We start from the raw sequence: 111,338 nt of genomic DNA, 5'->3' as shown, positions 1-111,338 counted from the left end.
TGCGATGGATCGCCATGGCCGTGGCCGTCGAACCGGTGAAGACCACCCCGTCGACGCGCGGATCGGACGTCAGCGCCGCCCCGACCACCGCGCCTTCGCCCGGCAGGGTCTGCAACGCGGTCTCCGGCACGCCGGCCTCGTGCAGGATCTGCGTCGCGCGCATCGCGATCAGCGGCGTCGACTCCGCCGGCTTGGCGATGACCGCATTGCCTGCCGCCAGCGGCCCGGCCACTTCGCCGACGAAAATGGCCAGCGGGAAGTTCCACGGCGCGATGGCGGACACCGTGCCGAGCGGTTCGTCCGCATCGTCGGCGAAGGTCGCGTAATAGCGCAGGAAGTCGGCCGCCTCGCGCAACTCGGCGATGGCGTCTTCGGCCGTCTTCCCGGCTTCGCGCGCCAGCAGGGCGAGCAGTTCGGGGGCCGCGGCTTCCATCGCGTCGGCGGCGGCGGTCAGGACACGCGCGCGTTCGGCGGCGGCGGCGGACCAGGGTTCGGCGCGGGCGATGGCCTCGGTCGTGGCGACCGCATCGGCGAAAGCGACCGTGCCGACGACCTCGTCGGGGCGGGCCGGATCGGTGATGTCCACGCCCGATCCGAAGTCCCAACGATGCGTGCGGAAGCTCTCACGCGTCACATCACTCTCGTCCCCGGCATTCACTGCCGGGGACGACGTATGGGAGAGGCCCAGCATACGCTCCACCGTCATCAGATCGCGTAGGTCGTAGCCGCGGCTGTTTTCATGCGGCTCCGTCGTGTCGCGTGGAGCGGGCAGCATCGAAGCATGACGATCCTCGAACGGGTCGGCGATGATCTCGTCGATCCCGACATCCTTGTCCGTCACCTTGGCCACGAAGGAACTGTTCGCGCCGTTTTCGAGCAGGCGGCGGACGAGATAGGCCAGCAGATCCTCATGTTCGCCGACCGGCGCGTAGATACGCACGGGCTTGTCCAGTTTTTCGCGCAGATAGGCATGCAGCGCCTCGCCCATGCCGTGCAGGCGCTGGAATTCGTAGCCATGCTGACTCTGGCCATCCTGGTTGCGGGCCAGTTCCAGCACGGCGGCGACCGTGTGGGCGTTATGCGTGGCGAATTGCGGATAGAGCGCCGGCCGCGCGGCCAGCAGCTTCTCGGCGCACAGAATGTAGTTCCGGTCCGTATCGGCCTTGGTTTCGAAGACGGGATAGCGGTCCAGCCCCATGACCTGAGCGCGCTTGACTTCCGTGTCCCAATAGGCGCCCTTGACCAGGCGCACCATCAGGCGGCGGCCCGTATCCTCCGCAAGTGCGGCGACCCAGTCGATCACGGCCGGGCTACGCGGCCCGTAGGCCTGCACGACCAGACCGAGCCCGTCCCAGCCTTCCAACAGGGGATCGCGCGCCAGCGCTTCGACGATGTCCAGGTTCAACTCCAGCCGTTCGGACTCTTCGGCATCGATGTTGAAACCCATCCGTGCGTCGGCCGCCATCTTCGCCAGCTCGGCTACGCGCGGCAGCAATTCGTCCATCACGCGGTCGCGTTGGAATGCGTCGTAGCGCGGATGCAGCGCCGACAACTTGACGGAAATGCCGGGATTGTCGGCAATGTCGTCCGAATTGCAGCGCGCGGCCAGCGTCCGGATCGCGTCCGCGTAATCGCCGAAATAATGATCCGCATCCGGCATACTCATCGCCGCCTCGCCGAGCATGTCGTAGCTGTAACGATACTTGCCCGACGAGCGCCGGATCGCGCCCTGGATGGTCTCGCCCAGCACGAATTGGCGACCCATCACCTTCATCGCTTCGCGCACGGCGCGGCGGATGACCGGTTCGCCCAGCCGCTTGATCATGCCGCGCAGCGTGGTCTTGACCGGCGCACCGTCATCGAGAACCCGGCCGGTCATCATCAGCGCCCAGGTCGAGCTGTTGATCAGCGGGCTGGAGCTCCGGCCCAGATGGCGGCCCCATTGCGAGGGCGCGATCTTGTCCTCGATCAAGTCGTCCATCGTCTCGCTGTCCGGCACGCGCAGCAAGGCTTCGGCCAGGCACATCAGCGCGATGCCCTCGTCTGTGGACAGGCCGTATTCGGCCAGCATCAGCTCCATCAGGCCCGGCTTGGAATCCTCGCGCAGATGCCTGACGAGCGTGCGCGCCCGGTCCTGTATGTCATCGCGCAAGACCGGGTCGGTCAGGCGCGACGCGTCCGGCAAATCCGCCGTCGTCTGCCGCGATCGGTCGCGAATCCGTTGTCTGAGTGCGTTCATCCGTCTTTCCTATCGCGGCCCCGGCCGACTGTCGCCGACCCATGCGCAAGCGGAACGGAAAAGTCATTCCTTTGTTAGCACGGGATAGCCCTGCTAGAGACCCGCCCATGCCCGAACCGCACACGCTCATCATCGGCGCCTCTCACGCCGGATCGCAAGCCGCCGTCAGCCTGCGCCAGGCGGGCTATGGCGGACGCATCACGCTGCTGGGCGAGGAAGAGGTCGCCCCCTACCACCGCCCGCCTCTGTCCAAGGACTATCTGTCCGGCGACCGCGATGAGGCCGACATCCTGCTGCGCCCGGCCGAAAGTTATTCGGAACACGATATCGCGCTGCGGCTGGGGGTGCGCGCCGGGGCGATCGACCGCGCCAACAAGACCGTGCAGACCGAAGACGGCGATGCGCTGCTTTACGACAATCTGATCCTGGCGACAGGCGCGCGGGCGCGCCCGCTGCCGATCGAGGGCGCGGACCTGCCCAATGTCTTCTACCTGCGCAACACCGCCGATGTGGATGCGATCCGCGCGCGCGTGCGTCCCGGAAAGCGCGCCGTCATCATCGGCGGCGGCTATATCGGGCTGGAGACGGCGGCCTCCTTGCGCCAGCGCGGCATGGCGGTGACGTTGCTGGAAGCCCAGCCGCGCATCCTGCAGCGCGTGACCTCGGAACGGATGAGCGACTTCTACCGCCGCGTCCATACCGAAGAAGGGGTGGAGATCATCGAGAGCTGCATCGCGTCCTCCATCGTCGCCAACGGCGACACGCTCAGCGTGCGCACGTCCTGCGACCGGTCCTGGGACGCGCACATGATCGTCATCGGCATCGGGGTCCTCCCGAATATCGAACTGGCCGAATTCGCCGGGCTGGATATTGGCGACGGCATCGCGGTGAACGAATATTGCCAGACGACGGACCCGGACATCTACGCCATCGGCGACGTGTCCTGGCACCATAACGACTTCTACGACCGCGATGTCCGGCTCGAATCGGTGCCCAACGCGACCGAGCAGGCCAAGACCGTCGCCCGCCATATCACCGGCGCGGCCAAGCCCTATGACGCCCTGCCCTGGTTCTGGTCGGACCAGTTCGATCTGAAGCTTCAGATTGCGGGCCTGTCGGACGGTCATGACGACATAGTGGTGCGCGGCGATCCGGAAACATCGCGCAGCTTCGCCGCCTATTATTTCAAGGGCGAAACGCTGCTCGCCGTCGATGCGGTGAACGCCCCGCGCGATTTCATGCTGGCCAAGATGGCCCTGTCCAAGGGCCGGACGCTCGACAAGGCGACACTGTCGGATCCGGACGCGGACCTGAAATCCGCAATGGTTTAGACGATGCCGACCGGGGTCAGCGCCATATCGGGTTCGCGCAAGGTGCGGTAGGCTTCGCTGGCCTGCAGGGCGCGGTCCTTTTCGTCGGGTTCTTCCGCCTCAAGCGCGTCGGGTACGTCCTTCGCGCCGTCCAGCCGTTCGATGACCGGCCGGACTTGCGACAGGGCCGCGTCCAGCGGCGTGTCCTTCGGCGTCGCCGATGCGGCGGCCGACAGGTCGAAGGGATCGCGCAAGGCGGTGTGGGCCGTTTTGGACGCGGTTGCGGTGTCCGTCCTTGACGGAGTGATGGGTAACGAAGCCATGAAACAGCTCCTTTCTGCCATGCCGGTATCGGGACCGGCATGCACAGAATGGCGCACAGAACTTTATGACGGATGAAAACATATCGTTAACGGAACGACCATGATTGGCGCTGTAGCGCGCCATTGTTCCCGTCCATGATCCGACGGGACCGTTGCGGTACCGGCAGCCTCTATGTCGGAAAGCTTTCGCAAACCTTTCGGGTCTTCCGGCTTTCGGCTCTGTGGCCTAGAAACTTGCAGCCAGCCGGGCGCGTATGCCTTAGAGTTCCCCTTGTGCCGCCACACCCGCTTTCGGAGTCCTTCATGATCGCCACGACGAACCCCGCCACCGGCCGCGTCGAAGAGACGTATCGGCCGCATACGGACGCGGACGTCGATCTGGCGATCGCCCGGTCGGTCGTCGCGTTCGAGCGCCTCAAGCAGACGTCCATCGCCGAGCGCGCCGCCTGGATGAACAAGGCGGCCGACATTCTGGAGGCGGACGCGTCCCTGTTCGGACGCCTCATGACGGTGGAAATGGGCAAGCCGCTCGTCCAGGCCGAAGCCGAAGCGCGCAAGTGCGCCCGCGCCTGCCGCTACTATGCGGACAATGCGGCCGACATTCTGGCCGACGAACCGGTCCCGACGGAGCGGGCGCGCAGTTTCCGCCGCATCCTGCCGCTCGGGCCCGTGCTGGCCGTCATGCCCTGGAACTATCCGTTCTGGCAGGTGGTGCGCTTTGCCGCCCCGGCCCTGATGGCGGGCAATACCGGCCTGTTGAAACACGCGTCCAACGTGCCGCAATGCGCATTGGCGCTGCAAGACCTGTTCGAACGGGCGGGCTTTCCCAACGGCGCGTTCCAGACGTTGCTGATCGGCGGATCCAAGGTGGAGCGCGTCCTGCGCGATCCGCGCGTGCGCGCCGCCACCCTGACCGGCAGCGAACCGGCCGGGGCGTCGGTCGCGGCGATCTGCGGCAGCGAGATCAAGCCGACTCTGCTGGAGCTGGGTGGATCGGACGCCTTCATCGTCATGCCGAGCGCCGATCTGGACGCCGCCGTGGAAACGGCCGTGGCGTCCCGCACCAAGAATAACGGCCAGAGCTGCATCGCCGCCAAGCGCTTCATCGTCCATGCCGATGTTTACGACGCGTTTCGCGACCGCCTGCAGAGCGCGTTCGAGGCGTTGAGCGTCGGTGATCCGATGGATGCGGACACCGATATCGGCCCGTTGGTGAGCGCGGACGCCGCGACGGAGTTGTCGGAGCAGATCGAGCGCGCCGTGGCGCAAGGCGCGCGCCGCCTGACCGGCGCCGTGCCGCTCGACCGGGATGGCAGCTATTTCCAGCCGGGCATACTCGAAGGCATTACGTCCGACATGGACGCCTATGCCCAGGAACTGTTCGGCCCCGTCGCCATGCTGTTCGAGGTGGACGGTCTTGATGCGGCGATCGCACTGGCCAACGATTCCGACTTCGGGCTGGGATCGTCCATCTTCACGCAGGACGAAGCGGAAATCGAGCGCGCCTTCGACGAAATCGAGGCCGGATCGACCTTCGTCAACGCCATGACCTCGTCCGATCCACGTCTGCCCTTCGGCGGCATCAAGCATAGCGGATACGGCCGGGAGCTGGCGCGCGAAGGCTTGCTCGCCTTCTGCAACATCAAGACCTGCGCGGTCGCGTAACTTAGTTCAGTTTGTCCTTGGCCCGTTTCGGATCGAGCGCGGCCGGGAGCGGCAAGGCCGGAATGCCGTCCGCCAGCATGTCGCGCGCCTGCCGCGCCGTCGCTTGGCCGTAGATGCCGCGGGCGGGCTTTTCGCCCTCATGCATGGCGCGGGCTTCCTGCGCGAAGTTCTTGCCGACATCGTCGCAGTTCTGCGCGATTTCGCTGCGGATCGCCGCGGCGATGGCGGCACGTCGACCGGATGAGCGCACGGCCGGCGCCATGATGGCCTTCTCGACCGACCCGGATCCGCATTCCGGGCAACTCAGCAGGCCGGATTCCTTCTGGTCGTCATAATCGCCCATCGAGGCGAACCAGCCTTCGAAGGCATGGCCGTGCGCGCAGGTCAGGTCGTATTTGATCACCGCTGCCGCCAGGCCGGGATGCGCGCGCGGGCATCGCCTACGGCTTTCGGATCAATGTCCACCTTCAGCGGGCCGGGCCGGTCGTGATCCAGCACGCCCGCCACCTCGCCCCAGGGCGCTACGGCCATCGTGCGGCCCCAGGTCCGGCGGCCATCCGCATGGGATCCCGCCTGCGCGGGCGCCAGCACCCAGGCTCCGCTTTCGATCGCCCGGGCACGCAGCAGCGTTTCCCAGTGCGCCTTGCCGGTCGCGCGCGTGAACGCGGACGGCACGGCGATCATGTCCACCCCGTCCAAGGCGTAGCCGATATAAAGTGACGGGAAGCGCACATCGTAGCAGATGGACAGGCCGAGCTTCAGCCCGCCGACCGATGTCGTGACCGGTGCATCACCGGGGGCGTAGGCATCGCTTTCCCGGTAGCTCTCGCCTCCGGGCAGCGCTGCTTCGAACAGGTGGATCTTGTCATAGCGGGCGATCACCGCCCCGTCCGGGTCGATCAGGACCGAGCGGTTGGCGATGCGTCCGTCCTCGCGCCGGATCGCGGCCGAGCCGAGCAGGAAATGGATGTCCCGGTCGCGCGCCAGGTCGCGGTAGGGCGCGATGGTTTCGTCTTCGGGCCGCACGGCCGCCTGCAGCGCGTCCGCGTCCTTCTGCAGCAGCGGAGTCATTTCCGGGCTCAGCACGAAGGCCGCGTCCGTGTCGCGCACCATCGCGGCGACCGCCGCGAAGTTCTCCGCCGGATCGGTGCCGGACGTCAGCTGGAGCAGGGCGGCCTTCAAGGCGAAGCCTGCCCTAGCCAGCCAGCAGGGCGTCGAGCTTGCCCGCGCGCTCCAGCGCGGCCAGATCGTCCGACCCGCCGACATGCTCGCCATTGATGAAAATCTGCGGGAAGGTGTTCCGGCCGTTCGACCGCTGGTTCATCTCTGCGCGTTTGGTCTTGTCGGCCGCGGCCGGGATATCGATGATCTCCACGCCCTTCTTCTCCAGCAGCGCCTTGGCGCGGATGCAGTAGGGACAGAACATCTTGGAATACATTTCGACTTTGGCAGCCATGGAAGACCCTTTGTGGACGGAGGAATGTGGTGCGGACTTAAGGAGCCGGGAGCGGCTTTACAACGCGCGCCAGGCACAGCGCATCGACGCGCGCCGCACCGGCGCGCTTCAAGGTCCGGGTGCAGGCTTCCAGCGTCGCCCCGGTCGTCATGACGTCGTCCACCAGGACGAGCCGCCGCCCGGCGACCGCCTCGGGCCGTGCGACCTCGAACGCACCCTGGACATTGCGCCGCCGACCGGCCGCCGACAGACCGCCCTGGCTCGGCGTTTTGCGCGGGCGCAGCAGCATGTGCGCGTCCATCGGCACGCCGCACCGGCGCGACAGGGCGCGGGCCAGCAGGGCCGACTGGTTGTAACGCCGTTTGACCAGCCGGGTCCGGTGCAGCGGGACCGGCACGATCAGATCCGCATGGGCCAGCGCGACCCGTCCGGCGCGGTGCATCTGCGCGGCGAATGTGTGCAGCCGGTCCGTGTGCCCGCCATGCTTGAACGCCAGCACGAGCGAGCGCGACGCGTCGTCATATTGCAGCGCCGAGCGGGCCGTCGCATAGGCCGGGCGCCGGGCCAGGCAGGCCGCGCAGAGCAGGTCGAAGGCGCTGATGCCCGCAAGGCCCGTGACTTCGTGATCGAACGGATAGCCGCACGACGCACAGCACGGCTCGTCCAGGAATGTCAGCTGCGTGAACAGGTCCGTGTCGTCGGTCGGCGGCAAAACCGTATCGACGACCCATCGTCCCATCTCCGCCAGTCGTGATTGCAAGCCCGCCACGCGCGGACTATCGCCCGACCATGTCCCGCGCACAAGCCACGCCGACCGCCCTGTTCGACGCGACCGCCCAGGCGCAGCGCGTCGCCCGGGCGCGGCGGCGCCAAGCCGCGACCGGCGAGCGCCCCTTCCTGCTGCAACGCTGTCTGGAGGACCTGTCCGAGCGGTTGCAGGACGTGAACCGGAACTTCGCCCGCGCCTGCCTGGTCGGGCCCTTCGACTGGCGGGACGCCGTCATGGATACGCTACCGCCTGGCAAGATCGGCGCGCTCGACTGGCGCGAAGACCCTGGCGGGACGGACCATGATCTGGTCATCAGCCTGCTGCACCTGCAATCGGTCAATGCGGTCGGCGGATGGATGCAGGGCGTGCGCGCCATGCTGGCCCCGGACGGCTTGTTCGTCGCCGCGCTGATCGGCGGCACCAGCCTGACGGAGTTGCGACAAGCGCTCTACGCCGTGGATACGGACGCGCTCGGTTCGCCCGCGCCGCGCATCCATCCGATGATCGAGGTGCGGGCGGCCGCGCAACTGCTCGGCCATGCCGGGCTGGCCATTCCGGTGACGGACAGCGACCGGTTCACCGTGCGCTACCGCGAACTCGCCACGCTGGCGGGCGACCTGCGCGATCTGGGGTTGACCAATGCGCTGAACGATCGGGTGCGTTCCCATGTGCCCGGATTGGCACGGACGCTCGAGGACAGGCTCAGGCCCGCGCCCGGCGAGCCCATGCCGTTGAGTTGGGAAATCGTCTGGATGACCGGCTGGGCGCCGCACGAAAGCCAGCAGAAACCGCTTGCGCCCGGCTCGGCCAAGCGCGGCCTGAACGAGGCGCTGCGCCGGATCAGGGACGAAGAATAGCGTTCAGAGCCGGGTCGTCAGCAGCCCGTTTTCGGTCAACACATGGTCGAGCGCCATATCCGTCTCTTCCAGCGGCAAGGCGTTGACCATCTGGCCGGAAAAGGCGACGCCGACGCTGCGCAGGCCGGGATTGCCCGCTTTCAGTTCCGCCAGTGTCGCATCGTAGTAGCCGCCGCCATACCCCAGCCGGTCGCCGCGCCGCGTGAACGCCAGCAACGGCACCATGACCACATCGGGCACGAGCGGATCGGCGCCGTCGCCCAGCGCGCCGACCGGATGCTGCGTGCCGAACGGCCCGGCTTCCATGGCCGCGCCCGGCGTCCAGCGCCGGAATGACAGATGCAACCGGTCGCGCGGCGTGACCGGCAGCACGATGCGGTGCGTGGCGGCGAGCTTTTCGAGCAGAGGACGCACATCCACTTCGCTGTTGATCGGCCAGTATCCGGCAATCACGGCCGACGGTTCCAGTCCCGGCCAGTGCCGCACGAAATCCTTCGGATCGGCCGACAGGGTCGCTCGCACCGCCCTTGCGCGCTCGCGTGCCTGCGCCTTGCGGGTCGCCAGGCTCATAGCGCCGTTCTGCGAAGGTCGGTCCTGCCCATGGGCAGACCATCTAGGACGGTCTTGTGGCGATGACCAGTCGATTGCAGGATTTGCGATGAATATTCGGCCATCGGGCATGGCTCGTTCGATCGATGAACGTCCCCGGCGTTCATGGCCGGGAACGAAACCGTCCAACCGTCTCCATCCGCAGCTTGATAACGCCCCGCGCCTGTCTTGCCGCTCCGCCTCCCATCCGCCACAACGCCGCGCATGAGCAAACCCCTCGACGGATACCGCGTCATCGAACTCGCCGGGATCGGACCCGGTCCCTATGCCGGGATGTTGCTGGCCGATATGGGCGCGGAAGTCGTTCTGGTGAACCGTCCCGGCTTCGCCGTGCCGACCGTGCATGACCGGGGCAAGACCTCCATCACGATCGATCTACGCCAGCCCGGCGGGGCGCAGGTGCTGCTCGACCTCGTCGCGACCTCCGATGCGCTGATCGAAGGCTTGCGCCCCGGCGTGACGGAACGGCTGGGCGTCGGACCCGACGATTGCCACGCGGTCAATCCCAAACTGGTCTATGGCCGCATGACGGGCTGGGGCCAGACGGGGCCGTGGGCCCGGTCCGCCGGTCACGACCTCAACTACATCTCCATCACCGGAGCGCTCGCCGCGATGGGGCGCAAGGGCGAACCGCCCATGCCTCCGCTCAACCTGATCGGCGATTATGGCGGCGGGTCGATGTTCCTCGTCACCGGCATGCTGGCCGCGCTGTTGCAAGCCGAACGGACGGGCCACGGCGAGGTCGTGGACGCCGCCATGATCGACGGGGTGAACTCCATGATGAGCCTGTTCCATTCCCTTGCCGGCCTGGGGCAATGGACGCCAGAGCGCGAAACCAACCTGCTGGACGGCGGCATGCCGTTCTACCGCTGTTACGAAACGTCCGACGGCCGGTTCATGGCGGTCGCCTGCTACGAGCCGCAATTCTTCGCCGAATTCCTGCGTCTGCTGGAGATCGACGCGGGAGATTTCGGCGGACAGATGGACAGGCGCGAACACGCCGCGCAGGCCGAAAGGCTCGAAGCCCTGTTCCGGACGAAGACGCGCGACGCATGGGCCGCCGTCTTCGACGGCACGGACGCCTGCACCACGCCCGTGCTGGACTATACCGAGGCGCCCGACCATCCGCAGAACCGCGCGCGCGATGGATTGGAAAAACACGGCCCCTTCGTCCACCCACGCCCCGCGCCGGTCTTCGGTGGCGACTACGAGGTTCCAGACCCCGTCCTGCCCGTCATCAATGGCGGGCGCGATGCGGTCGCCGCCCTACTCGGCTATGACGACGCCAAGACCGCCGCCCTCATCCAGTCGAACATTCTCGTGGAATAGATCATGACAGACCTCGTCACATACGAAACCCTCGGCCATGTCGCCATCATCACGCTGAACCGTCCCGGCGCGATGAACGCCATGAACCGGGAGCTGCGCGCCAGGCTGGCCGGGGCGCAAGCCAGAGCCGAAAGCGACGACACCGTGCGCGTGGTCGTGCTGACCGGATCGGGCCGGGCGTTCTCCTCCGGCACGGACCTGAAGGAAGGGCTGGGCGGCACGCCGGAGCACGGCCTGTTCGACAATTCGATCCGGGACTACAAGCCGTTGGTGGACGGGGTCGCCAAGTCCGAGAAGATCTACATCGCCGCCATCAACGGCTTTGCCGGCGGCGTGGCGCTGGGCCTCGCGCTCGGGTCCGACCTCGCCGTGATGGCGGACGACGCGACCGTGTTCTCGCCCTTCATCGGCATCGGCCTGGTTCCGGACGGCGGCGCGAGCTGGTTCTACCTGCATCACCTGGGCTACAAGCGCGCCTTTGCCGCCATGGCCGAAGGCACGCGGCTGAGTGCTGCGACCTGTCTCGACATGGGCATGGTCAACAAGGTCGTCCCGGCCGCCGACCTGCGTGACGAAACGCTGGAATGGGCGCAATCCCTGGCCGAGAAAGCGCCGCTCGCCCTGCGGGCGCTCAAGAAGATCCTGCGCGAGGCGACGCATTCGACACAGGAACAGACGGCGCGGGTGGAAAGCGAATACCAGATGCAGATGGCCAATAGCGCGGACTCGCTCGAAGGCATTACGGCGTTCGTGGAAAAGCGGAAACCGGCGTTCAAGGGCCGGTGATGTTGCGACCGATAGCCCATCTGGGACATGGGACGGCGCCCCGATATGTGTAGCTAGGGCCGCACACATCATCCTTTGGGGAACAACCGTGAAAAAACTCATCGCTCTGACCGCCTTGCTGGCGGCGACCACCGCCATATCCGCCGAAGCGCAAGTTGCATCCAACGTCGCAGGCAACTGCGCGATCTCACTCGACGTGATTGCGGACATCATCGATGCCGATCCACGCTTCGACGGCGCACTGGAGAAGAACGCAATACGCGATTTCCGTACCTTCTCGGCCGCGCAGCAGGCCATCGTCGATGCCGGTATGGCGCAATCCTACAAGGACTCCGAAGCGTTTGGCTGGGACAAGGCGAAAGTGGACGAAATGGTCGCGGCCAACAACAAGGCCATACGCGAGGGCATGGTGACCTCGACCATGGAAGAGGGACGGCTCTATATGGACCATGTCATGAAGGTCAATAATTGCGCCGAAGCCAACAAGACGGACGCCGGTTTCGGCATGAGCCGCGACGGCTTCGTCGAGACGCTGACCGCCGTCTACGAAAAACTCCAGGCGAGCTAGCCAACACATTTCCGATACATTGCCGTAACGGAGCGCACGGGCCTTGGCGTTGCACGATCGTGCGGGCTAAGGCCCGGTCCATGTCCGCTCTGCCGCAAATCCTCGAAAACCGTTATTCCGTTCGGGGGTTCAAGCCCGATCCCGTGCCGCAGGAGCTGTTGGAAACGATCTTCACGCAGAGCCTGAGAGCCGCATCCAACTGCAACACCCAACCCTGGCATACCTATGTCGTGTCCGGCGAGATGCGCGACCGGGTCAGCAACGCCATGCTGGCCGAGGTGATGAGCGGCAAGGGTCCGTCGCCGGAGTTCGACTGGAATGTGCGCTACCAAGGCGAGCACAAGGACCGGCAGTGGGGCTCCGCCATGGCGCTCTACGGCGCGATGGATATCGCCCGCGAGGACAAGCCCGCCCGGATGCAGGCCATGGGCCGCAACTGGCAGTTCTTCGGCGCGCCGCACGGGGCCTTCTTCACCATGGAAAAATATCTCGGCATCATGGGCGCCGTCGACATGGGCATCTACGCCCAGACGCTGAGCCTGCTGTTGGAGGAGAACGGGATACAGAGCTGCATGCAGGGCGCGCTGGGGCAGTTCCCGGGGCCGGTGAAAGAACTGCTCGGCATTCCGGACGATTACGGCATCCTGTTCGGGATGAGCTTCGGCTATGCAGACGACCATCCGGCGAATGATTGCCGGACGGATCGGGTGGGGTTGGCCGAGGGCGTGAGCTTTTTTAGCTGAGGGGCGCTTCGCGCGCTTTGATTGTTCGTCTCCCCCTCCACCAGGCCTACGGCGCGGTCCCCCTCCCCCTGTCCGGGGGAGGAACTTTGATAGAAAGCGTTATCTCTTTGTCCCTCCCCCGGACAGGGGGAGGTGCCGAGTGAAACGAGGCGGAGGGGGAGACCGAACAAAAAAGACCGCCCACCGGGCGGCCTTTTAATCAGCTCTATAATTGAAAAGAGAGGCCTACTCTTCTTCGCTCTTGGCGTCCGCAGCGGGGACCTCGGCAGCAGACGCTTCGTCCGCAGGCGCTGCCTCTTCCGCAGGCGCGTTCTTGGCCTCTTCCGCCGCCGCCTTCGCCGCGGCCGCTTCTTCCTTGGCCGCTTCAGCCGCGGCCTTCTTGGCCTCGGCCGCCGCTTCCTTGGCTTCCTTCTCGGCTTCGGCGCGGGCTTCGGCCTTGTCCTTCTTCTCTTCGATGCGCTCTAGCGCCTTGGCGCCGGGCTTGCCCTTTTCCGGATTGTTGCCGTGTTTCCAGTCCCACAGGCCGGCGGCGCCGAGGAAGCGCGCGACGCGTTCGGTCGGGCGGGCGCCCTTGCCGAGCCATTCCTTGATCTCGTCGACCTGCAGCTGGACGCGGTTCTCGTCGTCCTTGGGCAGCATCGGATTGTAGCGGCCCACGATCTGGATAAAGCGGCCGTCGCGCGGGGAGCGCGAGTCGGCGACGACGATGCGGTAATAGGGACGCTTTTTCGCGCCGTGACGCGCGAGGCGGAGTTTCAGAGCCATGATGTTTCCTTAAGGTGAGTTCTGAGTTTGGTTATTTCTTGAATTTCGGACCGCCGCCCAAGCCGGGCAGGCCGCCACCGAGACCGGGAAGCTTCGCGCCCCCCAGTCCGGGCAATTTGCCGAGACCGGGCAGGCCCGATCCCATCTGTTTCTTGAGCTCTTCGAGCTGCGCCGGGTCCATGTCGGCGGGATTGGGCATGCCGCCCTTTCCGCCACCGAGACCCTTCATCATGCCCTTCGGCATGCCGGGCATCCCGGCCATCTGCGCGGCCATTCCGGCCATGCCGCCCCCTCGACCTTTCTGGCCCATCTTCTTCATCATGTCCGACATCTGACGGTGCATCTTGAGCAGCTTGTTGACGTCCGAGACGTCCACGCCGGAGCCGGCGGCGATGCGTTTCTTGCGCGACGCCTTGATCAGCTTGGGGTTCTTCTTTTCCCACGGTGTCATGGACAGGATGACGGCGCGCTGGCGGGCGAGCAGCTTGTCGTCCACGCCGCCGGACGCCTCGATCTGCTTCTTCATCTTGCCCATGCCGGGCATGAGTTTCATGATTCCGCCCATCCCGCCGAGCTTGGACATCTGGCCCAGCTGATTGGCGAGATCGTCGAGATCGAACTCGCCCTTGGCCATCTTCTCGGCGGCCAGGGCCGCCTGCTTTTCGTCGATCAGTTGGCTCGCCTTCTCGACCAGCGCGACCACGTCGCCTTGGCCCAGAATGCGTCCGGCCAGCCGTTCGGCGTCGAAGGCTTCCAGCCCGTCGAGCTTCTCGCCCGTACCCAGGAACTTGATCGGCAGGCCCGTGACGGCCTTCATCGACAGGGCCGCGCCGCCGCGCCCGTCGCCGTCGATCCGCGTCAGCACCAGGCCGGTCAGCGGCAGCGCCTCGTCGAAGCGCCGCGCCGTCTCGACCGCATCCTGACCCGTGAGAGCGTCGGCAACCAGAAGCGTCTCGGTCGGCTGCGCGATGCGGGCGATCTCGATGACGTCGGCCATCAACTCTTCATTGATCGTGGTCCGGCCCGCCGTGTCGAGGAACAGCACGTCATAGCCGCCCTTGGCCGCTTCCTTCAGCGCCCGCTTTGTGATCTCGGTCGCGCTCTGGCCCTTGACGATGGGCAGGAAGCCCGTGCCCGATTTTTCCGCCAGCATGCCGAGCTGATCCATTGCCGCAGGACGGTTCGTATCGAGCGAGGCCAGCATGACCTTCTTCTTGCGCTTTTCGCGCAGGAACAGAGCCAGCTTGCCCGTCGTCGTGGTCTTGCCCGAGCCCTGCAGGCCCGCCATGAGGATGACGACCGGCGGCTTGGCGGACAGGTTCAACTCGGAGGCCGCACGGACGTCCGCCATGTCGGCATCGTCGTCGGACAGCGTTCCGCCGAGCGTCTGGATCAGCGCATCGTTGACGATCTTGACGACCTGCTGGCCCGGCTTGACGGCCTTGATGACGCGTTCGCCGACGGCTTCTTCGCGTACCTTGGCGACGAATTGCTTGACCACCGGCAGGGCGACATCGGCTTCGAGCAGCGCCTTGCGGATTTCGCGCATGGCGGCATCCACGTCGCGCTCGGTCAGCGCGCCGCGGCCCGTCAGCGTGTCGAAAACGCCGCCTAATCGATCTCCAAGAGCCTCGAACAAATGCTCACCTCATGTCGGCACAACGCAAAGAGCCGCGGCGAACGAATACTCGTCGACCACGGGACCCCGTCTGCATCGTGCACAGCGCGGAGCGCAGAATTGAAACTGCGCTGATTGGCGGCGCCCCTAAGGCAAGACGGACCATTCTGTCAACCGCCGGACATCACCGGGCCGACCGTCATGCAGCCGTCATTTGCGGCACGTCCGGGCGAGTGTTATCCAGTCGCTTCATGCTTCGCCTCCTCTTCCCGATCGCGATCCTTTCGAGCATGCTGGCCGCCATGTTCGCCGGACCGGCCGCCGCGCAGGGCGTGTCCGCCCGGTCGGACCATTTCGTCCTGATGTCGGACGCCCCCGTCGACGCGCGAAGCCTGCTGACAGACCTGGAGGATTTCCGTCTCGCAGTGATGGCCGATCTTGGCCTCGATCCGGGACCCGATCCCGTTCCGCTGCGCCTGAACATCATCGACGACACGCAGGTTTTCGACGCCGTGACGCCTGGCGGGATCACGGCGGCGATCTACCGCCAAAGCGCGGCCGGGCACGACATCGTCGTGGGCTATGACCCGACACCCGGTCATTTCCTATCGCGCGCGCTGGAACCGGGCTGGCTGCGCCTCGTCCTGCGCCACGAGGTCGTCCACCACATTCTGGAAACGCGCTATGCGCGCAAGCTGCCGATCTGGCTCGGCGAAGGGCTGGCGGAATATTATTCGACCTATGAGCGCGGCGCGGACGGTCGCGTCACCTTCGGCCGCGCCTTGCCGGAGCAGGATCCGCTATCGGAAACGCAGCACTGGCTGCCCATGCGCACCGTGATCGAGAACCTGGCGAGCTATCCCGATTTCCGTCTGGTGTCCGGGCCTGACGACCCGCCCTTCCGGGCGCAGCGCCTTTATTACGGGCAGAGCTGGGCGCTGGCCCATTTCGTCATGGACCAACCGGACGGGCTGGCCAGCATTCACCGTTTCGTGGACGAGTGGTCGCCCGCCAACGACAGCGAAGCGAGTTTCGAAGCCGCCTTCGGTTTGGGCTACGATCCGCTGGAAGCGCGCATCCGGCGCGACATCGTCCGGGACGGCGGCCATCTGCGCCTGGCTCCCGCTGTCCGGCGCGCCGGTGCAGCCGTTTCCGTCTCGCCTGCCGCCCGTCTCGACCGGCTCGAAAACCATCTGCGCCTGCTGCTGGCCCATGGCCGGACGAGCGCGGCCACGCAGGCGAAGATCGATGCGGTGCGGGACCGGCTGGGCCCGACGGAAAGCACGGCCGCGCTCGACCTGGCGCGAAGTCAGCGGTCCTGGCGCTTGCAGGATTGGGACGGCGCGGACGCGGCCGTCACCCGTGTGCTGGCGCGCAACCCCGGCGATGCGACCGCGCTGAAACTCAGGACCAAGATCGCCTATGGCCGCGTGGCGGGACGACAGTCGGAGCAGGAATTGTGGGACGCGGCGGAAAGCGCGGCGATCCGCGCCTTGGAAGCCCGACCCGACGATCCGGAGCTGCACCTGTTCCGAGTCGCGGTCAGCCTGCCGACGACGGAGCGCCTGTCGCCCGGTGCGCGGGCCTCGCTCGATTGGTTGCAGGCGCGCGACATCCATTTGCGCCTGCCTCACCTGTCTCTGATGATGATCCCGGCGCTGATCTACGAAGACCGGTTCGACCATGCCGACGCCGTGCTGGACAGCGCCGCGCGCTGGACGGAGCGTGCGGAGGATCAGTGGGTGATCGACCGGCTGCGGCGCAATGTCGGATCGGAGCGACCGGCGTCCGAATAAAGAAAAAGGCCCGCCGGAGCGGACCTCATCCAAATCACCGCTGAAAGGTCGCCTTAGGCGTCGACCGTGTGCGGCTGGCTATGGTTCTTCTTGGCGGTGTCGATCAGCGCCTTGAAGCTGTCCGGCTCGTGCATGGCCATGTCGGCCAACACTTTACGATCGAGATCGATGCCGGCCTTCTTCAGACCGTCCATGAAGCGGCCGTATGTCAGGCCCTCGGCGCGGGTGGCGGCGTTGATGCGCTGGATCCACAGGGCGCGGAACTGGCGCTTCTTCAGCTTGCGGCCGATATAGGCGTACTGACCGGCCTTCTCGACGGCCTGGTTGGCGATGCGGAAGGTGTTCTTGCGACGGCCGCGATAGCCTTTGGCCTGGGCGAGAACCTTCTTGTGGCGGGCGGACTTGGTGACGCCGCGTTTGACTCGTGACATGGACCCGCTCCTACTTCTTCTTCCGGCCGTAAGGCAGGAACTTCTTCTTGATGACCTTGGCGTCGCATGGCTCGACGACCGTGGTGCCGCGCAGGCGGCGGATCTGGTCGTTGGAGCGCTTGATCATGCCGTGGCGCTTGCCGGCCTGGCCCGCGAGGACCTTGCCTGACTTGGTGATCTTGAAGCGTTTCTTCGCTCCAGACTTCGTCTTCATCTTGGGCATTGTTTTCTCCTGATGTGAGTGTCACGGCGGCCGGGCAAATGCCACTTTGGCCCGGATGCGCCGTTGGCCCGTCCCGGTCTCCCGGAAAAGGCAAGCGCGCCCTATACACGAGCGCGCCCGCGTTTCAAGCGTGTGCGGCAGGCGGTAGTGGGTCAGTTTGAAATCTAGCTCTAGCGGATGGGGCGGCCAGTCCGTATGTTGTAGGTATGACAGACCGCCGCCGAAGACCAAAAGACACAAATGCGCTAGCTAAGCTGATCGTGGACATTGCGACCGGCGAAGAAGAGGATGCGCCGACTGGCGAGAAGAATCCTCGACTTCAAGAAGCGGGGCGCAAGGGCGGCCTTAAAGGAGGTCCGACCCGGGCATCACAGCTTTCTGCATCGGAACGACGTTCTCTTGCGGAGAAGGCTGCGAAGGCTCGTTGGTCGAAGACATAGGAGACTCTGAATCTGCGCTGTCGTCGCTTGATGCCTTCTTCCCGAAAGTCCGGCCTGGGTACCACTCCTTTAGTCCCCAATAGCCTCGCTCGGGCGACACGATATCGCCATGCTTGTGCATTCGGCGGTTAAGCACCGACCCAACCGTATTGGTCACATTGGCGCTCGTGAACTCCATGCCGCCAGCTTCTAGCTGCTCCACGATCTCCGATGTCTTCATCTTACGGCGTGCCGCATTGAGTATGATGTCGGCTCCTTCGACAATACTCATGCCGAGAAATTGCCCTTCCTTGGGATGAGCCTGCATCGTTGCGGAAGTAGCCGCCGCGCCGGGTTTAGCGGCTCCCAAAGTTGTTGGAATATCGCCACCCGACAGCGCTTGAAGGCTTGAAATCGTGGCGTTCAGCGCGTCACGCTTTTTTATCAGATCGGCGATGACCGCCGCGTAGTGCTCATTTCCCATTGCTTCTTCCTAGCGTTTTCGATAGAAGAAAAGTCGTTCGGAAGCGCTAACGCGCCCCCGAACGCAATATGTGGTTAGGCATGATTTCCCTCGCTCGCTCATCGTTGCGAGGGGCTTAATCTCTCCTAGTCTGCATAATATAACCTCCATTACGACTGGATGTTTCAGGGACCGGGTTGCACCCCGGTCCCTTTTCTTTACGCGAATCCCATTCCGACACAAGCGCTGAATCACTCACCCCGCATTTTTCTGTGTGAAACTCAAACAATGCGCTTGAAACTGACCGCTCGCTCTGGCATACGATGCCCATGAACAAGCTGGCAACATCTGAACGAGCGCAAATTCTTAATATGTTGTGCGAAGGCATGGCGATTCGCGCCGTTGCCCGCGTTACGGGCAAGTCAAAGAACACGATCACAAAGCTGCTGGTAAACGCTGGCAAGGTCTGTAGTTCTTACCAAGACACGGCACTCCGCGACCTGCAAACTAAACGGGTCGAAGTCGATGAGATTTGGTCGTTTGTTTACGCCAAGAATAAGAATGTAGCGACTGCTACCTCCGCGCCAGAAGGTGCTGGCGACGTGTGGACGTGGACAGCCATCGACGCCGATAGCAAGCTAGTAATGTCGTGGCTAGTTGGCGGCCGTGACAGCGAGTACGCGCTAGCCTTCATGGATAACCTCAAGGGCCGTCTGGCGAACCGCGTCCAACTCACGTCGGATGGGCACAAGGCTTACCTGGAGGCCGTCGAGGAAGCGTTCGGCGCGGATGTTGACTACGCCCAGCTGATAAAGATGTATGGCAATGCGCCGGGCGAGGCGAAGGGTCGCTACAGCCCTGCGGAATGCACCGGGATCAAGAAGCGTCGCGTCGAAGGCGATCCCGATATTGAGAAGGTCAGCACTTCCTACGTTGAGCGTCAGAACCTGACCATGCGGATGCACATGCGCCGTTTCACGCGCCTGACAAACGCCTTCTCGAAAAAGGTCGCCAACCACGAAGCGTCAATCGCGCTTCACTTCATGTATTACAACTTCGTCAAAATCCATAAGACGCTAAAATGCACACCCGCTATGGCGGCTGGTGTCACGCTGAACCTTTGGAACATGGAAGACGTGGTAAAGCTGATCGAGGCGGAAGAAGACAAAGCGCCTAAGAAACGCGGCTCCTACAAAAAATGACTAAATCAGGCTATCAGCGGATCAAGGTTGAAGTTTATGACTCCGGCCGTGTCTCAGGTAAACACGGAACGCAGCACGTTCGACCTGCCCCGAATCAACCATTTCCGCAAAGTCTCGACATTGAATGCAACTCGGCGATTGCTGACGAAAATCCTGTTGGCACTCAGTTTTGGATGGATGTAAAACTGAAGTATCGCGAAGGCCAAGGCGAACACCTCTACTCCTATTGGAACTGGAAGCCTGAGAAGATTTCAAACTGACCCACCACCCGGTAGGCCTATCTCGACCGCGCCGTCTCGCGCACCGAATGCAGGAAGCTCGCGAACATGCCCTGCATCGGCTCGGTCACGGCGGGTCCGGCCGCTTCGGGCGTGCCGGAATCAAAGGGCGGAGCGGGGGCGTATTCGGCCTGTAGCTGCACCACCTTGGCATAGCCCTCCCCGCGCAGGCGCGCCAGGATGCTCAGCCCGAAATCGATCCCGGCCGTGACGCCGCCGCCCGTGATCAGATCGCCGTCCTCGACCACGCGCGCATTGACGGCGGTCGCCCCGAATTCCGGCAGGAGGTGCCGCGCCGCCCAGTGGCAGGTCGCGCGTTTGCCGTCCAGCAGCCCCGCCTGGCCCAGGATCAGCGATCCCGTGCAGACGGCCGTGACCAGCTTCGCCTTGGGCGCGCGGTCCTTCAGGAACTCCATCGTCGCCGGGTCGCGCATGGCCGCGACCGTGCCCGACGTGCCGCCCGGCACGAACAATATGTCGAGCTCTTCCGGGCAGTCGTCGAAATGCACGTCAGGCACGAGGGCGACCTTGGTATCCGACACGATCGGGGCCAGCGCCTTGTCCGCGCTGACGACCTGCACGCTCGCCCCCATCATGGAGGCGAACATGTATTGCGGCCCGATCAGGTCCAGCACCGTCATGCCGGGATAGGCCAGCATGGCGATCTTTTCGTTTCCATGCATGTGGAGGTCGGGGAGGTCCATCAACTCTTCATGCGCGTCGAAGGCGATCCGTTCCGCCTCCTCCGGCGTTTCGCCGAAACGGTAAGGGATTTCCCTGGAATCTTGGGCGCGCACGGCACCGGCAAGAGCCAGGAAGGGCGCGGCGGCGAGGAGGCTGCGGCGGGAGGGAATGAAATCTTTCATGATAGGGATCCTTTAGAAACGGGTGGAGAGGGAGGCGCGAAGGCCGATCGGCGCGGCGGGGGCGACGACGTCCTGGTTGAGATATTGGTAGGGCACGACATAGTCGGCATCGAACAGGTTGGTGACGGACAGGCTCAATCGCGTGTCGCGCCAGTTGTAGGAGGCCTGGATATCGACCACGGCGTAGCTGTCGGTGACAGAGACGGCCGCATCGTTGGTCGGCGCGCCGTCCGCGAAGCGTAGTCCCGCGCCCAGCCCCAACCCGTTGTCCCAGCGGTAGCGCGCCGCGACGCGGCCGCTCCAGTCCGGGATGCGGGCCAGCGGATTGCCGACGACGGATCGCCCATCCTCGAAGCTGTCCTGCGTCGTTTGCGCATCCGTATAGGCCAGCGCGCCCAGCACGGAGAGCCGGGGCGACGGCTCCCAGAGCAGGTCGGCCTCCACGCCCCGGCTGCGCTGCGCCCCGCCCTGGACGGAGGCGAACGGGTCGATGAAGGACGTCACCGGAATGTCGCGGCGGGTCGTCTCGAACGCCGCCAGCGTGCCGGACAGGCCGATCCCGGCCATGTCGAACTTCACCCCGCCATCGACCGTCTCGGAGGTCTCCGGCACGGGCGGCTGGCCCCGGTCGCCGTTGAAGAAAAGGGCCAGGCGGGAGCCTTCCGCCCAGCCGCCGAAGAGCGACAAGCCGTCCGTAATACGAACGCTCAGTCCCAGGCGCGGATCGAGTTCCGTGTAGGTCTCGTCGGTCCCCGTCGCGCCCGCCACGGTCTCTCGCAGGCGGTATTCCGACAGCCGCGCGGACGCGACCACCGTCCATCGCCCGACCGCGAGTTCGTTGCGCACATAGGCTGCGAGCGTCTCGTAGTCGTTGAACTGCTCGCTATTGACCGCGGGAACGGCCCCGAACGAAAGGCCAGCATTGACGACCGTATAGTCCAGCGTGCCGATGGGCGCGAAGTCGAACCCGCTGCCGACCCCGTAATCGACCCGGTCATAGGTCGCCCCGGCCAGCAGCGTGTTGTCCGCCCGGCCGAACCGGGCCGTCCAGAGCAGGCTCGCATCCAGCGTGGCTTCGTCCAGAGCCGTCGGAAGCTGCCCCCGGATGATGTCGGCCCGCGTGCCGTCCAGCGGGAAGAAACGGAAGAACGGAAAGGAGGCGAACTCGTCGAACGCCATGTCGTAATAGCGCCCCCTCACCTGTCCGAACAGGCCGCCGCCGAAATCGTGGGTCAGCTCCGCCGTGACCATCTTTGTCTCGATCACCGTGTCGGGCGCGTCCGCCGCGCCGCCGAATTGCCGCGCGTCCACGCCGGGCCGGCCGACGACCGCGCTGGGGAGGCCGGGATATTCGAGCTGTTCGACGCGCGAATACTGCCCCCGGACCAGCAACTCCGTTTCGGGCGAAAAGCCGATGGCGAAGGAGGGGTAGAGCGCGAGGCGGTCCGCATCGACGGCGTCGATATGGCTGTCCTGCGTGGACCATTCCCCGGCCAGGCGGAAACCGGCGCGGCCGTCCTGGACGTCGACATTGCCGTCGAAATTGACGGCCCGTTCGCCGAAACTGCCGATCCGCGCGCCGAGCACCGCGAAATCGTCCGCCACGGGCCGCTTGGAGACGAGGTTGATCAGCCCGCCGACCGGCGCGCCGGTGCCGCCGCCGAACAGAACCGAGGTCGGGCCCTTGGCGATTTCGATGCGCTCCACCCCGATCAGCGAGGACGGATCCAGCGTGGCCGTGTCGCCATAGCCGATCAGCCCGTCGACGAAGATCTCGGCTTCGAAGCCGCGCAGGATCGGGTTGGCGAGCACCGCCTCCATCGGGTCCTGCGGCACGGCGCCGGAGACGTTGACCAGCGCGTCCGACAGCGTCGTCAGCTCCTGTTCGTCCAGCAGGGTGCGCGTCAGCACCTGGATGGATTGCGGCACGTCGATGAGCGGGGTCGGCGTGCGGGTCAGGCTGGCCTGGCTGGCATCGTAGAGAGACAGCCGCTCGCCGGTCACGACGATTTCGTCGGCTTGCCAGGTCGGTGGTTGGGAGGATTGCGCGTGTGCGGCGCTGGAGAGCGCGCAGAGAGACGCGCCGAGCGCGCAGGCGCGGCGGAAAGAAAGATGGGTCACGATGGAAGAGGTCCGTTGATCGGGAAGTGGCGCGGACGCGCCGGATGGGTTCTGGGTCGATCAGACGGTCGTGGGCGGGGCGCGGGACCCGAGCGGCGGACCGCGCGCGAACGGCCGCAGGGCCGTGGCGGACAGGACCGTCGCCGCCGTCGCGCGACGTGACGGCACGACTGGACCGGCGAGCGCCCCGGCAATAGCGACGAAAGACGGCAGGCAGTCCTCGCAATCGGGAGGCCTGTCCAAATCGTCCGGCCCGTCCGTCGCAGCGCGCAGGAGAACTTCCAATTCGCCCAATGCCGCGCGGGCCTCGGCCGTGACCGGCTGTCCGGACGGATTGCAGATCAAGGAGGCGCCCGGCGCGGCGACCGCGAAGGACGACGGCACCGCCAGGGCGATGGCCAGGATCAGGCGCAGAAGCAAGCGGTATGGTGGCAGGCGCAACACGACGCGGCGGGCTTTAGACGGGATGGCGACGCCTGTCAGCGATAATTAAAGGCTATCGGTGAGTTCCTCCCCCGCAAGAGGGAGGGGGACCGCAGCCGCTAGGCTGTGGTGGAGGGGGACAAGATTGAAGGAGGCGGCGCTAGCCGTCGATGTTTGGGGGCTCGCGGAGCGAATGTGGAGTGAAAGCGCCCCTTGGGCGCTCGCCCTTCGGGTGTAGCGAAAATACCACTACAGCCCCTCGCTGCGCTCGGAGCGGGTATTTCCGCTAGCGGGGCGCCATCACCATCACCATCAACCGGCCCTCGGTCTTCGGCGCGAATTCGACCTTGGCGACTTCGTCGAAGTCTTCCTTGACGCGGTTGAGCAGGTCGGTGCCGCGGTCCATGTGGGCCATCTCGCGGCCGCGGAAGCGGACCGTGACCTTGACCTTGTCGCCGCGTTCGAAGAATTCGTTCATCTTCTTCGTCTTGACCTCGTAGTCGTGCGTGTCGATGTTCGGCCGCATCTTGATTTCCTTGAGCGCGCTGGTGCGCTGGCTCTTGCGGTTGGCGGCCTTCTTCTTCTGCGCCTCGAAGCGCATCTTGCCGTAGTCGAGCACCTTGCAGACGGGCTGGTCGCCCGGCGCGACCTCGACGAGGTCCAGACCGGCATTCTGCGCGGCGGCGAGGGCTTCGGCGATGGGGACGATACCGCGCTTCTCGCCGTCTTCGGTGATCAGCAGGACGGATTCGGATGTGATTTCACGGTTGGTGCGCGGGCCCTTCGGCTTCTTGGCCGGTTGGGCGGCATGGGGACGTCTGGCGATGGGGGTGCTCTCCTGAGGTAACGATCGCGGGATCAATGATGTTCACGGCGCCGGAACGCCGTCAATGAGGGGATATGGCGGGCGGACCGGCTTTTTTCAAGCGCATTCGGAGCCGAATCGTTCCGGTTTCACGCCGTTTCCGCGCTTTCGCGCCCCGCCGGCCTTTCCGGCAGCACCTCCGCATAGACATCCAGCGTCGCCTGCTGCAGCGCCGCCTTGGAAAACCGCGCCCCGATCCGCGCCCGCGCATAGGCTGCGTCGTGATCGTCCGGCGCGGACGTCAGCGCGCGTGCCAGCGCCTGCGGGTCGCCCGGCGCGGCCAGCGTGCCCGTCACCCCGTCTTCGACCACATCGACCGCCCCGCCATGGCCGGACGCCACGACCCAGCGGCCCATGGCCTGCGCTTCGGCCGCCGTGCGACCGAAGGCTTCCGGATCGGTGGACGGCGTCAGCACCCGGTCCGCCGCCAGCATTGCGGCCGGCATGTCCGCCTCGTGCCCCGGCAGGCGCAGCCGCCCGGCCACGCCCAGCTCTTCGGCCAGCGCGCGCAGTTCCGCCACATAGGCGTCGCGCCCCTGCGGATCGCCCGCGCACACCAGCACCGTATCGTCGGGCAGCTGGGCGAGCGCGCGGATCGCGACGGTCTGCCCTTTCCAGCGGGTCAGGCGCGCGGGCAGCAGCACGACGCGGTCGGATTCGTTGACGGACCACTTCTTCCAGACCGCTTCGATGCGGCGCGGCGGCACGGCGTCGGGATCGAACATCGCCATGTCCACGCCGCGCGGGATGATGCGGATGCGGGCTTCCGGCGTGCCGTGCGTGTCCATGATGTGCCGCGCGGTGAAGGTCGAATTGGCGATCACCAGGTCGCCGCGCGCCATGACCGAATTGTAGCGCCGCTTGCCGGCGAAGCCCTCATTGTAGATGCCGTGATAGGTGGTCACGAACGGCACGCCTTCGGCCAGCGCCGCGCGCCAGGCCGCCCAGGCGGGCGCGCGCGAGCGCGCATGGACGATGTCGATCCCGTTCAGCACGATCAGCTTGCGGATCGCCGCCACCCGCCACGGGAAGGACAGCAACCGCTTGGATCCGACATTGGCGGTGAAATGCGTCGCCCCGGTCTTGGCCAGGCGCGACACGAGCCGCCCGCCGCCGCTGGCGACGAACGCGCCGTGCCCGGCCCGGCCCAGCGCGTCCGCGACTTCGATCGTGGTCCGTTCGACGCCGCCCGCCTCTAGCGCTGGCAGAACCTGCAGGACATTGTATGGACGAACATCAGACACGAGGCGGGCCGTAGCATGAGCATCCAACACATCAACCATGATGGAGCGCAACTGGCCTATCGCCGTGTGGATGGAGCCGCGGACAGGTCCGGCCCGGTCCTGATCTGGTGCGGCGGGCTGAAATCCGACATGGACGGCACCAAGGCGGCCTTCCTGCACGAACGTTGCGACGCGGATGGCCGCGCCTTCGTCCGGTTCGACTATTTCGGACACGGGGCGAGCGAGGGCGATTTCATCGACGGCACGATCTCGCGCTGGGCGTCGGACACGGTCGCCATAGTCGACGCGTTCGGCGACGGCGATGTCGTCCTGATCGGCTCCTCCATGGGCGGCTGGACGTCGCTGCTCGCCGGCATGGAGCGGCCCAAGGCCGTGAAGGGCCTTATCCTGGTCAATCCCGCCCCGGACTTCACCGAAAAGATGGTCTGGACCGGCTGGGACGATCACAAGCGGCAGATGCTGGTCGAGGACGGGGTGGTGTACGAACCGTCCGATTACGGCGAACCCTATGCCTATGGCCGCGCTCTGATCGAGGACGGTCGCCGCCGCCAGATCCTCGATGCGCCCATCCCCTTCGACGGCCCGGTTGAAATCCTGCAGGGCGCGGCCGACGACGTCGTCCCGCCGGCCTATTCCCGCCTGATCGTGAAAGCGGTCACGAGCGAGCGCGTCGGCTACACGCTGATCAAGGGCGGCGACCATTCCCTGTCGCGCCCCGACGATCTGGACCGCCTGTGGCGCGCGGTCGATCACGTTCTGGCCAGACTCTGAAACAAGAGGCGCGCCCCAAGACGCTCGTGGCACAAGGCGCTCTTGCCCCAAAGCGCTCTTGCCCGTGTAGCGGGCCTGTGGTCCTTCTATGAAGCCGCTGTTGGACATGGACGGTCAAAGGATCCGTCTCCAGGGTGACGGAGGCCTACGATGCGGCGCGGATCGTCGCGAGGACCGAAGACGCCTTGGCCGCCTCGCAAAGCCGTCCTATGGGCGGCCCATGGTCGTCCCCTTGTCTGAAAGACCCCGTTCCGGTCCCTATTCCGGCCTGACCTACCGGTCGGCCAAGCGGGTCCTGGCCCGCCGGTTCGAAGCCGCCGGCCTGTCTTTCGCCGACGAGGACGCGCTCGACCTGGTGCTGGGCCTGACCGGCCTGTCGCGAACGGACTACGCCCTGCGCGGGACGGAGTTCGTCCCGCAGGACCGGTTCGCGGCCGTCCTGGAAGCGGCGGACCGGCGCCTGAGAGGCGAGCCCGTGGACCGCATCCTGGAGCGGCGCGACTTCTACGGCCGTCGTTTCGCCATCGACAACGTCCTGTCGCCGCGCGGCGATACGGAAGTGCTGCTGCTCGCCGCGCTGGCGGCCGTGCGCGATGTGAACGCGCCGCGCGTGCTCGATCTGGGGACCGGATCGGGCGTGCTGGCGCTCAGCCTGCTGGCCGAACGGCCCGACGCGAGCGCCGTCGCGACCGATGTCGATCCCGACGCGCTGGCCACGGCGGCGCGCAATGCGAACGCGCTCGGCGTCGCGGACCGGGTGGACCTGGCGCGGTCCGACTGGTTCGGCGCGCTCGGACCCGGCGCGTTCGACGCCGTGCTCAGCAATCCGCCCTATATCGCAACGGACGCCATGGATGCGCTGGAGCGCGAGGTCAGCGCGCATGATCCGCATCATGCCCTGCATGGCGGGACGGACGGTCTGGACCCCTACCGCATCCTCGTGCCCGGCGCGCGCGACTATCTGCGGCCCCGCGGCTGGCTGGGGGTGGAGATCGGGTTCGATCAGCGGACTGCGGTCGAAGCGCTGTTCCACGCGTCCGGCTACCGCGATGTCCGGACGAGGTCGGACCCGGCCGGTCTGGACCGGGTGGTTCAGGGCCGCAAGCCTTGACGATCCGGCTCTGAATCCCGCTATTTCACGGGGATAAGTCGGCGACGGCCGAAGGCGGCTGGAAAAACCCCTTTGACAGCGGGCGATCCGATGTTAGGCATCCTGCGTCGGCAGGGGCGGTTATCCGCTGGGACACGACGTCCCGAACCCACGCAAGAGTGCCGGCCACACCACCCACGGACGGAATGTGCGCGGCCTTCGCCGCCCACTTCGACCCAGCGTGTTTAGGACAATTCGATGAAGCGTCAGCGCGGCCGCAATCGCAACAACAACAATAATCGCAACAACTCCAACCGGTCCATGGAATCCAACGGTCCGGACGTGAAGGTGCGCGGCAACGCCTCGACCATCTACGAAAAATACACGCAGTTGGCACGCGACGCCAAGACCGGCGGCAACCGGGTCAAGGCGGAAAGCCTGCGCCAGCACGCCGAACACTATCTGCGCCTGATGAACGAACAGGAAGCCGCCCGCGAGGCCGAACGCGAAGCGCGCGAATCCAAGCGCGGCGACCGCAACGACAACAAGGATGACGGCGACGAGCGCGCCGCCCGCTCCCGCCGCCGCCCGCGCCGCGACGAGGACGGCGCGAATCCGGACAATCGCGATCCTTCCAAGTCCGACAATGCCAAGCCGGACAATACGAGGTCCGAGAGCGCGAAGTCCGACGACGACAAGCCGAAGCGCCGTTCGCGCAAGTCGGACGACATTGCCGATAGCGGATCCGGCGATGCGGGCCGGAGCGACACGGAGGCGTCCGATACGGGTGCATCCGATACGGGCGACGAAGACAAGCCCAAACGCCGCCGCCGCGCCCCATCGCGCAACCCGGACGGGGATGCGGTCGAAGCGGCCGAGTAACCGCCGGAACCAGCCCTGCGGACCGGCTTCCCCGCAGGGGCCCAAGACCCCCCCCCCAGGTTTGCGTCCCGTGTGCGGGTCTAAGATTGCCAACGGCAATCGTCGCAAACCTTGTCCGGCACGGACACGCGTCCCAAAGGACGCGAAGGCAACACCGCCCCGCAAGCCCGGACGGCGTTTTGCCGGCCTCCTCTCCTCATCCCGGGCTCGACCCGGGATCCATCTCCCAACGGTTCCAGCTGGCCCAGCCGTCCCGTGATGGACCCCGGATCAAGTCCGGGGTGAGGGGTATGGGAGACGCCGTCCCCGACATTCGTGGCCGGGGACAGACGGGAGAAGACCGCACAGGCCGCCCTTTCCCGACGCCCATCCTCGTTTATCGCACAAACCTTCCGCGTCTTTGCCCACACCAAGCCCTTGTTCTGCTTGATGTCCTCTCCCGCCCATCCGAAAGAATCGACAATTAGATCCTCGCTTTCCAAACCTGGTGTATGTTGCTCCCGTTCGCTGCAGGACACGAGGAGGGGCGTAACCCTCGGTGCGGGGAACAGGAGCGAGGGCTCGGTGGTGTGAGCGGGGATCCTCCCGCCGCACAAGGACTGTGAAGAGCAGTCCGCGGGTCGTCTCCGGGAGAGCCGACGCCGGGGTCTGACACCCCCGGTGCAATCGTAGCCCCGGAGAGGACCGCGCACCGCCGGGTGGAGTCGCCAGCCGATCTACGCAGCGGCTGGCGTCCTCCGACGTCTCGCCCCGACGTGTGGCTGGTCCCTGGGCTCCGCGCGCGCTTAAGATCCCCGCTCTCGCCAGGGTCGGCGGTCGGGGGGAGGCCGTGGAGCGCAGGCGGTGGGCCGCACGCCGGGCGGCGATGTCGGGCCGACACTCCTTCGCGCGGGCTTGTCCCGTCGTAAACAGGTAACTCTTTCGTTCTGCCTTCGGCAGGGCAAGCCCGCGCCTCGTGTCATCCGACACGAAACAGGACGCGACACACACCCCGCCGTGGCCCCGATGCCCGGTCGTACGATGAAACTCGCCTGAAGATCATCAGCCCCTCACCCCGGACAGGAACGCGTTGGCACGGTCCCGTGCGGTCCATCGCCCACCCCTTGCAGCCAGACGAGATGGCAAGAGATGGATCCCGGATCGAGTCCGGGATGAGGAAGAAAGGGAAACGAGGTCCCCGGCACTCATGGCCGGGTCTGCGCTGCGTCTTTGTCGCGAGACAAGGCCGCACTGTACGCCAAAGGATTCTTCAGGGTCCCTTCGCGACATGAGACCGCATGACGCGCCGCCTCCTTTCAGCGTTTTGGGGCAAGACATGCCGACATCTCCCGCGCTAGGGAGGCGGCCGAGCCGATACATATTCAACCGACGAGACGATCATGCCCACCACGCCCTACCCCACGCTGCAATTCGGCCATTCGGAGACGACCGAGGCGATCCGCGAGACCGTCTATCAGTTCGCCCAGGACAAGATCGCGCCGATCGCGGCCGAGGTGGATGCATCCAACGAATTTCCGCGCCATCTCTGGCCCGACATGGGCGCGCTGGGCCTGCACGGCATCACGGTCGCGGAAGAGAATGGCGGGCTGGGCCTCGGCTATCTGGAGCACACCATCGCCATCGAGGAAGTCAGCCGGGCGTCCGCCTCCATCGGCCTGTCCTACGGCGCGCATTCCAATCTCTGCATCAACCAGATCGAACGCTGGGGGAATGCGGAGCAGAAGGAGAAGTACCTGCCCAAGCTGGTGAGCGGCGAACATCTGGGCAGCCTCGCCATGAGCGAAGCGGGCGCGGGATCGGACGTCATGTCGATGAAACTGAAAGCCGAGAGCGCGCAAGGCGGCTATCTGCTCAACGGCACGAAGATGTGGATCACCAATTCGCCGACCGCCGACACGCTGCTGGTCTATGCCAAGACCGATCCGGATGCGGGATCAAAGTCCGTCTCCGCCTTCCTCGTCGAGCCGTCTTTCGAGGGGTTCTCCACCGCGCAGAAGCTCGACAAGCTGGGCATGCGCGGGTCGGACACGGCGGAGCTGGTGTTCGAGGACTGCTTCGTGCCGGAAGACAACCTCGTCGGCGAGGTCGGCCAGGGCGCGGCGATCCTGATGAGCGGGCTGGACTATGAACGCGTCGTGCTCAGCGCCGTGTCCATCGGCATCATGCAGGCCTGTCTGGACGTGGTCACGCCCTACATCCACGAGCGCAAACAGTTCGGCAAAGCCATCGGCGAATTCCAGCTGATCCAGGGCAAGCTGGCCGACATGTATGTCAGCCTCTCCACCGCGCGCGCCTATTCCTACGCCGTGGCCGCTGCCTGCGACCGGGGCGAGACAACCCGCAAGGACGCCGCCGGATGCATCCTCTACGCGGCCGAGAAGGCCACGCAGATGGCGCTGGACGCGATCCAGATCCTGGGCGGCAACGGCTACATCAACGACTACCCCACGGGCCGCCTGTTGCGCGACGCCAAGCTGATGGAGATCGGCGCCGGGACCAGCGAGATCCGCCGCTGGCTGATCGGGCGGGAGCTTTTCGGGGAGACGCGCTGAAGCGATCGTCGCATTAAAGGCCCCTCATCCCGGACTTGATCCGGGATCCATCACAGGACCGACAGGTTCGCCGAGACGGTTGGGAGATGGATCCCGGGTCGGGCCCGGGATGAGGATAAAGACCGAAGCGGTAATGGAGACCACGACGGATGCTAAAGCGTTCGTCCCCGGCATTCACGGTAAGGAAAGCGATAGCATGACCGAAACGATCTTCGACCGCCTGCCCGCCCCGCCTGCCGCCGAAACGCTGGGCTGGGAGCTGATCGCCGTCGATCCGAAGGCGGGCACGATCGAGCTGGCGTTCGACGCGAAGCCCGCCTTCTGCAACCCGACCGGACACGTGCAGGGCGGGTTCCTCGCCGCCATGTTGGACGATACGATGGGCCCGGCTTTGTTCGCCATGACGGACGGCAAACGGTTCGGCTCGACCATCGACCTGCACGTCCACTATCTGCGGGCCGTGAAGCCGGGCCGCGTCACCACGAAGGGGCGCGTGGTCAAGCTGGGCGCGCGGGTCGCGTTCCTGCAGGGCGATCTGTTCGATGCCGACGGGCGGCTGGCCGCGACCGCGACGGCCAGCGCGTCGCTGGGCGACCTCTAATCCGCGCCCTCGATCTTCGCGATTTCCAGCCGGAACGGGCCGTCGCGGCCGTCGGCCAGGATGATCCCCAGTTCGCGCGCGTCCGCCGGATCGAACGGGGCGGCGCGAACGGAACGGCCGAAGACGGACGTGTCCATACCGGTCAGCGGGACCGTCACCTCGGTCCATTCGCCGTCCGGCGAAGCCGGAATGGCGGCCTGGTAGGAGACGGAGCGGCCGCGCCAGCGCTCGGACGTGCGGAATGTCATGCGGTAGGCGCGGCCGTCGGACCGCAGGCGAAGCCGCACCCCGTCCGCGCCGGCCAGCGCGCCGGGTTCGACATCGGTGCGGATGGAGGAGAAGCCGCCGCCTTGCGTGTTGATCGTGCCGCGGAAGACCATCGCGCCGTCCTCGTGGAAGCGCGTGCCTTCGGACCGGCCGCCCATGACGCCGTCATTGACGACGCGCCAAGAGGAGACGGCTTCGGGGTCTGTGAAGTTGATAGTCATGGGACTGGCCTCGCTGGCGACGGAAGGCGCCGCCAGCGCTGCGGCGACGGTGAAAAGAGCAGAGACGACGAAGCGATTAAACATGGGTCACGACATCGGACAGGTCGGGCCGGGGGCGCGGCGTGGCCGCCTGCGTCGCGGTGCCGATATAGATGAAGCCCGCGACCTGTTCGCCCTCGGCCAGTCCCATCTCGGCGTGGATGCGCGGATCGTAGGCATACCACTCGCTCAGCCATTGCGCGCCGAAGCCGTGGGCCTGCGCTGCCAGACAGAGTTTCAGGCAGACCGACCCGGCCGAGAGCTGCTGCTCCCAGACCGGCGTGCCGCGCACGCAGTCCACGGGCGCGCTGATGACGGCGATCACGACGGGCGCGCGCAGGAAGCGCTCGGCCTCGAACCTGTGCCGGTCTTCGGGGTGATCGGGATTGTCGGCGCGGTAGGCGGCTTCGAGCGTGCGTCCGAAGACGGCGCGGGCCTCGCCTTGGTAGACGATCAGCCGCCAGGGCGAGAGCTTGCGATGGTCCGGCACGCGCGTCCCGATGCGCAGGATCGCCTCAAGCGTATCCGCGTCCGGCCCCGGATCGTCCATCGCCTTGGCCAGATTGCTGCGCCGGTGGGCCAGGAAATCGACGACGGCATCTTGGCGGCGCGGAAGCGGGAAGGCATCGGACATGAACAAGGCCCCTCGGGCTGGACGGATAATCGGTGAACCCATAGGTGGGGCCACAGAACGGGAGCTTCAATATGAGTATCGCGCAAAAACTGACGGAAATGGGCCTGTCCCTGCCCGAGCCCATGGCGCCGGTCGCGAACTATGTGCCCTATGTCGTCAGTGGCGACCTGGTCTTCGTGTCCGGCCAGATCAGCAAGATCGGCGACGATATCGTGCGGGGGCGTCTGGGCGCCGGTCTGACGGTCGAGGCGGGCCAACGCGCCGCGCGTCTGTGCGGGCTGAACATCGTCGCGCAGCTCAAGGCCGCCTGCGACGGCGATCTGTCGCGCGTGCGGCGCATCGTCAAGCTGGGCGGTTTCGTCCAGGCGACGCCGGACGCGACGGGTCCGGCCATCCCGCAGATCGTCAATGGCTGTTCGGACCTGATGGTCGCCCTGTTCGGCGAATCGGGCCGTCACGCGCGCTTCGCCGTGTCCGCGCCGAGCCTGCCCCTCGACGTGGCGGTCGAGATCGATTGCGTGGCGGAAATCGGCGCCCGACACTGAGCTGGAGACTGTTCGACGCACCCTTGACGCAGCGACAGGGAGAGATGCCGGGAAGGACCGTTCTCACGGAGCCCGCTCCATGATCGCCGAACTCTCCCGGTCCCAGTTCGTCGCTCTGACGCCGCGTTCGACCGATGAGCGGGCTTTGGACCGCCCATCCGTGGCGAAAATGGAATTCCCGCAATCTTTCACGGCGCCCCATCTTGATTTATCGCGCCGGGACCGCGATATAGCGCCCCTGCCCGGACATGACGCCCGACCAGACGCACGAACCCACGCCCCCGATCACGAAAGACCCGATTTCTCATGAGCATTCCCGGTCAGACATTCAACGACCGCCTCCAAGCGCAGAAAGAGGCGAAGCTCGACATGCTGAAGCGCGCCAAGGAGAAGCAACTCGACCCGGCCGAGAAGGAACGGCTGATGAAGGAGCGCGCCGCCCGCAACACTGCGCGCGAAGAACGCGAAAAGCAGCGGGCTGCCGAGAAGGCCGCCAAGCGCGAACAGGAGAAGGCGGAAAAGACCGAACGCGAGCGCAAGAAGAACCTCGCTGACGCGGCCCGCAAGAAAGCCAAGGAAGAGCTCGTCAAACAGCAGAAGGCGGCCCGCGACGCGAAATATGCGGCCCGCAAGGCGCGGAAGAAGCGTTAGTCCAAATTCACCGCTATGAGACAGAGCCCGGCTTCGCGCCGGGCTTTTTCTCGAGGTCCGGTTTCATTGGGTTTGGCCGACCTTGCGCACGAACACCGCGCCCGCCGAATATCCGGCCCCGAAGGAACAGATCAGACCCGTCTCCCCGTCGGCGAAGTCACCGGAATGTTTGTGGAAGGCGATGATCGATCCGGCTGAGGACGTGTTGGCGTATTCGTCGAGCACGACCGGCGCCTGTTCGGTCGAAACCTCCTTGCCCAGCACTTTTTTGGCGATCAGCACATTCATGTTCAGGTTCGCCTGGTGCAGCCACAGTCGCTTGAGCGTATTCGGGTCGAGACCGAGCTTCTGCGCTTCAGTCGAAATCAGCCGCGCGACCATCGGCACGACTTCCTTGAAGACGGAGCGGCCGTTCTGGACGAACAGCTTGTCGGTCAGGCCCTTTCGACCGCGCTCGCCGTGGAAACCGTCATCTTCGGGCGCGGTGTGGTTGAGGAAGCCGAAATTGTTGCGGATGTTGTTGGAGAATTGCGTGACCAGCTTCGCGCCGATGATCTCCCAATGGCTGTCCGGCGCGATGTCTTCGCGCTCGACCAGGATGGCGGTGGCGACGTCGCCGAAGATGAAATGGCTGTCGCGGTCCTTGAAGTTCAGATGCGCCGTGCAGATTTCGGGGTTCAGCACCAGCACGGATCCCGCCTGCCCGCCATAGATCAACCCGCGCGCCGCTTCCAATCCGAAGGTCGCGCTCGAGCACGCCACGTTCATGTCGAAGCCGAACCCGTCTATGCCGAGCAGGGCCTGGACCTCGACCGCGATCGCCGGATAGCCGCGCTGCAGATTGGAACAGGCGACGATGACGGCGTCCACGTCGGAGGCCGACTTGCCGGCCCGGTTCAGCGCATCGCGCGCGGCCGCGACAGCCATTTCCGCAAGCACGGACGGCTCACCGTCAGGACGGGCGGGGATGCGGGGGGCCATGATGTCCGGATCCAGGATCGGATCCTTGGAAAGAACGTAACGGCTTTTTATGCCCGACGCCTTTTCGATGAATTCCGCCGAGGACGGCGCCAACGCGTCCAGCGTGCCCGCCTCGATCGCGGCCGCGTTTTGCGCGTTCCACTTATCGACATAGGCGTTGAACGCCTCGACCAGTTCGTCGTTGGAGATGCTGTCGTCCGGAGTCCACAGACCGGTCGAGGAAATAACGGCTTTCACGTCGCAGTCCGTCCCATTTGGCTATCCGCCCCGTCTAGCGGGGCGGACGGGCGCAGGAAAGCCCTTTGCGGCGAATGAGCGGGCTGTCGCGGGTTTTCATCGCCCCATCCGTTTCGAGCTGAGTAACCGCGTCGTTTACTTGGCGCGCGGCACGGTGTTAATCCCGCGCGGGTGAAAGGCGCCCCCACAGTCTTGAACTTGCGCCATTTCGCGGTGGCGACGTTCGTCCCCGTCGCGGTCATGATTGCCGCAATGGCGCTGAAGCCGCTCTGGCGCGACGAATATTGGAGCCTGTTCTTTTCCGATCCGTCTTTGCCGTTGGCTGAACTGTTTGGCGGCCGCTGGCGCAACGAAGTCCATCCGCCGCTCTATTACGTCCTTCTCCATGGTTGGCGGCATGTCTTCGACCACCCGTTCGCCTTGCGCCTGATGTCGCCGCTATTGCTGATCGTCACCGGCGCGCTGACGCTGCGCCATGCGCCCCGGTCTCATCGCCGGACGGTGACGACATTCCTCCTCGTCTGTCTGGGATCCTATTGGGTCATCTATTTCGCGACGGAAATCCGGCCCTACACATTGCTATTCTGCCTGACCGGCCTGTCGGTCCTGCTCACACGTGAGTGGGTGCAGGCCGATCCGCCCGGTTGGGCAGTCTGTCTGTGCTGGACGACCGTCGGCGCAATGATGGCACTGACGCATTATTTCGGGGCCCTCTGGTTCGCTTGCCTCGGGCTCGTGATCGGTCTGGACGCATTGCGCGCGAGACGGATAGGACGCTTCCTCACAGTCGGGGCGCTTACCATAGCGGCGCTCGTGCCGCTTATCGGCTGGCTCGTCTGGAGCTTGCCGGTCCTCGACCTGTCCGACGAGATGACGCAACGCAGCGCGGCCGAGAAGTTCGCGGCCGGGATGCAGCAACTGTCGCGCGGGCTGGTCGTGAAGACATTCCTGTCCAATCCGGTCGTCACCTTGCTGGGAGTTGCGGGCTTGATCGGGGCGATCCGGTGGCGCGACCATATCGGCGGCGTGTTGCTCTATGCAGCGCTGCTGAGCGTCGGACTGGCTTTCGCCCTTCATATGTTCGCCGTCGAACTGATCAAGGAACGCGCCTTCATCGTCATCATGCCCGCCATCCTGTACATTCTTGCGGCCCGGCTGGCAAAGCGACAGTCCCGATGGACGGCGTTCGTTCCGTGGGCGGCGGCGCTCACGCCGCTTCTCTTCGCGCCAGAATATTTCAAAAACCGCGAAGGCATCCCCGACATGCAGGCCTATCTGGCGCGGTATGCCGGAGCTTGCGACGGACAGCCCGTGCTGGCCTACTACCGGCAAAACGCACAACGGCATTTCTATCCCGACGCCACACGGTCGATCATGAAAGGGTGGGATGCCGATCCCGTCTTCGCGCCGGACCTGCTGGATGCACGCCAAGTCCGCTCGGCCCCGGCCACGGATTGCCCCGTCAGGGCCGTTGGCGTCCTGTTAAGCCGACAGCCGGACGAGCAGGCGGACATGGATGCCGTCTTCTCCCGCGCCGGCCTCGATATTCAAACCCTGGTTCCAATGAGCTTCGGCCAGGGGCGGAACCGTATCTGGATCGATCCGGACGCCGAAGATGGAGGCCAGACTCCGACATGACCCAGACATCGTCCTTACGCCAATCGCTGCGTGTCGCTCCTCTACCGGAGAGGCGGAGCGGAACGCTGGGGCTCATCGTGCCCGTCTATGACGAAGCCGAGGCCGTTGGTCCGTTCCTGGAAGCCGTCAGACCCTTTCTGGACGGCGTTGCCGATTGCGAAATCCTCTTCGTCAACGACGGCAGCCGGGACGGAACGCTCGACAGGCTTTGCGACGCCGCCCTGGAAGACCGCCGGATCGCCGTGCTGAACCTGGCACGCAATTTCGGCAAGGAAGCGGCGATGAGCGCCGGTCTGGACCATTGCGACGCGGACGCCGTCATCATCATGGATGTCGACGGGCAAGACCCGCCGGAACTGATCCCGGAGTTCCTGCACCTATGGCGGTCCGGTTACGACGTCGTGGTCGGGGAACGCGTGGTGCGACGATCCGACAGCTGGATGAAGCGCATGACGGCGCGCCTGTTCTACAATGTCTTCAACAGGCTTTCTTCCATCAAGATACCGCCCAATGTCGGCGACTTCCGGCTTATCGACCGTCGCGTGGTTCTCGCGATCCGTCGTCTGGAGGAACGCAACCGGTTCATGAAAGGCCTCTACACATGGGTCGGCTTCCCGACCGCGTCCCTGCCCTATGAACGGCCGGCGCGGCAAGCCGGCCGGACCAAGTTCAAATGGCGCCAGCTGACCCGTTTCGCGCTGGACGGCATTTTCGGCTTTTCCACCGTCCCGTTGAAACTGAGCACATATCTGAGCGGACTCCTGGCGGCCGGCGCCCTGATCTATGCAGCCTATCTGATTGTCAGGACGCTGGTCTTCGGCGTCGACCTGCCCGGCTATGCGTCGCTGATGGTCGTCGTGCTCTGCGCGGCGGCCGCGCAGTTTTTCGTGTTGGGCCTCATCGGTGAATATGTCTCGCGCCTGACCATCGAAACCAAACGCAGACCCGTCTACATTCTCGAAGGCGAATACCGCCGGACGGACGATCCGTGACGAGCAGAAAATCCGCCCTGAAACGTGAAGCGTTCACCACAATCCGGTTCGGGGCCGTCGGGATCGTCGCGACCTTCGTCCATGCCGCCTGCGTCGTAATCCTGTCCTTGAATACGGCTTGGCCGCCCGTGGTCATGAACAGCTCGGCATTCCTGATCGCGTTCGCCGTCGCGGCGCTGGGGCACAGCCTGTACACCTTCCGGATCGCCCGCAATCGTGCCGCGGCCGTGACGCGCTATTTCGTCCTGTCCGTCCTGTTGCTCTGCGTCAGCAACGGCGCGCTCTATCTGCTGGTGGATCCGGTCGGCGTCGATCCGGCCTTTGCCAAAGCCGTCGCCGTCGCCATCGTTCCGGGACTGAGCTATCTGCTGTCGCGCTTCTGGGCGTTCGCGCCGGGGGCTGCCTGACTACAGGCGGCGTTCCCTGAGGCTGCCATCGCGGGCGCAACAGCCGGTTTCGTGATCGTTGACCATCCCGACGGCCTGCATGAAGGCATAGAGGATCACCGGGCCGACGAACTTGAAGCCGCGCTTTTTCATGTCCTGGCTCATCGCTTCTGACTCTGCGGATTTGACCGGGGCGTCCGAGAAGCGCTGCCAGTCATTGATAATGGGTTTGCCGCCCACGAAACCCCAGAGATAGTCGGAGAAATCGGTCCCCGCCTCGCGCATGGCCAGATAGGCTTTCGCATTGCCGATCGCAGCGTCGATCTTGGCGCGTGAACGGATGATGCCAGGATCGCCGAGCAATCGCGCGCGGTCGGCGTCCGTATAGCGCGCGACGATGTCCGGGTCGAATCCGTCATAGGCTTTGAGCAGGTTGTCGCGCTTGCGCAGGATCGTGATCCAGGCGAGCCCCGCCTGCTGCCCGTCCTGGATCAACTTGGAAAACAGCGCCTTGGAATCGCGGATCGGGCAGCCCCATTCCGTGTCGTGGTAATGGCAATAAAGGCGGTCGTTCGGCGGCACCCAGCCGCAGCGCGGCAGGTCTGGATGGTCGTAATCATCGGGCACGGCCGTGATCACAACATCTTCTCCATGCCGATATTGCAGCGCGCATAGATCGGATGCGGGCCTTCATGGTTCACGGTCCAGCCATTGCGCGCATAGAGGCGCAGCGCGGCGTCGTTGCGCGTGTTGGACAGCAGGAAGATCGATCTGAGCCCCAGCCTGTCGCGCGCATAGGCATGGACCGCGTCCATGAGCTTTTGCCCGATCCCGTGCCCGCGGGCCGTCCGGTCCACCGCCATCTTGGTCAATTCCCACTGCCCGGCCTTGGGGCCGTCGACATGCGGCTTGAGCGCGCAAGCCCCGACCACCCGGCCGTCCAGATGCGCCGAGAAGACCTGCCCGCCATTCTCCAGATAGAGTTCGGGTCGCGCGACCATCGCCTTGTCGGATTCTTCAAGGTGATGCAGCTCCTCGATCCATTCGGCGTTCAGCGCCGCGAAGCGCGGCAGGGCGGCGCGGTCGTTGCGGCGGATGTCGACGGCAGGTGGCATGGGGGCCTGAATAGCCGATCCGCGCCGCTTCGCAATGTCCTGACACGACCGACGCGATGTCTGACGCGGAAAGATTTGGCGGGGTCGCCCGCGTGTCATAACGAAATGTCGGACACGAAAATGCCCGCGAGGATGCCTCATGAAGAAGACCGAAAAGATCGAGCTGCGCGTCGATCATGCCGAGAAGGAGCGACTGTCATCCATCGCGGAGCGGCGCGGCCAGACCGTCAGCGACGTGGTGCGCGAGGCACTGGCCGGGGAGCTCGGTGCGCTGCCGCCCGCTTTTCCGAAGTGGCCGGGTGCCGTCGCGATCGGGGCGCTGGCCCTTTCCGCCGTGGCGTTGATCGTCTCGGCCAGGACCGCGCCGGGCGCGGTGGCCTCCGTCATCTACCCGGAAACGGCTCAGGTCCGGGCGCAGTCATGGACGCGGTCCGAAATGGGCGGGATCATGGGCCATCAGGAAATCGGCTTCGACATACCTTTGCACCGCGCAGAGGAGCGCCGCTTCGACCTCGACAGCGGCAACGGGCACGTCGTGCGCACCGTGCTGCGCACGCGGCCCGGCGATGATGGCCTGCTGCTGCACATCGAGGCGGAATCCTGCCTTGTTGCCGGGGATGAGTGCTTGATAGAGCCGATGCCCTCTATCGCCGTCGAAATGCGCCCGGTGCATGGCTCGCGCGCGGAGACGTCGGCGCGACTGGAAAACCTGACGGAACTCGAAATCGAAATCGGCACTTCCACGCGCCGCATCGACCCGCCGAATGAAACCGAAACCTAGTCGTCCGTTCCGATGACGCTCTTCATCACCTGAACGCGCCGACCGCGAACCTCCGGCGCGTCGGTCGCCTCCCGCAGCCGGTCGAGGCGGACGAGCGCCATGGCGATAGAGCCGTGGACGTGCAGCACGTTGCCGACCGTCCGCCCGACCGCGGTGATCTTGTCTCCCTGTTCCGCAGGGCCGTCCAGCACCAGGCCGCGCATCCGTTTGCGCACCGTCGTCATCCGGCGCATGCGCGAGACCACTTCCTGGCCCACGAAACAGCCGCCGTGGAAATCCACGCCGTTCAGCTGGTCCATGCAGGCGTCGGCCGGGAAGGTCGTCTGGACCCCGAAGTCCCATTCGCTGTCCGGCACGCCGAGCGACAAGCGATGCGCGTCCCAGTCACCCGTATCGTCGCGTGGCACGTCCGAAATCGACCGCCGGCCCAAGGCGGGCAAGCGCGGATCGGCGGCGCCTATGGCCGCCTCGTCGTCCATATTCCAAAAACAGTGCAGGTGCAGTGACTCCGACATATCCTCGATCTCGATGGGTGCGCGCAGGCGGTACATCTTCAACCGCTTCTGCAACGCCGGGCCCATATGGACAGGCGTGTCGATCAACAAATGGTCGCCGCGATCAGTGACGAAGAAATCCGCGATGATCTTGCCCTGCGGCGTCAGCAGGGCCGCGAACGTCACCGGCGCGCCGAGCGAATTGGTGACGAGGCCTGAAAACCAGTCCTGAAAGCCGTCGCCGGAGAGTTTCAGGATCGTGCGGGGTCTGCGTTGAACGGGCATGGATTGCCGATAGCACAGCGGACGCCGCCGACAATGGCCGACCCGTCTCAGACGATCCTGAGCCGAGGCGTCACCCTATCCGCATCGGCGGGCGCACCGACAAGGCTTTCCGGGCTGAACCGGGCCAGCACCCACCGCACACCCTGATTGTCGGTCGTCAGATAACCGACCGCGACTGACGCGCGCCCTGCCGACATCAAGCCGTCGCGCGATAGGGCGGCAAGTTCCCCGGCCTGGCCGATCGCCAGGCGCATACCTTCCGCCACACGGTCTAGATCAGTCCGCAGCGGATCTTCCGGATCCCTGCCGCGTTCCGACGACGCCGCGTCGCATGTTTCGAGCGCGCGCTCCAAAGTCTGTTCCATCATGCTCCGCACGGCCGACCCCCGTTCCAAGGCAGCGATCCACTCCACGATTTCGGCTTCGATCTCGGCGATCCCGGCCTCAACGCCGCTCGTGCCGGTCCCGACTCGGAACACGACCGAATTGAGCTCGGCGGCCATGGCGTTGAAACCGCTCACCAGATCTTCGTGATCGGCGGCGAACGACCCTGCAATCCTGTGCGAGACCTTGCCTTGGGCGATCCGGCGCAAGCCTTTCTTCAAGGCATTGTGCAATCGGGAGGTTTCGCCGTCTCGGCTGTCCGGCACGGCCTGTGCCGCTGCCGTTGTGGCGACGTCTTCCACAGCTGCGATCATCCGGTCGAATTCCGCGTCGAGGCGACGCGATGCGACGATCGTCCCCGCCGATGCCAGCGCCAGCAATGCGCCGCCTGCCAGACAGACGATCCACGGTTCGGCCGCACCCGTTCCAACCAGCACAGCCATCAGGACCGTCAGAGCGAAGAATGCCGTCTGCCCTACGACGATCACGGACAATGAGCGCAGTTTTTTCATGGATCACCCTGCAAACGACGCCAGTGGCAGCGACATGGAGAGCCCCTGTAGGATCACCGAGTTACTTCTAGATTAAATCTGGAAATGTGTATGGGTGTAACGCAACCTAGCGATCGACGTTGAGCTCGGATGTCCGGTGAAACCGGCAATTTCAGGCGGCCGATCGCCGAAAGAACGCATTCCGCTCGAATATTTATTGAATAGCGATAAGACAATCCCCAGCTATGTTGTTATAAGGATTCAAACTCAAGAGACGGAGACGACCGATCATGCCGACATTCGACGCTCAAATCGAACAATCCAAAAAGGAAGTCGCCGAAGCGCAGAGCCGGATCGCCGAACTGTCCTCGCGCATCGACACGGCCCGATCCAAGATGGCGAAGGGAACGGATATCTCGCTCGACCTTGAAACCGCCTCACTCGACGATGTCCATGCGCATACGGAGTTGATGAACGCCAACATCGCCGAGCTGATCATGGGGCTGGACGATGTGACGTCCGGGTTCTCCAAGGATTTCGACGCGATGCGCAACAAGACCGGCTGGGAGAAGTTCGTCGGCATCTTTTCCAAGCAGCGCTCGGAATCCTTGCGCAGCGAGCGTATCCGCGCCGCCACCATCGAAGACAAGCTGCAGGATCTGATCGCCAAGTCCAACACCATACAGGCCATGCTGCAGGAACAGCTGAACGAGCTGGGCCGCCACAAGACGCAGGTCGAGGGCAATCTGCAGAAGACGCTGGCCGACCGCGAGGCCGCCGTGGAGAGTTTGGAGCAGATCAAGACCGAGATCACCGCGCTGGACCCGCAGATCATCGAGCTGGAAAACAAGCTGTCGGTCGCGACCGACGCCAAGGAACGTGCCCGGCTGGAGTCCGAGCTGGCGGAAGTCAATTCGCGCCATAACGAGCTAGCCCAACTCGAACAGGTCAAGCTATCGGAGTCCCAGACGCTGGAACGCTATATCGAGAAGGGCAAGACCTGGATGGATAGCTTGCAGAACCAGATCGCCACGCAGATGGTCTTGCTCAACAAGCTCCAGACCGACACCAAGCAGCGGGTCGTGCTCTATGATGCGCTGTCCAAGTCGCTGAAGACCGCGCAGCAGCAGGATGTCGCGCACAAGATCAACGAAATCGGTGTCGCGACCGATCAGGAAGCCCAGGTGGCCATGGCCGCCATCGGCTCGGCGACGAACAACAAGATGGCCGAAATGATGGAAGCCCATGAGGACCATATCGTCTTCGCCCGGAAGGTGCTGGAAGAGAAAGCCAAGGCCGATGAGCGCTTCGCCCGCCGGTTCGAGGCGATCGTCGAGAAGCATGATGCGAACGCATATGGGGAGGCGTCCTAGAGCGGCCTGTCCCGATGACCTGTTTCGACTTCGCTCTTCCCCCCACATGCGGGCATCCAGCGAGCAAACCGACTCCGACGCGGCTGGGTGCGCTCTAGATGGCCGCACCCAAATTCGACCTCACCTACGAACACCGCGTCCTGGACAATGCGCGGGCGGCGCGGCGCTATTTCGCTAAATTCGAACGTATCATCGGACATATGCGCTCCGTTACGCGCCTGTCCGTCGAAGAACGCCAGATCGGCAAGACCGAAGGCGACATTCTCGGCCAGTACCTGTCCGACCTGTCGAACAGCTTCACGGCCCTGTCCTACAAATATCTGATGACCAACCGGGCGTCGGGGTCGGGCAAGATGAGCCTCGACAAGACGGAGAGCGGCTTTCCCGTCTTTTCCGAACTGATCCAGCTCGCGACCGATGCCAGACAGGCCAAGTTGCACCTCGGGTCGCTGCCCGAACAGGACCGGTTGAAGAAGGACATGGTCAACCACATCCTGTCCGAACAGACCGCACCCATCGACCTGCAATACGCCATGGCGCAGCGCATCTATTACGAAACGTTGGACGGCCAGCCGCTCTTCCTGTCGCAGAACCATCCGCAGGCCGTCTGGGTCGGCAAGGACATCAAGAAGAAGAAACGCCGCTACATTCTTCACTGGGCGGTCTATGATTCCAAGACCAACATCCCGGTCGTCTACCTGATGAAGGTGGACGATACGGGCAGCCGCGCCCTGCCGCAGGATGAACGCCGCTGGCCGCGCGTGCAGGACGCGCTGATGGCCCAAGCCGTGTCAGAGCTGAAACTGCTGACCATCGCCAAGGGGTTCGATACGGATTTCCGCGACCTGGCCCCCAAGAGCCTGCGGCGGTTCCATCTGGGGCCCATGCACAGCCATGCCTTCACCGAACAGCACGGCCCGATCCGCGACGTGCTGGCCGAAGCCGACAGCCCTCCGGGACTCGACTGGTCGCTTGCCTGGACAGTCGAGACGCTGCTGTCCGAAGGTCAGGAATGGGTCAAGACCGGCATTTTTAACGCGGCTTGGCGGCAGGTCTACACGCTCGACGCCTACGGGCTGGACGGCAAGACGGACGGCTATACCCGCATCGACCGCGCCCTGATCCTGCCCCACCGTGCCTACCAGGTGCTGGAAGAGAAATATTCCGAGCGGTTCGACGGCGTGCGCAAATATGTCGTCGGCCGCAACGACACCATCCTCAGCTACAGATAGGAAGCCATGTCCGAACCGTCCGACCTGATGGAATTGAAAGAGAGCGCGATCGCGGACAAGATTCCGGCCGCGCAATCGCTGCTGGACGGGTTCGACCATACGCCGCGTCTGGCCAAGGCCCGCGACGTTTCGCCCGCGCCTGGCAAGTCCGCCGGCTTGCCGGGTCGCCGCCGCTTCCGGTCCACCACGCCCGGACTGGTGACGCAGAGCACGGCGCGCGCCGAAGGCGTGAACCTGATCGCGCGCGTCGAAGCCACCACGCCCGACGATGCGCTGACCAGCCCGGTGCAGGCGGGTGTACTGCACGCGCTCAGGCGCGCGCTGGCGACCGCGCTGGCCGTCGTGGACCAATACTCCGACGCGACCGGCCTGTCGGCTTTGATGAAGGACAATCTGGAAGGCCGCCTGCCCGAGGTGCGCAAGTCCGAGTTCAACGAAGGCCTCGCCGCCGGATCGGTCATCGCCCTGCACGTCTTCGCGAACATGGCGAGCTACCTCCTGTCGTCCTTGCACGAGACATCTGAACTGTCCGTCGATGTGGGCGACGTGGAGGAAGTGCTGACCGACAATGCGCAGACGGCGCTTTCCGGCGCGCTGTGGGAGCTCGACCAGACGCTCGCCCTCTTCGCCGACAGCGAGGACAAGCTGGTCCCGACCGTCACGGCCTTCCTCGAGCAACTGCTCGACCGCGCCCAGATGCGCGCCGCGAACCTTCCGCGACTGGAGGCGTTCACGTCGGTCGCCTACCGCGTGGAGGAAGACGACTTCGAAATCCGCGGCTTCGAAGCCGCCAGTCGAGCGCGGTCCACCACCCTGACCATGGACTTCAAGAAGCCGCACGAGGTCGTGGGCAACCATATCGCCAAATACCAGGCGATGAAGCTGTCCAAGATGCTGATGGCTTATGATTTCGACCGGCGGCTGAACCCGTTCGCGGAGTTGGGCGGGTTCATTTTCACCTTCATGGGCGACGGCCTGCCCGGGACCGGCAAGACGATTCTGATCCAGATGATGGCGGGGCTGATCAACGATTACTGTGCGGTGGCGGACTATCCGTTCCGTTACGCCAATCTTTCGACGGAAAGCATCGACTCCTATCAAGGCAAATCGGCGCAGAACGCCAAGGCTTTCATCCGCCAGATCATCGACCCCGCCGTGATCGGCTTCGGGACCATCGACGATATCGACCAGCTGGCCGGTATTCGCGGCGACCGGCAGAGCAGTGCAGGCCAGCTGGAGATCACGGCGGTCCTGATGGAGAGCTTCGCCGGGGCCAACACGGTGGTGCGCGGCAACTGCACCTTCGGCATGTTCTCCAACTATCCGGAGAAGGTGGACGACGCGCTTCGCCAGCGCGCGTCCGCGCGCTTCCTCGTGGACGGCCCGCAGACGCGCGAAGACTATATCGACATCCTTCATCTGCTGATGGGCAAGAACCACGATATTCCGGTCGGCGACCACGACCTGTTCGAAGCGCAGGAAATCAAGAAGGCCGTCGCGGCCAGCTATGAGAGCTATGCTCGCCCCAAGGAAGAAGCGCTCGAAGCCGTGTTCGATAGGGTTACGAAATCGCATGGCAAGCTCGACACCATCGCCGAACTCGGCACCTACCTGAAAGCCATCCAGGCCGCCGACCCGCGCTTCACCGGCCGTGCCGTCAAGAACATCACCGACGCCATCAAGGTCCGCGCCATGGACTTCGAACTGCCCGACGAATGGATGGAGGATCCGGAGCTGTTCCTGCGTAAGGACTACGAGACCAAGAAAGCCATGATCGCCGACCTCGCCAGCGAGATCACGGTCGACATGGTCATCCAGGAAATCAACCGCTACGCCGACAGCGAGTTTCGGTACGCCGACAAGAGCGACGAAGTGGCGATCGAGAATGCGGTCCGCGAGATGGAGCGGATGGAGGAAGCGAAACGGCGTTACTTGGAGGGGAAAGGGTGAGCCCAGCCCCCACACACCTCTCTTCCGTCATGGCACAGCTCGACTGTGCCATCCCCCTGCTCGCGTCTGACTCCGACGCAGGCGATCCTGCAAGCCGCATGGATGGCACGATCAAGTCGTGCCATGACGGAAAAAGGGAGCGTCATGGCATGCGTTTATATCATCGCCTTGCGCTAAGACCTCGCAATCCATGCAGCTTTCGATCACCGCTCATAAATCGTCCAGTCCAGCGGCAGGTCGTCCCAGCGCGGATTGAGCTCTTCGATCAAGGCGGTCTTCCACGCGCGCTTCCAGTGCTTGATCTGTTTTTCCCGCGCGATGGCATCGATGACGAGGTCGTAGCGTTCGTACCAGACGAGCCGGTTGCAGTCATATCTCGCCGTGAAACTGTCAGGGTCGGCTTTGGATTTTTGTTCCCAGACGCGGTAGGGAAGGTCCGAGGTCATGCCCAGATAGATCGTTCCGTGATAACCCGACGCCATCATGTAGCAGAAGCCGAAACGCATACTCATGTGGACGGCCTCGGACAGAGGGATGGCACAGTCAAGCTGTGCTATGACAGAAAATATACAGAGTGGCGGCCCCTTTATTTCCGTCATCGCACAACTCGATTGTGCGATCCAAGCGGCTTGCGAAAGCCTCTCCCATGATGCGCCTCGTCAGAGCCGGCCTCATGTATGGCAACCTCTTCGAGGTGCGCAGCCCGGCCATGGTCGAACGCTATAACCGCGCGCTGGAGCATCTGATCGGGCGGCGAACGGAGTTGCCGGACTTTCACATCGACATTGCCGGGTTTTCGCCGGAGATCGCGGACGAGTTCGGGGATGACTACTACCTCAACCCGCACGGCGCGAACCAGATGTTCATCCTGCTGAGCACAGATCAGAAGACGGCGCCGTTGCTGGGGTCGAAATTCTCGACCTCGCGGTCGATCCTGCGGCGCTACATGGACGATAACGAGGATCAGCTCTTCGCCCTGACGGCGCGCGAAGCGGTGGCGGGCGAACTTCTGGACTCCGTGTTCAAGATCGACGATCCGGCGGACCTGCTAGACATCAACCGGATCGAGGTGTCGGCCGACACGACGCAGAGCCACGTCAAGGAAGCAGGCCAGCTGTCCGAACGGATCGATCGTTTCATGGCCGAGCCGGATGCCTGGTGGGACGACGTTCTGATCGCCGACATGATTGAGTTGGCCAAGCGCACCGGCGACATCCAGCGCAACCCGGTAAAGCTGGACAATCAGGTTTTCACGCAGGGCAACTATTTCACGACCCATCTGGGCGGTGTCTATGTGTTCCGCGACGCGGACACCCCGACCGTGATCGCGCGCGAAGAGGTGCCGGGCCTGCGCGAGCTGGACATCGCACAAGTCCTGACCTTCGATCAGCGCGCGGAGATGTCCGACTGGCTTTATGCCGAGGGGCTGACCGAACTGATCGTGCAGCGGCCCAATCAGGACAGCGCGTTGATCATCCGCCAGAAGATGGACTTCATCGTCGCCATGACGGCCGCCGAGGCCGGGCACGATCTTGACGGCCTGTCACGGCGCAACATGCGCCAGCTGGAACGCCGTTACGCCAAGAAACTCCCGCCGGAATATGACGGGCTGATGGATGTGTGGCGTTGGGCCTCGATGGGCGGGCGCGTGCCCAAGCTCGGCCCCGACCATCCGGCCTTCTTCTACGCGCTGCGCGGATCAAGCCACCGCGACCGCGATCTGGTCAACATGCTGCTGACCGATCTGTCACGGCTCGATTTCCGCCAGCTCTACATCTGCCACAAGCCACTCTTCTACGACGCCTATCGCGGCTGGTCGGAGAGCAAGCGCGCTTTCGTCGTGCAATTCCTGGAAGAGGAATATGCGATGGACAAGGCGGGCGCGCGTGAAGCCCTGTTCGGGCGCGAACCAAGCATGGAGGAAGAACCGGAACGCCGCCGTCGTTCGCGCGGTGACCGCAAGGCCCGGCGCGCCAATCCCTGGGCGGAAAGCCGCGGCTGGGCCGGGCGCGGCGATGACGATGACGACGACCGCGACGACGATGATTGGCGCCACCGTTCCAAGCAGCGCCGCGCCTACGACAAGCGCCAGAAGGATAGCGGCAAGAAGCGCAAGAAGGGGAAACGCCGATGATCGGACTGATACGCGGCATCGTCATCATTTTCGCGATCCTGACCGTGGTCTATATCGCGCTCAGCCAATGGAGCCGCTGGCGCGAACGCGCACGTCTGCGGGACGAATACGAGGCCGGAACGGACCTGTTGCGCCGTACCGGGACCGAGGACGAATATGTCGCGCGCGGAATGACCGATTACAGCCGCTCCCTGCGTCCGAAGCTGTTCCTGTTCGTCTATGCCATCCCCGGTGCGCTCGCGACCTTTCTGGTCTGGCTGGCCCAGTACGGATAGACCGAGGAGACTGTCATGAAATATCTCAGACATTTGCCGGCGTTGTTGCTGTTCACCGTCGGCGCCGTGCTGCTCAACTACTACCTTCCCGACCGGGACGTGGTTCAGATCGTCGGGACCGAAGTCAAACGCATCGATGTCGGCTCAAGCGCGCCGTTCTGGGACCGCGCGGACATCGGCACGGTCGAAGGCGGTACGCGCGACGTGCGCTTCATCAACGCCCGGACGGAGACCGGACGCGCCCGCGTCTACCGCAATGAGGATACGGGCTGGGGCTTCCCGCCCTATTTCAAGTTCGATAGCGGCGACCTGACGGCGGATGCGCAAAGCCTGGCGCGCGAGGACGACACATGGGTTGCGGTGCGCCATTATGGCTGGCGCATCAAAATGTTCTCCGTCTATCCCAATGCGACGTCTTTCCGCCGCGTCACCGGGCCGGATGCGATGCTGATCCCCTGGTTCAACATTGTGTTCATCGGCCTGTTGCTGGGCCTGTGGTTCACGATCTGGCGCAGCGTCCGGCGCTGGAAGGCCAAGCGCATCGATCCGACGCTGGACGCGGTCGGCGACAGCATCGGCGACGCGGCGCGCGAAGTCGGACGGTCGGTCGATGCGGGCACGGACCGGGTGCAGTCGCGCTGGCGCAAGATCTTCGGCTCTTCCAAACCGAGACGATAGAAGTTCAGCGCTGCCGCGCCAACCGGTCGGAGGCGATCACCCCGACGGCCAGAAGACCGACCGACAGCAAGGCCAGCAGGCCGCCCCAAAGCCAATACGGCCCGCCCCACAGATCGGCGAGCACGCCCGTATCGGACCGGTATTCGGCCCCCGCCACTTCGGCGTTGCCGATGAAGAAATAGCCGAAGCCCGTCAGTGCGCTGAGGCAGAGCGCGATGGCGAGGATATAGGCGACATAGAGCAATGCCCGGTCCGGCAGCATCCACCCCACTAGACCCGTCAACAGCGCTCCTGCACCGACCGCGGCGAACGTGAAGAGATCCGCCGCCCAGATCAGCGATGTTGCCAACAGGGCCGACAGCCCCATCATCGCCAGCCTGTAGCGCCCCAGCCCCCGGGTCAGCCCGATCATCAACACACCGAGCACGCTCGGCCCTATCAGGCCGACGATGATGACCGCCGCGCGCGAGACGACGCCATATGTCTGCGTCAGCGCAACGCCGGAGAAGTCAGGATAGACGGTCAGTTCCAGAAACCGCCCGCCTGTCATCAGCGCGCCGAGACCGTGTCCGAGTTCATGCGCCCAAGTGGACAGGAACAGCACCGGAAGCCGCACGAAAGGCAGCTGCATCATCATGAAGACGGCGACGACCAGTCCCCAGAATTGCGCAGCCGGCAGGCGCGGTGACTCGGGTCTGGGCGGGCGGGGCGATCGGGTCGGCACACCGCCTGATAGGCGTTTGCGCCGCGCGCGGCTAGGCTCTGTCGGCGGCGCGCGAGGCGGCCAACCGGGCGGCTTTGGCCTCTTCGTCGGCGAGCGTCCTGTCCGCGACATCCAGCGACAGCAATTCGCGCGCCAATCCGGTGCGCTGCGCGCGCAGCTTCGTTCGCTGCGCGTCCAGCCGCACAGCGATTGCGCGCGCGCGGCTCATGGTCATGGCGGCGACCTGGAAATCGGATCCGGCCTCCCCGACGCCCAATCCGTCGCTTTGGCCGTTCAGCGACGCGATGCGCTGCGTCAGCGCCGCCTCCTTGGCCGCGACCGCGTCGATGCGCGAACGGATCGAGGCGCGCTTAAGCGACAGGATGCGCCGGACCGACACGGCCTAGTAATCCCCTTTGCGCGACAGCGTTTCGGCCAGATGGATGGCCGAGGCGACGGCCGCGTAATGTTCTGGCCGGATTTCCGCGCCGACTTCCACGGTCGCATGGACGGCGCGGGCGCATGGCGGGTCGGAATGGATCAGCACGCCATGCGCCTTCGCGCGTTCGCGGATGGCGAAGGCGAGGCTGTCCACGCCCTTGGCCACACAGACCGGCGCACCGCCCGCTTCGCGGTTCCAACGCAGCGCGACCGAATAGTGCGTCGGGTTGACGATGACGACGTTGGCCGTCGCGACATCGGCGAGCATTGTGCTGTTGGCGATCTCGCGCGCCTTGGCGCGGCGCTGGCTCTTCATCAGAGGATCGCCCTCGTTCTTCTTGTTTTCGTCCTTCACCTCTTCGCGGGTCATGCGCAGCTTTAGCAGGTGCGACCATTGCGCGAACGGCATGTCGACCGCCGCGATCAAGCAGGTCGCCGCGATCATCCAACCCAGCAGCAACAGGCTCTCCCCGGCCAGCTTGGAGAACAGATAACCTTCTGGTCGACCGATCTCGTTGCTGACGTCCCCGGCCAGACGGATCAGATAGGCGCCGGCCGCCACGCAGATGATGATCAGTTTGACGGCACGCTTGGCGAATTCCGCCATGCCGTCGCGTCCGTATTTCTGTTTGGCGTTGGAGATCGGGCTGATCTTGGACAGTTTCGGCATTATCTTGTCGGGTGCGAAGATGATGCTGCGCTGCACGGCCAATGCGGCGAGGACGGAGGCCATCATGATCAGCAGGATCGGCACCAGGACAAGTGCAACCGATCCGAGGAGGTCTGCCCCAGCGCCGCCTTCCAGCACCAGTTCGCTCGCGCGTTCCGGATATTCGAGCAATCCCGACAGACGGGACAGCATCTGCATCCCGACCGTGCCGCCCAATGTCATGACTGAAATGGCCAGCCCCGCATAGAGGGCGACGGAGGCGATTTCCGAAGACTTGGCGACATCCCCTTTCCTGCGGGCCTCGTCGATCTTGCCCTGCGTAGCTTCGAAACTCTTTTCCTGGCCGCTGTCATTGTCTTCGGACATCTCAACCTGCCTCCGCCATGAGGGAGACGAACATCTCCACCCAGCCCGTCATCATGGCACCGGCGCAGATGACCAGCAGGAACAACCCGGCCAGCGTCATGCCGGGCAGGCCCACGAAGGAGACGAGAAGCTGCGGCATCGCCCGGTTCAGAAAACCCAGGATCAGGTTGTAGGCGAAGTTGAGGATGACGAAAGGCAGCGCCAGCGACAGGCAAAAGCGCAGCAGCCCGACCGTGATCTGGGTCAACCAGCTGGCCGAGGCCTGCAGGTCCAGCGCGGTCCCCAGCGGCATGGTGGCGAAACTGTCCGCCAAGACGCCGATCAGGGCGACATGCAAATTCATCGAGACGAGCAGCGTCACCCCTGCCAGCATCAGCATCGTGCTGATGGTCGTGTTGGGTTCCGAGGCGATCCCTTCGCCAAGCGGCTGTGACAGGGACAGGGACTGCGACACCACCATGCCCAATATCTGCAGCGCGTGAACGGCCAGACGCAGCGCGAAACCGAGCACAAAGCCGGTCAATGCCTCGGTTGCGACCAACTGCACCACCCCGGCATCGCGCAGGGCGAGGAGATCCTCCTGCAAGACCGGATAGAGCAGGAACGTCGTCATGATCGCAAAGCCGATCCGGATGCGCGCCGGGACGGCGCGTTCCCCGATCACCGGCACCAGCATGAAAAAGAGCGACAGGCGCGCGAACAGCCCGAAGATTGGCCAGACGAGTTCGACTAGCGGTCCGAAGGCCTCGGCCAGCGCGACGAGCAGTTCCCCGGCCCCACCCACGAGCGGTTACGCCGATCCGAGAATGAGCGGTTTCTCGTTTGCGGCGATTTCCGCATAAGATAGGACGGGGTTCTTGACCCCTTTCGTCTTCAGCACGGAACGGATGAAGCGCCGCCAATGGCCGGGCGCGGCGATGACGGCGTAGCTGCCCGAACGCGCGGCCGTGTCGAGCTGTGCGCGCACATCGTGGGCAAACTGATTGAACTCGTCCGGCGACAGGGCGATGTCGGCCCGGCCAGTTTCGTCGCGCGTTTCGCGCTCGCCCAGCCGGGCTGCCCAGTTGTCGCCGATGCGGATGATCGGCAATTGTCCGTTATCGTTGCGGTACTGGCCGACGAAATGGCGCGACAGCCTCTGGCGCGCGACATCCGTGATCGCTTCGGCATTGAGATTGGCGGACTTGCCGTCCGCGACCGTCTCCAGCAGCAATGGAAGATTGCGCACCGAAATCCGCTCTTCGAGCAACAGCCGCATGACCGAATGCAGCAATTCGACCGGTGCCTTGTCGGGGAAGAATTCCTCCATCAGGCGGCGATTGCCGTCGGCCCGTTCGCCTTCCGTCACGTTCTTGAAGGCATCCAGCGTTTCGCGCAGGGCGCGTCGGGTCATCAAGGCGGGCAGATTGTCCTGGATCACTTCCAGCAGATGCGTCGCCAGCACCTCGACCGGCGCGACCGTGGTGATGCCCAGCAAGGTGAGTTCGTTCTCATGATCCACATCGACCCAGCGCGCCGGCGCCTTGAAGACCGGCTCCTGCGTCGCGTCGCCGGGAATGTGCGGATGTTCGCCTGCTTCGATCAGAGCCAGCTTCCTGTCGGCCATCAGCGTCTGCGTCGCCATGTCGGCTCCGTGCAGGCGGAGGCGGTAGCTGTGCCGCGGCAGGGCGGCATCGTCCGACAGCCGGATCGGCGGCAGGATGAAACCATATTGCGTGGCGACGTATTTGCGGATCTTCTGCACCCTTTTGTCCACGCCGAACCCCGTATCCATGACGGTCGCGACCAGATCGCGCGACAGTTCCACGGACAGTTCGTCCAGATCCAGCATATCGCCCAGGCTCGGTTCCGCGACAGGGGCTTGCGCGTTGGCGTCTTCGGCATCCTTCTTCCGGTCGAGTTGGCCTTTCTGCCAGCTCAGGAAGGCGGCGATGCCCAGGCCGATCGCGCCGATCAGAAACGGAACCAATGGCAAGCCCGGGAAGGCAGCGAAGACGACCATGATCCCGGCCACGGCTGCGAGCGCGGCCGGATGGCGTCCGAACTGGTCCAATAGCGCCAGATCGACCGCGCCGTCGCCGCGCCCGCGCGACAATAGCAGGCCCGCTGCGACCGAGATGATGACGGCCGGAATCTGGCTGACGAGGCCGTCGCCCACGGTCAGGATGGCGTAGTTGGAAATTGCCTGCCCGAAGGACAGGCCGTGCACGCCGACGCCGATCGCCATGCCGGCGAACAGATTGAGCAAGGTGATGAGAATGCCGGCGATGGCGTCGCCCTTCATGAATTTCGACACGCCGTCGAGGCTGCCGAGGAAGGCGGTTTCTTCCTGTTCGCGTTCGCGCCGCGCAGACGCTTCCTGATGGGAGATGGCTCCGGCTGCGAGGTCGGCGTCGATCGCCATCTGCTTGCCGGGCATGGCATCGAGCGCGAACCGTGCGCCGACTTCGGCCATGCGGCCCGCACCCTTGGTGATGACCATGAAATTGACGATCACCAGCACGGAGAACACGATCAGCCCGATCGCGATATTGCCGCCCATCACGAACATGGCGAAGCCTTCGATGATCGACCCGGCGGCGTCCGTGCCGGTGTGGCCCTGCCCGATGATCAGCTTGGTCGAAGACACGTTGAGCGAAAGACGCAGCAGCAGCGAGGCGAGGAGAACCGAGGCGAAGGCGGAGAAGTCCAGCGGCTTTTCCACGAACAACGTCATGGTGAAGATCAGGATGGCGAAGGCGAACGACGCCGCCACGCCCATGTCCAACACCCATGCGGGCATGGGCAGGATCATCATGACGATGATCGCCATCAGACCGACGGCAAGGCCGACCGTTGCACCCCGTGAATTCATCAGGCTCCCCAGCCCTTTCCTTGTTTCGAGCCTATCCGCCGACGATGGCGGGCAGGACCTGGTTGTCGAACAGCGACAGGCAGATATTCGTCATGAAACCGAGCGTCAGGAACAGCACGACCAGCATGGCGGCGAGCTTCGGCACGAAAGTCAGCGTCATTTCCTGGATCGAGGTCAGAGCCTGCACCAGACCGACGATCAGCCCGACGACCAGTGCCGAGATCAGCAAGGGCATGGCCATGAGCGCGGTCGCCCAGAGCGCTTCGCGTAGCAGCGAAAGAACGCCGAATTCATCCATGTGAGCGCCCCCCGGCAGCCATCAGATCGGCATTCGCAAGAGTTCCTGATAGGCTTCGACCACGCGGTTGCGCACCGTCACGGCCGTCTCCAGCGCCATTTCGGCATTGGCCAAGGCTTCGACGACGGATTGGGCGTCGGTCGCCCCGGCGGCATATTGGTGGGTCGTGGTCTCAACCGTTTTCAAGACGTCGGAGAAGCTTTCCACGCCCTTGGCGACCATGCCGCCATCGCTCTGGTTCGCGGCCCCTTCGGCCGGGTTGGGCGCCGTGACGCGCTTGGCGGTGCCGTAATGGCGGGCCGCGCCGGAGAGGGCGGCGGAGTTCGAGGTGATATCCATGATGACTACCTCAGAAGCCCGAGCAGACCGCGATACATTTCGCCTGCCTGTTTGAAAGTGGTCAGGTTGGCCTCGAAACTGCGATTGGCTTCGCGCGCATCCGCCATCTCGATGATCATGTCGACATTGGACGACTCCACCATACCCTGCTCATTGGCAAGCGGGTGGTTGGGATCGAAGATCATCTCGCCTTGGGAACGGTCGAGCTGCGGTCGCGAGACACCGACCGTGGAAGTCCCGTTCGTGCCGTCCATCTGTTCGGTGAAGCTCAGCGTCTTGCGCTTATAGCCATGCGTATCGGCGTTGGACAGGTTCTCGGACGCGACCGAGAGGCGCTGCGACTGGGCGCGCATGCCGGCGGCGGCGGCGTTCATGGTCTGGGAAATGGGGTCGATCATCGGCGCGAAATCCTGTCGTGCGAGCGTTCATTAAGGTCCGGCTAGAGGTTCTTGCCGACCGCCGTTTTCATCATGGTCAAGGTGGAACGGTAGAGGGACACCGCCATTTCGTGATCCTGCTGCGCCTTGGCGCCGCGCATCAATTCCTCTTCGAGGCTGACCGTGTTTCCGTTGGGCGACCCGAGCGCAGCGCGGTTCATGACGGCCAACGGATCGATGGACGCTTCGGACCCCGACAGGGTCTTGGCTTTCATGACGTCGGCAAAGTCAGCGACGTCGCGCGCCTTGTAGCCGGGCGTGTCCGCATTGGCGATGTTCTGGGAGATCAGGGAGTGCCGCGTGGCCGCGTGGCGGGCCATGGTGGACGACAAGTCCAGAATCGAAACCGGGTGCGCCATGACTGCAATCCTTGCAAAGGGCGTTAATGCTGTGTTGAGGATTAGGGCAGAAGGTTCAACAGATGGTTAACAGACCTGTAACGGTCCGTGCCGCCCGCCCTCATGAGCGCCCATGCCGACATCGGACAAGACATTCGCCGCGCTGACCGACGCCTTCCAGCGGCCCCTACCCCCGATGGTCACTCATTCGGGGCGCGTCCTGTCCTGCGCCGGCCAGACGGTCGAAGTCGCCGGCCTGTGCGGCCGGGCGGGCATCGGGGCGAGCCTCATGATCGAAGGTGGCCGCCGCGGCGACGTCATCGCCGATGACGGCGAAAAGCTGACGGTCGCGCTCTACGGCTCCGGCCAAGGGCTGACTTCGGGCATGCGCGCCGATCTCGTCCCCGATACGGCGCTGCAGCCCGGCCCGGACTGGCTCGGCAAGGTTCTGGATTATGACGGGCGCGATGCGTTCGGCAACCGGCCGCGACCCGGCCCGATCGCCGCCGACCTGAACGCCCCGCCGCCCGCCGCCGGTCACCGACGCACGCTCGGCGGACGGCTTTGCACGGGCTACGGCGCACTCGACACTTTCCTGCCGCTCTGCCGCGGGCAACGGATCGGACTGTTCGCTGGATCCGGTGTCGGCAAGACCTCGCTGCTGGGCGGGCTGGCACGCAGCACGGGCCGCGCGGATCAGGACGGCAGCGCCGACGTGACCGTCATCGCCCTGATCGGCGAACGCGGTCGCGAGGTCAGGAGCTTCGTCCAGGACGTGGTCGGCCCCGAAGCCATGCGCAACACGGTCGTCTTCGCCGCGACCTCCGACCAGCCGCCCGCCGCCAAGCTGCGGGCCGCGCGCCTGGCCATGGCAACGGCGGAAAGCTTCCGCGACCAGGGCCGGCATGTGCTGTTCCTGTTCGACAGCCTGACCCGGTTCGCCCAGGCCCATAGAGAGGTGGCGCTATCCGTGGGCGAGACGCCCGCCTTGCGCGCCTATCCGCCATCCACATTCCCTGCTCTGGCCGGTCTGTGCGAACGGGCCGGGCCCGGCCCCGAGGGCACGACCGGCGACATCACGGCGGTCTTTTCAGTGCTGGTTCAGGGGTCGGACATGGAAGAGCCCGTCGCCGATACGGTGCGCGGCATTCTCGACGGCCATGTCATCATGGACCGCGCCATCGCCGAAGCCGGCCGCTATCCAGCCATCGATATCGGGCGGAGCGTCTCGCGCTCTCTGCCGGACGCCGCAACGGAAGAGGAAAATGCCGTCCTGTCGCGTGGACGCGGCCTCATCCGGGCTTATGAAGACGGGCGGCTGATGGTCCAGTCAGGGCTTTATGTCGCCGGAACGGATCCGGTGCTCGACAAGGCCGTGCAGTGCCATGCGAAAATCGAAACTTTCCTGTCCGAATCCGGACGGCCGAGCGTTGCGGAAAGCTTCGAGGCGTTGGAAACCGCCATAACGTGATGACTTCGTCGCGTGCGCCCTAGGCGTTGGACAGCAACAGGCCGAACAGGCTCTGCGATCCGAGACCGCCGCCCGCGCCCAACAGGGTCAGCGCACTGGCACCCGGTGTCAGGGCGCTGGGGCCGTTTGCGATCTGGTTCTGGACGAGGAATTTGCGGATCGTGGTTTCCACGCCCTCTTTCGTCGCCAGCACCGCGCGCGGATCGTCGCCGATCACTTTCTCGGCGCGCTCCTGCAGATAGTCCGCCTGCTTGTCGACATCGAGATTGGCCAGCCCGTCCGGCACGATCAATGCGGATTTGAAGACTTCCATCAACGGCGCGTTGCCGATGACCTTGAACCAGAAGGCCTTGTCGGAACTGCTGTCCGCGGCAAGGTCGCTGACTTCCTTTTCGAAGTTCAGCGCCAGCCGCATGTCCTGATCCTGTTCGCCGACCGCGATCTGGAAAGCGCGCTCTTTGTAGTTTTCGACGATGTCTTCGATCTGGCCGTGGCTGAGACGGATCTGGCCTTCCGTGTCGGCCTTGAAGGCCTGCGACAGTTCCAGATAGTCGGCATTGTTGAGGCGGCGGGCGAAACCTTTGGGATCGTCCGGACCTTCCTGGATGATGCGGCGGACGAAAGCGCCCTTGTCCAATTCCTCTTCCAGCCCGAAGCTTTGCAGCACCGGCCGCAGCAGCGAGCGGTCGCCCATCAGCTCGTCGAGCTTGAAGGGCTGGGCCAGTTTCTCGCGAAGGGTCTCGACGTCGCGTTTGACTTCGGTGGATTTCTCGAACGCCGTCTGCTGACGGTCCTGCGTCGCTTTCAGGAACAGATAGCCGGGCAGGTCGGTGCCGACGATACTGGGTTGGATCGCCATATGCCTACCCGGCAGCGGCACGGAGCGGCGCTTCGGGCTGCTCCTGCGATTTTGGGGCGAGCCCGAGCAATTCGGCTTCGATCGGGATGAGAGGCTTGAGGCGGCACAGCGCGGAATAGATCCGCCCATCGACCCACGCCTTGTAGGATTTGAGCAGCGTCTCGGACAGATCCGTATTGGCGAAAATGTCTTCCAGCGTTCGGTATTGCTGCTCGATCGCGTCGCTGGCTTCCGGGCCGGTACAGTCGCCGGACAACAGAGTCTGAACCGCGCTGTAAAGGCGGGTCACGGGCGTGCGCACATCGTCGGGATGGATCACGTCGGACAGGCGCAGCACGTTGACGGCCTCGCCTTCCACGCAGATCTGGCCGCGTTTCGGCCCATTGGACAGAAGCGCGCCGTTGACGAGGAATTTCTCGTTCGGTTTCAGGCTGATGAGCAGTCCGGACATATGCTGGATTCCTATGCGGCTTGGCTGGCGCCGGATGCATCACCGGTCTGGCCCATCAGGCCCTGGAGTATGGCGGTGTTGATATCTATCAAAACATCGACCGTCCCGGTTCCGGCATAAAGTCCCTGCGTGTGGGCGCGGACGAAACGGGCGAGACCGAGAAGCTGGGCGTTGAGGGCCGTGTCGATGGGATTGTCGGGATGGGCCAGATCGACGACCAGCATGTCCCAAAGGCGCAAATTGTCAGCCAAGACGGGTGCGGAGCTGGCATCGAGTTTGAAATCGGGTCCGGCAAGGGGCCGGAGGCGGGTAATGGCGGTGCGGAAGACCTGGACTTCGACGTCGCGGTCCGATCCGATGGCTCGCCCTGAATTGCCGTATGCGCTTTGTGCGTTGAAGGCGTGGGCGGTCATGAGGGCCATTGCGAAATCCTGTGCAGGCGAAGTGTGTTCGTGTGCGTCGCGGGTTCAGTCGCGCCGGCGTCATCTGGTCCCCCGGCCCGGAAGGCCGAAGGAAAAGTCTTAGGCGGTCAGGCGGGAGGCCTGACCGAAGCCGTATCCTATCGGAACAGGCTGAGCAGGGCCTGCGGCGCCTGGTTGGCGATCGACAGGGCCTGGACACCCAGCTGCTGCTGGACCTGCAGGGCCTGCAGACGGGCCGAGGCTTCTTCCAGGTTGGCGTCCGTGAGTGTCGAGACACCGGCCTTCAGGCTGTCGCCGATGGAAGAGACGAAGTCGCTCTGGCTTTCCAGACGCTTCTGCTTGGAACCGAACGCGGCGGCGGCGTCGATCGCGGACTTCAGGAAGCCTTCGATGTTCGTCAGAGCCGTGGCGGCATTGGCATCCGACGTGACATCGATATCGTCGATGCCAGCCAGTGTGCCGACCGTTTGCGTTTCGGTCACGGTCGTCGTTCCGGCTGTGACGGAGAAGTCGCCCGTACCCGAGAAGGTGATCGCGTTACCGCCCGAGATCGCAGTCGTCAGACCTGTAACGCCTGCCGCATCGATCGCGGCTTTGATACCGGTAGCGATGGCATCCTGATCCTGACCGGCTTGTGCATTATAGACGATCGGATCTGCCGCACCATTGACCGAGAAGGTGTATGTGGTGTTGCCGCCATCCGCAGTGGCAGCGACAGTGATCGCTGTTGCGCCGGATGGGTTGGAGTTCAGACCCGAGGCTGCATAGATCGCCTGCCCATCACCCGTGACAGTCGCACCTGCCGTGACGGCTGTCTCATTGGTCGTCATGTTGACTTTGGCGACATTGATCTTGGCGGCTGTGACCGTGCCGTCGCTGGACCGGTTCAGAGACGACAGGATGTCGATGGAACCGCTGCTATCGAGCAGGTTTGCGCCGTTGAACTGGGCGCCGGCCACGGTCGACTTGATCTGAGCCACAGACTCATCGATGTCGGTCTGGATCTTGGCGCGATCGACGTTGTTTTCCTGAGCGGCAATGATGTTGTTACGGATGCTCTTGAGGTTCGAAACGACATCTTCGGCGGCCGTACGGGCCACGCCAACCGTTGCGGAACCGAGGTTCAGCGAGTTGGAAATCTGCTCGAAACCGTCGACATCGGATTCCATCGTTGTGGCGATGGACCAGATGGCGGCGTTGTCACGCGCAGAGTTGATCATTTTACCGGTCGAGATTTCGTTTTGAACCTGACCGAGGTTTCTGTTGATACCCTTGAGGGTGTCGAGTGCCACCATGGCACCAAGGTTTGTATTGATACTGGACATTGGATTTCACCTAATGAGCGGGACGGTTCCCGCGTTGAAATGGCTTCGGTGCGCCCCCCATTCATATCCATGAAGCGGTGCAGTCGAAGGTGACCAAGTCGTCCTGACGAGTGACCGGTTTCCCGATCGGCGCTCTCCTGAGCTATGCGGTCCGTATAGGGGCCGGACCCTAACAAGAGGTGAAGCTAGAGGGTTTTGTTATAGGGCGAACCGATCGCCTTCATCCGCAACTGCCCGCCAGAGCGGTCATAGGCGCCCACGTCGCCGTCCGCGCGGATCAGCGCTTCGAGCCGGGTGCGGGCGTCGCGCGCCCCGTGCATGGCCGCGCCGATCAGGCCGCGCGCCTGGTCCGCCCGCTGGCGGATGCGCGCCATGGCAGCTTCGATGCCCGGCTTGTCGAGACCCGGCGCGCGCATGGCGTCACGCGAACCGTCCAGTTCCCGCATCGCCGCGGCGGTTTCTTCCTGCACGGCGCGGAGTTCGTCGAACCGGCCGTCTTGAACGACTTCGATCTCGGCCAGCAAGGCCCGGTCGATACGGTCGAGCAATGTCATGATACGGGCGTCGGTCATCAAGGGCCTCCATTGGTTTTCGGATCGGTTGCGGTCGCCGGAGTGCCGGGTTCGGCATATCGCTCCAGCTGCCTATATATAGAGTCGGCCATGCCGAACCCGCCGGCATTGGTGAGGCGTTCGGCGAGTTGTTCGACATAGAAGCTGCCGAACGCCTCGGCCATCTTGCCCTCTCCAGACGTCATCGACTCGGCCAGGCCCGAATGGGTCAGCATCTGGGCGATGAAGGCGGCTTCGAAATCTTCGGCGACGGCGCGCAACGCACCATCGGCGCTTGCCTGTGCCGCCTGAGCTGGGCTCGGCGTGGTCGCCAACGGGACGGATGGAAGAGGTAGGCCGTTCGGAATCATGGGCCGATCATGCCGCACGGGCGTAAACACTCGGTAAACCATATTCGGCCATGGAGGATGTCATGTCAGCTCTGGCCCAGATCTTCGCACCGCAATCTTCCGGCCGGAATCCGAATTCGGCGGCCCGATCCGACAATCCCGGCGCAGCGCCGGCCAATCCGCAGAATGATCAATCCGACACACGCTTCCAGGATGCAGTTGCCGAACAGGAGCGCTCGGACATCGAACCCTTAACCGGCGATGAGTCCGGCGGCGACCTCGCTGCGGATCCATCGGACGATGCGACGCTTTCGTTCCTGCTCGCCGAAGCACCCGATCCGGACGCGACGCATCTCACGATCGAACCCTTGCCAGAAACGCCATTACCCGGCCTCATACCGGTGGATGAACTTGCGCTAGCGGTTCCGAACAATACAGACGAAACGGCTGCAGCTCTTGTGGAAAACGGCGGCGATGCGGACTTGGCTGAAACACATACGATTTCCAGCGATGCTCCCGATACGGCTTTGCCGACTACGCCGGACTTGTCCGCGACGGCTGAGGATGTAGGGGCGAGTCGTTCCGCCGCGTCAGACCCTGCCAAGGCAGTCCCGACCACCGCGCCGGTCTCTGCCGAAGGCGGTCCGGCAGAGGCGAGAACCGATATCGTCACGGCCGCGACAAACGTCCCGACCGGCGACCGGTCGAATGAAGCCATATCTGGCAGCGACGCCGCACAGACCGGGCTTCGCGCCGAAACCGGACCGGCCCGCTTCACCGAACAGGCGGACGCGCCGCAACGGGGGCGCCCCGTCTCCCCGGACATCGGAACCGATATTCCTCATGATCCCACGCGGATGACCGAGTTGCGCATCTCCGACATCAAGGCCCCTCAAGGCTCTCTCATTTCCGTCGGCGAAACGGCTCTCCTGCCGAGCAGCATCACGACCGTTTCGCTCGTACCGTTGACGCCCGTTTCGGGCATGAGCGAACGGCTCGCCGCCACCATTCTCCAGACGACACAGGCCAATGCCGCAGTGCCGATGGACCGGATCCCGCAAGCCGTCGTCGCCGTGGCCCTGTCGGCCAGAAGCGCGACATTGCAGATCGACCCGCCCGAACTCGGCCGCATCCAGCTCGACTACCAGTTCGACACCCAGGGCCGCACGGTCGTGACGCTGACGCCGGAAACCGATGCGGCGCGGGCCGCGCTGGCCGATCGCATGGCGACGATCACAGCCGCGCTGGAACAGGGCTCGGGTTCCAAGGTCGATGTGCAGTTGGGCGAGTCACGCGATTTCGGCGCGCAATTCGAACAACAGGCGCAAGACGGCGAGGACGGTACCGGAAACGGGTCTGGCGACGATCATCTGTTGCGGGAAGCCGAGACTCCGGTTCTGGCGATATCGCAACCCGTACGGCTCCGGACCGGCGGCTCCGACCGTCTGCATATCCGGGTCTGAGAACGCCGAAGGAACAAACCGATGGACTTTTCGCCCCTCCTCAATTCCACGCAGAAACCTCCTGCGGCCCCGGCCAGTCCGGCCGGCACACCAGCTGGAAACACGCCCCCATCCACGTCCGGCAGTCAGTCGCGGGCCGAGGATTTCGACACGTTCCTCAATCTTCTGACGGCGCAGATCCGCAACCAGGATCCGTTGGAGCCGCTCGACTCGACGCAGTTCGTCGAACAGTTGGCGACCTTTTCGGGGTTGGAGCTGCAGGCGAAGAGCAACACGATCCTCGAAGGGATCGCCAATCTCCTGTCCAGCCAGATCAATTCCGGGCCCGCCGCTCCGAACCCGACCGAACCCGCTAACGACAGCTAGCCGTCGACAGGCTTTCCGGAAGTCGCACCTAATTGTCCTGACGCGACAGATCCAGGATCAGGACACCCGACACACCATCTTCGCTGATATCCTGCGCCGCACGGGTCAGGGTTTCGCGCAGAACCTCGTATGTGCCGGGCGACGTCAGGGCTTCGTCGAAATAGCCGTCATCCGACAATTGCAGCAATTCGCGGATGAACGCGTCGCGGAACCGAGGTTCCATCCGGAACATCGCCTCGCGTTTGTCGTCGGGCACTTCCAGACCGAGGTTCAGCAAAACCAGCGCGTCGATTTCGCCCTGCTTGACGACGGGCACGACGAATTGGCGCTTGAACTTGATGAAATCCATCTTCCCGCCCGACTTGTATTCGGACGCATCGTCATGGCCCTTGCCGGCATGGTCCGCCTTGGCATGACCCTTGTCCTTCGTGTCATGGCCGTCCGTGTCATGGCCGTCGGCCTTCGCATGATCGGCGGACGGCGCAGAATGGCCGCCGTCGCCGCGGATCATGTCCGCCGCAAAGACGCCGCCGGCCGCGCTGACCGCCATGACGACGGGAAGGATGATGGCTTTCATCGAAGCGGCTCCTAGAAGGGGATGACTTTGTCCAGGATACGTGTCCCGGCCCGGTCGCGGGTGGTGCGCGCGACTGCGCCGCTGCCGTCGTAACCGACCTGGGCGTTGGCGATCTTGTCGAGCGTGACGATGTTGCGGCGGCTGATATCCTCGCGCCGGACGATGCCGGAGACGAACAGGGTGCGGGCTTCGCCTTCGACCTGCACGTTCTGGCGGCCGATGATGACGAGATCGCCGTTCGGCGTGATTTCCGCGACCTGTGCGGCGAGCGTCAGCGACAGGGTTTCGCCGCGGCGCAGCCGTCCGCTGCCGTCCACGTTCGAGGTGCGGTTGAGGCCGACGGCCGGATCCAGTGTCGCGTCATTCGGCAGGATGTCCTCGATCACGCCTTTCAGACCGAACAGGTTGGACACGGAGAAGCCTTCATTGGCTTGGCGGTCCGTCGCCACGGAGGCGCGCATCTCGGCCCGGTCGTCGATATCGATCTTGACCGTCAGGATATCGCCCGGGCCGCGGGCGCGGCGGTCGCCGAACAGCGATTGCGGGCTGTTTGTCCAGAGCGAAGCCGTCATGGCCGGAACGAAGGCCGGCTCCATGACAGGGTCCGCATAGGCCAGCGGCGCGGTCTGCACGGGCGCAGCCGCACGCTGCGGCGCGCCGGTCGTCCCGCAGGCGCATAGCAGTCCGGCCCCGACAAGCAGGATAATCGGTCTTGCAGATTTCATGACGTGACCTCGACCAATCCTTCGCCGGCGATGCGGCCCGTGATGCGCTTGCGCGACGATGTATTCATGACGGAGATGCGGTCGCCCTGGGAGCCTTCGCCGAGCGAGCGGCCCATGGTTTCCATGGTCAACGGCCCCTGACGGTAGATCAGCGTCACGGTTTCGTTGCGCTTGACCATCAAGGGCGTGCGGACGTTGCGCGGCGACAGGACCGCCCCGGCGCGAACGGAGCGCACGAGCTCCAGTCCGACATAATCCTGCACGGCATGGGGGCCGGACACGTCGCCTTCGCGCAGGATCGCGCCGCGCTGCAACGCACGAGTGGTCACGGACTGGTCCGCATCGGCGGCCATGACGGCTTGCGGCGCGGCGGCGAGACCGATCACGAAGGCGATGACAAGAAGAAACCGGGCCATGATCAGCGCAGCCGCGTCGTGGTGGCGTACATTTCGTCCGCCGCCGTGATGATCTTGGAGTTCAGCTCGTAGCCGCGCTGCGCTTCGATCAGTTCGGAGATTTCCTCGACCACGTCCACGCCGCTATCTTCCAGATAGCCTTGGCGCATGATGCCGATCCCTTCCGTGCCGGCCGCGCCGTTGATGGGTGCGCCGGACGCTTCGGTCTCGCGGTAGAGATTGCCGCCCAGCGCCTCGAGACCCTTGGTGTTGGCGAACACGGTCAGCGAGATATTGCCGATCGTCTGGCCTTCGACCGCGTCGCCGAAATAGGCCATGACCTCGCCGTCATTGGAGATGGTGATACGCTGCGCATCGGTCGGGACGGTGATCTGGTCGGCCAGCGCATTGCCGTCCGAATTGACCAGCAGCCCTTCGGCGTCGATGTAGAACTTGCCGTCGCGCGTGAAGGCCGACTCGCCGTCGGGCTGGATGATTTCGAAGAAGCCCTTGCCCTCGATGGCCAGATCGAAATCGCCGCCCGTCTGCGATAGCGCGCCCTGGACGATCTCCATCGACACCGTCGTGGGGCGCACGCCCATGCCGATCTGGATGCCGGCCGGCACGACCGATCCGGTCTGGGACGTCAGCGTGCCCGGCGTCTGGTACTGTTGGTAGATGAGATCCGCGAATTCGGCGACGCGCGGCTGATAGGCCGTGGTGCTCATATTGGCGATGTTGTTTGAGATGACGTCGACGCGCATCTGCTGTGCGGCCATTCCGGTCGCCGCGATTTTCAAGGCGTTCATCCTGAAGCCCCCCTTTTCCTGCTTTAGATCCTATTCGGGTGAAAGTCCTGTTTGTCGATCAGTCGCATCATGACCGCATCGCCCGGGCGACACTGCGAATGCGTTCATGTTCGAGGTCCATGAGCGATTGTCCGGCATCATAATGTCGCTGCACTTCGATCATGCGCGCCATTTCCAGCACCGGATTGACGTTGCTGCCTTCCAGGAACCCCGACGCGATGTCGGGTGTCTCGATGGGGCGGACGGTCTGCGCGCTCCACAGATTGCCGCCTTCGCGGCGGAGCTCCCCGACCGGCGCGGTGAAGACACCGACGCGGCCATATTCGATGCCGCCGGCGGATATCGTGCCGTCGCGCGCGACGGAGACATTGCCCACCTCTTGCGGAATGTTGATTTCGCCGCCGCCAGCGCCCAGCACCGCATTGCCCTGCGCATCCACGAGGTTGCGCTCCGCGTTCAGCATGAAATGCCCGGCGCGGGTCAGGCGGTCGCCGGCGGGCGTGCGCACCTGGAAGAATCCTTCTCCCGTCAAAGCCATGTCGAATTCGCCGCCCGTGGCTGCCAGGACGCCGTCCGACAGATCGGTCGCGTGTCCGGCCAGACGTCCCATGGACAGGCTCGTCGCGCCTTGCGGTGCGTCTCCGGCGGCTTCGATCTCGCGGATATATTCCGAGAACACGCCATGTTCGGCCTTGAAGCCGGTCGTGGCCATATTGGCGACGTTGTTCGCGATGCTGGAAAATTCGCGCATCAGCCCCGACTGGCGGGTGATCATGGTGTAGATGGCGTTATCCACGGCTCAGCACCTCCCGATAGGCATCCATGTCGTCCGACAGCGTGCCCAGATAGTCGTTCAGCTCAGGACCGCTCAGCCTGTCCGGCCTGGCGGAAACGGGGAGACTTGCGGCGGCGAAATCCGCTTGTGCCACGGCGACATCCTCGGACAGTCGCGCGATCCGTGCGGCGACCTTGGCTTTGAGTTCGGGCGTGAAGCGAACGCCTTTGGCTTCCAGACGGTCGATCACGTCCAGCGCCTGGACGATCGTCAGGGGATCGCCGGTCTCTATCGCCTCTTCCAGACGGGCGGCGAGACGCTCCCGGCTGAGGTCGTCTTCGGAGAGATTGTTCTGCGACGTCACCATCTCGGCGACCAGTTCGATATCCGCCTCCTCGATCGCGGTCGCCAACAGGCGTTGCTGTGCGCTCAGGCGCACACCCGCATCGGGGCTGTCCGACAGGCGTTTGAGTTCCGAGCGCGCCGCCGGGGCGGCGTCGAGCGTGCGCATCAGGTCGAGCGCGGTCATCTGTTCGGGGCCGTCGCGTTCGGCGAGCCAAGCCAGCCGCGCGCGGGCGCCGACTGGATCGCGCGACCGCAACAGCATCGCGTCGAGCAACACATGGTCGGGATCGCGGTCGTGATGGGCCCGGCCGTGCAGGCCCCCATCGATCAATGTGTCGGAGACGCGCCGCATCAATCGGGCATTGCCGGACAAGTTGGCGCGGATGGCGATCTGAACTCCGAGCGGGCGGCGTAGAAGGGGGTTCATCAGAGCCAGCGCGGCGGTCAGGTCGGCTTCGCCGCCCGCCCCGATGTCGCGGCCCGGATCGGCCAGCACCTGCCACGGCAGGAAGGACGGTCCGCAATCGCCGGCGGTCCGCAGATCCGGTTCCAGAAGGCGGCCGTCATAGGACGGATCGATCAGGTCGGCCAGGGTCCGTGCGAGACCGGCCGTGTCCGGGTCGTCGGTGGCACGTTCGGCGAACAGGCCAGTGGCGAAACCGTCCCGGCCGCCTCCGGTCAGCGGCGCGAGCCGCGTGCAATCCAGGGCGGGACCCAGCAGGCGTTCCGCCGAACCCGCTTCGGAGTCCGCGCTGGCCGGTGCCATGTCGTCGCGCATTTGCAACAGGCCGTTCCGGCTGGCGGCTTCGAACAGGTTTCGCAGATTGTCCACCTGCCCGTCGACACGATTTTCCCCGTCCACACGGCTTTCGATGGCGGGCGCTACGACTTCGGCGGGATCTTCCGCAAAGGCGCGGGATCCGGACGCCAAAAGCCCGAGCGCGAAAACGCTCAGGCCGGTTGCCAGAAGGCGGTTCGATATGCGCCGGTCCTGTCTCACGCCGCCTGTTTGAGCGCCTTGATGGCATCTTCGACTTCGGAAAAACTGGGCCGGAAGCCATGCGGCGCACTGCGCCGGGCGACTTCTATGCAAAGCGTGGTTTCGTTCTTGTGCAGGCTGGACACCAGCACTTCGCGCATCAGGGAATAAAAGTAGGCTTCCTGGTCGCGGATCTGCTTGATGCGGTTGGCGAGCGGGCCAACGAAACTATAGGCCAGGAACACGCCGAGGAACGTCCCGACCAGCGCACCGCCGATCATTTCGCCCAGCACTTCCGGCGGCTTGTCGATCGAGGCCATCGTCTTGATCACGCCCAGGACAGCGGCGACGATGCCCAGCGCAGGCAGCGCGTCGGCGATGTTGCGCAGCGCATGGCTGCCGTGCAGCCCCTCTTCCTTCATGGTTTCGAGCTGTTTGTCGAGCAGCTCCTCGACCTGGTACACATTGTCGAAGTTCATCAGCATGGACCGCATCGTGTCGCAGATCAGTTCGACGAAATCCTTCGACGCCAGGATGCGCGGATATTTCTGGAACAGATCGGAATTATCCGGATCTTCGATATGGCCTTCGATCTCGACCGGGCTTTCCTCGGAGATCCGGACCAGCTCGTGCATCAGGCAGAGCAGGTCGGCATAATCCTGACGCTTCCACTTCGGACCCTTGAAGACGGAGACCAGATCGCCCAGCGTCGCCTTGACCGTGTGCATGTCGTTGGCGCAGAAGAACGCGCCGACGGCCGCGCCGCCGATGATCATCATCTCGTATGGCAGGGAGTGCAGGATGATTTCCAGTTTCCCGCCCGCCAGCATGTAGCCGCCGAAGACGCAGATCACGGTAAGAACGATGCCAATGATTGAGTTCATGGGACTGGGCTACACCGGGACACGTTAATTCAACGCTAAGTGTGACGGCGCCGCGTATGGGGCGGCAGCGCATGACAGGGCGGCATATGGCGAAAGCGGGGCGCGGATCATGCCGGAGCGGTTCGCGGCAGGGCGACGTCGGCGGAAATGCCGGGCGGTCGGACGCGGAAATCCGGGTCGAGGCCGCGATTGAGGCGAACGGCCTTGCGGCCTTTGTCCGCACCGAGTGCCGCATCCGTCAAAGGGAGCGGACCGTCGCCCATTTCGACATCGAGTTCGAGTTTGTCGAACCGAAGACCCGGCAGGCCGACGACCTGTCCGATAGCCAGCCGCGTGCAGTCGGCGACGCTCATCTCCAGCCTGTCTCCGACCGCGCGGATCCTGACATGGCAGGATTCCAAGGACGGCGGCTTCCCCGAGACTTGCGGCACGGTCGGCATGTCGCCGTCCAGCTTGGCCGCGCCGAACAGGTCGGCGCTCAGGACGACGGCGATGCGCAGATCTTCATTTCCCCCGTCCTGTAGCCGGGCTTCGAACCAGACGGTTTCATAAGCAACAAGATCGGCTTGGGCCTCGTCGGGCTCGAGCGCCTGCCAGTCCGGTGCACCGGCGGCCCGCCCCAGTTGAGTTTCGTTGAGGACAGCCCCGAAAGCGAACAGGTTTTCCCGGAAGAAAGGTCGGAGCGAGGCGCGGTCCTCTTCGGTCGGATCGCCACTGATGCGCAGCAGGTCGAGTGCGGCCCGTTCCGCCAGCGCGGCATTGACCGACATGACGGCGCGCTGCGAGCGCTGCTTGCCCTGACAGCCCATGAGAGGACCGTTAAACAGGTCTGGATCGGGCGCGGACCAGTCCGCGCGGAGGATTTCGGCATCGATGTAATCGGCGGACAGCCATTCCGCCAAGGCGGGCTTCAGTTGCTCCAGCAGCGCGTCGGCCACATCCGCCGCATCGGGATGATCCGATGCAGGCCGGTTGGCCAATGCGATTTTCCGGGCGATGACTGACAAGACGAATCTTTCGCTTTCCCGAGCCCTTCCTGGACCCGGCATTGAAGACCGGCGATCCCACCAAATGGTTGCGAAAAGGTTGATGGCTCCGAACGGCTTCACGAAACGTCAACCATGTTCGCTGTCATTTTCCAAACCATGTGGCGCTATCACGGCCTTGCCGGGGGGCCTTCATCGTCGGCTCACTCACGGTTCCATCAAGGACGCATCATGAGCAGCCTGCCGCCAACCATCATTATCAAACGTCCGAAGATCGTAGCGGGCGACGACCATCACGGCGGCGCGTGGAAAGTCGCCTATGCCGACTTCGTCACGGCCATGATGGCCTTCTTCCTGCTGATGTGGCTGCTCAACGCCACGACGGAGGAACAGCGCCAGGGCCTGGCCGACTATTTCAACCCGTCCATCCCGATCGCCGCCGTATCCGGGGGCGGGGCGGAAGCTCTCTTCGGCGAAGAGGTGGTGCAGGCCCCGGCCTTGTCGTCGGTCCAGACGACGCGGGAGACCAACGATGTCGAAATCGGCCGTCCGACGGATGCCACGGCGCCGATCGACTCCGAGACCGACGCCGCCGTCAGCGAAGCGTTGGAAGCCGCGCTCGTCGGCGAGTCCGCCGAACTGGGCGAACACATCACCATCCGCATGACCCCGGAAGGGCTGGTCGTGGAACTGACCGACCGGGACTCCCGTCCGCTCTTCGCTTCGGGCAGTGCGGAGCCCTCGCCTGTGCTCATGAAACTGGCGGCCGCCGTGGCGCAGGCGCTGGATTCGGTCGAAAACCCGATCAAGATCGTCGGCCATACCGATAGCCGCCGCTACCCCAATACGCGCGGCTACAGCAATTGGGAGCTGTCGGGCGACCGGGCCAACGTCGCGCGGCGCCTGATGAAAGACGCCGGACTGCCTGAAGCGCGCATCACCGAAGTGTCGGGCCGCGCGGCGACCATGCCGCTGGTGGCCGATCCGGTGGACCCGCGCAACCGGCGCATTTCCGTCACCGTGTTGCGGGTCGAGCCGTCATCACCTCGGACGGAGCCAAAGACGCGCGACGCCGAAGCGAACCCACCGGCGGTCGTCACCGGCGCGGATGAAGGCCCGGCTTCGCGGCTCTGACGGACATCCGGATTTAACGTCCGGTTCACCCTATACGTTTTCTTAAGACCGCATCCCTAATCCTGTCGTCGGTTCAGTAGAACCCCGGGATCCGGCCTGTTGCCGGAGAAGGTTTCAAGGATTGAAACGATGACAATTTCCTCTTCGCTCAATGCGGGCGTCATGGGCCTGAACGTGAATGCCACGCGCCTGGCCACAATTTCCGACAACATCGCCAACTCGGCCACATACGGCTACAAGCGCGCCGACGTGGAGTTCTCCTCGCTGGTCGTGAACCAGCGCCCGGCCGTCTATTCCGCCGGCGGCGTGCGCGCCACGACCATCCGCCAGGTCGCGGACCCAGGATCGCTGATCTCCACCGGCAGCGCGACCGATCTGGCCATCAACGGCAACGGCATGCTGCCCGTCACCAACGTGACCGGTATCAGCTCCGCGCCCGCCGAACGGGACTTCATGATGGTGCCGACCGGCAGCTTCACGCCCGATGCGGAAGGCTATATGCGGACCAAGAGCGGCCTGTTCCTGCTCGGCTGGGAACTCGACGCGAACGGCGAACCGATCACCACGGGCCGCACCAGCCAGACCGGCATGGTCCCCGTCAACCTGTCGTCCGGCCAGTTCAGCGCGGAGCGCACCAGCGAGGTGAAGCTCGGCGTCAATCTGCCAGGCGACCCCTCGGTTCTTCCGGCCAGCAACTCGCTGACGTTGCCCGTCGAATATTTCGATCCCCTGGGTTTGCCGGAGAAGATGGAAACCGTCTTCACGCGCAATACGGGCGGTGACTGGACCGTGACCGTCAACGACTTCTCGACCGGCGCCTCGGCCCAGGTCGCCACGTTCAACGTCACGTTCGGCGCGGACGGCACGCTCGGCACCGTAACCAACGGCACCGGCGCGACCTACAATGCCACGACCGGCGAAGTCGCGATCAACATTCCCAGCGGGCCCGTCAGCATGTTCGTCGGCCGACAGGGCACGTCGCAGGGACTGACGCAGATCGGCTCGACCTTCCAGACGCAGAACGCCGCCGTGAACGGTTCGGCCGCCGGCGAGCTCCAGAGCGTGGAGATCACCGCCGACGGCTCTCTCGAAGCCATCTACAACACCGGCGCGCGGCGCACCCTGTTCCAGATCCCGGTCGCCACGGTGAACAATCCCGACGGGCTGACCCCGACCGGCAACCAGGCCTACAGCGTCTCGCGCGATAGCGGAGACTTCTATCTGTGGGACGCGGGCGAAGGATCGTCCGGCAGCGTGGTCGGATACACGTTGATGGAATCCAACACGGACATCGCCGCCGAACTGACCAACCTGATCGAAACGCAGCGGGCCTATTCGTCCAATGCCAAGATCGTTCAGACCGTCGACGAGATGCTGCAGGAAACGACCAATCTGAAACGATAGGGCTGTGAATACGGGGGGCCGCTAAGTCATGTCGATCATCGCAAGCCTGGCCAATGCGCGCTCCGGCATGTCGGCGACCGGCGTGCGGGCCCAGGTCACGTCCGCCAATATCGCCAACGTCTCGACGACCGGCTATGTCCGGCGCGAAGTCGTCCTGTCGCAATCCGGCCAGACCGGCGTCACGGTCACGGGCGTATCGCGCGTCCAGGACAAGATCCTGCTGCAGTCGCGCCGCGACGCCCAGGCCCAGAGCGCGGGATCGGAGGTCATCGACGCCTCGCTGAAGCGCGCCCTGTCCGCTTTCGGCGAACCCGGCAGCCAGACCGGCATTTTCGGGCGGCTCACCCAGTTCGAGACCGACCTCCAGACCTTGCGCAGCACGCCCGAGTCGGCGGCCGCGCAGAATGTCACCGTGGATTCGCTGAAAGATCTGACCCGTAGCCTGACCAAGGCGGCGCAGGACCTGCAGGCCGAGCGGACCCAAGCCGATGCGCGGCTGGCCACCGATATCTCGCAGGTCAACGAGATCGCCGAAGACCTGTACGAACTCAACGGCCATATCCGCAAAGCCGGTGCGGCGGGTGGCGACACGGCCGCCCTGCTCGACCAGCGCGATGCGATGATCGGCGAAATCTCGAAACGCCTGCCCGTCAAGGTCGATTACGAGGATTCGGGGGCCGTCACCATCAGGACCGCCACCGGCCTGACCCTGGTCGGGCCGACCGTCACCAAGATCGAATTCCAGCCGGCCTTCCGCATCGGGTCGGCCGATACGACGACCGCAAGTGGCGGACGCCTGTCCATCCCCACGCTTCACGGCGAGCCCATCGCACCCGGGTCCGGACCGCACGGCGTCGGCGAAGGCCGGATCGCCGCCTGGCTCGAGCTGCGCGACGACCAGCTGCCGACCCAGGCCGATGCGCTCGATACGTTCGCCTTCGACCTCGCCTCGGCCTTCGACGCCATCGGCGAGCCCCTGCTGCTCGATACGGGCGCGCCCGTGCTGGCCGCGAACAAGAAAGGCCTGGCGGAGCGGCTGGGCGTCAACGCCCTCATCGACCCCTTGCGAGGCGGCGAACCGCGGCGGCTGCGCGACGGTCTGGCTTCGGTCGCGCCCGGCGCGCCCGGCAACGATGTCGGCCTGTCCCGTCTGACGGAAACGCTGGCGCCTTTCGCCGGACAGCTCGGCACGCTGATCAGCGACGTTTCGACCGTCGCCTTCCGGGCAAGCCGCATCCATGCGGGCAATCTGGCGCGCGTGACCACGCTGGACGAAGCGCACAATCAGCTGACCGGTGTCGATCTGGATTACGAGCTGCAAAACCTGTTGGCGATCGAACAAGCCTACACGGCCAACGCCAAGATCATCCAGGCGGTCAGCGACATGTTCGATACGTTGGCGAGGATCTAACATGGGCAAGGATCCGACATGAACCTTTCAATGACCCCGGACGTGCTGTTCAACAACCGCCAAGCGCGTCAGAACGCTCTCATACGGTCGCGGTTGGAAACGGCTGGTCAGGAAGCGATCACGGGCAAGCGCAGCGACGTCGTCGCGGCCACGAACGGCCGGGTCGGGGATGCCTTTCTGCTCGACAAGGCGGCCGCCGACCTCGACCGTCAGCGCGGCACGGCGAAGCTCGCCAAATCGCGGATGGACACGGCGGCCGGGGCGATCACGCTCATCCGCGAAACGGTGACGGGACTCGGGGCCGAAGGTCGCGTCACCCTGTCCCAGGGCGGACCCAACGACATCGTCCTGCTGGCCGATAATGCGGCCGACCGTCTCGCCCAGACCATGAGCGCGCTGGGACGGCGGTCGGGCACGCGTCATCTCTTTTCCGGCACGAACACGGTCGGCGGGCCGCTGGCGGCGACGGAAACGCTCCAGGCGGCGGTCAACGCCGAAATCGCCGCGGCGCCTGACGCTGCGTCTGCCATCGCCGCCATCGAACGCTATTTCAACGATGCCGGCGCCGGATTCGAAACCGATATCTACCAAGGCAGCGTCGAGGACGGGCCCCGGCTGCATATTTCCGACGATCTGAGCTACGACCCGATTCCGAAAGGCGACGATCCGTTGTTCCGCGACATCATGCGTGGCTACGCCATGATCGCCGGGGCGACCCAGTTCGCGTCCAAGGCCGACCGCATTGCCATGATGGATGCAGGTCTCAGCCTGCTGGAAAAAGCCGGGGACAGCGCGATCGTCATGGAAACCCGCCTCGGCGCGGCACAGCAGAGCCTGGAGCGCGCGACCGAAAGCTTCGACCGCGAGGCCAGCCTGATCGCCATCGCCCAGAACGACATGCTCGGACGGGACCCGTTCGAAGCGGCCTCCGAGATCCAGGCGCTCGAGCAACAGCTCCAAGCCAGCTACACCGTGACCGGACGCCTCGGCTCCCTGTCTCTCGCCAATTTCCTGAGGTGATGATGCCCCGTTCTTTCTTCCGTCCCGTCCTGGCCCTTTTCCTGGCGACGCTCATGCTCGCTCCCGCCCTTCAGGCCACGGCCGCCCAGGTCCGGATCAAGGATATCGCCGACGTACAGGGCGTTCGCGGCAACGATCTGGTCGGCTACGGCCTGGTCATCGGCCTGAACGGGACGGGCGATACGATCCGCAACTCCCCCTATACGGAAGAAGCGCTGACCAACCTGCTGGAACGCCTCGGCGTCAACGTCCAGGACAGCGACTTCCGCCCCGACAATATCGCCGCCGTGCTGGTCACGTCGACATTGCCGCCATTCGCGCGCGAAGGGTCGCGCATCGACATCAACGTCGCCTCAATCGGCGATGCGTCGAGCTTGGCAGGCGGCACGCTCGTCATGACGCCGCTCAACGCACCCAACGGACAGATCTTCGCCATCGCCCAGGGCAACATCCTGATCAGCGGGTTCGACGCCGAAGGCGCGGGCGCGAGCATTACGCAGGGCGTGCCGACCGCCGGCACGATCCCGAACGGCGCCCGGGTGGAACGCGAGATCCCTTACGATTTCCGCTCGCAACAAAGCGTTCGCCTAGCCTTGCGCGATCCCGATTTCACGACCGCGGGCCGCGTCGAGCAGAGCATCAACACCGCGATCGGCCGCCCGGTCGCCACGCTGCTGGATCCCGGCACGGTCGAGGTCGATCTGCGCGCGCTGGGCGGCAGTCCGGCCCATGCCATGGGCCGGATCGAGAACCTGACCCTGAGATCCGCCGAAATCGCCCGCGTCGTCATCGACCAACGCTCCGGCACGATCGTTCTGGGCGAGGCCGTTAAGGTGTCTTCCGTCGCCGTGGCCCAAGGCAACCTGACCATCAAGATCGCCGAGACGCCTGTCGCCTCGCAGCCCAACCCGTTCGGTTTCGGCGAAACGGTCGTCCTGCCGCGCACCCAGATCGCGGTGGATGACGGCCGGATCGGCCAGATGGCCATCGTCAACGAAGCGGTGGAACTGCCCGACCTCGTCGCCGGCCTCAACGCGCTGGGCGTCTCGCCGCGCGAGATGATCGACATCCTCAAGGCGATCAAGAGCGCCGGCGCGCTGCATGCCGAACTGGTCCTGCAATAACGCAGAAGACGCACCGAAAGAGCGGCGGGTCCGGATCAGTCGGTTTCGGCGTCTCCGGATAGCGATATCAGGGCGATGGAGCCGCGGCGGGAGAGGCCGAGGACTTCGCGGACCAGATTGCCGATGGCACGGTCCTTCGCGGCATCGTCCAGATCGCCGATCTCGGCAACGTCTTCGCGGTACTGGTCGGCCATGCGCTGGGCGATGTTGCCCAGCAGAAAGGTCGACACTTCCGGCGCGTCGTTGCCGATGGCCGCCAGGCCCTTGACCAGGATTTCGCGCCCGATCTCGCGGAACACGACCTGGACCGACTTGGTCGGCAGGCGCAGGGGAAGATCCTCGATCCGCAACAGAGTCGAACGGATGGCAGCGGCGCGCGCTTCGTCTTCCTGCTCGAGCCGTTCCAGCGCCGCGTCGCGCAGTTCGCGCGGCAGCGTACCCAGCGTTTCGCCGATCATGACGATCTTGGGGTCGCTCATCGGATCGATCGCGGACGCCAGCAATTCCGTTTCGACCAGACGTTCGGCGATCGCGACCGCCCCCAAGGCCGGATCTTCGGGCCGGGAGAGCTGGCCGATCGCCTCGACGGCCGCGTCCTTCGGCATCAGTCCGAGCACGACGGGAATACGGTCCCCCGGCAGCTGGCTCATCATGATCGCGGCGACGGATGCATGCTGCGTGCCGATATAGTCCGCGATCACGTCCGGCGACAATTGGCCGAACTTGGTCCATGTATCGGTCTGCTGGTCCCCGAAGGCGACGGGCCCGCGGATCTTCTCGACCAACGCATCGCCGACGGCTTTCGTCAGCAAGTCGAAGGATTCCGCCTCCCCGCCGCGCAGACCGGAGCGCCAGGCCGCGAGCTGGGTGATGAAATCGGCGAATGACGCCAGCACGTCGGCTTCGGAAATATGCGGCAGGTCGGCCAGCACTTTCTGGACGCGCCGCATGGCGGGCATGCCGAGCATTTCGGCCAGTGGCTTGGCCTGTTCGGGATTTAGCGACACAAGCACGACGGCGGCGCGCTGTCCGGGCGTCAGGCGGGACATGGAGGTCGTCATAAGGCGTATCCCTGCAACAGGGCTTCGGTGATCTTCAGCCACCCGTCGGCCAGCACGAAGAAGCCGAGCTTGAAGGGCAGCGAGACGACCGCCGGCGGCACCATCATCATGCCCATCGCCATCAGGACCGACGCGACAGCCAGATCGATGGCCAGGAAAGGCAGGAAGATGGCGAAGCCGATCTGGAAAGCCGTCTTGATCTCCGACAGCATGAAGGCGCTCGTCAGTAGGCCGAGCGAAGGCTCTTCGCCCGGCGCCCACTCGCGCCCCGGCAGGCTGTCGGCCAGGCGCTGGATCGTGTCGGCTTCGACGCGCCCGCTCATGAAGGCGCGGAACGGTTCGATCGCCATGTCGAAAGCGGCTGTCTCGTCCAGCACGCCGTCCATGTAGGGCTGCACTCCGGCGTCCCAACTCTGGGCGAAGACAGGCTCCATGATGAAAAATGTCAGGATCAGGCCAAGACCCATGATCATGGAATTGGGCGGCGTCTGCTGCAGGCCCAGCGCCTGGCGCAAGAAGGACAGCACGATCACGATCAGCGGCAGGCAGGTGATCATCATGGCCAGACCCGGCGCAAGGCTGAGCACGGTCACCAGCAGGAAGAGCTGCACGATGGAAACGTCCAGCGCGACCGGTGCGTCGGTCACCTGTTCCACGCCGTTACGCAGCGCTTCGGCCGCGTCGGATGCCGTGGGCGCATCGGGCACGTTCGGCGCGACCTGCGCCAGCACGTCCGGCGCGAACCACAGCGTCAGGCCGCCTAGCGCGGCCGCATATGCCAGCCGGGCCAGGCTCACCCGAAGACGTCTTCGGCGACGTCCACGACCTGCGTGATGCGCACGCCGATGCCGCTTCCGTCTTCCATTTCCATCAATTCGCCGCGCGCGATGACGCGGCCGTCCACGCACAGATCGACCGGGTCCTCGACCCCGCGGTCGAGCGCCAGCAGACTGCCTTCGTCGAGGTCGAGCAATTCGGTCACGGTCGGGCGCGCCCGGCCGATGACGACGTCCACGGTCACGGGCAGGGCATAGATGGAGCGCTTGAACTTGGCGCCGCCCGCATCCTCGCGGCGCTCCAGCACCGGCGCGTCCGCCGCTGCGGCGTCCAGAGGTGGCAATTGCGGCGATTGAGGCGGCAGATCGGGCGCCGGGCTGTCGAGTGCGGGCAGATCTCCACCCATGTTTGCATCCATGTTTGCATCCATGTTTCCGGCCATGCCCTCGCCCATGTCCGGCATGCCGCCGCCCATTTCTCCGCCCATGGCGGGCAGCTCGCCGCCCGGCATGTCGAGCGCCGGAAGGTCGGGGAGCGGCGCGGCATCCATGGCCGGAGCATCCGGACCCGGACCGCCCAAATCCGGGACGTCCATGGCCGGCATGTCGGGCAGCTCAGGCAATTCGGGGGCGTCGGGCGGCGTATCGTGGGTCATTGGGATGCCTCTGCGGAAAAGGGAGCCGGATCACGGCCGCCCAGGCGCGACGCGCAGGCGTCGATCAGCGCCTGCGCGTCGAGCGTGGTGACGGCGTCTCCGTCGGCCAGCGACAGAGTGTGCATCGGTTGCGACGCATCGTCTTCGATCTGCAATCGTCCGCCTTCCGGGATTGGTCCGAGATCGAGACCGGGAGGTTTGCGCAAGCGCAGCGTCGCGGATCGCAGCGGCTGTGACGCCGCCGACAGTTCTTCGGCCAGCGCAGAGCGCAAGGCCGCATCGCCGAGCGCGGGCAGCAGACCGCGCAATATGGTCGCCACCAGTTCGGCCTGTTCGGCTTCGAGCCGCGCCACATGCTGGGCCAGCGCGTCCTCGACCAGTTGCGACAGGCGCAGGCCGAGGTCTGCGGACATCTTCGATGCGGCGTCGACCTCTGCGGCCTGCGCGGCGCGGCAGGCCGGACAGGGGCGGCAATGGGCCTCGCAATGCGACGCGTCGGGCGCGACCAGCGGGCGGTGCAAGGCCTTCAACGAGGTCGGCGCCGCCGGTTCGAACGGCGGGGCGTGCAGGCGGACGATATCGCTCATGACGGGCCTTCCATGTACGGGCCTTCCATGTCTCGGCGCAGCGCGGTCATGCTGCCAGGCCCTCGTTGGAAGACAGTGCGGCGTCGGACGACGGAGCGGCCGGCCGCTCCGTGTCGAGCCAGCTGGCGAGCAACGCGGCTGCGTCGTCCACGCCGCCTTCCACGGCTTCGTTCAGTTCGGCGCGCGGGTCGGGTTCGGGCAGGCCGAGCCCGCCGCCATCCATGCCGATCCCGTTCATGCCGCCCATCCCGTCCATGCCGCCCATTTCGGCCAAGGTCGGCATGCCGCCGCCCGCGCCGCTCAGGTCCGGCAGGCCGCCTAGGCTCATCGGCTCCAGCGCCCCGCCCGCCACGGCGCCGGGCGGGTCCACCACGCCGCCGCGCGAAGCGCGCAGCAAGGGCCGCACGACGAGGAAACCCAGACCGAGCGCCAGCAGGCTGAGGATGGAGAGTTGCGCCAGGCGGCCGCCATGCAATTCGATGAACCGGTCCATCGTTCCGGGCGGGACGACCATCTCGCCCGCTTCGGGCCGGTCGAAAGCCAGCGTGTCCACGCGCAGCACGTCGCCGCGCTGCGTATCCAGACCGGCGGCCGCACTCGCCAGATCGCGCAAGGTGGCAAGTTCTTCCTCTGCGCGCGGCGCGTAGGTGATCGTGCCGTCCTCGGCCACGTTGCGCACATGATCAAGCAGCACGGCCACGCTCATGCGCGTCACCTTGCCCGGCAGGCTTTCGGTCGTGGTCAGGATTTCGGAAATCTCGTAGCGCGTCGTCTCGGTCGTCTCGCTGGACTCGCTGGACGAATTGCCGCCCCCGCCCGCGCCTTCGGGCAGGTTGGAGGCGACCGTCACCGCGCCGGTCGTGCCGTCGCTCTGGCCGGTCCGGTCCGAGATCGTCGTGGAGCGCAGCACCTGCCCGTCGGGATCGAAACGGCGCTCGGTCCGGTTGACCGTTTCCGTTTCCACATCCAACGCGACATTGACCCGCACATTGCCGGGGCCGACCCGCGCTTCGAGCAGGTTCAGCAATTCGGATTTCAAAGCGGCCGCGCGGCCCAGTTCGCCGGTTGCATCCGGCGCGCTGCGGTCGTCCAGGCCAGGTCCGGCCAGCAGCCCGGCGCGCGTATCGATCACAGCGACGTCTTCGGGCTTCAGTCCCGGCACGGCGAGCGCGACGAGATATTGCACGGCCTGGGCGCGGCGGCCGTCGATCGGGGGTTCGGAGGTGAGCGTGACGGAGGCGGTGGAAGGCTGGCGGCGGGCCGTCAGGCCGCGGCCCGAGCCCTGCCCGATATGCACGCGCGCAGCGCGAACGGTCGGCATGGCCAGGATAGTGCGGGCCAGTTCGCCTTCCTTGGCGCGCCAATAGGCCGTGTCGAACATGTCCGAGCTCATGGCGAAGCTGTTGAGATTGTCGAACAATTCGTAGCCGACCATATCTTGGCGCGGCAGCCCGTCGCGGGCGAGTTCGAGTCGCAGGCTGTCGCGACGCGACGCATCCGCATAGATGGCTCCGCCCTGGACGCGGTAATCGACGCCCAGATTGTCCAGTCGCGCAATGATTTCACCCGCCGTCTGCGGTTCCAGGTCGGCATAAAGCAATGACAGGGTCGGTTTGGAGACCTGCTGGCCGATCAGGACGAGCAGGAACAGCGTCGCCAGCACCGACGCGGCGGTGACGACCTTCTGCCGCATCGACATGGACCGCAATATTGCAATCGGATTCATCCTGAACTCGCTTGATCGTGCATCCTGCACACCCCTTGCGATTCAGCCTTAGAACCCAATTCGTTAATCTAGTGTTTACCGTAACCGCCCAAAGCGGTTTCCGAGCTGTTAACCTCGTTCGCGGTATGCCCGCGCAGAAAGACCGATCACCGACCATGGCCCTGCTGAAGAAAAAGAAAGGCGACCCGGCGCTGCCCGCAAGTGGCGATGCGTCCGGGAAAGGCTCTGGAAAAAGCAAAGGCGGGCTGATCCTCGCCGTGTTGGCGCCGGTCCTTGTGTTCGCCGCCGCCTTCGGGGCCAGCTGGTTCATGGGCGAACCGCCCGCCCCGCCTCCGGCGCCCGCCCCGGCCCCGACCGCCGCGACCCATTCCGCGGACTGGACGCCGTCCGAGCCCGCCCGCACGCTGGCGCTGGACACGATGGTGCTGACGGCCGGGCCCAAGGGGCAGACGCTGCGCATCGGGCTGGCCATCGAGGTCTGGGACGACACGACCGAAATCGACGCGGCCCGACTGCGCGACGTGTTCACCACATATCTAAGGGCGCTCGATCCGGCGCAATTGTCCGATCCCAGTTTTCATGTCCGCCTCAAACGGGCGCTTGTCCACCGGGCGCGCGTCGTGGCCGGCCAAGACGTGGTCGCGGACGTTCTCATCACCGACTTTCTACTGACCAGCTAAAGGCCCGGGGGGCGCCATGGAGATCGAATTCATAAAGGACGTTCTGCTGATCGCGCTCTGCGCGGCATCGGCGTTCTATTGCTGGATGCTGTCGCATCGGCTCAAGCGTTTGAACAACCTCAAGAGCGGGGTCGGCGCGTCGATCGTGACGCTGACGGAAGCCATCGAGCGCACTCATGCGGCCGCCAGCACGGCGCGCACGGAACTGTTCGAATCGATCAAGGAGATAAAGGGGCTGCTGGCCGACGCCGAGACCCGGTCCGACCGGCTGGAAACCGCCATGGACCGCGCCACCGCCAAGGTCATTGAGACCGAACGCGCCACCGCCCTGTTGAACGACGTCATCGACGTGGCCGTGCCGGACGCGCGGCGCAAGGCCCTGAAAACGACCGAAGGCCTTTTGAAAGTCATGGCCGACCTGAAACGCCTGAACATGGCCATGCCGACCGTCGTGCCCCAAGCGACAGCTGAGCCGGGCACGGAGCCCATTCCAGGGACGGACATGTCAGGGACAGACCCCACACCGGCCGCGGAAACGGGTGAGCCCGCACCGTCGAGGACCGTGGCATGAAATCTTCCATCCTGATCGTCCTTGCCTTGGGTTTCGCCGGTTTCGGCGCGCTCGAAGTCGCCGCCCTCAATCCCGGCGCCGATGATGCCGCCGAGCTGGACGCCCCGGCTGCAGAGACGGACGCCGCCCCCAGCCCCGACATATCCGGGGCGAAGACTCCGAAGACCGCCGCCGATCCGAAACAGGCCTGCCTGACCCCGGCGCTCGTCGCCGCGTTCGAGCCGCGCCACAAGGCCTTGCTGGACCGCGCCACCGGGCTGGACCAGCGCGAAGCCGAACTGGAAGCGCTGGAAACGACGCTGCAAACGCGACTGGAAGACCTGCAGGCCACGCGCGACACACTCCAAGCCATGACCGACCGGCTGGACGTGACCGCCAATGAGGACATCACCCATCTGGTCGACATGTATTCGACCATGAAGCCCAAAAAGGCCGCCGCCATCTTCAACCGCATGGACCCAGCGTTCGCTGCCGGTTTCCTGCGCGAGATCGACAGTGCCCGCGCCGGTGTCATCATGGCCGAAATGGCCGAGGAGCAATCCTACCGCGTCAGCCTGCTGATGGCGAGCCGCCACGCCGAATGGCGAGATCGGCAATAGTCCGGACCTTCATGCTGGGAATAGTCGTTCAGCTTTCCGGTTGAATATTCAACCATATAGTTGAACGAATTCCGAATACCGAACTCGTCTTGCTTTCAAGGCTGGCGGACCCTCTGGACATGAGTTTTGCCGGAGCGTCCAAACATGTCGGTGTGCTCGTCAAGGCCCAGCTCATCCACAGGCGCATGGAGAGGCGGCAGCAGGTCTTCACGCTCGACCCCAGACCCATGGCAGAAATGCGCGACTGACTGGACTGCTACGCCGTCTTCTGGTCGGACCGGCTGGAGTCACTGGACGACGCCGTGATACGCCATGCGAATTAAGGGCCGGGACCATGAAGCATAAACGGTCGACGCAAGCCGGTTGGTCTTCCGGCGACACCTGTCGGCTCCGCCGATGACGGCCTGGCGATTCCTCGTCGAGGACGAAAAACGCGGAGGAGTGACTACGCTGGGGATTGGTCGAGCCACGCGAGGGCGGCCGTGTCCAATTCAAGTTCGACCCGGAGGCTTTTGGCAATTCCTACCCGGACGGCGCATCGTCCACTGCCTACACGGCCGCTTTCGAGGGTCGCGTCGTAACACATGGGAATATCGCAAGTTGGCGCTCGAATGGCCGGGGGAGAAGAGTTCGCAAGACTCGCTCGTCACGATCACGCTCACTCCGGCCGGCGACGGCACCAATCTGGGACTGGTGCATGAACGTCTTGCGCGTCCCGGAGACAGGGTCGGGGCAGCCGCCGGGTGGCAGACGCATCTGGAACGGCTGGAATGCCGCCTGTCATACCGGCTCGCGCCCAACTTTCTTGTCCGCCATGAAACAGCGGAAGATGAATACAGAGAGCGTCTGGCGGTATTGCAAAGCGGGGGAACGCAGAAGGGTGCAACAGTGGAAAGAGGGCCGGGGCAAGCTGGGGTCATGCACTCCTTTATCGGACGATGGCTGGCGATAGACCCTGATACGCCTATGGGTCGAGTGGAGTGCATCCGGCACTATGAGCCGATTTCGGACGGCAAATTCATCCGCCTGTAGGCGGACTGGGACATTAGCAAGAGAAGAAGACCTACTCCGAGATCGCGCATTACGGCCTGAATGCGGACAAGGTCCCTGCCTTCTGGTCGTTCACCAGCGACGGCGGGCAACCCTATGGCAAGCGGGCCGACGTGTCCGACACGGCGGAGGGCGCTAAAGGCTTCAATGCCGAGATACCGTCGGGCCTTGCGCGGTTCGGGTTCTGGCCGACCGAGATGGGGATGATCTGGGCCGCTAAAGCGAAGACCGAGCCGGCTGGACGTCCATGATCCATCACGACTGCAGAAGGGCCTGACAGATTAAGGGCTCAATAGATATGGATTAGCCAAAACCAGGAATTGATCGAAGGTGCTGAGACACCTTCGATCAAGACAAATTACGGTTTTAATGGCCGGTTGAATTCGGACCCTGAGCGATATTTCCGGGCACTCCATTTGGATAGAAAGATCCATTATGCCATTCACCCAATGGGAATTTCTTCTCCAAATAATCGACCCAAGACTGACCTGGAGCTGGATTACCGCCGGATACGGCCTTCATATCATCTGCACTCAATTCTCTAAAAGCCATAAGAAGATCTCCTTGATCATGATTTCGGTGGACCAGACATTCCACCTATCTTAAAGTATAATCATAGTGAGGGACAATTTTCAAGTGTGCACCTTGAGAATGCCAAATCCCGATCCTTATAAAGCATCCATACTCGAATGGCATGGCCGTTCTATCGCTTTTCATCATCTGGAACCACGGACGACAGCCCTGACTTTTGGTTCAAATCCGATAAGCTAATAAGTCGACCGTATGGGAAACCACTTACTAGATTGGCCCCAAACTGTCTCACCGTGTCACAGTGTCGGCATGTCGCCGTGTACAGGCGAAAATTCGTCATTGTCGCGTCCATTGGAATATTGACCAAGCCATCCATCGCGGCGCGGCCAATGACGACCGTAGCCGAACGGATTGAAGTGGAAGTCGCGGCGGCCCGTATTCGTGGGGCCGTAGACATTGCGCAGGCGCCGCAGGGAGCGTCGTGCATCGAGGAATTCGCGCACCTCGCCATCGTCAGAGGCGCGGTTGCGAACCGTGTCGAAGTCCAGACGGGCGCGGGCTAGGTCGACGCGGGCTTCGGCGTTGCGGATATCGCGCAACTGCGCCTGTTGACCCTGGTAGAGCGTCGTGGCCTGCGCGGCGGCGACCATACCGGGGGTTGCACCGGGTATGGCGGCGAGCTCTGCAACTTGCGGACTCTCGACTGCGGGAACGGTCATGCAGGCATTCATGCCGAGCGCGGCGAGGCAGGTCAGGACGGTTAGGCGCATGGGCAAGTCTCCTCGTGGCGAAGACTGGCGCAGGCGCGGGGACAGCGCAAATCAATTTTGGGGGAGGTGTGCGGGCATGAGAAAGCCGCTCCGGGTGGAAGCGGCTTTTGAGGCTTGCGCCGGGGCGTTCCTTATTAGCCTTGGGGACAGTCGCCCTGTGGGCGGGATTGGATCCCATCCCGCTCCGCTTCACGGCCCAAAGACACCTTTGGTGAAGCCAATCCGCGTGGCTAGCACTTGTAATACATGTCGAACTCCACCGGATGCGGATGCATGGCGAGGCGGTGGACCTCTTCCATCTTCATCTCGATATAGGCGTCGATCTGGTCGTCGTCGAACACGCCGCCCGCCGTCAGGAAGGACCGGTCGCCGTCGAGAGCTTCCAGCGCCTCGCGCAAGCTGCCGCAGACTTGCGGGATGTCCTTGGCCTCTTCGGCCGACAGTTCGTACAGGTCCATGTCCATCGGATCGCCTGGATGGATCTTGTTCTTGATCCCGTCCAGACCCGCCATCAGCAGCGCCGTGTAGGTCAGGTACGGATTGCCCGCCGGGTCGGGGAAGCGCGCTTCGAGGCGCTTGCCGTTGCGGCTGGCCGTCCACGGAATCCGGATCGAGGCGGAACGGTTGCGGCTGGAGTAGGCCAGCATAACGGGGGCTTCGAACCCCGGCACCAGGCGCTTGTAGGAGTTAGTGGACGCGTTGGCGAAGGCATTGATCGCCTTGGCATGCTTGATGACGCCGCCGATATAATGGAGGCAAGAATCGGACAGACCGGCATAGCCGTCGCCGGCGAAGAGCGGCTGTTCGTCCTTCCAGATCGACATGTGCACATGCATGCCGGTGCCGTTGTCGCCGTGGACCGGCTTGGGCATGAAGGTCGCGCTCTTGCCATAGGCGTGAGCGACATTGTGCACGATGTATTTGTAGAGCTGCATGCTGTCGGCCATGTTGACCAGCGTGTCGAACTTCATGCCGAGTTCATGCTGGGACGGCGCGACCTCGTGGTGATGCTTTTCAGGGCGCAGGCCGAGCTCGGCCATGATGGCGAGCATTTCGGAACGCATGTCCTGCTGGCTGTCCACGGGCGGGACGGGGAAGTAGCCGCCCTTGGGTCCCGGCCGGTGTCCCATGTTCCCGCCCGTATACATCGTGCCCGTATTGTAGGGACCTTCCGTGGAATCAAACTCGTAGCCTGTGCGGTTCTGGTCCGTGGTCCAGCGCACATCGTCGAAGACGAAGAATTCGGCTTCGGGGCCGAAATAGACCTCGTCGCCGACATTGGCGGATCGCATGTAGTTTTCCGCCGCCTTGGCCGTGCCGCGCGGGTCGCGATTATAGGCGGAAGCGTCGTCGGGCTCCAATATGTCGCAGAAGATGGCCATCGTGTCCTGCTGGTAGAACGGGTCCATCTTGGCGGTCGATGGATCGGGCATCAGCACCATGTCGGACTCGTTGATGCTCTTCCAGCCGGCAATGGAACTGCCGTCGAACATGGTGCCGTCGGCGAACAGGTCTTCGTCCACCATGCTGGCATGGAAGGTGACATGCTGCATCTTGCCCTTCGGATCGGTGAAGCGCAGATCGACGAAGCCGATCTCCTCGTCCTTGATCGTCTTGAGCACATCGTCCTGGGTGATGGGTTTATCGGCCATGGGTATCGTCGTCCTGGGAAGTCGGTTTGGTTTCGATCTGGGTATTTCAGTCTAGGCTGGGAGCCTGTGCCTAAAGCGCGGCTTCTCCGGTTTCGCCAGTGCGGATGCGGATGGCTTGGCCCACGTCGGACACGAACACCTTGCCGTCGCCGATCTTGCCGGTCTTGGCCGCCGTCTGGATGGCCTCCAAAGCGGCTTCGACCTGATCGTCCGCGATGACGAGTTCGAGCTTCAGCTTGGGCAGGAAATCGACCACATATTCCGCGCCGCGGTAAAGCTCCGTATGGCCTTTCTGGCGGCCGAACCCCTTGGCTTCCAGCACCGTCATGCCTTGCAGGCCGATCGCTTGGAGCGCTTCCTTCACCTCGTCCAGCTTGAACGGCTTGATGATGGCTTCGATCTTTTTCATGGAAAAGTCCCTTCCTTGCGACGGGCCCGGCTAGCGCCCGACCCACCCTGCAGCGCTTGTTCGCTCTTTCCTTGCGGGGCGCGGGCGGCGGAGTCGAGAGACGACGCGGCCGCTGGCGCGATTGTCATCGGGCGGGCCGGAGAAATGCACACATTCCCGTCACCCGCTGAACGGAGCGATGAATATTTGTGCGCTACCCTTTGGCCGGCTTATCGGTTGCACGGGCCGGATCATGCGCTAAGCCCCCTGCATCGGCGCCGCCTTGCTTCGCGCCCCGGCCACAGGCCGATGTTCGCGACTGCAGTTCATCGGCCCCGGGACGAGAAGCACCGGATGCGCCGGTCCGCCGGCCCGGATCGGCCGCACATCGCGCCGCTCACGACAGCGGCTCTCGTCCTCACCCCGGCCGTTCGCGACCGCAGTTCGCCCGGGTTCCGAAAGACAACCCATCATGGCTTCCAAGAAACTCACCCCCCGCCCGCCCAAAAAGCCCTACATCACCGACGAACAGGCCTTGCGCTTCCACGCCGAGCCGACGCCCGGCAAGATCTCCATGCTGCCGACCAAGCCGATGGCGACGCAGCGCGACCTGAGCCTCGCCTACTCCCCCGGCGTGGCGATCCCCGTCGAAGCCATCGCCGCCGATCCGGACACGGTCTACGACTACACGTCCAAGGGCAACACGGTCGCCGTCATCTCCAACGGAACGGCCATTCTGGGCCTCGGTAATCTGGGCGCCGCTGCTTCCAAACCCGTCATGGAGGGCAAATCCGTCCTGTTCAAACGCTTCGCCGACATCGACAGTTTCGACATCGAGGTCGAGGAGGAGGACGCCCAGGCCTTCATCGAATGCATCAAGCGCATCGGCAACTCCTTCGGCGGCATCAACCTCGAAGACATCGGCTCGCCTGAATGTTTCATCATCGAACAGGAACTGCGCGACCTCGTCGATATCCCCGTTTTTCACGACGACCAGCACGGCACGGCCATCATCGCGACGGCCGGCCTCATCAACGCCGCGCATCTGACAGGCCGCAAATTCGAGGACATGAAGGTGGTGCTATCGGGCGCGGGTGCGGCGGGCCTGTCCGTGCTGAACCTCATCAAGTCCCTTGGCGTGCGCGACGACAATTGCCTGGTTCTGGACAGCAAGGGCGTGATCTACCAGGGGCGCACCGTCTATATGGACCAGTGGAAAGCGCCGCACGCGGTGGAGACCGACAAGCGCACCCTGGCCGAGGCGATGGAGGGCGCGGATGTCTTTCTCGGCCTGTCGGTCGCGGGCATCGTCGATGCCGACATGATCGCGTCCATGGCGCCCAATCCGATCATCTTCGCCATGGCCAACCCGGATCCGGAAGTGACGCCGGAAATCATCAAGTCGGTCCGCGACGACGCCATCATCGCGACGGGCCGGTCCGACTATCCCAACCAGGTCAACAACGTCCTCGGTTTTCCCTATATCTTCAGGGGCGCGCTCGACGTGCGGGCCCGCAACGTCAACGACGAAATGAAGCTCGCCTGCGCCCACGCGCTGGCCGATCTCGCCCGCCAGGACGTGCCCGAGGAAGTCGCCGCCGCCTATCACGGCAACCGCCCGAAGTACGGACCCGACTACATCATTCCGGCCCCGTTCGATCCGCGCCTGATTTCCGACATTCCGCCCTATGTGGCCCAGGCCGCGATGGACACCGGACAGGCCCGCAAGCCCATCGAGGACATGGACGCCTACAAGCGGTCGCTCGCCCGGCGCCAGGATCCGACCGCCGCCATCCTGCAAGGCATCACCGCCGCCGTGGTCGAGGAGCCCAAGACCATCGTCTTCGCGGAAGGCGAAGAACCCGCCGTCATCCGCGCCGCCCAGGCCTTCCAGCAGCGCGGACTGGGCAAGGCGATCCTGATCGGCCGGGACAAGCCGATCTACGACAATATGAAATTGCTGGGCATCGAGAACCCCGAGAGCCTGAGCGTCCTCAACGCCCGCCTGTTCGACCGCAATGCGGAATTCACGGAATATCTCTATTCGCGGCTGCAGCGGCGCGGCTTCCTGCGCCGGGACGCGCAACGGCTGGTCAATAACGACCGGAACGTCTTCTCGGCCCTGCTGATGCATCACGGCCTCGCCGACGGCATGGTCAGCGGCGTGACGCGCAGCTACGACGTCGTGCTGCGCGATGTGCGGCTGGTGCTGTCCCACCGGCGGCGCGAACGCACGATGGGCGTGTCGGTCGTGGTCAACAAGCAGCGCACGCTGTTCATCGCCGACACCAACATCACCGAGTTGCCGACCGCCGAGGATCTGGCCGACATCGCCGAAACCACCGCCAATTTCGCGGCCACTTTCGGGTTCGAGCCGCGTGTGGCGATGCTGTCCTATTCGACCTTCGGCAATCCGGTCGGCGAACGGATGATGAAGGTGCGCGAGGCGGTCAACATCCTCGACAACCGCCAGGTCGATTTCGAATATGAAGGCGACATGGCGGCCGACGTCGCGCTCGACCCGATGCACCAGCTCACCTATCCGTTCTCGCGCCTGACCGACGCGGCCAATGTGCTGGTCATGCCGGCCATCCATTCGGCGTCGATCTCGACCAAGCTGCTCGACGCCGTCGGCGGCGCCACCGTGCTGGGGCCGTTCCTGACGGGGTTGGAAAAACCGGTGCAAATCTGCTCGCTCGGTGCGGCGGCATCGGAGATTTTGCAGATGGCGACCTTGGCGGCTTATGCGCCGGGGCACGAAACCGTCTAGCCCCACGGATTTGCTTCACGCGTGCGGAGCTAAAGCGCGCGAAGAAGGATGCTCTCGGCGCAGGCCCAATCTGCTCTCGCCATCGGCTGGGCGGACGACAGATAGAGAGCAACACCCTCACAATCATCCACTCTCGCCGGCTTGACCGGCGAGCCCATGGCCCAACCCTGAAGGTCAGCCGAAACGGCACTGTCATGGACCCGCCGACCAAGTCTGCGGGAGGGGTTTGGAGGCATGAAAGCAGACCGTCACCGCCACGTCCCCCGCCACAACGCTATACAACCCCCCGCCAACCCCGTAAGCGCCCGCCCCATGATCGACCCCGAAAATATCGACCTCAAGGACCTTGACCCCGCCTTCGCCAAGTCCAAGGCCTGGCCCATCGAGGAAGCGCGCAACATTCTCAAGCGGCTGTTCATCGAGGGCAAGCGCGGAATAAAGCGCGACGGTCCCGTCACGTTCGAAACCGGCTACGGACCCAGCGGCCTGCCGCATATCGGGACGTTCGGCGAAGTGGTGCGGACGACGATGGTGCGCCATGCCTTCGTCGCCATGACGGGCGGGCAGATCGACACGACGATATTGTGCGTGTCCGACGACATGGACGGGATGCGCAAGATCCCGGGCACCGTGCCCGACCCCGTTGCGCTGGAGCCCTATCTGCAGCAACCGCTGACGCGCGTGCCCGACCCGTTCGGCACGCATGACAGTTTCGGCGACAATATGAATGCCCGCCTGCAGAGCTTCCTCGACGGGTTTGGGTTCGACTATAAATTTCGCAGCGCGACGGCGCTGTATAAAAGCGGCGCGTTCGATCCGTGGCTGATCAGGACGCTGGAACAGTTCGACGCGATCATGGCGGTCATGCTGCCGACATTGGGCGAGGAGCGGCGCGCCACCTATTCGCCGATCCTGCCGATCAGCCCGACGACGGGCCGCGTCCTCTATGTGCCGATGAAAGCCGTCGACGCAAAGGCCGGAACGGTCACGTTCGATGATGAAGACGGGACCGAAGTGACCCAGTCCGTGACGGGCGGTAACGCCAAGCTGCAATGGAAGCCGGATTTCGGGATGCGCTGGGCGGCTTTGGGCGTGGATTTCGAAATGTTCGGCAAAGACCATCAGGACAATGCGCCGATCTATTCCAAGATCTGCCGCATCCTGGGCGGCGAGCCGCCCGTGCAATATGTCTATGAGCTGTTTCTCGACGAACGCGGCGAGAAGATTTCCAAGACCAAGGGCAACGGCATTTCGGTCGAGGACTGGCTGACCTACGCCCCCGCCGAATCGCTGTCCCTGTTCCAGTTTCTGCGCCCGCGCGTGGCCAAGCGTCTCTATTTCGATGTGATCCCGAAGATGGTCGATGAATATTATCAGCATCTGGCCGCCTATGCGGATCAGGACGAGAAGGCGCGGCTGAACAATCCGGTCTGGCATATCCATTCCGGGCAACCGCCGGACTATGTGCCGCCGCTCTCCTATCAGTTGCTGCTCAATCTGGTCAGTGCGGCGAACGCCTCGTCCAAGGACATTCTGTGGGGGTTCATCACGCGCTATGCGCCTGACGCGACGCCGGACGCCAACCCGGAAATGGACCGGCTGTGCGATTATGCGGTGCGCTATTACCAGGATTTCGTCGCCCCGACCAAGGCGTATCGCGATCCGACGGATGCGGAGCGCGCGGCGCTGGCCGATCTGGCGACCCGCCTGCGCGCCGTCGATCCGTCTGCGGTCAAGGACGGCGAAGCGCTGCAGACTCTGACCTTCACGATCGGCAAGGACCATGATTTCGAGAATCTGCGCGACTGGTTCACCGCCATCTACGAAGTCACGATGGGCCAGAGCCAGGGCCCGCGCTTTGGGTCCTTCGTGGCGATCTATGGTCCGCACGAAACGGCGGACATGATCGAGGCGCGGTTGGAATAAGGGACGGATCCTGCCTGCGGATTTGGTCCCCGGCCTTTATTCCGGGGGGAGCTTCATCCTAGGACGCAGCTGCTGAGGATGGAGACTCCCAAATCCGGTCGATCCGAGCGCAGGTTCAATGAGTGCCGGGGACGGTCATTGATGTACGCCCTTCATGCCTGTCGCAATGGGATGTGATACAGGACCGCCATGACCCGTCTGCTCGTCCTTCTCGCCCTGCTTCTGCCGCTGCCCGCCCAAGCGTCCGAGTCGGCGCGGGCGTTGATCGACCAAGGGGCCTATGCGGATGCGCGGACAGTGGCGCTGGAGGCCGATACGGTCGCGGGGCTCAACCTCGCCGCCGAAGCCATGGCGGCGGAGATTATGCTGCTGAAGATCGACGACCCCAAGGACCACGCCAAGGACGCGCTCGACCTGACGGAAGCCGCCCTGGCCCGCGATCCCGACAATGCGGAAAGCCTGTTCCTGCACGCGCTGCACATGGGCTTCCGCACCCGGTCGAGCAGTCCGCTGGGCATCGTGATGCACGGGCTGGTCGGCAAGACGCATGACGCCATCGCGGCGTTCGAGCGCGCCGCGCCGGACGACGGGCGCGCCGATGCGCTCTACGGCGCCTGGCATCTGGGCATCGTTCGGGGCGCGGGCGACGGACGGTTCGGCGCGTCGCTGGAAGAGGGGATGGGCCATTACGATGCGGCCGTAGCGGCCCGGCCCGACGACATCGTCGTGATGGGCAATTACGCCTTCTCGCTGATCGTGCTGGAAGACCCCGCCTTGCTGCCGCGTGCCGAAGCGCTGCTGCGCCGGATCGCGGCGACCGCGCCGGACGGGGCGACGGAAGCCGAGACGCGCGCCCGCCTGCTGCGCCTGCTCGCCGTCATCGACGATCCGCAGGCCTTGCGCGTAGTCTCGCGCGGCCTGCTCAATACGGAAGAAGTGGAAGAGTAGCCCGGTGTTCACGCTCGAACTCGCCTGGTTTGAACTCGACCTGCCCGATCAGGCCCAGGTGAAGGCCGAAGTCGCCGCACCCAGCCCGCTTTTCTCCAACATGCGCGTCGGCACGGTGTGGCGGATCGGGCTCGGCCGTTTCGAAATGACTGCGGCGCTGGACGCGGTGCGGGGGCTGCACGATCTCAGCCGGGAGGCCTTCGACGCCGGAAATCGCGCCACGGAGTTCGATGCGGGCGGCCTGCCGGGCTTGCGCGTGGGCGGTTACGACCGGGACGACAGCCGGACCGACTGGTGGTTTTCGCTCAACGGCCTCACGCTGGCGCTCACTCTGCGCGCGACATCCGCAGGGGCCATCGTGCCAACCGAGGCGGAATGCCGCGACCATGCGGCGATCATCCGCAGCGTGCGCCGCGTTGAACGGAACGATTAGGGACAGGGCAATTAGGGGGCGGGGCGGTCAGGGCGCGGCGGTCAGGGCGCGGCGGTCAGGGTGCAGCCTTGGCCGCCTTGCGCAACACGCTCGCCCGCTGCTTTTCGCTTTCGGATTTCAGCTGCCCGCACGCCGCCATGATGTCCTCGCCGCGGGTCTTGCGGACCGGGGCGGCGAGGCCGGCCTTTTTCAGGCGGCGGGCGAAGTCCTCGATGACGTCCATGTCGGAACATTCGTAAGGAGAACCGGGCCAGGGATTGAACGGGATCAGGTTCACCTTGGCCGGAATGCCCTGCAGCTTGGTGATCAGGTTGCGCGCATGTTGCGGCGTGTCGTTGACGCCCTTGAGCATGACATATTCGAACGTGATGCGGCGGGCGTTGGACAGGCCGGGATAGTCGCGGCACGCCTGCAGCAGGTCGTCCAGCGGATATTTCTTGTTGATCGGCATGATCCGGGTGCGCGTCTCGTCATCCGCCGCGTGCAGCGAAATGGCGAGCATCGGATTGGCGGCGCCGACCTTGGCGATGTCGGGCACGACGCCGGATGTGCTGACCGTGATGCGGCGGCGCCCGATGGACAGGCCCTGGTCGTCGCTGATCAGGTCGATCGACTCGATGACGTTATCGGTGTTGTAGAGCGGTTCGCCCATGCCCATGAAGACGATGTTGACGAGCTTGCGGTCGCCACCATGCCGCCATTCGGTCACGTCGGTCCCTTCGCGCCCCTTGGCCGCCGGCCATTCGCCCAGATCGTCGCGGCAAGCCATGACCTGCAGCACGATCTCGGCCGGCGTGAGGTTGCGGACCAGCCTCTGCGTGCCGGTATGGCAGAAAGTGCAGGTCAGGGTGCAGCCGACCTGAGAGCTGACGCACAGCGCCCCGCTGCGCGACACGTCCGGGATGAAGACGGATTCCACTTCGATGCCCGGCGCCATGCGGATGAGGTATTTGCGCGTGCCGTCGCGGCTGACCTGGCGTTCGATCACTCCGGGCCGCGCCAGCGTGAAATGGGCTTCCAGATCGGCCCGGAATCCCTTGGCGATGTTGGTCATCGCCGCGAAATCGGTCACGCCCCAATGATAGACCCAGTTGAAGATCTGATTGGCGCGCATGCGCACTTTTTTCGCCTCGACGCCCATCTCGGCGAGGTGCGCGGCGATCTCGGCGCGACTCAGCCCCGGCAGGCGCACGCGGCCATCCGCCGTGCGTCCGGCGAGCGGCGTCGCGGCCTTGGTATCGAGAAGCGTGGTGGGCATGGTGGAGGCGATATAGGCGCAAAGCACCGTGAACGGAAGGCGGGCTCACAGAAGCGCGTTCCCTCGCCGATCGGGCGGGAAGCGTATGGCGGAACAGGAAGACGGAGAAAGCCCGGCCGTCAGCCGGAACGTAAGATGCCGACCCGGGAAAACCGCCCTCGGCTTGGGGCCTGAAAGTCTGCAGCTAGTTGAACATCGTCCCTTCGAAGGGGCTGTCCAGCACGAAAACGGGGATGTCGATGTCGTAGGCGTCGCCCGCATCGGATTCCACGCGGTAGGAACCGCTCATCATGCCGGACGGGGCCGATAGCGGCGCGCCGGAGGTGTAGCGGAACTGTTCGCCCGCGCGCACGACCGGCTTCTCGCCGACCACGCCCTGGCCGCGCACTTCCTGCACCTGGCCGCGGCTGTCGGCGATATGCCAATAGCGCCCCGTCACGCGCAGATCGTCGTCGGACTGGTTGTCGATTTCAACCGTATAGGCCCAGATGAAGCGCCCGTCGGACGGGCTGCTCTGCTCGGCGAGATATTCGGGTTCGACCCGGACGATGACGTCCTTGGTGCGCTGCTCGAACAGGCTCGGAAGCCCCGGAGGCACGGAGCCGGCTTCGGCGGCGTCCTGTTCCATCGTCTTGTCCATCGCGACCCCTCCAGGCCCGGCCGGACCGGACCCATCCCGAGTCCGGCTCTGTGTCTGCCGAGCGCCCTCACGCTTCCACGACGACTGCGGGCTTGCAACTGTTTTAGCATGCCAACTTCCATGTTTTAACAGTGATCACCTAACCGGCGAAGCGGACCGGCATCCTGCGCCGGACCCCGGGTCATGCCCGAAAAATCAACCGGATTCCGGCAGATGCGGCCTTGAGACGGAGCGGAGGGACGCCTAGGCAGGCCCCATGATCCTGCCCTCACAGCAGATCGCCGCGCTGATCGAGGCGGGCCGTGTCCGCGTCGCTCCGCCCGTGCCTTTGGCTCCGGGCGAAATCCTGCCGCAGACGCTGCAACCCGCCTCGCTCGACCTGACGCTGGGTCGCCGCGCCTACCGGATGCGCGCTTCCTTCCTGCCGGGAGCGGGCGGGCGCGTGGCCGACGGGATCGAGGCGCTGCATCTGCACGAAATCGACCTGGATGCCGGCGCGGTCCTGGAAACGGGCTGCATCTACCTGATCGAACTGCGCGAGACGCTGGACCTGCCGGACCATGTTTCCGCGCTCGCCAACCCGAAAAGCTCGACCGGGCGGCTGGACGTGTTCGCGCGCGCCATCGGCGAAGCGTCGGACCGGTTCGATGCGCTGCCCGCGGGCTATCGCGGGCCTTTATGGCTGGAAGTCGCGCCGCGAACCTTCCCGGTGCTGGTGCGAACGGGCGACCGGCTGTCCCAGATCCGCTTCCGCGACGCTCCGCCCGCACCGCTGCACCGCCAGACCGTGTCGCTCGACCTGTCGCCGGAGGCGCCGGTCGTCGGCTACCGCGCCCGCCGCCATTCCGGCCTTGTGGATCTGCGCGGGATCGGGGCGCATGCCGCGCTCGACTATTGGGAGCCGGTGCGATTGACCAATGGCGGTCTGATTCTCGAACCGGAGGAGTTCTACATCCTCGCGAGCCGGGAAGCCGTCGAGATACCGGTTGGCCAAGCCGCCGAAATGGCGCCGATCGACACGGAAATCGGCGAGTTCCGCGCGCATTACGCCGGCTTTTTCGATCCCGGTTTCGGCGTGGCGTCGGCAGGAGGAGAAGGCAGCCGCGCCGTGCTGGAAGTGCGCGGCCGCGACGTGCCCTTCCTGCTGTCCCACGGCCAACCCGTCGCCCATCTCGTCTTCGAAGCGCTGACCGAGGAACCGACCGATCTCTACGGGGCGAACGGCAGCTCCTACCAGGCGCAGGGCCTGCGATTGTCCAAGCACTTCCGGGATTAGGCCGAACAGCTCGCCCCGCCGAGGACGCAGAAGGTGGCGCAGTGCGGATGGTTCAGGCTGACGGTCCGTGCCGCTTCGTCCAGCGTGGCGCCCATGTCGAACTGCGGATCGTCCCAGAGAAGCGTGCAAGCCAGCACGCGGGCGCGGCCTTCCCCCTTGCGCCGGACCACCATGCGGGAGTTGGCGCACATCAGGCTGTCCGGTGAAACAGACAGGATGTCCCAGCAGGCGGTCGTGATTTCCGGCACGTCGGCGCGGTCGTCCATTTCCGGAAACAGCATCAGCGCCGCCGGGTCGTCGGCATCGACAGGCCAGCCGCGATCCGCGACCAGGGCGCGGTAGCCGCTGCGCGCCGAAACCTCCGAGTCCGCGAACACGGCCCGCCCGGCGATGTGGAGCGCAAAGCCTTGCGCGGCCAGCCAATCCACGCCCGGCAGGGCTTTGGCGAAGGCGCCCGCGCCGCGTTCCGCGTCATGGCCTTCGGCCGTGTAGTGATCGAGGCTGACCCGCATCGTGACGCGGGCGGGAAAGCGCGCCTTCAGATCCAGCAGACCCGCCTGCACCCGCGGCCGCATCATCGGCCGCATGGCGTTGGTCAGGATCAGGATCCGGTGGCCGCGCTCCAGCGCCATCTCGGACAGGCGGATCATGTGTGGGTTCAGGAACGGCTCCCCGCCGGTGAAGCCGATCTCGATGGGCGCCTCCAGTTCGTCCAGGAACGGCGCGACGTCCCCGGGCGTCAAATAGACGAAATGGTCGGCGGTCGGACTGCTTTCGATATAGCAGTTGGCGCATTCGATATTGCAGAGCGAGCCGGTATTGAACCAGAGCGTGTCATAGCCCCGGAAGGCGACGGACGCCCGGACGTCGCCCTGGGCCGTGATGAGAGGATCGCGGAATTTGGCGGGATCGATCGGCGCATTCATGGGCGCCGCCCTAGCAGCGAAATGCGGCCTTGCCACTGACGTTTGCGCGAGGGGCCCCACTGTGCGGACGTGAAAATCCGTTGCCAGCGCGCCCCGCCCCGCCCTAGGGACCGCGCCGACATGCTGCGTCTCATCCTATCCTTCCTCGCTGCCGCTACCCTGACGGCCGCTTGCGACCGCGTTCCCGTCACGGACGGGGCCATGCGCAAGGTCGAAGACGCCCGCGCCCGCAATGACGGGCCGGCCCTCTGGCGCCTGCAGGACGAAGACAGCACGCTCTATCTGTTCGGCACGGTCCATCTGCTGCCCGAAGATTTGCGGTGGCAGCGCGACGACATGCGCGAGGCGTTCGCGCAAAGCGGCACCGTCTTCTTCGAAGCCGACCATGCCGGGGCGGCGGGCCTGCGCGCACAGGCGCTGGCCACGCAACGGGGGTTCCGGCGCGACGGGCACCGCCTGACCGACACGCTCGACAATTACCAGTCCATCCTGCTCGAAGCGGTGGCGAACAATGGCGGGGTCGACCTGGCGGCACTCGATTCGATGCGGCCCTGGCTGGCGGGCGAGTTCCTGACGCTGGCCGCGGCGGACGCGGCCGGACTGAGCGCGGAGCTATCGGCGGACGAAGCGCTGAAATCGCGCGCGGCCCGGTCCGGCAAGAACGTCGTTTTCCTGGAAACCGCCGAAGCGCAGATCCGCCAGATGGCGGACTTGCCCGAAGCCGTTCAGCTGGAGCTGCTGACCGATACGATGGAACGCTTCGAGGAGATGGACGACACACTCGCCGCGATCGCGCGCGACTGGGCCGTGGGCGATGTCGATGCGCTGGAAGCGGCCCTGACCGGACCGCTGGAAAACGCGCCGGACGGCTACGTCGCCGCCGTGCTGACCGACCGCAACGCCGCCTGGGCCGAACGGCTGGATGCTTTCATGGACGGATCCGGTACAGGGTTCGCGGCCGTCGGCCTGTCGCACTTGCTGGGCGAGGACAGCCTGATCGACGCGCTGGAAGCGCGCGGCCACGATATCTCGCGCTACCTCGCCTTCCTGGGCGAGGACGTGATCCGCCCGGCCGATCTCGATCTGCCGGACGTGCCGACGGATTGAAGACGCGACCGGGCGGACCCGCTAGAAGTCGAGCGCCAGCCCGGCGAAGACGGCCCGGCCCGGCGAGGCGTAGCCGAAGACTTCCTGATAATCCGCGTCGAACAGGTTCTCGCCCCGCAAGCTCACCGTCGCATGATCGCCCACGGCATAGGCGGCGCGGGCGCCGACCAGAGTGAAGGCATCGAGCGTGACGCGCGGCGCGGGAAAGGTCGAGAAGTCCGAATCCAGCTGGCTGCCCGTATGGTCGGCATAGGCCGACAGGCGCAGCCGGTCCGTCGCATCCCAGTCGATCGTCGCGCTTGCGAGCATGTCCGGTCGCCGCTGCTCTTCGACGTCGCCCTGGTCGCTGTCCAGGAAGGTCGCGGAGCCTGACAGCCGGACGGTGCCGAGCGTGTAGCTGGCTTCCAGTTCGACGCCCTGCCGGGTCGAGTCGCGCTCCAGGTTGCGGACACTGGACACGCCGTTGAACACGAACCCGTCGATTTCGTCCTGCAGTTCGGAATAGAACAGATCGACCGAGCCTTCGAACGCACCGATCGTCTGTTGGTAGCCGACATTGACGCCGATCGACTTCTCCGGATCCAGATCGGGGTTGCCGATGAAATTGCTGGCCGGGAAAAAGCCGAACAATTCGATCAAGGTGGGATTCTTGATGCCCGTGCCGACACTGCCGCGCAGACGGCCCTCCCACGAGAAGTCATAGGCCGCGCCCAGGCGCCAGGTCACGGCGTCGTCGAACAGATCGTTGCTGTCGTAACGGCCCGACGCAGTCAGCGTCGCCGGCCCCAGCGTGCGGCGGTATTCGGCCGCGATGGCGGCCGTGTCGTTCTCCGCCTTGCCGTCCGGATCGACGCTGTTGGGCGAATTGCTGTAGGTCTCGCGTTCGAATTCCCCCAGCAGGGTGAACTTGTCCGTCTCGCGCGTCAGGCCCGCCGCCCAGCTCGCCGTCGTTCTCTCGCCCACGGACCGACTCGTCCCGGTCGGGCTCTTTGTATCGGTTCTGCGCTCCAGATGGCCCAGGCCGATCTTGTGGTCGATCACGCCGGTCTTGAACCTCACATCGCCGCGCGCCGTCGTCGTCCCGGCCTCCAACGTGTCGGACGTGTCGCGCAGGGGCGACCCGCTGTCGAAGTCGGCGTTCACGTTGGAATGGGCGAACTTGGCATCGAAACGCGCACCGCCGAAACGCACCGCATTCAAGCCGACATTGATGGTTTCGGAAGTCGATCCGTCCTTTTCGCCGCCGAGCCCGGAGATATCGAAGCCGTCCGTACGGAACGCATTGCCGTTCACGGACAGGGCCGCCGTGCCGATCGGGATGACGGCGCTCGCCTGCCCTTCCAGCGTGCCGCGCGATCCGCCTTCCACGCTGGCCTGCCAGCGCTCGGCCGTGTTCCCGGCCCGGGTGACGACGTTGATCACGCCCGCGACGGCGTCCGACCCGTAGAGCGCGGACTGTTCGCCGCGCAGCACTTCGATCCTGACGATGTCCTGGGCGCGAAGGCCCGACAGGTCGAACCCGCCGTCGCTGGGGTTGGCGACTTCGACGCCGTCGATGATGACGACCACATGGTTGGCTTCGGCCCCGCGGACGCGGATCTGGGTCAGGTTGCCGCGCGATCCGGACGCGCTGATCGCGATGCCCGGCATGGACCGCAGCAGGTCCGACACATATTGCTGGCCGCGGGCCTCGATCTCGGTTTCCGTCAGGACGGAGGACGCGATCGTCAGCTCGTCCGCATCCAGGGCGCCCAACCGTGTGGCGGACACGACCACCTCATCCGTGTCGAACAGGTCCGGGTCATCGACATCCGCCTGCACCTGCGCCCAGCCGGCCGCGTTCGTCGCGACGGCCGAGGCGATCCCCAAGGCCGTTCCCAAAATAAAGCGTTTCATCACGCACGTCTCCTGTGTCGCGCGCGGGTCTCGCCCGTCGCACGGTGTTGCAAAGACGTCGTCATTGAGTGAGCGGGACCCTCTCCCCCTCATCCATGCGCATCGGTCGGCCCCGCCCGCGCGCGCTGGCGACATGATCCGGCAGGTCTTCCGACTGATGGCTGATAGTGGTGCGCCGCGCCTTCCCGCTCTCGCAGTGGCCTGATGCGGCGCCCCTCGCCAAACACGGCAGCGGGCGCTGTCGGGGATTTCCACCCCGTTCCCTATTCACATCCTTTCAGATGACCGGAACGCCGCGCGACCTAGAGGGCGAAACAGGCTTTGACAAGCGCGCAGAGCCCGATCATGGGAAGGATATGCGAATTTCTTTATATGACCTGCTGCAACGCACGCCCCTGCTTCTGGCAGACGGGGCGACGGGCACGAACTTCATGCATATGGGCCTGGAGCCGGGCTTCCCGCCCGACATCTGGAACCTGACCGAACCGTCCAAGCCGGAGACGTTGCACCGCCAATTCGTCGAGGCCGGGTCGGACATCATCCTGACCAACACGTTCGGGGCCAATGCACCGCGCTTGAAACTGCACGACGCGCAGGACGACACCTACGCCATCAACAAGGCGGGCGCGGAGATCGCGGGCCGGGTGGCCGAAGCGGCGACGCGTCCGGTCGTGGTGGCGGGATCCGTCGGGCCGACGGGCGAGCTGTTCGAACCGATGGGCGAAATGACGATGGAGGGCGCCGTGGCCGCCTTCAAGACCCAGATCGAGGGCCTGCGCGACGGCGGGGCGGACGTGATCTGGATCGAGACCATGTCCGCGGCCGAGGAAATCCAGGCCGCCGCGCAGGCCGCCATCGATTGCGGCATGCCGTATGTCTACACCGCCAGCTTCGACACGGCCGGCAAGACGATGATGGGCATCGCGCCGGACCAGATCCACAACATCGCCGCCGGTCTGTCCGAGCCGCCCTTGGCCGTCGGATCGAATTGCGGCGTCGGCGCGTCCGACCTGTTGCTCGGCACGCTCGACATGACCGCGGCCGACCCGGACGCGGTGATCGTCGGGAAGGCCAATTGCGGCATCCCGCACGTCATGGGCAAGGAGACCGTCTATTCCGGCACGCCGGAGCTGATGTACGACTATGCCCAGCTCGCGGCCGACGCGGGCGTGCGCATCATCGGCGGGTGTTGCGGCAACGCGCCGGAACACGTCGCCGCCATGCGCCGTTCCATCGACGACTATCTCGCGCGCAACGAGCCCGGACCGCGACCGACGCGCGCGAGCCTGGAGGAGACGCTCGGTGCGCTGGTCAATCCGCCGGTGGAAGCGGGCACGACGGGGCGCCGCGGACGCGGCGCAGGCGGGCGACGGCGGCGCTAGGGCGGTTCGCCGCGCCGTATAACTGATATTTTATGCGACAGGCGCGCCGTGCCTACGCTAGGCCCGGCTTCGTGCCGACCTCCGACACAGTCCTGCCGATCCGGCTGCGCCGTCTCGCCGTGCTGGCGCGCGCGCGCCTGGTCTGGGAGGCCTACGCCCCGGTCCTGGCTCTGCCCGCGCTGGCGCTGGCCGCCTTCCTGATCCTGACCTGGTTCGGCACGTGGGAAGTGGCGGGCGATCCGCTGCGGCTCCTGGCGCTGACCGGCACGCTTGCGCTGATCGGGCGCGCGGCCTTCAAGGTCCGGCGCAAACGCTGGCCGACCCGCTCGGATGCGCTGCGGCGGCTGGAAAGGACGGCGGGGCTGTCGCATCGTCCGCTCGACACGTTGCGCGACGCCCCGGCGCTGTCGCCGGAGCTGTGGCCCGCCCATCTGAAACAGGCGGGCGAGCAGGCGGACGCCATCCGGGGCGTGGGGCGCAAACCGGCCCTGTCGCGGATCGACCGCTATGGGTTGCGCATCGTCGCACCGATCGCGCTGGGCCTGGCCCTGTTCCTGACGCTGGGTCTGGCGCTGGAACGCACGCGCCGCGCCCTGTCGCCGGTCTGGCTGCCGCCGACGAACCCCTACGACATCACCTTCGAGGCCTGGGTCGATCCGCCCGACTATACGGGCCGCCCACCCATCTACGCCCAAGGCGACGGACCGATCCGCGCGCCGGTCGGCTCCACGCTGGTCGTGCGGGCGTCGGGCGCGTCCGTCCTGCCGCGACCGCGCTATATCGGCGAGGCGGACACGCGCTTCATCGATCCGGTCCCGCTGGGCCGGACCAGCGCGGAAGCGCGCACGGTGATCGACGGCTCCGGCGTGCTGGACTGGCGCATCGGGCCGCGCCGCAAGGTCTTCACGGTGGACGCCCTGCCGGACGCTCCGCCCACCATCGACACGCTGGACGACCCCGAAGCCGACAAGCGCGACCGGCTGGTGCTGCGATTCGATGCGTCCGACGATTACGGGGTCGAGGAAGTCCGGCTGGAGATGATCGAGATACCGGACGCGATGGATATCGCCACCGTCTTCGACGGCGACACGTCCGACGTCGATACGCAAGCGGGCGGTTTCAAGGACGCAACCGACCGGTCCGTGAAACTGGACCTGACACGCCATCCGCTGGCGGGCCGCAAGGTGGCCGCGCGGCTGGTCGCCGTGGACGGGGCCGGGCAGCGCGGGGTCAGCGAACCCTTCTTCACCACCGTGCCCGACAAGATCTTCGTCGAACCGCTGGCCAAGGCCATCATCGAACAGCGCGGCCTGGTCCTGCGCGGATCCGGCGACTACGGGCCTGCGCCGGAAGACCGGCCCGACAACGACGCCTCGGACGGCACGTTCGACACGCTCCAGACCGCGTGGCGGCTGGGCCGCGCGCCCGAACCGGTGCAGCGCGCCGCGCTATTGATCGACGCCGTGACGGAGCGTCCCGACCCGGCGATCTTCAACGATCCGGTCGTCTATCTGGGCCTGCGCCATATCGGCAAGACGCTGCGCTACGCCAAGTCGGCCGAGGCACTGAACGGCCTGCCCGACCATATGTGGACCCTGGCCAACCGGGCGGAGTTCGGTGTGCTGGGCACGGCCCTGCAGGAGATGCAGGAAGCGCAGGCCGCTTTGCGCGAAGGCATTGCCCGCCGCGCGCCGCAGCGCGAGATCGACACGCTGTTCGAGCGCTACAACCAGGCCGTGGACGCCTATATGGAAGAGCTGCGCAAGAACGCCGAGATCGCGGACCCCAGCGGCGGCGGGAGTTCGCCCATGGGCTCGACCGACGAGATCCAGGCGCTGCTGGACGCGATCGAGGAGGCCAACCGCGTCGGCGACACGGAAGGGGCGCGACGCGCGCTGGAACAGCTGGCCGAACTGCTGGAGACGATGCAGATGCAGATCACGCCGGGCGGCGGCGGGGGCGGGGACGGCGACAGCGAGGACGCGATCAGCGAGGAGATGCGCGAAGCGCTGGAGGAACTGGCCGAGAGCCTGGGCGAACAGCGCGACCTGCAGGACCGCACGCGACAAGCCGAACGCGACGAACTGATGCGGCGCTTCGGCGAACCGGGCCGCGCGGGCGAACCCACCTCGCCGCAGGACCTGGCCGACCGCCAGGCCGAAATCGAACGCATGGTCGAGGGTCTGCGCGAGCAGCTCCCCGGAGCGGGCGACCGGTCCGCCGAAGCCGGGAGCGAGGAGGGCGACGCCGGATCGCCCGAGCCCGGCCAAGGCGGGACTAGCGAAGGCGACCCCAATCCGAACGGCACGCCGGAGAGCGGCGGAGCGAGATCCTCCGGCGACGCGCTGGGCCGGGCGCTGGAGGCGATGGGCGAGTCGGAAGAGGCGCTGGGCCGGGGCTCGTTCGGCGAGTCGCGCAACGCCCAGATGGACGCGATCCGCGCCCTGCGCGACGCGGGCGATGCGCTGGGCCGCGAACTGGCCGAACGGCGCGAGGCTTCCGGTGAAAGCGCGGAAGGAACCGATCCGCTGGGCCGGGGTCTGGACGGGATGGATTCGGACAATGCCCAGGCCGATCTCGATCCGCGCGACAATGCGGAGCGGTCGCGCGAGATCCTCGAAGAGCTGCGGCGCAGGGCCTCGGAGGCCGAACGCGACCAACAGGAACGCGACTATCTGGACCGTCTGTTGCGTCGCTTCTAGGACGCCAGCGACAGAAGCTAGTCCATCGTCTGCGCGCCCCAGAGCGCCGCGCGCGGGGCGAACCCCTTCACGCCGTTATCGGTGCGGATGCGGCAGTAATCGCCCGCATCGCAATGATCCAGCCTGACCAGCACGTTCGGGTCGATTCGGGCGATCGTCGCGCCGTCCGCGTCGGGACGGGCGCGGACCGCCGTTCGCACCGTCAGCAGGGCGAAACGTTCGCCGGACAGGGCCGGCTTGCGGACCCAGGCTTCGTCGCCGTCCACATCGCGCACCTTGCGCCACATTTCGGTTTCGGCCACCACGATCAACGGCAGGCCGCGACGGCGGTACTGATAGGCGATGGAATGGTTGCGCGACGGACCCGTGCGCGCATTCACCCGGCCGAATTTCAGGCTCACGAAGCGCGGCACGTCGAACCCCGACGGTGTGCGCTCACCCTCCACCCGGTACAGACTGCCCAAGGGTGCGGACGCGTGGAGGGGCGACGCCGGCTTGGCGACGTTCATGGCCAAGGTCCGCGTCTGCGGGACCGGGTCGGTCGCCGATGCGGGCAAGGCGACGAGGAGCCAGGCCGCGGCCAGACTCCCGACCAGACTCCCGACCAGACCGCCGACAGGGCCGCCGAAAGGGCCGGTGATTCGCTTTGCCAGACCGGTGCCGCGCATGGAACGGGACGGAGCTGTGGATGGGGTCCGCATGGTGTCACCTATTGCGAAACGTCGTTAAGGGGTCATTAATCAGACTGTTTATGCCCGGAATCCGCGCCTGCGGCACGGGCAGCCCTTGCGCCCGCCCCCCCTGCCGCGCCAAGAGAGCCCATGTCGTCCAAGCAGACCGATGCCGGAGCCGTGTCCCGTCCCGTCCGTCCGCGCGTCTGCCTCACCCGCAAACTGCCGGATGCCGTCGAAGCGCGGATGAGCGAATTGTTCGATGCCGTCCTGCGGGATGACGACACGCCCATGAGCCAGGCCGAACTGATCGCCGCCATCGCCGATTGCGACGTGTTCGTGCCGACCGTGACGGACGACATCGGCGCAGACGTGATCGCGGCCGCCCCCGACCGGCTGAGCCTGATCGCCAATTTCGGCGCCGGCACGGACCATGTCGACGTCGCCGCCGCGCATGCGCGCGGCATCACCGTGACCAACACGCCCGGCGTGCTGACCGAGGATACGGCCGACCTGGCCATGGCGCTGATCCTGGCGGTGCCGCGCCGCCTGGTCGAAGGCGACCGCCGCCTGCGGGCGGGCCAATTCGACGGTTGGGGTCCGACCCACATGCTGGGCCACCGGGTGCGCGGCAAACGGCTCGGCATTCTGGGCATGGGCCGGATCGGCAGCGCGGTGGCGCGCCGCGCCCACGCGTTCGGGCTGTCCGTCCATTACCACAACCGCACGCGTGTCCCCGAAACGATGGAACGTGCGCTGGACGCGAACTGGCACGACACGCTGGAAGACATGCTGGCCGAGATCGACATCCTGTCGATCAACGCGCCGCTGACCCCGTCCACCCGTCACCTGATCGACGGGCGCACGCTGGCCCTGATGAAGCCCGACAGCTATCTGGTGAACACGTCGCGCGGCGGGATCGTGGACGAAGCCGCGCTGGCCGACGCGCTGGCCCAGGGCCGCCTGGCCGGGGCGGGCCTGGACGTCTATGCCGACGAACCGCGCCCGCATCCGGACCTTCTCGGTCTCGAAAACGTGATTCTCGCCCCGCATATCGGATCGGCGACGCATGAGAGCCGTCGCGAAATGGGCGAGAAGGTCCTCATCAACATCCGCGCCCACATGGACAATCACGCCTGCCCCGACCGGGTGCTGCCGCCCGGCGCGCGGCTCTCGCTCGCCTCATAGAAAGAGACATCATGACTCGAACCGCCTTGCTGTGCACCGCAATCCTGCTGGCGGGCCTGACCGCGCCGACGGTCCAGGCCCACGACCAGCATTCCCACACGACCGAGCGCCCCGCGCCGGAAGATCCGCAGCTGACCGTGGAACGCATCACGGACAATCTGCATGTCCTGTTCGGTCCCGGCGGCAATATCGGCGTCAGTTCCGGACCCGACGGGGTGGTGCTGATCGACGACAAGTTCTCGCGAAACGCCGAGGAGATCCTCTACCATGTCGGCCAGATCGCGGGCGAGAACGACGAATTGCTGTTCGTCATCAACACGCATATCCACGGCGACCATACCGGGTCCAACCCCGAAATGGCCGAAGCGGGCGCGATGATCATGGCGCATGAGAATGTGCGCATCCGCATGGGCGAAAGCTACATGAACAAGGCGTTCGGGCGGATGAACGAAGCCAAGAGCGAGGATTTCTGGCCGGTCGTGACCTTCACCGACGAAGCCAGCCTGCACTTCAACGGCATGACGGCACGGGCCGTCCACATGCCCGCCGCCCATACGGACGGCGATTCCATCGTCGTGTTCGAAGAACCGAACGTCATCCACATGGGCGACAATCTGTTTCTCGGCATGTTCCCCTTCGTCGATGTCGATAGCGGCGGGTCGATGCAGGGCATGATCGCGGCCCACGACAAGGCCCTGTCCCTGTCCGACCCGCGGACCGTCATCATTCCCGGCCACGGCCCGATCACGGATGCGGCCGGACTGCGCGAGGCGCGCGACACGCTGCAGACCATTCTCGAGCGTGTACAGCTGCGCTTTGAGGCGGGCGACAGTCTGGAGGCGATCCTCGCCGCTGCGCCGCTGGACGACATGGCGGACATGGACGGCTTCATCGACCGGGCCGGCATCATCACCGCGGCCTGGCGTTCGCTCGGCGGCGCGTTCGAAGGCGCCTCCGCCGAATAGGCGGATCACCGCTGACATATCCGCGTCACGAAAGCCGGGCAGGGACGAAGCGGAGACACGGGAGGAACGGAATGCGGATTTCGAGACGCGGCGCGCTGAGAAGCGGACTGCTCGGCGGTCTGGCCACGGGCCTGGCCGCCTGCACGACGACGGGCGCGACGCGCGGTGCGGCGCTAAGCGGCGCGGAATTCCGTCACGGCGTCGCGTCGGGCGAACCGGCGACGGACGGCTTCCTGATCTGGACACGCGTGAGCCCGCCGGCGGGCACGACCGGACCAGCCGACCTCGCCTGGCAAGTCGCGACCGATGCAAACTTCGCCGACGTGATCGCGGACGGCACGGCGCGAACCAGTGCGGCGCGCGACTGGACGCTCAAGGTGGATGTCACCGGGCTGGAGCCGGGGCGCCTCTACCATTACCGCTTCCACACGGACGATGCCGCTTCGGAAACCGGGCGCAGCCGCACCTTGCCGACGGGCCGTCTCGACGCCGCGCGCTTCGCGGTCATGTCCTGCTCCAACCACGCCTTCGGCCATTTCAACGTCTATGACGCGGTGTCGCGCCGCGGCGACATCGACGCGGTCATTCATCTGGGCGACTATATCTACGAATATTCGACGCAAGGGTATGGCGGCGAAGTCTCCAAACGGCTGGGCCGCGAACATGCGCCGGATGCCGAGATCGTCACGCTGGACGATTACCGCACCCGCCACGCGCAATACAAAACGGACCCTGGCAGCCGCGCCATGCACGCCGCCCATCCGCTGATCCCGATCTGGGACGACCACGAAACGACGAACAATAGCTGGGAGAATGGGGCGGAGAACCACGATCCCGACATGGGCGAAGGCGATTGGGACACGCGCCGGGCCGCCGCCCTGCGCGCCTATTACGAATGGATGCCCGTGCGCGATCCGGCGCCCGGCCGCGCGGCGGAGGATTTGCTGCGCGACTTCCAGTGGGGCGACCTGGTCACGCTGGCGACGCTGGAAACGCGGCTGATGGCCCGGTCCGAGCAGCTGGACTATGCGGTGATCGGCCCGACGCTGGCCACGCCGGAAGGTCTGGCGCAGTTCAAGGAGGTCGACCTGCCCGACGATCGGCGCGAGCTGCTCGGCCGTCCGCAGGCCGAGCGGCTGGCGCGGACCCTGGCGGCGTCGGTCGAGGACGGCACGCGCTGGCGCGTCATAGCCAACCAGATCATCATGGCCGAAGTCACGGCGCCGGACCTCACCCCGTTGGCGAACTCCCCGGCCATCGCGGAGATCGAGAAGGTCTTCCCTCAGATCCGCGACTTCATCGCCCTGTCCGCCCTGGGCATTCCGCTGAACCTGGACGCGTGGGACGGCTACCCGGCGGCACGCAAACGCTTCTACGCCGCCATGGCCGAAGCCGGGGCGACGGACCTGATCGTGCTGACGGGCGACACGCATGAATGGTGGGCCAACGAGCTGCGCGACGCTTCGGGCCGCCGCATGGGCGTGGAACTCGGCACCAACGCCGTGACCTCTCCGGGGGCGTCCACCTATTTCGGCGCGGAAGGGGCGACCTATTCGCGCCTGCTGGCGGAAGCCAACCCGATGGTCCGCCACCACGATCCCGAAGGCAAGGGCTATATCGACCTGCACCTGACCCGCGACGGTGCCCGCGCCGAATTCGTCGCCGTCGACACCGTCCTGACCCGCGACTACAGGGCCGCCTCCCGAGCCGCTTTCGACATCGTGCGCGAGGACGGCTCGCTGGCCTTCGGCCGGATGGAGACCTGAGCCAAGCCGCCTTCCATGATCCGGCACGACGAACAGGGCGCGGACGGTATCCGCCTGCATTGGCGCGAGTGGGACGGCGGGACGCGCGGGACGCTTCTGTTCCTGCACGGGCTCGGCGCCGATGGACGCCAGTTCGAAGGGGACGCCGCGCATTTCGCGGATATTGGCTACCGCGTCCTCGTGCCGGACCTGCGCGGACACGGACGGTCGACGCCGCCGGACCCGCTCGCCTTCGGGACTTTGCGGGTCGCCAGACTGGCCGCCGACCTGTCTCCCTTGGTCGTGGAAGCCGCCCCTCCCGTCCATCTGATCGGCAATTCGCTGGGCGGGCTGGTGGCGCTGGAGCTGTGCGGTCGGCATCCGGACCGGATCGCCTCTCTCTGCACTTTCGGCACCGCTTACCGCCTGGCCTACCCGCCCGGCGTCGCCGCGCTGCAATACGGGTTGGCCCGGCTGCTGGGACGCAAGCGTCTGGCTGCCTTGGTCGCCCGGCAGGCGACGGAGCGGGCCCGGCCCTTGCTGCGCAACATGTACGAGACCGCCGATCCAAAGGTCATGCGCGCCGTGCAGCAGACCATCCGCGCCTATGACTACCGCGAAACGGCACGGCGTTTCGACGGGCCGATCCTGTTCCTGTCCGCCGAGATGGACAAGGCGATCAACCGCCAAAGCGCCCCGACCCTCGACACGCTGAGTGGAAAGCCCGGCTTCCGCCATGCCGTGATTCCGAGTGCCGGACATTTCGCCAATCTGGACCGGCCCGAGACGTTCCGGGCCGTTCTGTGCGGGTTTCTGACCTCTACCGAGGCCTGACGGACGAAGATCCCGTCGGTCTTGCGTCGCGACGGCTCCAGGATCTCGCCATCGAAACCGGAGTGCCCCACTATCATCCCTCGCGCGGGACGAGGGGAAAGGCGGCGCGCCGTTTGACCTGGCCGTAGGCGAAGCTGGTGTCGATGGAGGCGACGCCGCCGATGCGCTGCAGCTCGCGGCGCACGAAGCGTTCGTAATCGGTCAGATCCGCCACCATCACCCGCAGCAGATAGTCCGCCTGGCCGGTCATAACATGGCATTCCACGATGTTGTCGTTGGACCGCACCTTGGCTTCGAACCCGCTCACCGTGTCCTCGTCATGGCGTTCCAGCCGGACGCGGATGAAGACCGTGATCGGCAGGCCGTAGAGCTCCGCATCGACCTCCGCATGATAGCCGCGGATCACGCCGTCCCGCTCCAGCGCCTTGAGGCGGCGCAGGCAGGGCGAAGGCGACAGGCCGACATGGTCGGCCAGCTCGCGGTTGCTCATGCGTCCGTCGCGTTGCAGCGCGCGGACGATCCTGCGGTCGATCGCGTCCATTTCCGATACTTTCTGCCAAGACTTGGTGCCGAAGCGCTTCATTGGCACGAAAATGCCAAGCCGGACAGCATATCCTGACACCATGTCAGGCAAATACGATAGTGTGGAAACCGGCTTCGCCACGCGCGCCATCCATCATGGCTACGATCCGCTGGACCATGAGGGCGCGCTCGCCCCGCCCGTTCACATGACCTCCACCTTCGTCTTCGACAGCGCGGAAACGGGCGGGGACATTTTCGCGGGCGAGCGCGCAGGCCATGCCTATTCCCGCATTTCCAACCCGACGCTGGACCTGCTGGAGCGGCGCATGGCGTGCCTGGAAGGCGCGGAAGCGGGGCTCGCCACCGCATCGGGCATCGGCGCGATCACGGCGAGCCTGTGGACGCTGGTCGGACCGGGCGACGAAATCATCGCGGACGAAACCCTCTATGGCTGCACCTTCTCCTTCCTGCATCACGGTCTGGAACGGTTCGGCGTGACCATCACCCATTGCGATCTCGGCGATCCGGAGGCTCTGGCCGCGGCGATCGGGCCGCAGACCAAGCTCGTCTATTTCGAAACCCCGGCCAACCCGAACATGCGGCTGGTCGACATCCGGGCCGTATCCGGCATCGCCCGCGCCCACGGCGCGTTGACGATGGTGGACAACACCTACGCCACGCCCGTTCTGACCCGGCCCCTCGAACACGGCGCCGATCTGGTCGTGCATTCGGCGACCAAATATCTCGGCGGTCACGGCGACCTGGTCGGCGGAATCGTGCTCGGCGAGGCGGAGACGATTGAGCGCATCCGGCTCTACGGCCTGAAGGACATGACCGGTGCCGTCATGGCACCGATGACGGCCATGCTGGTCTTGCGCGGGTTGAAGACGCTGGAACTGCGGATGAACCGCCATTGCGCCAGCGCGATGACCGTCGCCCGGGCGCTGGAGGCGCACGCATCCGTCGCGCGCGTGCTCTATCCCGGCCTGGACAGCTTCCCCCAAGGCGGGTTGGCCCGGCGGCAAATGAAGTCCTCCACCGGTGCGTCGTTCGGCGGCATGATCGCGCTGGAACTCCACGGCGGAATGGCCGCGGGCCAGGCGCTGATCGACGGTCTGTCCATGATCCACTGCGCCGTCTCGCTCGGCGACGCCGAAACCCTCATCCAGCACCCCGCCTCCATGACCCACAGTCCCTACACGCCGGAAGAGCGGATGCGTCATGGCATCTCCGACGGCCTGGTCCGCCTGTCCATCGGGCTTGAAGCGCCGGAGGACATCGTGGCGGATCTGACGCGGTCGCTACCCTCGACCCCGGCCCCCACAGGTTTGCGTCCCGCCATGCGGGTCTAAGATTGCCAAAGGCAATCGTCGCAAACCTTGTTCCGCAGGAACACGCGTCCCAAAGGACGCGAAGGCAACGCCGCCGCGAAGCCCATGAGTGGTCCGCCTGACGGCGGGCTTTTTCGTATGTCCCCCTCCGCCTCACTGCGTTCGGCACCTCCCCCTCGCGGGGGAGGAACTTGGGGTCAGGCCATCTCTCCATCTAAGTTCCTCCCCCGTGAGGGGGAGGTGGGCGCGCGTCAGCGCGGTCGGAGGGGGACCCGTTGAAGAAGCCCGCCGCAGGCGGCCCATCCCTACGCGGCCCATCCTCCACCACTTTGCAACCTGTCGTAGACCCATCCTCGTTATAGCGCTCTTGCGCGCCGGAAAGTTCACCGCCCTTTCAACCGCTTCCACGATTTCTGCGGAAATTATATCCTCGTCATGCCCCACCGGGGGTA

The 111,338-nt window shown here is 65.1% G+C and carries 115 protein-coding genes and 1 riboswitch (1 of these 116 running past the window's edge); of the genes, 53 read left to right on the top strand and 62 right to left on the bottom strand.

What is annotated here, in order from left to right:
• Positions 1-2,239, bottom strand: partial view of a bifunctional proline dehydrogenase/L-glutamate gamma-semialdehyde dehydrogenase PutA gene (gene putA / locus Q0718_RS07575; protein WP_298915832.1) — the 5' portion only. It extends 1,163 nt beyond the left edge of the window; the window shows 2,239 of its 3,402 coding nt (coding positions 1-2,239); the start codon lies at positions 2,237-2,239; its stop codon lies beyond the left edge, outside the window.
• Positions 2,240-2,346: 107 nt separating this feature from the next.
• Between putA and Q0718_RS07570 the strand changes: the two genes are divergently transcribed.
• A complete protein-coding gene (locus tag Q0718_RS07570) occupies positions 2,347-3,570 on the top strand; it encodes an FAD-dependent oxidoreductase (RefSeq protein WP_298915830.1) in 1,224 nt (407 codons plus the stop codon).
• On the opposite strand, the gene Q0718_RS07565 is transcribed toward Q0718_RS07570, so the two are convergent.
• Positions 3,567-3,872, bottom strand: coding sequence for a hypothetical protein (locus Q0718_RS07565; protein WP_298915827.1), 306 nt, complete (start codon positions 3,870-3,872; stop codon positions 3,567-3,569). The genes Q0718_RS07570 and Q0718_RS07565 overlap by 4 nt on opposite strands.
• Positions 3,873-4,175: 303 nt before the next feature.
• On the opposite strand from Q0718_RS07565, the gene Q0718_RS07560 reads away from it, so the two are divergent.
• Entirely contained in the window at positions 4,176-5,537 is a 1,362-nt protein-coding gene (locus Q0718_RS07560; protein ID WP_298915824.1) for an NAD-dependent succinate-semialdehyde dehydrogenase, read from the top strand.
• Between the two features lies 1 nt (position 5,538).
• Here the strand turns inward: Q0718_RS07560 and Q0718_RS07555 are convergent, their stop codons facing one another.
• Genes Q0718_RS07555 through Q0718_RS07540 form a run of 4 tightly spaced genes read right to left on the bottom strand, consistent with a single transcriptional unit; the run spans position 5,539 to position 7,732 of the window.
• Positions 5,539-5,940 (bottom strand): DUF1178 family protein, encoded by a 402-nt coding sequence (locus Q0718_RS07555; RefSeq protein ID WP_298915821.1) that lies wholly within the window; start codon positions 5,938-5,940, stop codon positions 5,539-5,541.
• The gene (locus Q0718_RS07550) at positions 5,937-6,719 is read right to left on the bottom strand and encodes a carbon-nitrogen hydrolase family protein (protein WP_298915818.1); all 783 of its coding nucleotides are present in this window, start codon (positions 6,717-6,719) and stop codon (positions 5,937-5,939) included. Before Q0718_RS07550 ends, Q0718_RS07555 begins: the two co-directional genes overlap by 4 nt.
• Before the next feature lie 13 nt (positions 6,720-6,732).
• Positions 6,733-6,993 carry a glutaredoxin 3 gene (gene grxC, locus Q0718_RS07545; protein WP_298915815.1) on the bottom strand — a complete coding sequence of 87 codons (261 nt, stop codon included), beginning with the start codon at positions 6,991-6,993 and terminating at the stop codon, positions 6,733-6,735.
• Positions 6,994-7,030: 37 nt separating this feature from the next.
• A complete protein-coding gene (locus Q0718_RS07540) occupies positions 7,031-7,732 on the bottom strand; it encodes a ComF family protein (RefSeq protein WP_298915813.1) in 702 nt (233 codons plus the stop codon).
• A 50-nt stretch (positions 7,733-7,782) separates the two neighbouring features.
• Here Q0718_RS07540 and Q0718_RS07535 point away from each other — a divergent pair, with 50 nt between their 5' ends.
• Positions 7,783-8,619, top strand: a complete 837-nt coding sequence (locus Q0718_RS07535) for a hypothetical protein (RefSeq protein ID WP_298915810.1) — start codon at positions 7,783-7,785, stop codon at positions 8,617-8,619.
• 3 nt (positions 8,620-8,622) lie between these two features.
• Here the strand turns inward: Q0718_RS07535 and Q0718_RS07530 are convergent, their stop codons facing one another.
• Positions 8,623-9,189, bottom strand: a complete 567-nt coding sequence (locus Q0718_RS07530) for a 5-formyltetrahydrofolate cyclo-ligase (RefSeq protein WP_298915808.1) — start codon at positions 9,187-9,189, stop codon at positions 8,623-8,625.
• Between the two features lie 243 nt (positions 9,190-9,432).
• Between Q0718_RS07530 and Q0718_RS07525 the strand changes: the two genes are divergently transcribed.
• The 4 genes from Q0718_RS07525 (at position 9,433) to Q0718_RS07510 (ending at position 12,654) form a co-directional block, all read left to right on the top strand.
• Positions 9,433-10,557 (top strand): CaiB/BaiF CoA-transferase family protein, encoded by a 1,125-nt coding sequence (locus Q0718_RS07525; RefSeq protein ID WP_298915805.1) that lies wholly within the window; start codon positions 9,433-9,435, stop codon positions 10,555-10,557.
• Positions 10,558-10,560: 3 nt separating this feature from the next.
• A complete protein-coding gene (locus Q0718_RS07520) occupies positions 10,561-11,343 on the top strand; it encodes an enoyl-CoA hydratase/isomerase family protein (protein WP_298915802.1) in 783 nt (260 codons plus the stop codon).
• 88 nt (positions 11,344-11,431) lie between these two features.
• Entirely contained in the window at positions 11,432-11,911 is a 480-nt protein-coding gene (locus tag Q0718_RS07515; RefSeq protein WP_298915799.1) for a hypothetical protein, read from the top strand.
• Positions 11,912-11,991: 80 nt separating this feature from the next.
• Positions 11,992-12,654, top strand: a complete 663-nt coding sequence (locus Q0718_RS07510) for a nitroreductase (RefSeq protein ID WP_298915795.1) — start codon at positions 11,992-11,994, stop codon at positions 12,652-12,654.
• Between the two features lie 225 nt (positions 12,655-12,879).
• Here the strand turns inward: Q0718_RS07510 and rpsP are convergent, their stop codons facing one another.
• Together rpsP and ffh are read right to left on the bottom strand one after the other, a co-directional pair.
• The gene (gene rpsP, locus Q0718_RS07505) at positions 12,880-13,419 is read right to left on the bottom strand and encodes a 30S ribosomal protein S16 (RefSeq protein ID WP_298915792.1); all 540 of its coding nucleotides are present in this window, start codon (positions 13,417-13,419) and stop codon (positions 12,880-12,882) included.
• A 31-nt stretch (positions 13,420-13,450) separates the two neighbouring features.
• Positions 13,451-15,058 carry a signal recognition particle protein gene (ffh, locus tag Q0718_RS07500; protein ID WP_298915790.1) on the bottom strand — a complete coding sequence of 536 codons (1,608 nt, stop codon included), beginning with the start codon at positions 15,056-15,058 and terminating at the stop codon, positions 13,451-13,453.
• A 230-nt stretch (positions 15,059-15,288) separates the two neighbouring features.
• On the opposite strand from ffh, the gene Q0718_RS07495 reads away from it, so the two are divergent.
• Positions 15,289-16,833, top strand: coding sequence for a DUF1570 domain-containing protein (locus Q0718_RS07495; RefSeq protein WP_298915788.1), 1,545 nt, complete (start codon positions 15,289-15,291; stop codon positions 16,831-16,833).
• Positions 16,834-16,886: 53 nt separating this feature from the next.
• On the opposite strand, the gene rplT is transcribed toward Q0718_RS07495, so the two are convergent.
• The 3 genes from rplT to Q0718_RS07480 all read right to left on the bottom strand — a co-directional run bounded on the left by rplT (position 16,887) and on the right by Q0718_RS07480 (position 18,390).
• A complete protein-coding gene (gene rplT, locus Q0718_RS07490; RefSeq protein ID WP_298915785.1) occupies positions 16,887-17,264 on the bottom strand; it encodes a 50S ribosomal protein L20 in 378 nt (125 codons plus the stop codon).
• 10 nt (positions 17,265-17,274) lie between these two features.
• The gene (gene rpmI, locus Q0718_RS07485) at positions 17,275-17,487 is read right to left on the bottom strand and encodes a 50S ribosomal protein L35 (protein ID WP_298915782.1); all 213 of its coding nucleotides are present in this window, start codon (positions 17,485-17,487) and stop codon (positions 17,275-17,277) included.
• 345 nt (positions 17,488-17,832) lie between these two features.
• Positions 17,833-18,390: an HTH domain-containing protein gene (locus Q0718_RS07480; protein WP_298915780.1), complete on the bottom strand. Its 558-nt coding sequence runs from the start codon at positions 18,388-18,390 to the stop codon at positions 17,833-17,835.
• 308 nt (positions 18,391-18,698) lie between these two features.
• Here Q0718_RS07480 and Q0718_RS07475 point away from each other — a divergent pair, with 308 nt between their 5' ends.
• Together Q0718_RS07475 and Q0718_RS07470 are read left to right on the top strand one after the other, a co-directional pair.
• Positions 18,699-19,571 carry an IS1 family transposase gene (locus tag Q0718_RS07475; protein WP_298915777.1) on the top strand — a complete coding sequence of 291 codons (873 nt, stop codon included), beginning with the start codon at positions 18,699-18,701 and terminating at the stop codon, positions 19,569-19,571.
• Positions 19,568-19,831 carry a hypothetical protein gene (locus Q0718_RS07470; protein ID WP_298915774.1) on the top strand — a complete coding sequence of 88 codons (264 nt, stop codon included), beginning with the start codon at positions 19,568-19,570 and terminating at the stop codon, positions 19,829-19,831. The genes Q0718_RS07475 and Q0718_RS07470 overlap by 4 nt, the downstream gene beginning before the upstream one ends.
• Before the next feature lie 17 nt (positions 19,832-19,848).
• On the opposite strand, the gene Q0718_RS07465 is transcribed toward Q0718_RS07470, so the two are convergent.
• From Q0718_RS07465 to Q0718_RS07445, 5 genes are all read right to left on the bottom strand, one after another.
• Positions 19,849-20,715 (bottom strand): DJ-1/PfpI family protein, encoded by an 867-nt coding sequence (locus tag Q0718_RS07465; RefSeq protein ID WP_298915772.1) that lies wholly within the window; start codon positions 20,713-20,715, stop codon positions 19,849-19,851.
• A gap of 12 nt (positions 20,716-20,727) precedes the next feature.
• Positions 20,728-22,836: a TonB-dependent receptor gene (locus Q0718_RS07460; protein ID WP_298915769.1), complete on the bottom strand. Its 2,109-nt coding sequence runs from the start codon at positions 22,834-22,836 to the stop codon at positions 20,728-20,730.
• A gap of 60 nt (positions 22,837-22,896) precedes the next feature.
• Positions 22,897-23,280 carry a hypothetical protein gene (locus Q0718_RS07455; RefSeq protein WP_298915766.1) on the bottom strand — a complete coding sequence of 128 codons (384 nt, stop codon included), beginning with the start codon at positions 23,278-23,280 and terminating at the stop codon, positions 22,897-22,899.
• Between the two features lie 265 nt (positions 23,281-23,545).
• Positions 23,546-24,085 (bottom strand): translation initiation factor IF-3, encoded by a 540-nt coding sequence (infC, locus tag Q0718_RS07450; protein WP_366523847.1) that lies wholly within the window; start codon positions 24,083-24,085, stop codon positions 23,546-23,548.
• Positions 24,086-24,213: 128 nt separating this feature from the next.
• The gene (locus tag Q0718_RS07445) at positions 24,214-25,368 is read right to left on the bottom strand and encodes a glycosyltransferase family 4 protein (protein WP_298915761.1); all 1,155 of its coding nucleotides are present in this window, start codon (positions 25,366-25,368) and stop codon (positions 24,214-24,216) included.
• Positions 25,369-25,383: 15 nt separating this feature from the next.
• Between Q0718_RS07445 and Q0718_RS07440 the strand changes: the two genes are divergently transcribed.
• From Q0718_RS07440 to Q0718_RS07420, 5 genes are all read left to right on the top strand, one after another.
• On the top strand, positions 25,384-26,139 hold the full coding sequence (locus Q0718_RS07440) for an alpha/beta hydrolase (RefSeq protein ID WP_298915758.1): 756 nt from the start codon (positions 25,384-25,386) through the stop codon (positions 26,137-26,139).
• 232 nt (positions 26,140-26,371) lie between these two features.
• Positions 26,372-27,250 (top strand): peptide chain release factor N(5)-glutamine methyltransferase, encoded by an 879-nt coding sequence (gene prmC, locus Q0718_RS07435; RefSeq protein WP_298915755.1) that lies wholly within the window; start codon positions 26,372-26,374, stop codon positions 27,248-27,250.
• 237 nt (positions 27,251-27,487) lie between these two features.
• Positions 27,488-28,111: a DUF4167 domain-containing protein gene (locus Q0718_RS07430; protein WP_298915752.1), complete on the top strand. Its 624-nt coding sequence runs from the start codon at positions 27,488-27,490 to the stop codon at positions 28,109-28,111.
• Between the two features lie 1,379 nt (positions 28,112-29,490).
• Complete coding sequence (locus Q0718_RS07425; protein ID WP_298915747.1) at positions 29,491-30,663, top strand: isovaleryl-CoA dehydrogenase; 1,173 nt, start codon at positions 29,491-29,493, stop codon at positions 30,661-30,663.
• A gap of 196 nt (positions 30,664-30,859) precedes the next feature.
• Positions 30,860-31,264 carry a PaaI family thioesterase gene (locus tag Q0718_RS07420; protein ID WP_298915742.1) on the top strand — a complete coding sequence of 135 codons (405 nt, stop codon included), beginning with the start codon at positions 30,860-30,862 and terminating at the stop codon, positions 31,262-31,264.
• Here Q0718_RS07420 and Q0718_RS07415 read toward each other — a convergent pair.
• Positions 31,261-31,836 (bottom strand): CIA30 family protein, encoded by a 576-nt coding sequence (locus Q0718_RS07415; protein ID WP_298915739.1) that lies wholly within the window; start codon positions 31,834-31,836, stop codon positions 31,261-31,263. The two genes, Q0718_RS07420 and Q0718_RS07415, sit on opposite strands and share 4 nt — an antisense overlap.
• Positions 31,829-32,425 carry a nitroreductase gene (locus tag Q0718_RS07410; protein WP_298915736.1) on the bottom strand — a complete coding sequence of 199 codons (597 nt, stop codon included), beginning with the start codon at positions 32,423-32,425 and terminating at the stop codon, positions 31,829-31,831. The genes Q0718_RS07415 and Q0718_RS07410 overlap by 8 nt, the downstream gene beginning before the upstream one ends.
• Before the next feature lie 71 nt (positions 32,426-32,496).
• On the opposite strand from Q0718_RS07410, the gene Q0718_RS07405 reads away from it, so the two are divergent.
• Both Q0718_RS07405 and Q0718_RS07400 read left to right on the top strand, forming a co-directional pair.
• Entirely contained in the window at positions 32,497-32,970 is a 474-nt protein-coding gene (locus Q0718_RS07405; protein WP_298915733.1) for a RidA family protein, read from the top strand.
• A gap of 306 nt (positions 32,971-33,276) precedes the next feature.
• Positions 33,277-33,621, top strand: a complete 345-nt coding sequence (locus tag Q0718_RS07400) for a DUF6481 family protein (protein WP_298915730.1) — start codon at positions 33,277-33,279, stop codon at positions 33,619-33,621.
• Positions 33,622-33,684: 63 nt separating this feature from the next.
• Here Q0718_RS07400 and Q0718_RS07395 read toward each other — a convergent pair whose 3' ends face one another.
• The gene (locus Q0718_RS07395) at positions 33,685-34,839 is read right to left on the bottom strand and encodes a beta-ketoacyl-ACP synthase III (protein WP_298915727.1); all 1,155 of its coding nucleotides are present in this window, start codon (positions 34,837-34,839) and stop codon (positions 33,685-33,687) included.
• 192 nt (positions 34,840-35,031) lie between these two features.
• Between Q0718_RS07395 and Q0718_RS07390 the strand changes: the two genes are divergently transcribed.
• Genes Q0718_RS07390 through Q0718_RS07380 form a run of 3 tightly spaced genes read left to right on the top strand, consistent with a single transcriptional unit; the run spans position 35,032 to position 37,876 of the window.
• Positions 35,032-36,477: a hypothetical protein gene (locus tag Q0718_RS07390; RefSeq protein WP_298915724.1), complete on the top strand. Its 1,446-nt coding sequence runs from the start codon at positions 35,032-35,034 to the stop codon at positions 36,475-36,477.
• The gene (locus Q0718_RS07385; protein ID WP_298915721.1) at positions 36,474-37,469 is read left to right on the top strand and encodes a glycosyltransferase family 2 protein; all 996 of its coding nucleotides are present in this window, start codon (positions 36,474-36,476) and stop codon (positions 37,467-37,469) included. The genes Q0718_RS07390 and Q0718_RS07385 overlap by 4 nt, the downstream gene beginning before the upstream one ends.
• Positions 37,466-37,876, top strand: a complete 411-nt coding sequence (locus Q0718_RS07380) for a GtrA family protein (protein ID WP_298915718.1) — start codon at positions 37,466-37,468, stop codon at positions 37,874-37,876. The genes Q0718_RS07385 and Q0718_RS07380 overlap by 4 nt, the downstream gene beginning before the upstream one ends.
• Here the strand turns inward: Q0718_RS07380 and Q0718_RS07375 are convergent, their stop codons facing one another.
• Both Q0718_RS07375 and Q0718_RS07370 read right to left on the bottom strand, forming a co-directional pair.
• On the bottom strand, positions 37,877-38,494 hold the full coding sequence (locus Q0718_RS07375; RefSeq protein WP_298915715.1) for a DNA-3-methyladenine glycosylase I: 618 nt from the start codon (positions 38,492-38,494) through the stop codon (positions 37,877-37,879).
• Positions 38,491-38,970 carry a GNAT family N-acetyltransferase gene (locus tag Q0718_RS07370; protein WP_298915712.1) on the bottom strand — a complete coding sequence of 160 codons (480 nt, stop codon included), beginning with the start codon at positions 38,968-38,970 and terminating at the stop codon, positions 38,491-38,493. The genes Q0718_RS07375 and Q0718_RS07370 overlap by 4 nt, the downstream gene beginning before the upstream one ends.
• A 139-nt stretch (positions 38,971-39,109) precedes the next feature.
• Here Q0718_RS07370 and Q0718_RS07365 point away from each other — a divergent pair, with 139 nt between their 5' ends.
• Positions 39,110-39,751: a ribbon-helix-helix protein, CopG family gene (locus Q0718_RS07365; RefSeq protein ID WP_298915709.1), complete on the top strand. Its 642-nt coding sequence runs from the start codon at positions 39,110-39,112 to the stop codon at positions 39,749-39,751.
• Here the strand turns inward: Q0718_RS07365 and Q0718_RS07360 are convergent.
• Positions 39,748-40,530 carry a hypothetical protein gene (locus Q0718_RS07360; RefSeq protein ID WP_298915707.1) on the bottom strand — a complete coding sequence of 261 codons (783 nt, stop codon included), beginning with the start codon at positions 40,528-40,530 and terminating at the stop codon, positions 39,748-39,750. The two genes, Q0718_RS07365 and Q0718_RS07360, sit on opposite strands and share 4 nt — an antisense overlap.
• A 47-nt stretch (positions 40,531-40,577) precedes the next feature.
• Positions 40,578-41,426, bottom strand: a complete 849-nt coding sequence (locus tag Q0718_RS07355) for a hypothetical protein (protein WP_298915704.1) — start codon at positions 41,424-41,426, stop codon at positions 40,578-40,580.
• A 269-nt stretch (positions 41,427-41,695) separates the two neighbouring features.
• On the opposite strand from Q0718_RS07355, the gene Q0718_RS07350 reads away from it, so the two are divergent.
• The 3 genes from Q0718_RS07350 to Q0718_RS07340 all read left to right on the top strand — a co-directional run bounded on the left by Q0718_RS07350 (position 41,696) and on the right by Q0718_RS07340 (position 45,960).
• Positions 41,696-42,778: a hypothetical protein gene (locus Q0718_RS07350; RefSeq protein ID WP_298915701.1), complete on the top strand. Its 1,083-nt coding sequence runs from the start codon at positions 41,696-41,698 to the stop codon at positions 42,776-42,778.
• Between the two features lie 98 nt (positions 42,779-42,876).
• Entirely contained in the window at positions 42,877-44,010 is a 1,134-nt protein-coding gene (locus Q0718_RS07345) for a hypothetical protein (RefSeq protein ID WP_298915698.1), read from the top strand.
• A 6-nt stretch (positions 44,011-44,016) separates the two neighbouring features.
• Positions 44,017-45,960: an ATP-binding protein gene (locus tag Q0718_RS07340; protein ID WP_298915695.1), complete on the top strand. Its 1,944-nt coding sequence runs from the start codon at positions 44,017-44,019 to the stop codon at positions 45,958-45,960.
• Positions 45,961-46,163: 203 nt separating this feature from the next.
• On the opposite strand, the gene Q0718_RS07335 is transcribed toward Q0718_RS07340, so the two are convergent.
• Positions 46,164-46,472 (bottom strand): GIY-YIG nuclease family protein, encoded by a 309-nt coding sequence (locus Q0718_RS07335; RefSeq protein ID WP_298915692.1) that lies wholly within the window; start codon positions 46,470-46,472, stop codon positions 46,164-46,166.
• Between the two features lie 134 nt (positions 46,473-46,606).
• On the opposite strand from Q0718_RS07335, the gene Q0718_RS07330 reads away from it, so the two are divergent.
• From Q0718_RS07330 to Q0718_RS07320, 3 genes are read left to right on the top strand one after another with little or no spacing between them, the layout of a single operon-like run.
• Entirely contained in the window at positions 46,607-48,094 is a 1,488-nt protein-coding gene (locus Q0718_RS07330) for a DUF6638 family protein (RefSeq protein WP_298915690.1), read from the top strand.
• On the top strand, positions 48,091-48,369 hold the full coding sequence (locus Q0718_RS07325) for a hypothetical protein (RefSeq protein ID WP_298915688.1): 279 nt from the start codon (positions 48,091-48,093) through the stop codon (positions 48,367-48,369). The genes Q0718_RS07330 and Q0718_RS07325 overlap by 4 nt, the downstream gene beginning before the upstream one ends.
• Before the next feature lie 15 nt (positions 48,370-48,384).
• Entirely contained in the window at positions 48,385-49,047 is a 663-nt protein-coding gene (locus Q0718_RS07320; protein WP_298915685.1) for a DUF1523 family protein, read from the top strand.
• 4 nt (positions 49,048-49,051) lie between these two features.
• On the opposite strand, the gene Q0718_RS07315 is transcribed toward Q0718_RS07320, so the two are convergent.
• From Q0718_RS07315 to Q0718_RS07275, 9 genes are read right to left on the bottom strand one after another with little or no spacing between them, the layout of a single operon-like run.
• Positions 49,052-49,771: a M50 family metallopeptidase gene (locus Q0718_RS07315; protein ID WP_298915682.1), complete on the bottom strand. Its 720-nt coding sequence runs from the start codon at positions 49,769-49,771 to the stop codon at positions 49,052-49,054.
• A gap of 31 nt (positions 49,772-49,802) precedes the next feature.
• Positions 49,803-50,150 (bottom strand): hypothetical protein, encoded by a 348-nt coding sequence (locus tag Q0718_RS07310; protein WP_298915679.1) that lies wholly within the window; start codon positions 50,148-50,150, stop codon positions 49,803-49,805.
• A 3-nt stretch (positions 50,151-50,153) separates the two neighbouring features.
• A complete protein-coding gene (locus Q0718_RS07305) occupies positions 50,154-51,227 on the bottom strand; it encodes a flagellar type III secretion system protein FlhB (RefSeq protein WP_298915676.1) in 1,074 nt (357 codons plus the stop codon).
• A 1-nt stretch (position 51,228) separates the two neighbouring features.
• Positions 51,229-52,011: a flagellar biosynthetic protein FliR gene (locus Q0718_RS07300; protein ID WP_298915673.1), complete on the bottom strand. Its 783-nt coding sequence runs from the start codon at positions 52,009-52,011 to the stop codon at positions 51,229-51,231.
• A gap of 6 nt (positions 52,012-52,017) precedes the next feature.
• Positions 52,018-54,081: a flagellar biosynthesis protein FlhA gene (locus Q0718_RS07295; protein ID WP_298915670.1), complete on the bottom strand. Its 2,064-nt coding sequence runs from the start codon at positions 54,079-54,081 to the stop codon at positions 52,018-52,020.
• Positions 54,082-54,112: 31 nt separating this feature from the next.
• Positions 54,113-54,379, bottom strand: coding sequence for a flagellar biosynthetic protein FliQ (locus Q0718_RS07290; RefSeq protein ID WP_298915667.1), 267 nt, complete (start codon positions 54,377-54,379; stop codon positions 54,113-54,115).
• Positions 54,380-54,400: 21 nt separating this feature from the next.
• On the bottom strand, positions 54,401-54,718 hold the full coding sequence (locus tag Q0718_RS07285; protein ID WP_298915664.1) for a flagellar hook-basal body complex protein FliE: 318 nt from the start codon (positions 54,716-54,718) through the stop codon (positions 54,401-54,403).
• A 5-nt stretch (positions 54,719-54,723) separates the two neighbouring features.
• Positions 54,724-55,116 carry a flagellar basal body rod C-terminal domain-containing protein gene (locus Q0718_RS07280; RefSeq protein ID WP_298915662.1) on the bottom strand — a complete coding sequence of 131 codons (393 nt, stop codon included), beginning with the start codon at positions 55,114-55,116 and terminating at the stop codon, positions 54,724-54,726.
• Between the two features lie 41 nt (positions 55,117-55,157).
• Positions 55,158-55,514, bottom strand: coding sequence for a flagellar basal body protein (locus Q0718_RS07275; RefSeq protein ID WP_298915659.1), 357 nt, complete (start codon positions 55,512-55,514; stop codon positions 55,158-55,160).
• A gap of 112 nt (positions 55,515-55,626) precedes the next feature.
• Here Q0718_RS07275 and fliI point away from each other — a divergent pair, with 112 nt between their 5' ends.
• Entirely contained in the window at positions 55,627-56,964 is a 1,338-nt protein-coding gene (gene fliI / locus Q0718_RS07270) for a flagellum-specific ATP synthase FliI (RefSeq protein WP_298915656.1), read from the top strand.
• A gap of 19 nt (positions 56,965-56,983) precedes the next feature.
• On the opposite strand, the gene Q0718_RS07265 is transcribed toward fliI, so the two are convergent.
• The 6 genes from Q0718_RS07265 to Q0718_RS07240 all read right to left on the bottom strand — a co-directional run bounded on the left by Q0718_RS07265 (position 56,984) and on the right by Q0718_RS07240 (position 60,943).
• Positions 56,984-57,823: a DUF1217 domain-containing protein gene (locus Q0718_RS07265; RefSeq protein ID WP_298915653.1), complete on the bottom strand. Its 840-nt coding sequence runs from the start codon at positions 57,821-57,823 to the stop codon at positions 56,984-56,986.
• A gap of 4 nt (positions 57,824-57,827) precedes the next feature.
• Positions 57,828-58,274, bottom strand: a complete 447-nt coding sequence (locus Q0718_RS07260; RefSeq protein ID WP_298915651.1) for a flagellar biosynthesis repressor FlbT — start codon at positions 58,272-58,274, stop codon at positions 57,828-57,830.
• Positions 58,275-58,285: 11 nt separating this feature from the next.
• On the bottom strand, positions 58,286-58,696 hold the full coding sequence (locus Q0718_RS07255; RefSeq protein WP_298915648.1) for a flagellar biosynthesis regulator FlaF: 411 nt from the start codon (positions 58,694-58,696) through the stop codon (positions 58,286-58,288).
• 137 nt (positions 58,697-58,833) lie between these two features.
• Positions 58,834-60,021, bottom strand: a complete 1,188-nt coding sequence (locus Q0718_RS07250; protein WP_298915645.1) for a flagellin — start codon at positions 60,019-60,021, stop codon at positions 58,834-58,836.
• Positions 60,022-60,206: 185 nt separating this feature from the next.
• Positions 60,207-60,593 carry a hypothetical protein gene (locus Q0718_RS07245; protein ID WP_298915642.1) on the bottom strand — a complete coding sequence of 129 codons (387 nt, stop codon included), beginning with the start codon at positions 60,591-60,593 and terminating at the stop codon, positions 60,207-60,209.
• Entirely contained in the window at positions 60,593-60,943 is a 351-nt protein-coding gene (locus Q0718_RS07240; RefSeq protein ID WP_298915639.1) for a rod-binding protein, read from the bottom strand. The genes Q0718_RS07245 and Q0718_RS07240 overlap by 1 nt, the downstream gene beginning before the upstream one ends.
• A gap of 62 nt (positions 60,944-61,005) precedes the next feature.
• Here Q0718_RS07240 and Q0718_RS07235 point away from each other — a divergent pair, with 62 nt between their 5' ends.
• Complete coding sequence (locus tag Q0718_RS07235) at positions 61,006-62,385, top strand: flagellar hook-length control protein FliK (protein WP_298915636.1); 1,380 nt, start codon at positions 61,006-61,008, stop codon at positions 62,383-62,385.
• A 21-nt stretch (positions 62,386-62,406) separates the two neighbouring features.
• Positions 62,407-62,751 carry a flagellar hook capping FlgD N-terminal domain-containing protein gene (locus tag Q0718_RS07230; protein ID WP_298915633.1) on the top strand — a complete coding sequence of 115 codons (345 nt, stop codon included), beginning with the start codon at positions 62,407-62,409 and terminating at the stop codon, positions 62,749-62,751.
• 28 nt (positions 62,752-62,779) lie between these two features.
• Here the strand turns inward: Q0718_RS07230 and Q0718_RS07225 are convergent, their stop codons facing one another.
• The 8 genes from Q0718_RS07225 to Q0718_RS07190 form a co-directional block, all read right to left on the bottom strand.
• Positions 62,780-63,328 (bottom strand): flagellar basal body-associated FliL family protein, encoded by a 549-nt coding sequence (locus Q0718_RS07225; protein ID WP_298915630.1) that lies wholly within the window; start codon positions 63,326-63,328, stop codon positions 62,780-62,782.
• Positions 63,329-63,339: 11 nt separating this feature from the next.
• Positions 63,340-64,053 carry a flagellar basal body L-ring protein FlgH gene (locus tag Q0718_RS07220; protein ID WP_298915627.1) on the bottom strand — a complete coding sequence of 238 codons (714 nt, stop codon included), beginning with the start codon at positions 64,051-64,053 and terminating at the stop codon, positions 63,340-63,342.
• Positions 64,050-64,469, bottom strand: a complete 420-nt coding sequence (flgA, locus tag Q0718_RS07215; protein WP_298915624.1) for a flagellar basal body P-ring formation chaperone FlgA — start codon at positions 64,467-64,469, stop codon at positions 64,050-64,052. The genes Q0718_RS07220 and flgA overlap by 4 nt, the downstream gene beginning before the upstream one ends.
• A 2-nt stretch (positions 64,470-64,471) precedes the next feature.
• Complete coding sequence (gene flgG, locus Q0718_RS07210) at positions 64,472-65,257, bottom strand: flagellar basal-body rod protein FlgG (protein WP_298915621.1); 786 nt, start codon at positions 65,255-65,257, stop codon at positions 64,472-64,474.
• Positions 65,258-65,324: 67 nt separating this feature from the next.
• Positions 65,325-66,053 (bottom strand): flagellar hook-basal body complex protein, encoded by a 729-nt coding sequence (locus Q0718_RS07205; protein WP_298915618.1) that lies wholly within the window; start codon positions 66,051-66,053, stop codon positions 65,325-65,327.
• Positions 66,046-67,377 carry a hypothetical protein gene (locus Q0718_RS07200; RefSeq protein ID WP_298915615.1) on the bottom strand — a complete coding sequence of 444 codons (1,332 nt, stop codon included), beginning with the start codon at positions 67,375-67,377 and terminating at the stop codon, positions 66,046-66,048. Before Q0718_RS07200 ends, Q0718_RS07205 begins: the two co-directional genes overlap by 8 nt.
• Positions 67,374-68,240: a flagellar motor stator protein MotA gene (gene motA / locus Q0718_RS07195; RefSeq protein WP_298915612.1), complete on the bottom strand. Its 867-nt coding sequence runs from the start codon at positions 68,238-68,240 to the stop codon at positions 67,374-67,376. The genes Q0718_RS07200 and motA overlap by 4 nt, the downstream gene beginning before the upstream one ends.
• A gap of 107 nt (positions 68,241-68,347) precedes the next feature.
• Complete coding sequence (locus tag Q0718_RS07190) at positions 68,348-69,247, bottom strand: hypothetical protein (RefSeq protein WP_298915610.1); 900 nt, start codon at positions 69,245-69,247, stop codon at positions 68,348-68,350.
• Between the two features lie 210 nt (positions 69,248-69,457).
• On the opposite strand from Q0718_RS07190, the gene Q0718_RS07185 reads away from it, so the two are divergent.
• The 5 genes from Q0718_RS07185 to Q0718_RS07165 all read left to right on the top strand — a co-directional run bounded on the left by Q0718_RS07185 (position 69,458) and on the right by Q0718_RS07165 (position 75,319).
• Entirely contained in the window at positions 69,458-70,360 is a 903-nt protein-coding gene (locus Q0718_RS07185) for a flagellar motor protein MotB (RefSeq protein WP_298915607.1), read from the top strand.
• 129 nt (positions 70,361-70,489) lie between these two features.
• A complete protein-coding gene (locus Q0718_RS07180; protein WP_298915603.1) occupies positions 70,490-71,764 on the top strand; it encodes a flagellar hook protein FlgE in 1,275 nt (424 codons plus the stop codon).
• 28 nt (positions 71,765-71,792) lie between these two features.
• Complete coding sequence (flgK, locus tag Q0718_RS07175) at positions 71,793-73,175, top strand: flagellar hook-associated protein FlgK (RefSeq protein WP_298915600.1); 1,383 nt, start codon at positions 71,793-71,795, stop codon at positions 73,173-73,175.
• Positions 73,176-73,193: 18 nt separating this feature from the next.
• Positions 73,194-74,195: a flagellin gene (locus tag Q0718_RS07170; protein ID WP_298915598.1), complete on the top strand. Its 1,002-nt coding sequence runs from the start codon at positions 73,194-73,196 to the stop codon at positions 74,193-74,195.
• 53 nt (positions 74,196-74,248) lie between these two features.
• Positions 74,249-75,319, top strand: coding sequence for a flagellar basal body P-ring protein FlgI (locus Q0718_RS07165; RefSeq protein ID WP_366523846.1), 1,071 nt, complete (start codon positions 74,249-74,251; stop codon positions 75,317-75,319).
• Between the two features lie 35 nt (positions 75,320-75,354).
• Here the strand turns inward: Q0718_RS07165 and Q0718_RS07160 are convergent, their stop codons facing one another.
• From Q0718_RS07160 to fliF, 5 genes are read right to left on the bottom strand one after another with little or no spacing between them, the layout of a single operon-like run.
• A complete protein-coding gene (locus Q0718_RS07160) occupies positions 75,355-76,380 on the bottom strand; it encodes a FliG C-terminal domain-containing protein (RefSeq protein WP_298915593.1) in 1,026 nt (341 codons plus the stop codon).
• Positions 76,377-77,177, bottom strand: a complete 801-nt coding sequence (gene fliP, locus Q0718_RS07155; RefSeq protein ID WP_298915590.1) for a flagellar type III secretion system pore protein FliP — start codon at positions 77,175-77,177, stop codon at positions 76,377-76,379. The genes Q0718_RS07160 and fliP overlap by 4 nt, the downstream gene beginning before the upstream one ends.
• Positions 77,174-77,812, bottom strand: coding sequence for a FliM/FliN family flagellar motor switch protein (locus Q0718_RS07150; RefSeq protein WP_298915587.1), 639 nt, complete (start codon positions 77,810-77,812; stop codon positions 77,174-77,176). The genes fliP and Q0718_RS07150 overlap by 4 nt, the downstream gene beginning before the upstream one ends.
• Positions 77,809-78,399: a hypothetical protein gene (locus Q0718_RS07145; protein WP_298915584.1), complete on the bottom strand. Its 591-nt coding sequence runs from the start codon at positions 78,397-78,399 to the stop codon at positions 77,809-77,811. The genes Q0718_RS07150 and Q0718_RS07145 overlap by 4 nt, the downstream gene beginning before the upstream one ends.
• 46 nt (positions 78,400-78,445) lie before the next feature.
• Positions 78,446-80,125 carry a flagellar basal-body MS-ring/collar protein FliF gene (fliF, locus tag Q0718_RS07140; RefSeq protein WP_298915581.1) on the bottom strand — a complete coding sequence of 560 codons (1,680 nt, stop codon included), beginning with the start codon at positions 80,123-80,125 and terminating at the stop codon, positions 78,446-78,448.
• A 155-nt stretch (positions 80,126-80,280) separates the two neighbouring features.
• On the opposite strand from fliF, the gene Q0718_RS07135 reads away from it, so the two are divergent.
• From Q0718_RS07135 to Q0718_RS07115, 5 genes are all read left to right on the top strand, one after another.
• The gene (locus tag Q0718_RS07135) at positions 80,281-80,805 is read left to right on the top strand and encodes a flagellar basal body-associated FliL family protein (RefSeq protein ID WP_298915578.1); all 525 of its coding nucleotides are present in this window, start codon (positions 80,281-80,283) and stop codon (positions 80,803-80,805) included.
• Positions 80,806-80,821: 16 nt separating this feature from the next.
• Complete coding sequence (locus Q0718_RS07130) at positions 80,822-81,376, top strand: hypothetical protein (protein ID WP_298915575.1); 555 nt, start codon at positions 80,822-80,824, stop codon at positions 81,374-81,376.
• Positions 81,373-81,975, top strand: coding sequence for a hypothetical protein (locus tag Q0718_RS07125; RefSeq protein ID WP_298915573.1), 603 nt, complete (start codon positions 81,373-81,375; stop codon positions 81,973-81,975). Before Q0718_RS07130 ends, Q0718_RS07125 begins: the two co-directional genes overlap by 4 nt.
• A gap of 119 nt (positions 81,976-82,094) precedes the next feature.
• Entirely contained in the window at positions 82,095-82,223 is a 129-nt protein-coding gene (locus Q0718_RS07120; protein ID WP_298915570.1) for a hypothetical protein, read from the top strand.
• A 148-nt stretch (positions 82,224-82,371) separates the two neighbouring features.
• A complete protein-coding gene (locus Q0718_RS07115; RefSeq protein ID WP_298915567.1) occupies positions 82,372-83,007 on the top strand; it encodes an SRPBCC domain-containing protein in 636 nt (211 codons plus the stop codon).
• Positions 83,008-83,852: 845 nt separating this feature from the next.
• Here the strand turns inward: Q0718_RS07115 and Q0718_RS07110 are convergent.
• The 3 genes from Q0718_RS07110 to Q0718_RS07100 form a co-directional block, all read right to left on the bottom strand.
• Entirely contained in the window at positions 83,853-84,326 is a 474-nt protein-coding gene (locus Q0718_RS07110; RefSeq protein WP_298915565.1) for a hypothetical protein, read from the bottom strand.
• A gap of 230 nt (positions 84,327-84,556) precedes the next feature.
• A complete protein-coding gene (gene glnA, locus Q0718_RS07105; RefSeq protein WP_298915564.1) occupies positions 84,557-85,978 on the bottom strand; it encodes a type I glutamate--ammonia ligase in 1,422 nt (473 codons plus the stop codon).
• 70 nt (positions 85,979-86,048) lie between these two features.
• Positions 86,049-86,387 carry a P-II family nitrogen regulator gene (locus Q0718_RS07100; RefSeq protein ID WP_298915562.1) on the bottom strand — a complete coding sequence of 113 codons (339 nt, stop codon included), beginning with the start codon at positions 86,385-86,387 and terminating at the stop codon, positions 86,049-86,051.
• 451 nt (positions 86,388-86,838) lie between these two features.
• Between Q0718_RS07100 and Q0718_RS07095 the strand changes: the two genes are divergently transcribed.
• The 4 genes from Q0718_RS07095 (at position 86,839) to Q0718_RS07080 (ending at position 92,443) form a co-directional block, all read left to right on the top strand.
• Positions 86,839-89,136: an NADP-dependent malic enzyme gene (locus Q0718_RS07095; protein ID WP_298915560.1), complete on the top strand. Its 2,298-nt coding sequence runs from the start codon at positions 86,839-86,841 to the stop codon at positions 89,134-89,136.
• 312 nt (positions 89,137-89,448) lie between these two features.
• Entirely contained in the window at positions 89,449-91,062 is a 1,614-nt protein-coding gene (locus Q0718_RS07090; RefSeq protein WP_298915558.1) for a lysine--tRNA ligase, read from the top strand.
• Between the two features lie 189 nt (positions 91,063-91,251).
• A complete protein-coding gene (locus tag Q0718_RS07085; RefSeq protein ID WP_298915555.1) occupies positions 91,252-92,010 on the top strand; it encodes a hypothetical protein in 759 nt (252 codons plus the stop codon).
• A gap of 4 nt (positions 92,011-92,014) precedes the next feature.
• Entirely contained in the window at positions 92,015-92,443 is a 429-nt protein-coding gene (locus tag Q0718_RS07080) for a hypothetical protein (protein ID WP_298915552.1), read from the top strand.
• A gap of 55 nt (positions 92,444-92,498) precedes the next feature.
• Here the strand turns inward: Q0718_RS07080 and rlmN are convergent, their stop codons facing one another.
• Together rlmN and apaG are read right to left on the bottom strand one after the other, a co-directional pair.
• Positions 92,499-93,701: a 23S rRNA (adenine(2503)-C(2))-methyltransferase RlmN gene (rlmN, locus tag Q0718_RS07075; protein WP_298915550.1), complete on the bottom strand. Its 1,203-nt coding sequence runs from the start codon at positions 93,699-93,701 to the stop codon at positions 92,499-92,501.
• 184 nt (positions 93,702-93,885) lie between these two features.
• Positions 93,886-94,341, bottom strand: coding sequence for a Co2+/Mg2+ efflux protein ApaG (gene apaG / locus Q0718_RS07070; RefSeq protein ID WP_298915548.1), 456 nt, complete (start codon positions 94,339-94,341; stop codon positions 93,886-93,888).
• Positions 94,342-94,597: 256 nt separating this feature from the next.
• Between apaG and Q0718_RS07065 the strand changes: the two genes are divergently transcribed.
• Positions 94,598-95,617, top strand: coding sequence for a 2'-deoxycytidine 5'-triphosphate deaminase (locus Q0718_RS07065; RefSeq protein WP_298915545.1), 1,020 nt, complete (start codon positions 94,598-94,600; stop codon positions 95,615-95,617).
• Here the strand turns inward: Q0718_RS07065 and Q0718_RS07060 are convergent.
• On the bottom strand, positions 95,614-96,543 hold the full coding sequence (locus Q0718_RS07060; RefSeq protein ID WP_298915543.1) for a radical SAM protein: 930 nt from the start codon (positions 96,541-96,543) through the stop codon (positions 95,614-95,616). The genes Q0718_RS07065 and Q0718_RS07060 overlap by 4 nt on opposite strands.
• Before the next feature lie 120 nt (positions 96,544-96,663).
• Between Q0718_RS07060 and Q0718_RS07055 the strand changes: the two genes are divergently transcribed.
• On the top strand, positions 96,664-97,650 hold the full coding sequence (locus Q0718_RS07055) for a TraB/GumN family protein (RefSeq protein WP_298915540.1): 987 nt from the start codon (positions 96,664-96,666) through the stop codon (positions 97,648-97,650).
• Positions 97,651-97,671: 21 nt separating this feature from the next.
• Here the strand turns inward: Q0718_RS07055 and Q0718_RS07050 are convergent, their stop codons facing one another.
• Positions 97,672-99,546, bottom strand: a complete 1,875-nt coding sequence (locus Q0718_RS07050) for a TonB-dependent receptor (RefSeq protein WP_298916549.1) — start codon at positions 99,544-99,546, stop codon at positions 97,672-97,674.
• Between the two features lie 122 nt (positions 99,547-99,668).
• Positions 99,669-99,851, bottom strand: a riboswitch (cobalamin riboswitch).
• Between the two features lie 51 nt (positions 99,852-99,902).
• Between Q0718_RS07050 and bmt the strand changes: the two genes are divergently transcribed.
• The gene (gene bmt / locus Q0718_RS07045; protein ID WP_298915537.1) at positions 99,903-100,928 is read left to right on the top strand and encodes a betaine--homocysteine S-methyltransferase; all 1,026 of its coding nucleotides are present in this window, start codon (positions 99,903-99,905) and stop codon (positions 100,926-100,928) included.
• 71 nt (positions 100,929-100,999) lie between these two features.
• Positions 101,000-103,630 (top strand): DUF4175 family protein, encoded by a 2,631-nt coding sequence (locus Q0718_RS07040; RefSeq protein ID WP_298915534.1) that lies wholly within the window; start codon positions 101,000-101,002, stop codon positions 103,628-103,630.
• Between the two features lie 17 nt (positions 103,631-103,647).
• On the opposite strand, the gene Q0718_RS07035 is transcribed toward Q0718_RS07040, so the two are convergent.
• Complete coding sequence (locus Q0718_RS07035) at positions 103,648-104,331, bottom strand: SH3 domain-containing protein (RefSeq protein WP_298915531.1); 684 nt, start codon at positions 104,329-104,331, stop codon at positions 103,648-103,650.
• 120 nt (positions 104,332-104,451) lie between these two features.
• Here Q0718_RS07035 and Q0718_RS07030 point away from each other — a divergent pair, with 120 nt between their 5' ends.
• From Q0718_RS07030 to Q0718_RS07015, 4 genes are all read left to right on the top strand, one after another.
• Positions 104,452-105,489, top strand: coding sequence for a D-glycerate dehydrogenase (locus Q0718_RS07030; protein WP_298915528.1), 1,038 nt, complete (start codon positions 104,452-104,454; stop codon positions 105,487-105,489).
• An 11-nt stretch (positions 105,490-105,500) separates the two neighbouring features.
• The gene (locus Q0718_RS07025) at positions 105,501-106,454 is read left to right on the top strand and encodes an MBL fold metallo-hydrolase (RefSeq protein WP_298915523.1); all 954 of its coding nucleotides are present in this window, start codon (positions 105,501-105,503) and stop codon (positions 106,452-106,454) included.
• Between the two features lie 71 nt (positions 106,455-106,525).
• Positions 106,526-108,220 (top strand): alkaline phosphatase D family protein, encoded by a 1,695-nt coding sequence (locus tag Q0718_RS07020; protein ID WP_298915520.1) that lies wholly within the window; start codon positions 106,526-106,528, stop codon positions 108,218-108,220.
• 15 nt (positions 108,221-108,235) lie between these two features.
• Positions 108,236-109,033, top strand: coding sequence for an alpha/beta hydrolase (locus Q0718_RS07015; protein WP_298915517.1), 798 nt, complete (start codon positions 108,236-108,238; stop codon positions 109,031-109,033).
• A gap of 73 nt (positions 109,034-109,106) precedes the next feature.
• Here the strand turns inward: Q0718_RS07015 and Q0718_RS07010 are convergent, their stop codons facing one another.
• On the bottom strand, positions 109,107-109,574 hold the full coding sequence (locus Q0718_RS07010; protein WP_366523845.1) for an Lrp/AsnC family transcriptional regulator: 468 nt from the start codon (positions 109,572-109,574) through the stop codon (positions 109,107-109,109).
• 82 nt (positions 109,575-109,656) lie between these two features.
• Here Q0718_RS07010 and Q0718_RS07005 point away from each other — a divergent pair, with 82 nt between their 5' ends.
• The gene (locus Q0718_RS07005; RefSeq protein ID WP_298915514.1) at positions 109,657-110,907 is read left to right on the top strand and encodes a methionine gamma-lyase; all 1,251 of its coding nucleotides are present in this window, start codon (positions 109,657-109,659) and stop codon (positions 110,905-110,907) included.
• The last annotated feature ends 431 nt before the right edge of the window (positions 110,908-111,338 follow it).

Origin of the sequence: uncultured Algimonas sp., assembly GCF_947498175.1 — a bacterium.
Classification (GTDB): domain Bacteria; phylum Pseudomonadota; class Alphaproteobacteria; order Caulobacterales; family Maricaulaceae; genus Litorimonas.
The sequence above is the reverse complement of the archived record's forward strand: the minus strand, read 5'-3'. Positions and strand labels throughout refer to the sequence as shown.

Excerpts from the sequence above, each read along its gene's own strand:
- Q0718_RS07150 (WP_298915587.1), bottom strand. The coding sequence starts at position 77,812 with ATGACCCACGATACGCCGCCCGACGCCCCCGAATTGCCTGAGCTGCCC.
- Q0718_RS07360 (WP_298915707.1), bottom strand. The coding sequence starts at position 40,530 with ATGCCCGTTCAACGCAGACCCCGCACGATCCTGAAACTCTCCGGCGAC.
- fliF (WP_298915581.1), bottom strand. The coding sequence starts at position 80,125 with ATGAATCCGATTGCAATATTGCGGTCCATGTCGATGCGGCAGAAGGTC.
- Q0718_RS07025 (WP_298915523.1), top strand. The coding sequence starts at position 105,501 with ATGACTCGAACCGCCTTGCTGTGCACCGCAATCCTGCTGGCGGGCCTG.
- Q0718_RS07180 (WP_298915603.1), top strand. The coding sequence starts at position 70,490 with ATGACAATTTCCTCTTCGCTCAATGCGGGCGTCATGGGCCTGAACGTG.
- apaG (WP_298915548.1), bottom strand. The coding sequence starts at position 94,341 with ATGGACAAGACGATGGAACAGGACGCCGCCGAAGCCGGCTCCGTGCCT.
- grxC (WP_298915815.1), bottom strand. The coding sequence starts at position 6,993 with ATGGCTGCCAAAGTCGAAATGTATTCCAAGATGTTCTGTCCCTACTGC.
- Q0718_RS07065 (WP_298915545.1), top strand. The coding sequence starts at position 94,598 with ATGATCCTGCCCTCACAGCAGATCGCCGCGCTGATCGAGGCGGGCCGT.
- Q0718_RS07050 (WP_298916549.1), bottom strand. The coding sequence starts at position 99,546 with ATGAAACGCTTTATTTTGGGAACGGCCTTGGGGATCGCCTCGGCCGTC.
- Q0718_RS07540 (WP_298915813.1), bottom strand. The coding sequence starts at position 7,732 with ATGGGACGATGGGTCGTCGATACGGTTTTGCCGCCGACCGACGACACG.
- Q0718_RS07475 (WP_298915777.1), top strand. The coding sequence starts at position 18,699 with ATGAACAAGCTGGCAACATCTGAACGAGCGCAAATTCTTAATATGTTG.
- Q0718_RS07015 (WP_298915517.1), top strand. The coding sequence starts at position 108,236 with ATGATCCGGCACGACGAACAGGGCGCGGACGGTATCCGCCTGCATTGG.
- Q0718_RS07385 (WP_298915721.1), top strand. The coding sequence starts at position 36,474 with ATGACCCAGACATCGTCCTTACGCCAATCGCTGCGTGTCGCTCCTCTA.
- Q0718_RS07430 (WP_298915752.1), top strand. The coding sequence starts at position 27,488 with ATGAAGCGTCAGCGCGGCCGCAATCGCAACAACAACAATAATCGCAAC.
- Q0718_RS07425 (WP_298915747.1), top strand. The coding sequence starts at position 29,491 with ATGCCCACCACGCCCTACCCCACGCTGCAATTCGGCCATTCGGAGACG.
- Q0718_RS07020 (WP_298915520.1), top strand. The coding sequence starts at position 106,526 with ATGCGGATTTCGAGACGCGGCGCGCTGAGAAGCGGACTGCTCGGCGGT.
- Q0718_RS07560 (WP_298915824.1), top strand. The coding sequence starts at position 4,176 with ATGATCGCCACGACGAACCCCGCCACCGGCCGCGTCGAAGAGACGTAT.
- Q0718_RS07185 (WP_298915607.1), top strand. The coding sequence starts at position 69,458 with ATGAGCAGCCTGCCGCCAACCATCATTATCAAACGTCCGAAGATCGTA.
- Q0718_RS07055 (WP_298915540.1), top strand. The coding sequence starts at position 96,664 with ATGCTGCGTCTCATCCTATCCTTCCTCGCTGCCGCTACCCTGACGGCC.
- Q0718_RS07095 (WP_298915560.1), top strand. The coding sequence starts at position 86,839 with ATGGCTTCCAAGAAACTCACCCCCCGCCCGCCCAAAAAGCCCTACATC.
- Q0718_RS07225 (WP_298915630.1), bottom strand. The coding sequence starts at position 63,328 with ATGAAAGCCATCATCCTTCCCGTCGTCATGGCGGTCAGCGCGGCCGGC.
- Q0718_RS07305 (WP_298915676.1), bottom strand. The coding sequence starts at position 51,227 with ATGTCCGAAGACAATGACAGCGGCCAGGAAAAGAGTTTCGAAGCTACG.
- flgG (WP_298915621.1), bottom strand. The coding sequence starts at position 65,257 with ATGAACGCCTTGAAAATCGCGGCGACCGGAATGGCCGCACAGCAGATG.
- rplT (WP_298915785.1), bottom strand. The coding sequence starts at position 17,264 with ATGTCACGAGTCAAACGCGGCGTCACCAAGTCCGCCCGCCACAAGAAG.
- Q0718_RS07170 (WP_298915598.1), top strand. The coding sequence starts at position 73,194 with ATGAACCTTTCAATGACCCCGGACGTGCTGTTCAACAACCGCCAAGCG.
- Q0718_RS07280 (WP_298915662.1), bottom strand. The coding sequence starts at position 55,116 with ATGATCGACCCCATTTCCCAGACCATGAACGCCGCCGCCGCCGGCATG.
- Q0718_RS07495 (WP_298915788.1), top strand. The coding sequence starts at position 15,289 with ATGCTTCGCCTCCTCTTCCCGATCGCGATCCTTTCGAGCATGCTGGCC.
- Q0718_RS07005 (WP_298915514.1), top strand. The coding sequence starts at position 109,657 with ATGTCAGGCAAATACGATAGTGTGGAAACCGGCTTCGCCACGCGCGCC.
- Q0718_RS07570 (WP_298915830.1), top strand. The coding sequence starts at position 2,347 with ATGCCCGAACCGCACACGCTCATCATCGGCGCCTCTCACGCCGGATCG.
- Q0718_RS07100 (WP_298915562.1), bottom strand. The coding sequence starts at position 86,387 with ATGAAAAAGATCGAAGCCATCATCAAGCCGTTCAAGCTGGACGAGGTG.
- Q0718_RS07530 (WP_298915808.1), bottom strand. The coding sequence starts at position 9,189 with ATGAGCCTGGCGACCCGCAAGGCGCAGGCACGCGAGCGCGCAAGGGCG.
- Q0718_RS07340 (WP_298915695.1), top strand. The coding sequence starts at position 44,017 with ATGTCCGAACCGTCCGACCTGATGGAATTGAAAGAGAGCGCGATCGCG.
- Q0718_RS07350 (WP_298915701.1), top strand. The coding sequence starts at position 41,696 with ATGCCGACATTCGACGCTCAAATCGAACAATCCAAAAAGGAAGTCGCC.
- Q0718_RS07345 (WP_298915698.1), top strand. The coding sequence starts at position 42,877 with ATGGCCGCACCCAAATTCGACCTCACCTACGAACACCGCGTCCTGGAC.
- Q0718_RS07245 (WP_298915642.1), bottom strand. The coding sequence starts at position 60,593 with ATGACCGACGCCCGTATCATGACATTGCTCGACCGTATCGACCGGGCC.
- Q0718_RS07330 (WP_298915690.1), top strand. The coding sequence starts at position 46,607 with ATGATGCGCCTCGTCAGAGCCGGCCTCATGTATGGCAACCTCTTCGAG.
- Q0718_RS07035 (WP_298915531.1), bottom strand. The coding sequence starts at position 104,331 with ATGCGGACCCCATCCACAGCTCCGTCCCGTTCCATGCGCGGCACCGGT.
- Q0718_RS07440 (WP_298915758.1), top strand. The coding sequence starts at position 25,384 with ATGAGCATCCAACACATCAACCATGATGGAGCGCAACTGGCCTATCGC.
- Q0718_RS07295 (WP_298915670.1), bottom strand. The coding sequence starts at position 54,081 with ATGAATTCACGGGGTGCAACGGTCGGCCTTGCCGTCGGTCTGATGGCG.
- Q0718_RS07130 (WP_298915575.1), top strand. The coding sequence starts at position 80,822 with ATGGAGATCGAATTCATAAAGGACGTTCTGCTGATCGCGCTCTGCGCG.
- Q0718_RS07090 (WP_298915558.1), top strand. The coding sequence starts at position 89,449 with ATGATCGACCCCGAAAATATCGACCTCAAGGACCTTGACCCCGCCTTC.
- Q0718_RS07285 (WP_298915664.1), bottom strand. The coding sequence starts at position 54,718 with ATGGATATCACCTCGAACTCCGCCGCCCTCTCCGGCGCGGCCCGCCAT.
- Q0718_RS07480 (WP_298915780.1), bottom strand. The coding sequence starts at position 18,390 with ATGGGAAATGAGCACTACGCGGCGGTCATCGCCGATCTGATAAAAAAG.
- Q0718_RS07085 (WP_298915555.1), top strand. The coding sequence starts at position 91,252 with ATGACCCGTCTGCTCGTCCTTCTCGCCCTGCTTCTGCCGCTGCCCGCC.
- Q0718_RS07535 (WP_298915810.1), top strand. The coding sequence starts at position 7,783 with ATGTCCCGCGCACAAGCCACGCCGACCGCCCTGTTCGACGCGACCGCC.
- Q0718_RS07240 (WP_298915639.1), bottom strand. The coding sequence starts at position 60,943 with ATGATTCCGAACGGCCTACCTCTTCCATCCGTCCCGTTGGCGACCACG.
- Q0718_RS07370 (WP_298915712.1), bottom strand. The coding sequence starts at position 38,970 with ATGCCACCTGCCGTCGACATCCGCCGCAACGACCGCGCCGCCCTGCCG.
- bmt (WP_298915537.1), top strand. The coding sequence starts at position 99,903 with ATGCGAATTTCTTTATATGACCTGCTGCAACGCACGCCCCTGCTTCTG.
- fliI (WP_298915656.1), top strand. The coding sequence starts at position 55,627 with ATGCCGACATCGGACAAGACATTCGCCGCGCTGACCGACGCCTTCCAG.
- Q0718_RS07400 (WP_298915730.1), top strand. The coding sequence starts at position 33,277 with ATGAGCATTCCCGGTCAGACATTCAACGACCGCCTCCAAGCGCAGAAA.
- Q0718_RS07145 (WP_298915584.1), bottom strand. The coding sequence starts at position 78,399 with ATGAGCGATATCGTCCGCCTGCACGCCCCGCCGTTCGAACCGGCGGCG.
- glnA (WP_298915564.1), bottom strand. The coding sequence starts at position 85,978 with ATGGCCGATAAACCCATCACCCAGGACGATGTGCTCAAGACGATCAAG.
- Q0718_RS07565 (WP_298915827.1), bottom strand. The coding sequence starts at position 3,872 with ATGGCTTCGTTACCCATCACTCCGTCAAGGACGGACACCGCAACCGCG.
- rlmN (WP_298915550.1), bottom strand. The coding sequence starts at position 93,701 with ATGCCCACCACGCTTCTCGATACCAAGGCCGCGACGCCGCTCGCCGGA.
- Q0718_RS07135 (WP_298915578.1), top strand. The coding sequence starts at position 80,281 with ATGGCCCTGCTGAAGAAAAAGAAAGGCGACCCGGCGCTGCCCGCAAGT.
- Q0718_RS07220 (WP_298915627.1), bottom strand. The coding sequence starts at position 64,053 with ATGAAATCTGCAAGACCGATTATCCTGCTTGTCGGGGCCGGACTGCTA.
- Q0718_RS07160 (WP_298915593.1), bottom strand. The coding sequence starts at position 76,380 with ATGACGACCTCCATGTCCCGCCTGACGCCCGGACAGCGCGCCGCCGTC.
- Q0718_RS07120 (WP_298915570.1), top strand. The coding sequence starts at position 82,095 with ATGAGTTTTGCCGGAGCGTCCAAACATGTCGGTGTGCTCGTCAAGGCC.
- Q0718_RS07420 (WP_298915742.1), top strand. The coding sequence starts at position 30,860 with ATGACCGAAACGATCTTCGACCGCCTGCCCGCCCCGCCTGCCGCCGAA.
- Q0718_RS07115 (WP_298915567.1), top strand. The coding sequence starts at position 82,372 with ATGACGGCCTGGCGATTCCTCGTCGAGGACGAAAAACGCGGAGGAGTG.
- Q0718_RS07405 (WP_298915733.1), top strand. The coding sequence starts at position 32,497 with ATGAGTATCGCGCAAAAACTGACGGAAATGGGCCTGTCCCTGCCCGAG.
- Q0718_RS07230 (WP_298915633.1), top strand. The coding sequence starts at position 62,407 with ATGGACTTTTCGCCCCTCCTCAATTCCACGCAGAAACCTCCTGCGGCC.
- rpsP (WP_298915792.1), bottom strand. The coding sequence starts at position 13,419 with ATGGCTCTGAAACTCCGCCTCGCGCGTCACGGCGCGAAAAAGCGTCCC.
- Q0718_RS07415 (WP_298915739.1), bottom strand. The coding sequence starts at position 31,836 with ATGTTTAATCGCTTCGTCGTCTCTGCTCTTTTCACCGTCGCCGCAGCG.
- Q0718_RS07320 (WP_298915685.1), top strand. The coding sequence starts at position 48,385 with ATGAAATATCTCAGACATTTGCCGGCGTTGTTGCTGTTCACCGTCGGC.
- Q0718_RS07265 (WP_298915653.1), bottom strand. The coding sequence starts at position 57,823 with ATGGCGATCCAACCCAGTATCGTCGGCACCGACCTGCCCGGCTATCTG.
- Q0718_RS07355 (WP_298915704.1), bottom strand. The coding sequence starts at position 41,426 with ATGAAAAAACTGCGCTCATTGTCCGTGATCGTCGTAGGGCAGACGGCA.
- motA (WP_298915612.1), bottom strand. The coding sequence starts at position 68,240 with ATGAACTCAATCATTGGCATCGTTCTTACCGTGATCTGCGTCTTCGGC.
- Q0718_RS07525 (WP_298915805.1), top strand. The coding sequence starts at position 9,433 with ATGAGCAAACCCCTCGACGGATACCGCGTCATCGAACTCGCCGGGATC.
- Q0718_RS07335 (WP_298915692.1), bottom strand. The coding sequence starts at position 46,472 with ATGAGTATGCGTTTCGGCTTCTGCTACATGATGGCGTCGGGTTATCAC.
- flgA (WP_298915624.1), bottom strand. The coding sequence starts at position 64,469 with ATGGCCCGGTTTCTTCTTGTCATCGCCTTCGTGATCGGTCTCGCCGCC.
- Q0718_RS07470 (WP_298915774.1), top strand. The coding sequence starts at position 19,568 with ATGACTAAATCAGGCTATCAGCGGATCAAGGTTGAAGTTTATGACTCC.
- Q0718_RS07520 (WP_298915802.1), top strand. The coding sequence starts at position 10,561 with ATGACAGACCTCGTCACATACGAAACCCTCGGCCATGTCGCCATCATC.
- Q0718_RS07260 (WP_298915651.1), bottom strand. The coding sequence starts at position 58,274 with ATGTCCGGACTGCTCATCAGCCTGAAACCGAACGAGAAATTCCTCGTC.
- Q0718_RS07325 (WP_298915688.1), top strand. The coding sequence starts at position 48,091 with ATGATCGGACTGATACGCGGCATCGTCATCATTTTCGCGATCCTGACC.
- Q0718_RS07250 (WP_298915645.1), bottom strand. The coding sequence starts at position 60,021 with ATGTCCAGTATCAATACAAACCTTGGTGCCATGGTGGCACTCGACACC.
- Q0718_RS07060 (WP_298915543.1), bottom strand. The coding sequence starts at position 96,543 with ATGAATGCGCCGATCGATCCCGCCAAATTCCGCGATCCTCTCATCACG.
- Q0718_RS07165 (WP_366523846.1), top strand. The coding sequence starts at position 74,249 with ATGCTCGCTCCCGCCCTTCAGGCCACGGCCGCCCAGGTCCGGATCAAG.
- Q0718_RS07410 (WP_298915736.1), bottom strand. The coding sequence starts at position 32,425 with ATGTCCGATGCCTTCCCGCTTCCGCGCCGCCAAGATGCCGTCGTCGAT.
- Q0718_RS07255 (WP_298915648.1), bottom strand. The coding sequence starts at position 58,696 with ATGGCCCTCATGACCGCCCACGCCTTCAACGCACAAAGCGCATACGGC.
- flgK (WP_298915600.1), top strand. The coding sequence starts at position 71,793 with ATGTCGATCATCGCAAGCCTGGCCAATGCGCGCTCCGGCATGTCGGCG.
- Q0718_RS07125 (WP_298915573.1), top strand. The coding sequence starts at position 81,373 with ATGAAATCTTCCATCCTGATCGTCCTTGCCTTGGGTTTCGCCGGTTTC.
- Q0718_RS07010 (WP_366523845.1), bottom strand. The coding sequence starts at position 109,574 with ATGGACGCGATCGACCGCAGGATCGTCCGCGCGCTGCAACGCGACGGA.
- Q0718_RS07235 (WP_298915636.1), top strand. The coding sequence starts at position 61,006 with ATGTCAGCTCTGGCCCAGATCTTCGCACCGCAATCTTCCGGCCGGAAT.
- rpmI (WP_298915782.1), bottom strand. The coding sequence starts at position 17,487 with ATGCCCAAGATGAAGACGAAGTCTGGAGCGAAGAAACGCTTCAAGATC.
- Q0718_RS07365 (WP_298915709.1), top strand. The coding sequence starts at position 39,110 with ATGAAGAAGACCGAAAAGATCGAGCTGCGCGTCGATCATGCCGAGAAG.
- Q0718_RS07275 (WP_298915659.1), bottom strand. The coding sequence starts at position 55,514 with ATGGCGCACCCGGTTTCGATTCTGGACTTGTCGTCCACCATGGCCCGC.
- Q0718_RS07290 (WP_298915667.1), bottom strand. The coding sequence starts at position 54,379 with ATGGATGAATTCGGCGTTCTTTCGCTGCTACGCGAAGCGCTCTGGGCG.
- Q0718_RS07465 (WP_298915772.1), bottom strand. The coding sequence starts at position 20,715 with ATGAAAGATTTCATTCCCTCCCGCCGCAGCCTCCTCGCCGCCGCGCCC.
- Q0718_RS07030 (WP_298915528.1), top strand. The coding sequence starts at position 104,452 with ATGTCGTCCAAGCAGACCGATGCCGGAGCCGTGTCCCGTCCCGTCCGT.
- Q0718_RS07510 (WP_298915795.1), top strand. The coding sequence starts at position 11,992 with ATGTCCGCTCTGCCGCAAATCCTCGAAAACCGTTATTCCGTTCGGGGG.
- Q0718_RS07110 (WP_298915565.1), bottom strand. The coding sequence starts at position 84,326 with ATGCGCCTAACCGTCCTGACCTGCCTCGCCGCGCTCGGCATGAATGCC.